The 113122-nt window shown below is 58.7% G+C and carries 116 protein-coding genes and 4 pseudogenes (1 of these 120 cut by a window edge); 58 read left to right on the forward strand and 62 right to left on the reverse strand.

Going from position 1 to position 113122, the window contains the following annotated elements; genetic code table 11:
* Nucleotides 1-79 carry the 5' end (the start) of an NO-inducible flavohemoprotein gene (gene hmpA, locus GLR48_RS20585; RefSeq protein ID WP_237064934.1) on the reverse strand. The gene continues 1121 nt to the left of window position 1, outside the view, so 79 of the gene's 1200 nt are visible here — the first part of the coding sequence; its start codon is at nucleotides 77-79; the stop codon falls past the left edge of the window.
* A 128-nt stretch (nucleotides 80-207) separates the two neighbouring features.
* Between hmpA and GLR48_RS20590 the strand changes: the two genes are divergently transcribed.
* Genes GLR48_RS20590 through GLR48_RS20600 form a run of 3 tightly spaced genes read left to right on the forward strand, consistent with a single transcriptional unit; the run spans nucleotide 208 to nucleotide 1241 of the window.
* A complete protein-coding gene (locus GLR48_RS20590; protein WP_237064936.1) occupies nucleotides 208-648 on the forward strand; it encodes an RrF2 family transcriptional regulator in 441 nt (146 codons plus the stop codon).
* 33 nt (nucleotides 649-681) lie between these two features.
* Entirely contained in the window at nucleotides 682-837 is a 156-nt protein-coding gene (locus tag GLR48_RS20595; protein ID WP_175499316.1) for a hypothetical protein, read from the forward strand.
* A 2-nt stretch (nucleotides 838-839) separates the two neighbouring features.
* On the forward strand, nucleotides 840-1241 hold the full coding sequence (locus tag GLR48_RS20600; RefSeq protein ID WP_237064938.1) for a group III truncated hemoglobin: 402 nt from the start codon (nucleotides 840-842) through the stop codon (nucleotides 1239-1241).
* 52 nt (nucleotides 1242-1293) lie between these two features.
* On the opposite strand, the gene GLR48_RS20605 is transcribed toward GLR48_RS20600, so the two are convergent.
* From GLR48_RS20605 to GLR48_RS20650, 10 genes and pseudogenes are all read right to left on the reverse strand, one after another.
* On the reverse strand, nucleotides 1294-1923 hold the full coding sequence (locus tag GLR48_RS20605; RefSeq protein WP_237064941.1) for a DUF1971 domain-containing protein: 630 nt from the start codon (nucleotides 1921-1923) through the stop codon (nucleotides 1294-1296).
* Between the two features lie 43 nt (nucleotides 1924-1966).
* Entirely contained in the window at nucleotides 1967-2407 is a 441-nt protein-coding gene (locus GLR48_RS20610) for a CBS domain-containing protein (protein ID WP_237064943.1), read from the reverse strand.
* Between the two features lie 69 nt (nucleotides 2408-2476).
* Nucleotides 2477-3370, reverse strand: coding sequence for a DUF2189 domain-containing protein (locus GLR48_RS20615; RefSeq protein WP_237064945.1), 894 nt, complete (start codon nucleotides 3368-3370; stop codon nucleotides 2477-2479).
* Nucleotides 3364-3579: a hypothetical protein gene (locus GLR48_RS20620; RefSeq protein WP_237064947.1), complete on the reverse strand. Its 216-nt coding sequence runs from the start codon at nucleotides 3577-3579 to the stop codon at nucleotides 3364-3366. Before GLR48_RS20620 ends, GLR48_RS20615 begins: the two co-directional genes overlap by 7 nt.
* A complete protein-coding gene (ccoP, locus tag GLR48_RS20625; RefSeq protein ID WP_237064949.1) occupies nucleotides 3579-4448 on the reverse strand; it encodes a cytochrome-c oxidase, cbb3-type subunit III in 870 nt (289 codons plus the stop codon). The genes GLR48_RS20620 and ccoP overlap by 1 nt, the downstream gene beginning before the upstream one ends.
* Complete coding sequence (locus GLR48_RS20630) at nucleotides 4439-4645, reverse strand: cbb3-type cytochrome c oxidase subunit 3 (RefSeq protein WP_237064951.1); 207 nt, start codon at nucleotides 4643-4645, stop codon at nucleotides 4439-4441. Before GLR48_RS20630 ends, ccoP begins: the two co-directional genes overlap by 10 nt.
* A gap of 3 nt (nucleotides 4646-4648) precedes the next feature.
* Nucleotides 4649-5425, reverse strand: a complete 777-nt coding sequence (ccoO, locus tag GLR48_RS20635; protein ID WP_237064960.1) for a cytochrome-c oxidase, cbb3-type subunit II — start codon at nucleotides 5423-5425, stop codon at nucleotides 4649-4651.
* 4 nt (nucleotides 5426-5429) lie between these two features.
* On the reverse strand, nucleotides 5430-7082 hold the full coding sequence (gene ccoN, locus GLR48_RS20640; protein ID WP_237064962.1) for a cytochrome-c oxidase, cbb3-type subunit I: 1653 nt from the start codon (nucleotides 7080-7082) through the stop codon (nucleotides 5430-5432).
* A 50-nt stretch (nucleotides 7083-7132) separates the two neighbouring features.
* A pseudogene (gene ccoS / locus GLR48_RS20645) lies at nucleotides 7133-7276 on the reverse strand (cbb3-type cytochrome oxidase assembly protein CcoS); the annotation flags it as partial.
* The gene (locus GLR48_RS20650) at nucleotides 7273-9552 is read right to left on the reverse strand and encodes a heavy metal translocating P-type ATPase (protein WP_336886663.1); all 2280 of its coding nucleotides are present in this window, start codon (nucleotides 9550-9552) and stop codon (nucleotides 7273-7275) included. The gene GLR48_RS20650 and the pseudogene ccoS, both read right to left, overlap by 4 nt.
* Before the next feature lie 140 nt (nucleotides 9553-9692).
* On the opposite strand from GLR48_RS20650, the gene GLR48_RS20655 reads away from it, so the two are divergent.
* Complete coding sequence (locus GLR48_RS20655) at nucleotides 9693-10184, forward strand: hemerythrin domain-containing protein (RefSeq protein ID WP_237064968.1); 492 nt, start codon at nucleotides 9693-9695, stop codon at nucleotides 10182-10184.
* On the opposite strand, the gene GLR48_RS20660 is transcribed toward GLR48_RS20655, so the two are convergent.
* Complete coding sequence (locus GLR48_RS20660) at nucleotides 10153-10869, reverse strand: Crp/Fnr family transcriptional regulator (protein WP_237064970.1); 717 nt, start codon at nucleotides 10867-10869, stop codon at nucleotides 10153-10155. The genes GLR48_RS20655 and GLR48_RS20660 overlap by 32 nt on opposite strands.
* Nucleotides 10870-11115: 246 nt before the next feature.
* On the opposite strand from GLR48_RS20660, the gene GLR48_RS20665 reads away from it, so the two are divergent.
* From GLR48_RS20665 to GLR48_RS20675, 3 genes are all read left to right on the forward strand, one after another.
* On the forward strand, nucleotides 11116-11625 hold the full coding sequence (locus tag GLR48_RS20665) for a pseudoazurin (RefSeq protein WP_237064972.1): 510 nt from the start codon (nucleotides 11116-11118) through the stop codon (nucleotides 11623-11625).
* A gap of 66 nt (nucleotides 11626-11691) precedes the next feature.
* On the forward strand, nucleotides 11692-12909 hold the full coding sequence (gene nirK, locus GLR48_RS20670; RefSeq protein ID WP_237064974.1) for a copper-containing nitrite reductase: 1218 nt from the start codon (nucleotides 11692-11694) through the stop codon (nucleotides 12907-12909).
* A gap of 230 nt (nucleotides 12910-13139) precedes the next feature.
* Nucleotides 13140-13679 carry a flavodoxin domain-containing protein gene (locus tag GLR48_RS20675; RefSeq protein ID WP_237064976.1) on the forward strand — a complete coding sequence of 180 codons (540 nt, stop codon included), beginning with the start codon at nucleotides 13140-13142 and terminating at the stop codon, nucleotides 13677-13679.
* Nucleotides 13680-13781: 102 nt separating this feature from the next.
* Here the strand turns inward: GLR48_RS20675 and rpsU are convergent, their stop codons facing one another.
* The gene (gene rpsU, locus GLR48_RS20680) at nucleotides 13782-13988 is read right to left on the reverse strand and encodes a 30S ribosomal protein S21 (RefSeq protein ID WP_237064978.1); all 207 of its coding nucleotides are present in this window, start codon (nucleotides 13986-13988) and stop codon (nucleotides 13782-13784) included.
* Nucleotides 13989-14288: 300 nt separating this feature from the next.
* Between rpsU and GLR48_RS20685 the strand changes: the two genes are divergently transcribed.
* The 7 genes and pseudogenes from GLR48_RS20685 (at nucleotide 14289) to arsH (ending at nucleotide 19619) form a co-directional block, all read left to right on the forward strand.
* Nucleotides 14289-15095, forward strand: coding sequence for an alpha/beta fold hydrolase (locus GLR48_RS20685; protein WP_237064981.1), 807 nt, complete (start codon nucleotides 14289-14291; stop codon nucleotides 15093-15095).
* An 83-nt stretch (nucleotides 15096-15178) separates the two neighbouring features.
* The gene (locus GLR48_RS20690) at nucleotides 15179-16390 is read left to right on the forward strand and encodes a sensor histidine kinase (protein WP_237064983.1); all 1212 of its coding nucleotides are present in this window, start codon (nucleotides 15179-15181) and stop codon (nucleotides 16388-16390) included.
* A gap of 164 nt (nucleotides 16391-16554) precedes the next feature.
* Nucleotides 16555-16887, forward strand: coding sequence for an ArsR/SmtB family transcription factor (locus GLR48_RS20695; RefSeq protein ID WP_237064985.1), 333 nt, complete (start codon nucleotides 16555-16557; stop codon nucleotides 16885-16887).
* 9 nt (nucleotides 16888-16896) lie between these two features.
* Nucleotides 16897-17406: an arsenate reductase ArsC gene (locus GLR48_RS20700; RefSeq protein ID WP_237064986.1), complete on the forward strand. Its 510-nt coding sequence runs from the start codon at nucleotides 16897-16899 to the stop codon at nucleotides 17404-17406.
* 24 nt (nucleotides 17407-17430) lie between these two features.
* The gene (gene arsB / locus GLR48_RS20705) at nucleotides 17431-18498 is read left to right on the forward strand and encodes an ACR3 family arsenite efflux transporter (protein ID WP_237064988.1); all 1068 of its coding nucleotides are present in this window, start codon (nucleotides 17431-17433) and stop codon (nucleotides 18496-18498) included.
* The gene (locus tag GLR48_RS20710) at nucleotides 18495-18917 is read left to right on the forward strand and encodes an arsenate reductase family protein (RefSeq protein ID WP_237064990.1); all 423 of its coding nucleotides are present in this window, start codon (nucleotides 18495-18497) and stop codon (nucleotides 18915-18917) included. The genes arsB and GLR48_RS20710 overlap by 4 nt, the downstream gene beginning before the upstream one ends.
* Nucleotides 18910-19619, forward strand: a pseudogene (gene arsH / locus GLR48_RS20715) (arsenical resistance protein ArsH). The gene GLR48_RS20710 and the pseudogene arsH overlap by 8 nt, the downstream one beginning before the upstream one ends.
* Before the next feature lie 164 nt (nucleotides 19620-19783).
* On the opposite strand, the gene GLR48_RS20720 reads toward arsH, so the two are convergent.
* The 4 genes from GLR48_RS20720 to GLR48_RS20735 form a co-directional block, all read right to left on the reverse strand.
* Nucleotides 19784-20197 (reverse strand): DUF2442 domain-containing protein, encoded by a 414-nt coding sequence (locus GLR48_RS20720; RefSeq protein WP_237064992.1) that lies wholly within the window; start codon nucleotides 20195-20197, stop codon nucleotides 19784-19786.
* Nucleotides 20181-20429 carry a DUF4160 domain-containing protein gene (locus GLR48_RS20725; protein ID WP_237064994.1) on the reverse strand — a complete coding sequence of 83 codons (249 nt, stop codon included), beginning with the start codon at nucleotides 20427-20429 and terminating at the stop codon, nucleotides 20181-20183. The genes GLR48_RS20720 and GLR48_RS20725 overlap by 17 nt, the downstream gene beginning before the upstream one ends.
* Before the next feature lie 134 nt (nucleotides 20430-20563).
* On the reverse strand, nucleotides 20564-21775 hold the full coding sequence (chrA, locus tag GLR48_RS20730) for a chromate efflux transporter (RefSeq protein ID WP_237064996.1): 1212 nt from the start codon (nucleotides 21773-21775) through the stop codon (nucleotides 20564-20566).
* Between the two features lie 125 nt (nucleotides 21776-21900).
* Nucleotides 21901-22905: a bile acid:sodium symporter family protein gene (locus tag GLR48_RS20735; protein WP_237065004.1), complete on the reverse strand. Its 1005-nt coding sequence runs from the start codon at nucleotides 22903-22905 to the stop codon at nucleotides 21901-21903.
* Between the two features lie 320 nt (nucleotides 22906-23225).
* Between GLR48_RS20735 and GLR48_RS20740 the strand changes: the two genes are divergently transcribed.
* The gene (locus GLR48_RS20740) at nucleotides 23226-23387 is read left to right on the forward strand and encodes a hypothetical protein (RefSeq protein WP_237065842.1); all 162 of its coding nucleotides are present in this window, start codon (nucleotides 23226-23228) and stop codon (nucleotides 23385-23387) included.
* Nucleotides 23320-23939: pseudogene (locus GLR48_RS20745) on the forward strand (IS5/IS1182 family transposase); the annotation flags it as partial. The gene GLR48_RS20740 and the pseudogene GLR48_RS20745, both read left to right, overlap by 68 nt.
* Before the next feature lie 85 nt (nucleotides 23940-24024).
* Here the strand turns inward: GLR48_RS20745 and GLR48_RS20750 are convergent.
* The 5 genes from GLR48_RS20750 to GLR48_RS20770 all read right to left on the reverse strand — a co-directional run bounded on the left by GLR48_RS20750 (nucleotide 24025) and on the right by GLR48_RS20770 (nucleotide 26829).
* Nucleotides 24025-24261, reverse strand: a complete 237-nt coding sequence (locus GLR48_RS20750) for a WGR domain-containing protein (protein WP_336886664.1) — start codon at nucleotides 24259-24261, stop codon at nucleotides 24025-24027.
* Complete coding sequence (locus tag GLR48_RS20755) at nucleotides 24243-24527, reverse strand: hypothetical protein (RefSeq protein ID WP_237065006.1); 285 nt, start codon at nucleotides 24525-24527, stop codon at nucleotides 24243-24245. The genes GLR48_RS20750 and GLR48_RS20755 overlap by 19 nt, the downstream gene beginning before the upstream one ends.
* The gene (locus tag GLR48_RS20760) at nucleotides 24524-25357 is read right to left on the reverse strand and encodes a hypothetical protein (RefSeq protein ID WP_237065008.1); all 834 of its coding nucleotides are present in this window, start codon (nucleotides 25355-25357) and stop codon (nucleotides 24524-24526) included. Before GLR48_RS20760 ends, GLR48_RS20755 begins: the two co-directional genes overlap by 4 nt.
* 360 nt (nucleotides 25358-25717) lie before the next feature.
* On the reverse strand, nucleotides 25718-26452 hold the full coding sequence (locus GLR48_RS20765) for a hypothetical protein (protein ID WP_237065010.1): 735 nt from the start codon (nucleotides 26450-26452) through the stop codon (nucleotides 25718-25720).
* Nucleotides 26453-26628: 176 nt separating this feature from the next.
* Entirely contained in the window at nucleotides 26629-26829 is a 201-nt protein-coding gene (locus GLR48_RS20770) for a hypothetical protein (RefSeq protein WP_237065012.1), read from the reverse strand.
* A gap of 284 nt (nucleotides 26830-27113) precedes the next feature.
* Between GLR48_RS20770 and GLR48_RS20775 the strand changes: the two genes are divergently transcribed.
* From GLR48_RS20775 to bluB, 16 genes are all read left to right on the forward strand, one after another.
* Nucleotides 27114-28247: a hypothetical protein gene (locus GLR48_RS20775; protein ID WP_237065014.1), complete on the forward strand. Its 1134-nt coding sequence runs from the start codon at nucleotides 27114-27116 to the stop codon at nucleotides 28245-28247.
* Nucleotides 28248-28705: 458 nt separating this feature from the next.
* Nucleotides 28706-29143, forward strand: coding sequence for an alpha/beta hydrolase (locus tag GLR48_RS20780; RefSeq protein WP_237065016.1), 438 nt, complete (start codon nucleotides 28706-28708; stop codon nucleotides 29141-29143).
* Nucleotides 29144-29313: 170 nt separating this feature from the next.
* A complete protein-coding gene (locus GLR48_RS20785; RefSeq protein ID WP_237065018.1) occupies nucleotides 29314-29655 on the forward strand; it encodes an alpha/beta hydrolase in 342 nt (113 codons plus the stop codon).
* A 173-nt stretch (nucleotides 29656-29828) separates the two neighbouring features.
* Nucleotides 29829-30857, forward strand: a complete 1029-nt coding sequence (locus GLR48_RS25990) for a lytic transglycosylase domain-containing protein (protein ID WP_237065019.1) — start codon at nucleotides 29829-29831, stop codon at nucleotides 30855-30857.
* An 11-nt stretch (nucleotides 30858-30868) separates the two neighbouring features.
* Nucleotides 30869-31168, forward strand: a complete 300-nt coding sequence (locus tag GLR48_RS20795; RefSeq protein ID WP_237065808.1) for a TrbC/VirB2 family protein — start codon at nucleotides 30869-30871, stop codon at nucleotides 31166-31168.
* Entirely contained in the window at nucleotides 31168-31461 is a 294-nt protein-coding gene (locus GLR48_RS20800; RefSeq protein ID WP_272911655.1) for a VirB3 family type IV secretion system protein, read from the forward strand. Before GLR48_RS20795 ends, GLR48_RS20800 begins: the two co-directional genes overlap by 1 nt.
* The gene (locus GLR48_RS20805; RefSeq protein WP_237065028.1) at nucleotides 31454-33787 is read left to right on the forward strand and encodes a hypothetical protein; all 2334 of its coding nucleotides are present in this window, start codon (nucleotides 31454-31456) and stop codon (nucleotides 33785-33787) included. Before GLR48_RS20800 ends, GLR48_RS20805 begins: the two co-directional genes overlap by 8 nt.
* A 144-nt stretch (nucleotides 33788-33931) precedes the next feature.
* The gene (locus tag GLR48_RS20810) at nucleotides 33932-35047 is read left to right on the forward strand and encodes a lytic transglycosylase domain-containing protein (RefSeq protein ID WP_237065030.1); all 1116 of its coding nucleotides are present in this window, start codon (nucleotides 33932-33934) and stop codon (nucleotides 35045-35047) included.
* Nucleotides 35044-35829, forward strand: coding sequence for a type IV secretion system protein (locus GLR48_RS20815; protein WP_237065039.1), 786 nt, complete (start codon nucleotides 35044-35046; stop codon nucleotides 35827-35829). Before GLR48_RS20810 ends, GLR48_RS20815 begins: the two co-directional genes overlap by 4 nt.
* Before the next feature lie 17 nt (nucleotides 35830-35846).
* Nucleotides 35847-36404 (forward strand): hypothetical protein, encoded by a 558-nt coding sequence (locus GLR48_RS20820; protein WP_237065041.1) that lies wholly within the window; start codon nucleotides 35847-35849, stop codon nucleotides 36402-36404.
* Between the two features lie 4 nt (nucleotides 36405-36408).
* The gene (locus GLR48_RS20825; protein WP_237065043.1) at nucleotides 36409-37485 is read left to right on the forward strand and encodes a type IV secretion system protein; all 1077 of its coding nucleotides are present in this window, start codon (nucleotides 36409-36411) and stop codon (nucleotides 37483-37485) included.
* Between the two features lie 111 nt (nucleotides 37486-37596).
* A complete protein-coding gene (locus tag GLR48_RS20830) occupies nucleotides 37597-38274 on the forward strand; it encodes a virB8 family protein (RefSeq protein ID WP_237065045.1) in 678 nt (225 codons plus the stop codon).
* Nucleotides 38271-38969, forward strand: coding sequence for a TrbG/VirB9 family P-type conjugative transfer protein (locus GLR48_RS20835; protein ID WP_237065047.1), 699 nt, complete (start codon nucleotides 38271-38273; stop codon nucleotides 38967-38969). Before GLR48_RS20830 ends, GLR48_RS20835 begins: the two co-directional genes overlap by 4 nt.
* A 109-nt stretch (nucleotides 38970-39078) precedes the next feature.
* Nucleotides 39079-40272, forward strand: a complete 1194-nt coding sequence (locus tag GLR48_RS25995; protein ID WP_237065049.1) for a TrbI/VirB10 family protein — start codon at nucleotides 39079-39081, stop codon at nucleotides 40270-40272.
* Nucleotides 40273-40394: 122 nt separating this feature from the next.
* Complete coding sequence (locus GLR48_RS20845) at nucleotides 40395-41258, forward strand: ATPase, T2SS/T4P/T4SS family (protein WP_442915858.1); 864 nt, start codon at nucleotides 40395-40397, stop codon at nucleotides 41256-41258.
* Nucleotides 41259-41520: 262 nt separating this feature from the next.
* Nucleotides 41521-42144 (forward strand): 5,6-dimethylbenzimidazole synthase, encoded by a 624-nt coding sequence (gene bluB, locus GLR48_RS20850; protein ID WP_237065051.1) that lies wholly within the window; start codon nucleotides 41521-41523, stop codon nucleotides 42142-42144.
* Between the two features lie 237 nt (nucleotides 42145-42381).
* On the opposite strand, the gene GLR48_RS20855 is transcribed toward bluB, so the two are convergent.
* Entirely contained in the window at nucleotides 42382-43476 is a 1095-nt protein-coding gene (locus GLR48_RS20855) for a LacI family DNA-binding transcriptional regulator (RefSeq protein ID WP_442915859.1), read from the reverse strand.
* A 125-nt stretch (nucleotides 43477-43601) separates the two neighbouring features.
* On the opposite strand from GLR48_RS20855, the gene GLR48_RS20860 reads away from it, so the two are divergent.
* The 5 genes from GLR48_RS20860 to GLR48_RS20880 all read left to right on the forward strand — a co-directional run bounded on the left by GLR48_RS20860 (nucleotide 43602) and on the right by GLR48_RS20880 (nucleotide 49180).
* Nucleotides 43602-44642: an ABC transporter substrate-binding protein gene (locus tag GLR48_RS20860; protein WP_237065052.1), complete on the forward strand. Its 1041-nt coding sequence runs from the start codon at nucleotides 43602-43604 to the stop codon at nucleotides 44640-44642.
* Nucleotides 44643-44706: 64 nt separating this feature from the next.
* Nucleotides 44707-45510, forward strand: coding sequence for an ATP-binding cassette domain-containing protein (locus GLR48_RS20865; RefSeq protein ID WP_237065054.1), 804 nt, complete (start codon nucleotides 44707-44709; stop codon nucleotides 45508-45510).
* A complete protein-coding gene (locus GLR48_RS20870) occupies nucleotides 45510-46766 on the forward strand; it encodes a sugar ABC transporter permease (protein ID WP_237065056.1) in 1257 nt (418 codons plus the stop codon). The genes GLR48_RS20865 and GLR48_RS20870 overlap by 1 nt, the downstream gene beginning before the upstream one ends.
* Before the next feature lie 19 nt (nucleotides 46767-46785).
* Nucleotides 46786-47514, forward strand: coding sequence for an SDR family oxidoreductase (locus GLR48_RS20875; RefSeq protein WP_237065058.1), 729 nt, complete (start codon nucleotides 46786-46788; stop codon nucleotides 47512-47514).
* 16 nt (nucleotides 47515-47530) lie between these two features.
* Nucleotides 47531-49180: an FGGY-family carbohydrate kinase gene (locus GLR48_RS20880; protein ID WP_237065060.1), complete on the forward strand. Its 1650-nt coding sequence runs from the start codon at nucleotides 47531-47533 to the stop codon at nucleotides 49178-49180.
* A 90-nt stretch (nucleotides 49181-49270) separates the two neighbouring features.
* Here the strand turns inward: GLR48_RS20880 and GLR48_RS20885 are convergent, their stop codons facing one another.
* From GLR48_RS20885 to GLR48_RS20900, 4 genes are all read right to left on the reverse strand, one after another.
* Nucleotides 49271-51235, reverse strand: a complete 1965-nt coding sequence (locus GLR48_RS20885; RefSeq protein WP_237065076.1) for a YecA/YgfB family protein — start codon at nucleotides 51233-51235, stop codon at nucleotides 49271-49273.
* 299 nt (nucleotides 51236-51534) lie between these two features.
* Entirely contained in the window at nucleotides 51535-53553 is a 2019-nt protein-coding gene (locus GLR48_RS20890) for a type IV secretory system conjugative DNA transfer family protein (protein WP_237065078.1), read from the reverse strand.
* Entirely contained in the window at nucleotides 53550-55736 is a 2187-nt protein-coding gene (locus GLR48_RS20895) for a relaxase/mobilization nuclease domain-containing protein (protein ID WP_237065087.1), read from the reverse strand. The genes GLR48_RS20890 and GLR48_RS20895 overlap by 4 nt, the downstream gene beginning before the upstream one ends.
* Before the next feature lie 188 nt (nucleotides 55737-55924).
* Nucleotides 55925-56512 carry a hypothetical protein gene (locus GLR48_RS20900; RefSeq protein ID WP_237065089.1) on the reverse strand — a complete coding sequence of 196 codons (588 nt, stop codon included), beginning with the start codon at nucleotides 56510-56512 and terminating at the stop codon, nucleotides 55925-55927.
* A gap of 630 nt (nucleotides 56513-57142) precedes the next feature.
* Here GLR48_RS20900 and GLR48_RS20905 point away from each other — a divergent pair.
* Together GLR48_RS20905 and GLR48_RS20910 are read left to right on the forward strand one after the other, a co-directional pair.
* A complete protein-coding gene (locus GLR48_RS20905; RefSeq protein ID WP_237065091.1) occupies nucleotides 57143-57844 on the forward strand; it encodes a ParA family protein in 702 nt (233 codons plus the stop codon).
* Entirely contained in the window at nucleotides 57844-58326 is a 483-nt protein-coding gene (locus tag GLR48_RS20910) for a hypothetical protein (RefSeq protein ID WP_237065093.1), read from the forward strand. The genes GLR48_RS20905 and GLR48_RS20910 overlap by 1 nt, the downstream gene beginning before the upstream one ends.
* A 203-nt stretch (nucleotides 58327-58529) precedes the next feature.
* Here GLR48_RS20910 and GLR48_RS20915 read toward each other — a convergent pair.
* Nucleotides 58530-58773: pseudogene (locus tag GLR48_RS20915) on the reverse strand (integrase core domain-containing protein); the annotation flags it as partial.
* On the opposite strand from GLR48_RS20915, the gene GLR48_RS20920 reads away from it, so the two are divergent.
* Both GLR48_RS20920 and GLR48_RS20925 read left to right on the forward strand, forming a co-directional pair.
* On the forward strand, nucleotides 58763-59386 hold the full coding sequence (locus tag GLR48_RS20920) for a ParA family protein (RefSeq protein ID WP_237065850.1): 624 nt from the start codon (nucleotides 58763-58765) through the stop codon (nucleotides 59384-59386). The pseudogene GLR48_RS20915 and the gene GLR48_RS20920 sit on opposite strands and share 11 nt — an antisense overlap.
* A complete protein-coding gene (locus tag GLR48_RS20925) occupies nucleotides 59379-59792 on the forward strand; it encodes a hypothetical protein (RefSeq protein ID WP_237065094.1) in 414 nt (137 codons plus the stop codon). The genes GLR48_RS20920 and GLR48_RS20925 overlap by 8 nt, the downstream gene beginning before the upstream one ends.
* 246 nt (nucleotides 59793-60038) lie before the next feature.
* Here the strand turns inward: GLR48_RS20925 and GLR48_RS20930 are convergent, their stop codons facing one another.
* From GLR48_RS20930 to GLR48_RS20960, 7 genes are all read right to left on the reverse strand, one after another.
* Nucleotides 60039-60962 (reverse strand): nucleotidyltransferase family protein, encoded by a 924-nt coding sequence (locus tag GLR48_RS20930; protein WP_237065096.1) that lies wholly within the window; start codon nucleotides 60960-60962, stop codon nucleotides 60039-60041.
* 1061 nt (nucleotides 60963-62023) lie between these two features.
* Nucleotides 62024-63211, reverse strand: coding sequence for a helix-turn-helix domain-containing protein (locus GLR48_RS20935; RefSeq protein WP_237065098.1), 1188 nt, complete (start codon nucleotides 63209-63211; stop codon nucleotides 62024-62026).
* Between the two features lie 235 nt (nucleotides 63212-63446).
* Nucleotides 63447-64400 carry a plasmid partitioning protein RepB gene (gene repB / locus GLR48_RS20940; protein WP_237065106.1) on the reverse strand — a complete coding sequence of 318 codons (954 nt, stop codon included), beginning with the start codon at nucleotides 64398-64400 and terminating at the stop codon, nucleotides 63447-63449.
* Nucleotides 64390-65592, reverse strand: a complete 1203-nt coding sequence (gene repA, locus GLR48_RS20945) for a plasmid partitioning protein RepA (protein WP_237065109.1) — start codon at nucleotides 65590-65592, stop codon at nucleotides 64390-64392. The genes repB and repA overlap by 11 nt, the downstream gene beginning before the upstream one ends.
* A 907-nt stretch (nucleotides 65593-66499) precedes the next feature.
* A complete protein-coding gene (locus GLR48_RS20950; protein WP_237065120.1) occupies nucleotides 66500-67420 on the reverse strand; it encodes an ArdC family protein in 921 nt (306 codons plus the stop codon).
* Between the two features lie 662 nt (nucleotides 67421-68082).
* Nucleotides 68083-68979 carry a dihydrodipicolinate synthase family protein gene (locus GLR48_RS20955; RefSeq protein ID WP_237065121.1) on the reverse strand — a complete coding sequence of 299 codons (897 nt, stop codon included), beginning with the start codon at nucleotides 68977-68979 and terminating at the stop codon, nucleotides 68083-68085.
* A 204-nt stretch (nucleotides 68980-69183) separates the two neighbouring features.
* A complete protein-coding gene (locus GLR48_RS20960; protein WP_237065123.1) occupies nucleotides 69184-69795 on the reverse strand; it encodes a LysE/ArgO family amino acid transporter in 612 nt (203 codons plus the stop codon).
* Between the two features lie 97 nt (nucleotides 69796-69892).
* Here GLR48_RS20960 and GLR48_RS20965 point away from each other — a divergent pair, with 97 nt between their 5' ends.
* The gene (locus tag GLR48_RS20965; RefSeq protein ID WP_237065125.1) at nucleotides 69893-70792 is read left to right on the forward strand and encodes a LysR family transcriptional regulator ArgP; all 900 of its coding nucleotides are present in this window, start codon (nucleotides 69893-69895) and stop codon (nucleotides 70790-70792) included.
* A 77-nt stretch (nucleotides 70793-70869) separates the two neighbouring features.
* On the opposite strand, the gene GLR48_RS20970 is transcribed toward GLR48_RS20965, so the two are convergent.
* Nucleotides 70870-71811, reverse strand: coding sequence for an IS110 family transposase (locus GLR48_RS20970; protein WP_237065126.1), 942 nt, complete (start codon nucleotides 71809-71811; stop codon nucleotides 70870-70872).
* Nucleotides 71812-72049: 238 nt separating this feature from the next.
* Between GLR48_RS20970 and GLR48_RS20975 the strand changes: the two genes are divergently transcribed.
* Nucleotides 72050-72520: a hypothetical protein gene (locus GLR48_RS20975; protein ID WP_237065128.1), complete on the forward strand. Its 471-nt coding sequence runs from the start codon at nucleotides 72050-72052 to the stop codon at nucleotides 72518-72520.
* 410 nt (nucleotides 72521-72930) lie between these two features.
* Here GLR48_RS20975 and GLR48_RS20980 read toward each other — a convergent pair whose 3' ends face one another.
* From GLR48_RS20980 to GLR48_RS21005, 6 genes are all read right to left on the reverse strand, one after another.
* The gene (locus GLR48_RS20980) at nucleotides 72931-73188 is read right to left on the reverse strand and encodes a hypothetical protein (protein ID WP_237065130.1); all 258 of its coding nucleotides are present in this window, start codon (nucleotides 73186-73188) and stop codon (nucleotides 72931-72933) included.
* 67 nt (nucleotides 73189-73255) lie between these two features.
* Nucleotides 73256-73768: a hypothetical protein gene (locus tag GLR48_RS20985; protein WP_237065132.1), complete on the reverse strand. Its 513-nt coding sequence runs from the start codon at nucleotides 73766-73768 to the stop codon at nucleotides 73256-73258.
* A 119-nt stretch (nucleotides 73769-73887) separates the two neighbouring features.
* The gene (locus GLR48_RS20990) at nucleotides 73888-75222 is read right to left on the reverse strand and encodes a DUF4942 domain-containing protein (RefSeq protein ID WP_237065134.1); all 1335 of its coding nucleotides are present in this window, start codon (nucleotides 75220-75222) and stop codon (nucleotides 73888-73890) included.
* Nucleotides 75219-75572: a hypothetical protein gene (locus tag GLR48_RS20995; protein ID WP_237065136.1), complete on the reverse strand. Its 354-nt coding sequence runs from the start codon at nucleotides 75570-75572 to the stop codon at nucleotides 75219-75221. Before GLR48_RS20995 ends, GLR48_RS20990 begins: the two co-directional genes overlap by 4 nt.
* Entirely contained in the window at nucleotides 75569-76042 is a 474-nt protein-coding gene (locus tag GLR48_RS21000) for a hypothetical protein (RefSeq protein WP_237065138.1), read from the reverse strand. Before GLR48_RS21000 ends, GLR48_RS20995 begins: the two co-directional genes overlap by 4 nt.
* Before the next feature lie 55 nt (nucleotides 76043-76097).
* The gene (locus GLR48_RS21005) at nucleotides 76098-76349 is read right to left on the reverse strand and encodes a hypothetical protein (protein ID WP_237065139.1); all 252 of its coding nucleotides are present in this window, start codon (nucleotides 76347-76349) and stop codon (nucleotides 76098-76100) included.
* Between the two features lie 603 nt (nucleotides 76350-76952).
* Here GLR48_RS21005 and GLR48_RS21010 point away from each other — a divergent pair.
* The 3 genes from GLR48_RS21010 to GLR48_RS21020 are packed head-to-tail and all read left to right on the forward strand — an operon-like array spanning nucleotide 76953 to nucleotide 78022.
* On the forward strand, nucleotides 76953-77474 hold the full coding sequence (locus tag GLR48_RS21010) for a DUF2726 domain-containing protein (protein WP_237065142.1): 522 nt from the start codon (nucleotides 76953-76955) through the stop codon (nucleotides 77472-77474).
* 3 nt (nucleotides 77475-77477) lie between these two features.
* On the forward strand, nucleotides 77478-77864 hold the full coding sequence (locus GLR48_RS21015) for a thermonuclease family protein (protein WP_237065144.1): 387 nt from the start codon (nucleotides 77478-77480) through the stop codon (nucleotides 77862-77864).
* Nucleotides 77855-78022 carry a hypothetical protein gene (locus GLR48_RS21020; RefSeq protein ID WP_237065146.1) on the forward strand — a complete coding sequence of 56 codons (168 nt, stop codon included), beginning with the start codon at nucleotides 77855-77857 and terminating at the stop codon, nucleotides 78020-78022. The genes GLR48_RS21015 and GLR48_RS21020 overlap by 10 nt, the downstream gene beginning before the upstream one ends.
* Before the next feature lie 192 nt (nucleotides 78023-78214).
* On the opposite strand, the gene GLR48_RS21025 is transcribed toward GLR48_RS21020, so the two are convergent.
* From GLR48_RS21025 to GLR48_RS21035, 3 genes are all read right to left on the reverse strand, one after another.
* Entirely contained in the window at nucleotides 78215-78898 is a 684-nt protein-coding gene (locus tag GLR48_RS21025) for a hypothetical protein (protein ID WP_237065148.1), read from the reverse strand.
* Between the two features lie 57 nt (nucleotides 78899-78955).
* Nucleotides 78956-80803: a ParB/RepB/Spo0J family partition protein gene (locus GLR48_RS21030; protein ID WP_237065150.1), complete on the reverse strand. Its 1848-nt coding sequence runs from the start codon at nucleotides 80801-80803 to the stop codon at nucleotides 78956-78958.
* An 80-nt stretch (nucleotides 80804-80883) separates the two neighbouring features.
* Nucleotides 80884-81279, reverse strand: a complete 396-nt coding sequence (locus GLR48_RS21035; protein WP_237065152.1) for a DUF3768 domain-containing protein — start codon at nucleotides 81277-81279, stop codon at nucleotides 80884-80886.
* A gap of 815 nt (nucleotides 81280-82094) precedes the next feature.
* Here GLR48_RS21035 and GLR48_RS21040 point away from each other — a divergent pair.
* Together GLR48_RS21040 and GLR48_RS21045 are read left to right on the forward strand one after the other, a co-directional pair.
* Nucleotides 82095-82487: a DUF2177 family protein gene (locus tag GLR48_RS21040; RefSeq protein ID WP_272911657.1), complete on the forward strand. Its 393-nt coding sequence runs from the start codon at nucleotides 82095-82097 to the stop codon at nucleotides 82485-82487.
* A 359-nt stretch (nucleotides 82488-82846) separates the two neighbouring features.
* On the forward strand, nucleotides 82847-83170 hold the full coding sequence (locus tag GLR48_RS21045) for an H-NS histone family protein (protein WP_237065154.1): 324 nt from the start codon (nucleotides 82847-82849) through the stop codon (nucleotides 83168-83170).
* 17 nt (nucleotides 83171-83187) lie between these two features.
* Here the strand turns inward: GLR48_RS21045 and GLR48_RS21050 are convergent, their stop codons facing one another.
* The 4 genes from GLR48_RS21050 to GLR48_RS21065 form a co-directional block, all read right to left on the reverse strand.
* A complete protein-coding gene (locus GLR48_RS21050; protein WP_237065155.1) occupies nucleotides 83188-83895 on the reverse strand; it encodes an SOS response-associated peptidase in 708 nt (235 codons plus the stop codon).
* A 692-nt stretch (nucleotides 83896-84587) separates the two neighbouring features.
* Nucleotides 84588-84836 carry a DUF2383 domain-containing protein gene (locus GLR48_RS21055; protein ID WP_237065157.1) on the reverse strand — a complete coding sequence of 83 codons (249 nt, stop codon included), beginning with the start codon at nucleotides 84834-84836 and terminating at the stop codon, nucleotides 84588-84590.
* Between the two features lie 321 nt (nucleotides 84837-85157).
* Nucleotides 85158-85904 (reverse strand): formate dehydrogenase accessory sulfurtransferase FdhD, encoded by a 747-nt coding sequence (fdhD, locus tag GLR48_RS21060; RefSeq protein WP_237065160.1) that lies wholly within the window; start codon nucleotides 85902-85904, stop codon nucleotides 85158-85160.
* A 35-nt stretch (nucleotides 85905-85939) separates the two neighbouring features.
* Nucleotides 85940-88261: an FdhF/YdeP family oxidoreductase gene (locus GLR48_RS21065; RefSeq protein ID WP_237065170.1), complete on the reverse strand. Its 2322-nt coding sequence runs from the start codon at nucleotides 88259-88261 to the stop codon at nucleotides 85940-85942.
* Nucleotides 88262-88597: 336 nt separating this feature from the next.
* Here GLR48_RS21065 and GLR48_RS21070 point away from each other — a divergent pair, with 336 nt between their 5' ends.
* From GLR48_RS21070 to GLR48_RS21090, 5 genes are all read left to right on the forward strand, one after another.
* Nucleotides 88598-88969 (forward strand): sensory rhodopsin transducer, encoded by a 372-nt coding sequence (locus GLR48_RS21070; protein WP_237065172.1) that lies wholly within the window; start codon nucleotides 88598-88600, stop codon nucleotides 88967-88969.
* Between the two features lie 315 nt (nucleotides 88970-89284).
* On the forward strand, nucleotides 89285-90232 hold the full coding sequence (locus GLR48_RS21075; protein WP_237065175.1) for a nitrilase-related carbon-nitrogen hydrolase: 948 nt from the start codon (nucleotides 89285-89287) through the stop codon (nucleotides 90230-90232).
* 178 nt (nucleotides 90233-90410) lie between these two features.
* Nucleotides 90411-91253 (forward strand): UTP--glucose-1-phosphate uridylyltransferase, encoded by an 843-nt coding sequence (locus GLR48_RS21080; protein ID WP_237065177.1) that lies wholly within the window; start codon nucleotides 90411-90413, stop codon nucleotides 91251-91253.
* A gap of 209 nt (nucleotides 91254-91462) precedes the next feature.
* Entirely contained in the window at nucleotides 91463-91969 is a 507-nt protein-coding gene (locus GLR48_RS21085) for a DUF421 domain-containing protein (protein ID WP_237065179.1), read from the forward strand.
* A 56-nt stretch (nucleotides 91970-92025) separates the two neighbouring features.
* Nucleotides 92026-93756, forward strand: coding sequence for a mechanosensitive ion channel family protein (locus tag GLR48_RS21090; RefSeq protein WP_237065181.1), 1731 nt, complete (start codon nucleotides 92026-92028; stop codon nucleotides 93754-93756).
* Nucleotides 93757-93858: 102 nt separating this feature from the next.
* Here GLR48_RS21090 and GLR48_RS21095 read toward each other — a convergent pair whose 3' ends face one another.
* The 7 genes from GLR48_RS21095 to GLR48_RS21125 all read right to left on the reverse strand — a co-directional run bounded on the left by GLR48_RS21095 (nucleotide 93859) and on the right by GLR48_RS21125 (nucleotide 100841).
* A complete protein-coding gene (locus GLR48_RS21095; protein WP_237065183.1) occupies nucleotides 93859-94053 on the reverse strand; it encodes a hypothetical protein in 195 nt (64 codons plus the stop codon).
* Between the two features lie 149 nt (nucleotides 94054-94202).
* Nucleotides 94203-96317: a catalase gene (locus tag GLR48_RS21100; RefSeq protein ID WP_237065193.1), complete on the reverse strand. Its 2115-nt coding sequence runs from the start codon at nucleotides 96315-96317 to the stop codon at nucleotides 94203-94205.
* Between the two features lie 201 nt (nucleotides 96318-96518).
* A complete protein-coding gene (locus GLR48_RS21105) occupies nucleotides 96519-97475 on the reverse strand; it encodes a glycosyltransferase (RefSeq protein ID WP_237065194.1) in 957 nt (318 codons plus the stop codon).
* Nucleotides 97472-98032, reverse strand: coding sequence for an SAM-dependent methyltransferase (locus GLR48_RS21110; RefSeq protein ID WP_237065196.1), 561 nt, complete (start codon nucleotides 98030-98032; stop codon nucleotides 97472-97474). The genes GLR48_RS21105 and GLR48_RS21110 overlap by 4 nt, the downstream gene beginning before the upstream one ends.
* A complete protein-coding gene (locus tag GLR48_RS21115; protein WP_237065198.1) occupies nucleotides 98032-98736 on the reverse strand; it encodes a PIG-L deacetylase family protein in 705 nt (234 codons plus the stop codon). The genes GLR48_RS21110 and GLR48_RS21115 overlap by 1 nt, the downstream gene beginning before the upstream one ends.
* Complete coding sequence (locus tag GLR48_RS21120) at nucleotides 98733-99824, reverse strand: acyl-CoA dehydrogenase (protein WP_237065200.1); 1092 nt, start codon at nucleotides 99822-99824, stop codon at nucleotides 98733-98735. Before GLR48_RS21120 ends, GLR48_RS21115 begins: the two co-directional genes overlap by 4 nt.
* Entirely contained in the window at nucleotides 99825-100841 is a 1017-nt protein-coding gene (locus GLR48_RS21125) for a glycosyltransferase family 4 protein (RefSeq protein WP_237065202.1), read from the reverse strand.
* A gap of 143 nt (nucleotides 100842-100984) precedes the next feature.
* On the opposite strand from GLR48_RS21125, the gene GLR48_RS21130 reads away from it, so the two are divergent.
* Entirely contained in the window at nucleotides 100985-101491 is a 507-nt protein-coding gene (locus GLR48_RS21130) for a YciE/YciF ferroxidase family protein (protein WP_237065204.1), read from the forward strand.
* 193 nt (nucleotides 101492-101684) lie between these two features.
* A complete protein-coding gene (locus tag GLR48_RS21135; RefSeq protein ID WP_237065206.1) occupies nucleotides 101685-102413 on the forward strand; it encodes a DUF421 domain-containing protein in 729 nt (242 codons plus the stop codon).
* On the opposite strand, the gene GLR48_RS21140 is transcribed toward GLR48_RS21135, so the two are convergent.
* Both GLR48_RS21140 and GLR48_RS21145 read right to left on the reverse strand, forming a co-directional pair.
* Nucleotides 102387-103130, reverse strand: a complete 744-nt coding sequence (locus GLR48_RS21140; protein ID WP_237065208.1) for a Crp/Fnr family transcriptional regulator — start codon at nucleotides 103128-103130, stop codon at nucleotides 102387-102389. The genes GLR48_RS21135 and GLR48_RS21140 overlap by 27 nt on opposite strands.
* 327 nt (nucleotides 103131-103457) lie before the next feature.
* On the reverse strand, nucleotides 103458-103877 hold the full coding sequence (locus GLR48_RS21145) for a VOC family protein (RefSeq protein ID WP_237065217.1): 420 nt from the start codon (nucleotides 103875-103877) through the stop codon (nucleotides 103458-103460).
* A 67-nt stretch (nucleotides 103878-103944) separates the two neighbouring features.
* Here GLR48_RS21145 and GLR48_RS21150 point away from each other — a divergent pair, with 67 nt between their 5' ends.
* From GLR48_RS21150 to GLR48_RS21160, 3 genes are all read left to right on the forward strand, one after another.
* Complete coding sequence (locus GLR48_RS21150; protein WP_237065219.1) at nucleotides 103945-104427, forward strand: nucleoside deaminase; 483 nt, start codon at nucleotides 103945-103947, stop codon at nucleotides 104425-104427.
* Between the two features lie 239 nt (nucleotides 104428-104666).
* A complete protein-coding gene (locus tag GLR48_RS21155) occupies nucleotides 104667-107174 on the forward strand; it encodes a PAS domain-containing protein (RefSeq protein WP_237065230.1) in 2508 nt (835 codons plus the stop codon).
* 277 nt (nucleotides 107175-107451) lie between these two features.
* Nucleotides 107452-107847 carry a hypothetical protein gene (locus tag GLR48_RS21160; protein WP_237065231.1) on the forward strand — a complete coding sequence of 132 codons (396 nt, stop codon included), beginning with the start codon at nucleotides 107452-107454 and terminating at the stop codon, nucleotides 107845-107847.
* A gap of 53 nt (nucleotides 107848-107900) precedes the next feature.
* On the opposite strand, the gene GLR48_RS21165 is transcribed toward GLR48_RS21160, so the two are convergent.
* From GLR48_RS21165 to ku, 4 genes are all read right to left on the reverse strand, one after another.
* Entirely contained in the window at nucleotides 107901-109106 is a 1206-nt protein-coding gene (locus tag GLR48_RS21165) for a sensor histidine kinase (protein ID WP_237065242.1), read from the reverse strand.
* A gap of 12 nt (nucleotides 109107-109118) precedes the next feature.
* Complete coding sequence (locus tag GLR48_RS21170; protein WP_237065244.1) at nucleotides 109119-109487, reverse strand: hypothetical protein; 369 nt, start codon at nucleotides 109485-109487, stop codon at nucleotides 109119-109121.
* A 222-nt stretch (nucleotides 109488-109709) separates the two neighbouring features.
* Nucleotides 109710-112175, reverse strand: a complete 2466-nt coding sequence (gene ligD, locus GLR48_RS21175) for a DNA ligase D (RefSeq protein ID WP_237065246.1) — start codon at nucleotides 112173-112175, stop codon at nucleotides 109710-109712.
* A 1-nt stretch (nucleotide 112176) separates the two neighbouring features.
* Entirely contained in the window at nucleotides 112177-113052 is an 876-nt protein-coding gene (gene ku / locus GLR48_RS21180; protein WP_237065248.1) for a non-homologous end joining protein Ku, read from the reverse strand.
* Between the last annotated feature and the right edge of the window lie 70 nt (nucleotides 113053-113122).

Below are 113122 nucleotides of genomic sequence, written 5' to 3' on the forward strand. Positions count from 1 at the left end.
TCGCGACGCCGTGCGCCTCCAGCGCGGGAACGGTCGACTTCACGATGTCGACGGTTTTCTGGCTCAGTGCTGCTGTCATGTCAAAGCTCTCTTGGCTGCGTTCAAGGCTATACATGTAATTAATATACATGTATAAGTGCTGACATACGCGAAGCTCTGAAACATGCAAGGACAATACATGTATCCAAAAGACAGCGGCACGATGCGATGCGGCTGACGCGCTACACGGATTACGCCCTACGCGTCCTGATGTACCTCGCGGCCCAGCCTGACCAGTTCTGTGCAATCTCGAAAATATCCGCCGATTACGGCATATCGCACAATCATCTGACCAAGGTTGTCCACGACCTTGGACGCTTGGGTTTTGTGCAAAGTCTGCGCGGCCGAAACGGTGGCATCCAGCTGGCGCGCCCGGCGTCCGACATCACGGTTGGCGAAGTTGTTCGCACGACAGAAGACAACTTCATGATGGCCGATTGCACCAACTGCGTCATCGTATCGGGCTGCGGACTGAACCCCGTTCTGCAGGAAGCCACCAACGCCTTTCTCGCGGTCATCGACCGCTACACGCTGGCCGAGCTTTGCCAAAGCGGAACAGCGTTCATGACGCTGTTTCCGCCACACGACGCAGCACGACCCGCGACTTGATCGCAACGCGATACTCTTGAAGGAGTCTGAACCATGACGATGTCAGAAATATTCCTGTGGCCCGGTACCAAGGCCTGCGAACGCCTCGGCGTTGATCCCGAAGGCGAGGCTGGCCTGATCCGCTGGATGGTCAATACGCTCGTCTACCTGGTGGCGAGCCTGATCGTCGTCTGGATCGTCGTGGTGTGACCATGCCACCGCGCATCCCCGTCTCCGAGGCGCAGATCGACCGTGTCGTGTCGCAATTCTATCAGCGTGTCCGGGCGCATCCTGCGCTTGGGCCCGTTTTTGGGCGACACGTCGCGGACTGGCCGGCGCACGAAGAAAAGATCGGACGGTTTTGGCGCAATGCCCTGTTGCTGCAACGCTGCTATGACGGCAACCCGATGCAGGTTCACAGGACCGCAGGCGACGTCAAGGCCCAACACTTCCCCGTCTGGCTGTCGATATTCGACGCTGTCCTGGCGGAAGAATTACCGCAGCACCTCGCACAGGCATGGTCCGCGCTGGCGCACCGGATCGGGCGGGGGTTGAGCTTTGGGCTACCGCAGAACGAAAACGCTGGCCCGGTGCCCTACCTGGGCGGCATTTGAAACAGCACATTTTCTGAGTGTGCCCGCATCACTTTAAAGCGGTTCGGCACTGTCACGTCGGCGGAACGTCCGGCGGTCTGGCATAAAAATCGACCCGCATCCGCATGGGGCCAAGCGGCTCCACGGAATGGGGCTGGTCGGGATGTATCAGGCCGGGATGCTCCGGATCGAGGATCGTCTCTGACCTAGGCTCAATCACCCGGTATAGCAGGCGTCCCTCCAAAACTTGAATGACACCCCAAACGCCTTCCTTTGTGCGATGCTCTTTGCGCAGCCCCGCAGGCAGAGTGACCTCGTCGAACACAGGCGTGCTCTTGTAAGGCGTTGTCGCGAAGGTCGCGGCGCGGAAGTGATCGGCGCGGTGAACCAGATCCGTCATGTGGTGGGACGCCTGAACGGTCAGGGGATGCTGTGTCGCGCCGGCCCGCGGTGCAATATAGCCCCCCATATCGAGCGCGAGCTGCCGCTGTTGATCGGAGCCTTCAGCCAGAACGGCGATCATCAGGTTCTCGAGCGCGATCACTCGCATGCGCAGATGAACCAGTTCGGCATTGGTCAGTTCCGGAACCTCAGCGCTCGACTCCACCGCCATTTCGGTCGTGGCACCGCCTTCATTTTCCCATCGCGACAACACCCGTTGACGCAGCTCAGTTGTCTCAAAGGTCAGGTCAGGGTCGGACATCAGGATCTCCACTTGGCCGTGCTGAAAGGGGTTTGGATGAGCATCAGCGGTAGCCAATACCTTTCACGAAATCGATCATCTGCGCTTCCTCGTATTCGGCATCGCCTAACAGGGCGCGGAGAATGATCTGGGCGGTCAGCACGCCGACCGGCGGATTGTCCGCATCCACCGCCGGGATGTTCTTCAGATGTCGCTGCTGCATCAATTCAGACACGGATTTCAATTGATCTGCGCCCCGGCACGATGCCACATCACCTGTCATGACAGTCGAAACGGGGCACATGCAGGTCGCGCCCTGGCAGGTGCTGATCTGCCGCACGACATCCGTTTTCGTGACGACACCTCGCAGGATACCGTCACCGTCGCACACGACGACAAGGTCAGTTTGCGCACTCAATAGCTTGGCCGCTTCGATCAGTCTGGCGTCTTCACGGATGGTGACGAGCCTCTCCGATGCCGTCTGCAACAGTCCCTCAACCAGCATGTCTTGTCTCCCAATGACCAGGTGCGGTGTCGTCGCCGCAAAATGCTGAAGTGCTGCGGTGTGCCACTCTCATGCCGGGCGAATAAACATGCGCTCAGTGTCGCCGTCAGGTGCGATCTCGCCGCGGATGGCACGATATGCGTGCCAGGTGGCGTGCCCTAAAAGCGGAAAGATCAGGATCAAACCCAGGAATCCCGTCAGCATTGATAGTAGGAATAACACGAGGACAATGGCCCCCCACGCCAGCATGACGGGCAGGTTATTCCACACCATCGCCATACTGATCCCCAAGGCGGACATGGCATCAGTCCGTTCGGTCAGCAACATGGGTACCGCAAAAACGCTGATGGCAAAGGAGAAGGCCGCAAAGAGCGCACCGACAGCGCTGCCCACGAACAGGACCGCCCAGCCGGTTGGTGTCACGAACAGCATCGGCACGATCTGATCCGTTCCGGGAAACGGCACGATGCCAAAGAACAACGCCCAGATCAGAACGGCCGCGCGCATCCACAGCAGAAACAGACAGAGCAGCAGGACGCCCATGAACAAGGCCTGATAGCCCGACCGGGGTTTGACGAAGATCATTTCCAGGTAGCTGGTCGCCGTATCCGTCTCGAGGCGGCGGCTTTTCTCATAGAGACCATTCGCGATCAACGGACCGATGACCATGAACCCGGCAAGCGCGGGAAGGAGCACATAGCCGTAGTCAAAACGAAACAACGCCCACACGATCAGGGCTGAAACGGCAAAGAGCCCGCAGCCGTAGAGCAGACTTGGTAAAGGGTTCCGCCACAGGTCTGACCACCCGGCCCGCAGCCAGTCAAACGCGGTGCGCCACGGCAGCTCCCGCGCACGCCGGTTCTCCCGTGGCAGCGGTGGTACGATCTTGGGAATACCGTCGTCGGCATGCGGATTGTCCGGCGGCGGCGGCGCGTCAGTATCTTGGGTGTGATTGCTCAACATGATGGTTTCGCCGCGCTATAGACCACGACGCCTTCCTTTGCGGGTTGCAGGACACAATCGGGTTTCGATGCGAGCGATACCGCGATCAAATGGGCGTTGGCCCCAATGAACAGGAGCATCACGGCAGCGGTGGCTGCGATTGCGAACAGGCGCGGGCCCGTCCAGAAGCGATCTTGGCGGCCCGCAAGCGGACGTATGATGTCCGTCATTACAGGGCCTCCTGACCGAGATGTTGCAGGTAAACGGCCAAGATCTTGCGCTCCGTCAGGGATAAGCGATCCTCCCAGGTGGGCATCCAACCTTGCCGGCCATTCCAAATGGTTTCGTACATGGCCTTGTCGTCGCCACCATAAATCCAGAACGCGTCGGTCAGGTTTGGTGCGCCGAGATCCGTATTGCCGTGACCATTCTCTCCATGACAGGCGGCGCAGTTATTCGCGAAAATCTCTGCCCCGGCGGCGATCCTGTCTGCGGGTGCGTCCGTACCCGACAGCGACTGGACGTAGTCGATGACACGCCGGATATCGTCGCGCGGCAGGATACCGTCACGACCGAAGGCCAGCATCTGTGCATAGCGCGTGTCGGGGTGGGTCGCATTGATGCCGACGCGCAGCGTCTCCATAATCGTGTCGGTGTCACCTCCCCACAGCCAAGCGGTGTCGATGAGGCTGGGAAACCCAGGACCACCGGCCGCATCGGTTCCGTGACAACCGGCGCAGTTATCGCCGAAGATCTGATGCGCTGTCCCCGTCACCCGGGCCTTCAATTCAGGATCTTGCAGAATGTCAGCTGTGGGAAGCGTCGCGATGCGGTCTGCCCAGTCGGCACGGGCGAGGTTCGCAAGCACGATATCCTGCTTGACCACGTCGCGCTGATCGAAACCAAGAAGACCTTTTGTATAGGTCGTGACCAGCGGCCACGTCGGAAGCAGGATCCACATGAGCAGCGCGAACAGGTGTGTCACGATGATGAAGAACCACACGATGCGGGGCACACGGGTGTTCAGCTCCGTGATGCCGTTCCATTCATGACCGGTCGTCTGGTGCCCGGTGAGGGGGTCGCGATCCTTTACCGACATGCCTCGTCCTCCGGCTTGGTCGCGGTGGGCTGCGCTGGCCCGTCCTCATCGTCGAGGATACTGTTGGCCGCCTTGTCAAACCGGCCGCCAAGCGAGGGCCAGTAGGCATAGGCCGTGATCGCGACCGACAGGCCCAGAAGCCAGAACAGGCCAAACGACTTGGACAGCGCGACATACCATTCGTGGGTCATGTCCATCATCTACTCCTCTGCCATCGGCTGGGTATTCTGCGCCACATCGGTCAGATTGCCGAGGATCTGAAGATATGCGACCAGCGCGTCCATCTCGGTCAGACGATCGCCTTGCCCGTCAAAGGCGCGCACGGCGGTCGCCTCACCGTATCGGTCCAGCACACCGCTCGCGCGGTCACCATCGGGCCGCGCCTGCCCCAGCGCATCGTCGGCCGCGTTGGCGATCATGTCATCGGTATAGGGCACGCCCACCATGCGCAGCGCATCGAGCCTGCCCGGCAGGTCGTCGGTGCGCAGCGGGGTCTCCAGCAGGAAGGCGTATTGTGGCATCACGGATTGCGGCACCAGATCGCGCGGGTTGATCAGATGACGCACCTGCCAGTCATCGGAATACTTGTCTCCGACCCGCGCGAGGTCCGGTCCCGTGCGCTTTGATCCCCACAGCATCGGGTGATCGTATTTCGACTCCACGGCCAGCGAATAGGGACCGTAGCGTTCCACCTCGTCGCGCAGCGTGCGGATCATCTGGCTATGGCAGGCATAGCATCCTTCGCGGATGTAGATATCGCGCCCGGCCTGTTCCAGCGGCGTATAAACCCGCATGTCCGCCACATCCTCGACCGTGTCGTCGATGGTGAACAAGGGTGCGATCTCGACAAATCCGCCGACACCGGCGGCAAGGATGATGCCAGCGGTCAGTGCCATCGAATGCCGTTCCATCCGGTAGTGGGTCTTGGCCTGAAACTCGAAGACACGGGCGAAGGGTTTAAGAAGGGTTTTCAACATGAGCTTACTCCGCCGCCGGCACTGCCGGCTCCATGGCTTCGGATGTGGTCGGATAGTCGATGGCCGGGGCGTGATGCGGCACGCGCCGGATCGTCATGACGACATTCCAAAAGCAGATGCAGGCACCCGTAAAGAACAGCAGCCCGCCGAAGGCCCGTGCGATATAGTAGGGATGCATCGCAATCAGCGTATCGACGAAGGAAAAGCGGAGCGTGCCGCTCTCGGTATATGTCCGCCACATCAGGCCTTGGGTGATGCCGCCGTTCCACATCGCAAAGACGTAGATGACCGTCCCCGACAGGGCCAACCAGAAGTGCCACTCGACCGCTTTCCATGAATACATCGCCTCGCGTCGCCACAGCATGGGCGTCAGCGCATAGATCGACCCGAACGTGATCATCGCGACCCACCCCATCGCCCCGGAGTGGACATGACCGACCGTCCAGTCGGTGTAATGCGACAGGGCGTTGACCGGGCGGATCGCCATGAAAGACCCCTCGAATGTCGACAACCCGTAGAACACGGCCGCCACCATCATGAAGCGCAGGGTCGCGTCGTCGCGGACCTTGTGCCACGCTCCGTTGAGGGTCATCAGCGCATTGCCCGCCGAAGCCCAGCTGGGGACCAGCAACATGACCGAGAACGTGACACCCAGCGTCTGCACCCATTGCGGCAGTGCCGTGTAATGCAGGTGGTGCGATCCGACCCAAATATAAAAGAACACGATGCCCCAGAACGACAGGATCGACAGGCGGTAGGAATAGATCGGCCGCCCTGCCCGCTTCGGCAGAAAATAGTAAAGCATGCCAAGAAAGCCGGTGGTCAGAAAGAAGGCGACCGCGTTGTGGCCATACCACCACTGCACCATCGCATCCTGCACGCCCGAGAACGCCGAATAACTCTTGGCGCCCGAGAAGGACGCCGGGATCGCCAGATTATTGACGATGTGCAGGATCGCCACGACCAGGATGAACGAAAGGTAATACCAGTTGGAGACGTAGATGTGCGGCTCATTCCGACGGGCGAGTGTGCGGATGTAGAGGACGAAATAAACCACCCAGACGATCACCAGCCACAGGTCGGCATACCATTCCGGCTCTGCGTATTCCTTGGACTGGGTGATGCCCATCAGATAGCCGCTGGCGGCGACCACGCAGAACAGATTGAACCCCAGCAACACGAACCAGGGCGAGACCTGGTCCGGCATCCGTGCACGGCTGGTGCGCTGCATGATGTGATAGGATGTGGCAATCAGGGCATTGCCGCCAAAGCCAAAGATCACGCCGGACGTATGCACCGGGCGGATGCGGCCAAAGCTGGACCAGGCCGCGTCGAACCGCAGATCCGGCCAGGCCAGCTGCGACGCCACCCACACGCCCATGCCCATCGCGACGACGGCCCAGAACAGGGCGAGAAGGATTCCGACCTTCGTGGGATCGTCGTAATAAGATACGCTGCGGTCCTCGACAGGCTCAGCGTCGTAAAGCTTTTGGCCCACGATAAAGAACAATACACCGCAGAACAGCAGGATGATCCAGCCATGTGCGCCCATGGGATCGTTGCGCCCCACGACAGCCATCGTCAGGCCGATCAGCACGCCCGCGCCCGTGATCAGCATGGCCCTCGCGCGTTCGGTGCTCGTGAGATTGGACATCATGGCGCGGTCTCCTTGGTCGTGTTGGACGGGCGTGCAGATGCAGCCGGAAGCGGGTGGTCATCGTCGAAGAGAATGCGTTCGGCATCGCCTGACAGGTCGTCGTACTGGTTGCTGCGCAGCGACCAGAAGAAGACGCACAGACCGACGGCCCCCATGCCCAGGGTAATCGGGATCAGGAACGCCAGAATGGTCATGCGGGCACCTGCGACCCGCCAAGGCGGGCTGCAGGCGTTTGGCGCGGCTGTGCGGCGCGGTTCAGCCGAAGGGCGTTGCCGATCACAAGAAGCGACGACGCCGACATCGCGAGTGCGGCAATCAAGGGCGTCACCAGACCGGCCATGGCCAGCGGGATCGCGATGCAGTTGTAGGCGATGGCGAGCGCGAAGTTCTGCCGCACGATCCGCGCGGTATCGCGGGCCATGCGCCAGGCGGTCGGCACGGCATCCAGCCCATCCCGCAGAAAAATGAAATCCGCGGCCGTCCGTCCGGCGTCCGACGCGCTGGCGGGTGCCATTGACACGTGCGCGGCCGCAAGCGCCGCCGCATCGTTCAATCCGTCACCGACCATCAGCGCACGGGAACCACCGTCCCGCAGGTCATTGAGCACCGCAATCTTGTCTGCGGGTGTTTGACCGGATTTCACGTCGGAGATGTCCAGTTGGTTCGCAATGCTGTTTGCCCGCGCCGCGATATCGCCAGACAGCATGGCAACGGGAATCCGTGCTGCGGCAAATGACTTGATCGCATCGACGGCACCGGGGCGCAGAGTCTCTGTCAGGTCGAATGACATCGCAGGCCCGTCCGCAAAGGCGAAGACGGGACTTGCACGATCCTTGGCCTGCACACTGATGTCCGCGACCCAGTCCGCACGGCCCAGCCTGACGGCACGTCCGCCCACGCAACCAGCGATGCCGAACCCCGGCACTTCGGTTGCATCGTCCAGCTGGCAGGGCCGTTCAGCGATACTCATCGCGATCGCACGAGCGGCAGGATGGACCGACTTCGAAGCCAAGGCCTTGGCCGCGGTGCGAAGTGCCGGATCGTCGGGGCCGAAACCAATTGCCGCTGTACCCATGGTCAGCGTCCCCGTCTTGTCGAAAACCACGCGGTCGATATCGGCGAGCCGTTCCAGCGCGGATCCATCTTTCATCAGGATACCCATCCGCATCAGACGACCGGAGGCCACGACATGCGCTACGGGCACAGCCAGACCCAGCGCACAGGGGCAGGTGATGATCAGAACGCTGATCGCAACAAAGGCAGAGGTGTGCCAGTCACCTGTGGCAAGGACCCAGCCGACAAATGTTGCCAGTGCCAGCAGATGCACGACTGGCGCATAGAGCCGTGCGGCGCGGTCGGCGATGCGCACGTAGGTGCCGCGACCGGTCTCAGCCTCTGACTGCATGCGCATCATCTGCGCGAGAAATGACTCGTCAGCAGACCGCTGGACTTCGGCCTCGACGGCACCGGTCAGGTTCAGCGTGCCGGCTTCCAGCGTGTCACCAAAGCCAGCCGGCACCGGCATCGCTTCGCCGGTCACAAGAGACCGATCCAGATCGGTGGAGCCTGAAATGATCTGCACATCCACCGGTACACGCTCGTCCGGGCCAATGGCTATGATTGCACCGGGTGCAATGGCGCTCAGCGGCACATAGGTCAGCGACCCATCGGACTGGCGCAGCATCGCGCCCCGCGGTGACAGCCGCGCTAGCCCGGAGACCGCACTGCGCGCACGTTCGCGCATCAGGTGATCGAGGTAGCGGCCCGACAGAAGAAAGAAGAGCAAGGTCACGGCGGCGTCGAAAAAGGCCTGTTCGCCGCCACGCATCGTCTCGACCAGGCTCAATGCCAAAGCCAGAACGACAGCGACAGCGATCGGCACATCCATGTTGAGCCGCCCCACCCACAAGGCCTGCAATGCTGACCGGAAAAACGGCTGACCGGCATAGGCCACGACCGGGACGGCGATCAGTGCAGAGATCAGGTGAAACGTGTCTCGCGTCTCACCAGCAGCACCTGACCAGACGGCGACCGACAATATCATGATGTTCATCGCCCCGAACCCGGCCACGGCGATCGCGCGTAACAGGCCGCGGCCGACAGTGTCGGTATCGTTGTCGTGCGATTGGTGCTGATCCGAAGGGATTGCAGGGTATCCAAGCATGGTCAGCGCAGAAATGACGGATGTGGGATCTGTGTCTGCATCGGCGAAGGTCACAACCGCCTGCTTCAGGGTCAGGTTCACCCTCGCAGATGCGACATCCGTGCGTGCATTCAGGGCACGCTCAATCGTGGCGACGCACCCCCCGCATCGCAGGTCAGGAATCGACAGCACGCACTGCCCCCGGCCGTCGGACAGCGCACGCACAGCGGTACGGGCCTCGGCTTCCCGCCATGCACGCGAAGACAAATGCAAGACGTCGTCGCTGCATGTTCGCGGATGTGTTCCGATCCCTGACACCCCGTCCACTCCTGATTACTCTTTGTGCGATCCCAAGTTTTACACGAAGGATCGGGCCACCGATTGATATGGATCAAAGTTTTCAGGAATTACGACGGTAGGCTGCAAGTCCGTCCGGCACCGTCCGGTCAGGCACAGGAGTGACAACCTTGCGTGGACCCAGCATTGAAATCAGCGAGAGGGGCGCCGCGCGTTTTGAGACGTGTCTGGCCCAACAGGTCGACCTCTGCTGCGCACTTGAAACACTCGCGGATGCTTTGCCATCACGCGTCGATACAAGGGCCGCTACGCTATTGGCGGAAACACTTCAGGAAACTTTGCACCACTGCCACCAGATGGAAGAGACCTTCATCTTTCCGGCTCTTTTGACTTCACGCCCGGACATGCTTTCGACCATCACCCGACTGCGGGCCGAACACGTCGAAGATGAGGAACAGGCCTGCGAGGTAAAGGATGCAATCATGGCTTTCGTCATTTTGCAGAAGCGCAAGGATGTCGAAGAGTTTGGCTATCTGCTGCGGGGCCTTTTCGTGGCGCTAAGGCGGCACCTGGCTTTCGATCGGGACTATATGTTGCCGCTGTACCGCCGCACGGACGCGGTCTCGAACATCATAATCCTGCCGCAACCTCAAGCACACTGAAATCATTTATAGTGACCAGTCGGTTCTTCTGGATCGTCAGAACCCCTGCCTTGCGCAATTGCGTCAGATGTCGGCTGACCGTTTCAACCGTCAGACCCAGAAAGTCTGCGATGTCCGATCGCTTGAGCGGGATTTCCAGATGATCCGAGTAACCCTCCACCTGAGGATCGACGTGACGGGACAAAAGCAAAAGGAACGTTGCAACCTTTTCTGCCGCTGACTTCTGACCCAGGGTCATCATCCAATCTCGCGCGTCATCCAGCTCACGCAAGGCTTGCTCGTGCAGGCGATGTTCCAGGCCCGGCGACTGACGCACCATTTCTTCCAGGGCGCTGCGCGGGAAAGTGCAAATACGCACGGTGCTCGCCGCCTCGGCGCTAACGTCGCTGCTTTCGGCAAAGGGGCGTCCCACGAAATCGGGCGCAAACTGAAGCCCGACAATCTGCTGACGTCCGTCGGCCATCAGCTTACTCAGCTTGACGATCCCGCTCAGGATGTTTGCGTATCCGTCCGTTGGAACACCCGCCGCGACAAGCTCTGTTCCCGCCTCGACCTCGCGCCGGCCCGTCTGGCGTCCGAGCTGCTGCAACTGCTTGGGATCGAGCGCGCCGCAAATGCCCCTGTGGCGCGCTTCGCAGGCCTGACAGAGCACCGGTATATCGGAATTGTGTATGTCGATTCGCATGGCAACGTCCTCTCTTATGACGGTAGCCCCGACACTCGACCTTTACCTAAAGAGGAAATGCGCAGCTATTGAATGCGGGCTCGCAAATTTGCGAAGGCCCATATGTCCGCATCACATGTCTACAGGAAAACCAGAGGCGTCGCTAACGGTTTTCATCATTGGCGCTCCGGGCGGCATTCGGGGGCGCAGGGCAAAGGCCACAGGCCATGCATCTCCGGTACGAATTCATTTGAAATGATCTGTGAAATGTTTGCGCTAGATCAACATGGTTTTGCATCGATGGCCTATCGTTGTCTTGAAATTCAGACTTGGAAGGAATTCGACATGCTCAAGCAAATCATCTTCGGTCTCGCAACAGGGGTACTGCTTGCGGGAAGTGCTGTCGCCGAAACCTACGAGGTGCAGATGCTTAATCGCAGTGGCACCGACACGATGGCGTTCGAGCCCGCCTTCTTGCGGATCGCCCCCGGTGACACAGTCAAATTTATCGCGACCGACAAGGGGCACAACGCCGAGATCATCGACGGCATGCTCCCGGACGGAGCCGAGGCCTTCCAAGGAAAGGTCAACGAGGAAATCGAGGTCCAGTTGGATGTTGAAGGCCTCTACGCCGTCAAATGCCTTCCTCATTTTTCGATGGGCATGGTGATGACGATTGCTGTCGGTGCGGATGAGACCCCACCCGAGGGATATCTCGAAGGACGCCTGCCACCCCGCGCAAAAGAGCGTCTGACCGCGCAACTTGAAGGTCTCTGAGCTCATCCACGCGGGTGCGCAAGCGGTGCACCCGTGCGCCCGCAGCCTGACACAAGGAAACACATCATGTTACATGATAAGAAAACCGGTACGCTGAACACGAGCCGTCGTAACCTTTTGCGTGGGACTGCTTTGGCCGGGGCCGCAGCCATGACCGGCACCTTTGCCACGGCCGCTCCGATGCGCCGGCCGTTAACGACGCCATCTCTACGCATGCCAGATAATGCGTTCGTACAGGCGCAGGCGCAGCAAATGGCCGAAGCGGAACCCGTCGACTTGTCGGGTTACGAGCGCGTACAACAACGTCTCGTCCGCCCACCCAATGCCCCCGACCACGATCAGGTCGCAACGGGTGAGCCGAAAATTGTCGAGATCGAGTTAACGGTCGATGAACGTCTCATGGTGGTCGATGAAGATACCGGCGCGTCGATCTGGGCGATGACCTACAACGGCTCGGTCCCCGGCCCGTTGATCATCGTCCATCAGGGAGACTACGTCGAACTGACGCTCAAAAGCCATACGCGGAATGTTCTGGAACATAACATCGACTTTCACGCCTCGACCGGCGGGTTGGGCGGCGGTGCGCTGACTCATATCTACCCTGGTGAAGAGACCGTGTTGCGCTGGAAGGCCACGAAAGCCGGATGTTTTACCTACCACTGCGCCCCGGGTGGCGCGATGATCCCCTACCATGTCTGCCACGGCATGAACGGTGCTGTCATGGTGCTGCCGCGTGACGGTCTGAAAGATCGTGATGGGAACGCCCTGCCCTACGACAAGATCGCCTATATCGGTGAGCAGGATTATTATTTGCCGATGGACGAAGATGGCACCTATCGGACCTATCGCAATGCCGGTGACGATTATGCCGATTCACTTGCCGCCATGCGCACTCTCACGCCCAGCCATGTGGTGTTCAACGGCGCTGTCGGTGCGCTTACCGGCAACCGGGCAATAACCGCAGAAGTGGGTCAGACCGTGCTGATGATCCACAACCAGTGCAATCGCGACAGCCGTCCGCACCTGATTGGTGGACATGGCGCGTTCGTCTGGGAAAGTTCCTTCACCGATCCGCCACTGACCGGAATGGAAACATGGTTCGTCCGTGGCGGCAGCGCCGTTGCAGCCATGTACACGTTCGAGCAGCCAGGGGTGTACGCCTACGTGAACCATAACCTCATCGAAGGCGCGCTTTTAGGTGCAACGGCGCATTTCAGTGTCGGTGGCGTATGGAACAACGCACTCATGGAGCAGGTCGTCGCCCCCCGCACAATGGAGACATAACCTGTGAATGCACTATTTCAATTGGAACCTCCAAAACCAACGAATAGTCACCCAGTCTTTCAACGCAAAGATAACATGTCGCACTGTTAAATTGCTAAGCAAAGGGAAAGGGTATTTGATCGAACAAACGGGTAGGACCAGAATTTGCATGAAAAATCCAATCGTGTCAAATTTTCTTGGCAATAACAATAATATATTTCCATACGTTAAGTACTGAGAGGCGAATGCCAATGAATTATCTCATTATTTTCGAAACCGGAGAAGGCCAAACGCGCAAGATTGTCGCCTTTGTTGAGCGGCAAATAATGATCGCTGGCCATAAAGTTCGCATCTATAATTCTGAAGGCAGACCCGCCGGGTTGTCTTTCGATGACATAGACAAGGTGGTGCTGGCTGCACCCGTCCATGAACGGCGCCATCCAAAAGATTTCGAAGGTGTGGTTTCCACTCACATCAAGGCACTGAAGGCGCGCCCTACCTTGCTTCTCTCGATCAGCCTCAAAGCAGCATTTCCTGAGGGACTGGAAGAAGCGCAAGATTATTTGACGGAAATGAAGATGAGGACGGGTTTCAACCCAGACCATGAGGCGTCAATAGCAGGCGCCGTCCGTCCCCAAGCCTATGGCTATTTCGAGAGCCAAGTCGTCCAATACGTCCTGCTAGAGGGACGCGACGTAAACATTATCGACGGCATCCGCGAGTTTACTGATTGGGACCGGCTTGCTGCCATTTCTGCGTCGTTTTTGACCTGCAACCCGTCACAAAATTAGGCTTATGCGATATGTCAGCAGTACTGACATATTGCATATCATCGGCAGCTAAACAGCCCCCAATAGCCGGATCAGGTTTGATGATATGCGGAAGTCGTGTGTTTAAAGGAGGCCTTCGCGTTCCGCTTTCTTGCGAGCAAGTTTCCTTTGCCGACGGACAGCTTCAGCTTTTTCGCGCGCCTTGCGAACAGACGGTTTTTCGAAATGCTGCTTAAGCCGCATCTCACGAAAAACACCTTCGCCTTGAAGTTTTTTCTTCAGAACGCGCAACGCCTGGTCGACGTTGTTGTCACGAACGCTGACAAGCATATGAACTTCACCATGTTGGTATGTGTTAAATCAGGAATACGATAACTTTCGGATTCAGCAAGTCTGTAAGGCACATCATTGCAAAAAATTCTGCCCCTTGCCGACCGTGGCGGACACTGCCTGATGATCAGGAAGCATCAGTCATCACGCTGAGGCATATCGTTGAGTTGATCTGTCATTGACGTGACTGCATGCACCTCTTTGATCTGATCCGTAAATCAGGTTGCTGGACATAATATTTCGTGAGTCGCTATACTCTCATAACAATGATCAATTTTTAGATGACTGAGTGAAAAATCGATGCGCCCCAGTGAGCGAAACGCCGTGTCGATCAATGGTCAAGGCGACACGCCAGTCGTCTTCCTGCACGGCTATGGTTGCGACAGCGGAATGTGGCGCGCGATTTTACCCGCCTTTCAGGACAGCTTCAGGACGGTCGCCTACGATCTCACCGGATCGGGGCGGTCCGATGCGACCGCCTATTATCCGGCACGTTATGCCTCGCTGACGGCCCATGCTGACGACTTGATCGCCATTCTGGAGGATCTGGACCTTCGCGACGTGATTGCCATCGGACACTCCATCAGTGCGATGACGATTGGTCTGGACGCAACGCGGCGTCCCGATCTGATCGGGCGGCTGGTCATGGTCTGCCCGTCGCCCAGCTACATCGACGATGGAAATTATACGGGTGGCTTCACCAAGGCCGACCTGCTGGACCTGATTGATGTGCTGGACGCGAACTATTTGGGCTGGGCGCGCCAGATGGCACCAGCCATCATCGGTGCGGCGTCGCAGCCCGAACTGGGCCATCTGCTGACCGACAGCTTCTGCCGGACCGACCCGGACATCGCACGGCACTTTGCCAAGGTGACGTTCCTGCAGGATCACAGGGCCGAGGTAAAGGACATCGCACAGCCGACGCTGATCCTGCAGTGTCGTGACGATGTCCTTGTTCCGCCGCAGGTTGGCGACTGGATGGTGGCCCACATGCCCGATGCCAGTCTGACCGTGCTGGATGCGACGGGGCACTGCCCCCACATGAGTGCGCCAGCGCTGACGGCAGATGCCATCATGCGGTTCCTGCGCACGCCGGTTGCGGCCTGACGACCCCCGTGGACCGGCAGGCTCAAATAAAGGCTTGGCCCTGCGGTCTGATCGAAGTGGACGGCGTAGGCCGGGTCAGCGTCTTGAACGCACGGATGGCGGGTTGGCTGGGGTTGGCTGACGATACTTGTGACCTGAACCTGCATGACTTGCTGCCGCGCCCCGTGCGGATCTACTATGAAACGCATCTTCGCCCGCTCCTGTTGGTAGAAGGTGCGCTGGACGAGGTTTCTGTCGACTTCCTGCGCGGCGACGGCACGCGGTTCGGGACCTATATGAACGCATCCGCCGACATTATTGACGGCCAGGTCGAGCGGATCAGAATGGCTGTCTTTCGCCACGACGCCCGCAAGTCGTTCGAGGAGGAGCTCATCGCCCGCCGCCGGGAAAGCGACGTCTTCAAGGTGCTGGTGGCGTCTTCGCCGCAGGCCGTTATCTCGGTCGACGACGGGATGATCGTGCGGACATGGAACACCGCAGCGACCAATCTGTTCGGCTACGCCGCGGACACACTCATTGGAGAACCTGTGGGTTCAGTCCTGCTATCAACAGACACGCGCGGGACCTTCGCGACGTCCCTGGCGCGCGCCATGACCGGCGAGGTTGTGCGCGAGGAGACCGTGCGCATCCACCGCGACGGGCATCCTATTGCCGTCGAGGCGTCCATGGCCGCCGTCCATGACGAATTGGGTCAGGTATTCGGCGTCGTGATGACCTACACGAACATCAGCCAACGCAAGACAGCGGAGGCGGAGGCGCGCAACCTTTTGCTCGAGCTCAACCACCGCGCCAAGAATGTGCTGTCGATCGTGCAGGTGATCGCGCGACAGACCGGCCGATTGCACGACGGTCCCGATTTTCACGCGATGCTGTCGCAGCGCCTTGCCAGCCTGATTTCCAATCAGGAAAGCTTGGTTCACAAGGATGGTCGCAATGCCGATCTGGCGCAACTCGTGCGGGCGCAATTCTCTCATCTGGTCGACCCGTTAGCACCGACGCTGACCTTCAATGGACCAGACCTGCTGCTGAGCCGCGAAGCGTCGCAGGCTATCGGCATGGCGATCTTTGAACTTGTCACGAACGCGGTCAAATACGGTGCGCTATCGCAACCGGCCGGCCGTGTGTCGTTGCTGTGGACCGTTAGCGACGGCCTCGAATCCGACACTCGACATGGTCTGGCAGGAAGAGGGCGGACCGGTCGTCACGGCGCCCAAACGTCAGGGCTTTGGATTCCAAGTCACGGGGCCGATCCTCGAGAACGTAACAGGCGGCCAAACTACACACGCGTTCGGTGAGGACGGTTTTTGCTGGATCTATACCGCGCCAATTGATCGGCTCACCTGAACGGTTGCCTGTCAGCAGATGCTTGCGACCAAGAACCTGGAACGACCGCTATGCGGACAATACGGCCTTAAAAGAAAACTTGACCCGCACCTTTTATATCTATAATTCTTGATGTATGGATAAGAATAATGCACTCGACGCTTTTGCCGCTCTCAGTCAAGCCACCCGGCTCGATGTGTTTCGTCTTCTCATCAAAGCTGGCGAGGCCGGTATGTCGGCTGGCGACATCAGCGACACCCTCGGGGTCCGTCAAAACACGATGTCGACCAACCTCGCGATCCTCGCGCGTTCAGGCTTGATCCGGAGTGAGCGCGAGGGGCGCAGCATCCGCTACTTTGCGGACATGGACGGAATGCGCGGTCTCCTGGCTTTTTTGATGGAGGATTGCTGCGGCGGTCGCCCGGAGCTGTGCCAGCCGGTCATCAACGAACTTGCCTGCGCCTGTTAGGAGACGGACATGACCAAGGAAGTCTACAACGTCCTGTTCCTTTGCACCGGAAACTCTGCTCGGTCGATCATCGCAGAAGCCATCATGAACCGGGAGAGGATGGGCAAATTCAAGGCTTATTCAGCCGGATCGAAGCCGGGATCTGCACCACACCCCTACACGCTCGATCTGCTTCGGGGCCTGCACCACGACACCGGCTTTGCACGATCCAAAAGTTGGGATGAATTTGCCGGCTCCGATGCGCCGCAGATGGATTTCGTGTTTACCGTCTGCGACAACGCAGCGGCCGAAGAATGTCCATTCTGGCCGGGTCAGCCGATGACCGCCCATTGGGGCGTGCCTGATCCTGTAAAGGTCGAAGGTCCCGAAGCCGTCAAGCGGCTCGCCTTCGCGGAAACCTACCGGATGCTCCGCAGCCGCATTTCCATCTTCGTCAGCCTGCCGCTCGGCTCGCTTGATCGGATGGCTCTGCAACGCAACCTCGATGACATTGGCAAGTCTGCCGCCAAAGCCGACTGACCCCCACTCTTCTGAAAGCCTGACATGACCGATACATCGCTTCCCGCTGCGGCGGGACTGGGACCTTTTGAACGCTGGCTGTCCGTCTGGGTGGCGCTGGCGATTGGCGCAGGGCTATTGCTCGGCAATCTGTTTCCGGGCGCGTTTGCAGCACTCGCCTCTCTGGAAATTGCGTCAGTCAACTTGCCCGTAGCGGTGCTGATCTGGGCCATGGTCTATCCCATGATGGTGGGTGTGGATTTCGGTGTGCTGCGCCAGGTGGGCGACAAGCCCAAGGGGCTGGTCGTCACGCTGGTGGTCAACTGGCTGATCAAGCCCTTCACGATGGCAGCACTCGGTGTGCTGTTTTTCAACTACGTTTTTGCGGGCCTGATCCCGCCGGATGACGCGCAAGCCTATCTGGCGGGCGTGATCCTGCTGGGGGCGGCACCCTGCACTGCGATGGTGTTCGTCTGGTCGAACCTGACGCGCGGCGACGCCACCTACACTCTCGTGCAGGTCAGTGTGAATGATGTCGTCATGGTCTTTGCCTTTGCGCCCATCGTGGCCTTCCTGCTGGGGGCGACGGACATCGTCGTGCCTTGGGACACCCTGCTGTTGTCGGTCGGCCTCTATGTCATGTTGCCGCTCTTGGTCGGATACCTGACGCGACAGCGCCTGATCGCCAGAGGTGGCGAAGCCGCTGTCAATACCTTTAAGTCTCGCGTTCAGCCGTTCTCGATTATCGGCTTGTTGGTAACTGTCATGCTGCTCTTCGCCTTTCAGGGGGAGGTGATCCTTGAGCGCCCGCTGGTGATCGCTCTGATTGCCGTGCCGTTGTTGATCCAGTCCTACGGCATCTTCTTTCTGGCCTACGGGGCCGCGCGGGCTTGGGGCATCCCGTTCAACGTCGCGGCCCCCTGCGCTCTCATCGGCACGTCCAACTTCTTTGAACTGGCCGTCGCCGTCGCGATCAGCCTGTTCGGTTTGGGGTCGGGCGCAGCGCTGGCAACGGTCGTTGGCGTGCTGGTGGAAGTGTCGGTCATGCTTTCACTTGTCGCATTCGCGAACAGAACACAGCACTGGTTTCCCTCTGAAGGAGGTTCAGCATGACCGTCGTCATCCACCACAATCCCGACTGCGGCACGTCCCGCAACGTACTGGCGATCATCGCGGCGGCGGGCGAGACTCCGGTGGTCATCTCCTATCTCGACACCGGCTGGACCCGTCCGCAGCTTCTGGCACTGTTTGCTGCCGCCGATCTAACGCCGCGTACTGCACTGCGGACGACGAAATCGCCAGCTGAGGCGCTGGGGCTGCTCGATCCTTCCGTGGACGACGACGCAGTTCTTGCCGTGATGCTGGAGCACCCCGTTCTGGTCAACCGTCCCATCGTCTACTCACCAAAAGGCGTCCGGCTCTGCCGCCCAAGCGAAGCGGTGCTGGATCTTCTCGACCGCCTGCCCCCCGGACCAATGGCAAAAGAAGACGGCTCGCTGCTGATCGATGCGGAAGGAAACCGCGTTGGCTGATACCCCGAACATTGAAGACGGGCATTTCGAGGCGATCGACATGGATCGCCTGCTTGCGCCTGTGCGGGCAACGCACGCCCCACGTATTTTGCTGCTCTACGGCTCGCTCCGGGACCGGTCATTCAGTCGGTTGATAACCGAGGAAGCGGCTCGCATCTTGACGCGCTTGGGGGCCGAGACGCGAACCTATTGCCCATCTGGCCTGCCGATGCCGGACGATGCAGAGGCCACTCATCCAAAAATGCAGGAACTGCGTGATCTGGTGACGTGGTCCGAAGGGATGGTCTGGTGTTCACCAGAACGGCATGGGGCCATGACCGGCATCATGAAAACCCAGATCGACTGGATTCCGCTGTCCCTTGGCGGCGTGCTACCGACGCAGGGCAAAACGCTGGCCGTCATGCAGGTCAGCGGCGGTTTGCAAAGCTTCAATGCCGTGAACCAGCTCCGCATCCTTGGGCGCTGGATGCGCCTGCTGACGATTCCGAACCAGTCCTCCACGCCGAAGGCTTTTCTGGAATTCGACGATGCCGTCCGAATGAAACCGTCGCCATTCTACGATCGGGTCGTTGATGTCATGGAAGAGCTGATGAAGTTCACAATTCCGACCAGAGACAACAAGGACTACTTATGAATCGCTACAGCGAGCGGAAGGAAAGCGCCGCCGCGTTGTCGGAGCGCGTCAATCAGAAGGCGATCTGATCGACTTTTCCAAACCAATGGCTCCAAGGTGAGCTTTAGCCGCAGTGCAGCAATTGTCAGTTTAGGCGCGTTCACGCCGTTCGCTGCGCAATGCAGCAATGTCCGGTCTGCGGAAAAGTTAACATGTCAAAAACCCTCTTTTTGGGAGCGGGTTATCGTCGCCCCTACGCCTGTTTTTTGGGTCGCCCACCCTTGGCACCATTGGCGCGGGCGGCAGTTGCTTTGGCGGGCGACTTTGATCGCCCCGCTTGCCGTGCCATTGCCTTGCTCATCCACTCTCTGGTCCCGAACACACCGGCCACCAACGCAGGTACGTAGAGGTCCACGTCCAGCTTGGGCCAGTGCAGGTTGAAGCCCATGCCATCAACCTTGATCGTGTCGAGATCCTCTGGGCTGGCATCGCTCAGATCCTGCACGAGATGTGATGGAAACACATAGGTGCAGCCGTTCATCAGATCGACGGTGACGCGACCTGTTTTTCGGTTGTAGCGTGCCGCAGCGGCGCGAGGTTCAGTTTCCAGCGCGATGCGCCCGCGGGCTTCTGCCGTTTCAAATTGTGCATCAGTTAGATTGTCCATGAATACGCTCCCATTCCTGCAAAAACGCGTCGCTGCGCTTGATTACGTCTGCCATCAGTCGTCGCTGGTCAGATTGCTTGATGCCGATAAAATAGACGGCCTCAGGTTTGCCATCAGGCCCCGCCAGATTGACCTTCGCCTGCCCTGCTCCGGTGATGTGGATATGTGCTGGTTCGTGATCTGCCGTGTAAATGACGAACCTGAATCCATAAGCGCGATGAATGACAACCATGCTGCTAATTTAACCCAACAGTTGGGTTTTTCAAGTGCGTTGGACAACAAGTGGCAGATTTGATTGGGGGGCGCCAGAAATGAAGGTTTTGGGTTGATCTACACTACTCAACAGAATGTCTGTTTTGGAGTCGATTATACCCAATGCAGAGTCAGCACGACACTGCTGGTTGCCATCAGCACAACGATGATCCACGGCGGTGCCTTCCAGACTGTGAGCAGAATGAAGCCTGTCAGGCCGAGCGCGAAATCGTAGGGAGTCAGAATGGCACTCGTCCAAACAGGGTCATATAGTGCCGCGCCCAGAATTCCTACAACAGCGGCGTTTGCGCCGCGCATGGCGGCCTGTGCGACAGGCCGCGACCGAAACGCATCCCAGAAGGGCAGAGCGCCAACCAGAAGCAGAAAGCCCGGAAGGAAGATCGCGATGAGTGCGATGGTTGCCCCGAAAACGCCGTTCGGCCCCTGACCCACGACTGCGCCTAGATAGGCCGCAAACGTAAAAAGTGGTCCCGGCACAGCCTGCGCCGCGCCGTATCCGGACAGGAAGGCATCATTGCTGACCGCTCCGGACGCCACAACTTCAGCCTGCAAGAGTGGCAGCACGACATGGCCGCCGCCGAAAACGAGCGACCCTGCCCTGTAGAAGGAGTCGAACAGGGTAAGGCCCTGCGTCATTCCGGCAGCAAAGGGCAACAGGAGCAGGAGCAGGCCAAACAGAACGAGCGACATCGCTCCCACTCGTTTCGATACGCGAAATGTCAGGTGTCCGACTGCGGCACCGGGAGCGTCGGCGCGGCATAGCCAGAGACCCGCGATACCACCAGTGAAGATAGCCGCTACTTGCCCAATCGAGCCTGCCACGAAGATCACGACCAGAACGGCTGCAAGGGCGATGCTTGCGCGCTCGCGATCGGGCGCAAGGTTGCGCGCCATCCCCCATACAGCCTGTGCAACAACGGCGACGGCCACCACCTTTAGGCCGTGGATTAGCCCTGCGCCGACCGGCCCTTCGAATGCGGACGCGCCAAAGGCCAACAGCACCAGAAGCAGGGCAGAAGGAAGGGTGAACGCAGCCCATGCGGCCAACGCCCCAAAGGGACCGCCACGCAATAGGCCAAGCGCAAACCCGACCTGGCTACTGGCGGGGCCAGGAAGAAACTGGCAAAGGGCGACAAGATCGACATAACCCGCCTCATCAATCCACTTCCGGCGGATGACCAACTCGTCCCGAAAATATCCCAGATGCGCGACAGGGCCGCCGAATGACGTGAGGCCAAGCTTCAGAAAGGCGCGAAAAACCTCGCACGCCGTCCCTTGATGTCTCGTGTTTTCAAAGTCTCTCATTTTTTGTCCGCCTTCATGAAGCAGCTCCCGAATTTTTTGCTACTTGTGGTGGCGCCCTAACGTCTTAAGCCATTAAGATGCCGTCGGGAGGGGCATCCACACCATCAACACAGCCGGTGCTAGATCTAATGACATTCTCTTCGAGGGACTGAGTCACTCGCAGCAATTTCCGCATCTTTGGATTTACGTTGCGCCACAAGTGCGCATACGAAAAGCTGCGTCAGGTGGTAGAGCATCAGCGGCAGCACCGTCGTCCCTAGCGTCGCGGCGGGCACAAGCGCCGTCGCGATTGCCAACCCGCTGGCAAGGCCTTTTGTCGATCCGCAAAAGAACAACACGGCGCGATCCTCGTCCGGCAACTTCAGGGCGCGGCCCGTAAAGGTCATGATCCCCATCGCGAGCGCCAGGAACAGCACGACCACACCGTAAAGCAGAATCAGGCTGGGCCCCGAAATGGCATACCACAGCCCCGAAACAGTGCCCGCGCTGAACGCCGAATAGACGATCAGCAGGATCGAGCCACGGTCAACCATAAGCGTCGTCGCCCTGTGCCGCTTCAGCAGATCGCCGACCAGCGGACGCGAAATCTGACCGACGACGAAGGGCAGCAGGATCTGCAGCGCGATCTTGACCACGGCCGCCCCGCTGATCGCGCCGCCCCCCTGATGCAGAAACACGGCCACCAGCGCCGGCGTCAACGCCACGCCGATCAGGTTGGAAAAGGACGCGGCACAGATCGCTGCCGGCACGTTGCCCCCCGCCATGCCGGTAAAGGCGATCGACGACTGAATGGTGGACGGCAGCACCGACAGGAAGATCAGGCCAAAGGTCAGGTCAGGCCCCAGCACGCTGCCGAACACGAACGCAACGCCCAGTCCCAGCAGCGGAGATAGCAGGTAGGTCGCAGCGAAGGTCAGCCCCTGCAGCCGCCAGTTCAGCATCCCCGACCGGATGGCCGCGGCGTCAAGCTTGGCACCGTAGAGAAAGAACAACAGCGCCACCGCCCAGAAGGTGATCTGCTTCAGTGCGTCGGCGGCCACGCCCCGCACTGGCAGGATCAAGCCAATGATCACCGTGGCAATCAATAACAGCATGTAGGTGTCGATGCCAAGGCGCCTGAGATAGGTCATGTGTCCGTCCGGCATCAGGGAGAATGCTGTTTCACGTACCGGCTTTCGCCGCCAGTCCGCATCGAAAAGATCAGTATCCCAGCGGCATATCATCTTTTCGGCTGTCCGATCCACCCTCCAGCAGCCCATCCGTCATCCGGATCGCCTGACTGCCTCCGATGGGAGAGGTCACAACCTTGATCTGATGACCCCGCGCGGCAAGTGCCGTGCGAACCTCCTAGGGCAATGCCGGCTCCACCCTACAAATCAGCCGGCGCGATTACATCGCCGCGGCGCGTGCGGTGGGGGCATTAACGCCGCGCTTCCTACTGACCGAGATCATGCCCGATATCTTTAACAATCTGATAGTGGTGATCACGCCGGCAATAGCGCATGCGATCCTTCTCGAGGGAGCGCTGAGCTTTCTTGGCCTTCATCGTGCTCGTCAATCGCCTGCTGCATCAGAACTCAAAGAACCACGGCAAGATTTACGCCCTGCATGAACCCGAGGTCGATTGCATCTCCAAAGGCAAGGCCCTTAATCGCTATGTTTCGCAACCAAGGTCAGTATGGCCACTACTATCGACGAGGGCTTCGTCGTCGGCATGCGCGTCCTGCCGGGCAATCCCTACGATGGGCACACTTTGCCCGAAGCCCGGGAGCAGGTCGCGATCCTGACCGGTCGGCCTCCGGATCTGGCCGTCGAGGACCGCGGCTATCGCGGCCACGGTGTATCGACGACAAAAGTGCTGGTCAGCGGCACGCGCCGAGGCCTGCCCCCAAAGCTGAAGACACTGCTGAGGCGGCGCAGCGCCATAGACCCAAAGATTGGACACATGAAAACTGACGGACGTCTGTCGCGATGCCCGCGCAAGGGGACGTTCGGCGACGCGGTCTTCGCCGTGCTCTGTGGCTGCGGCCACAACATCCGCAAGATCCTGGCCCACCTCAGGGCTTTGTTGTCTCTCATCCTAGCCGTATTGTGCGCCGTCGCAACGGATAGAATCAGGCCGGCAAACTGCTATTTTGTGGCCGGATCGCGTTGTTCAGCGTGAACTACTGAAACAATACCGGAGACCCGTTACACGTCTCGTCCGGACTCCAGGCTTTACACATAGCCCAGGCGTATTTTTCGCCTCGCTAGCTCGGATAAGGCATCAACTGCTTGTCCCTCGTCAGAAAAACGCGGGTTGTGGTGGCTCCTGGGGAACCGACCTGACCGGATTCCGCGACAAGTGCGGCACCCCCGAAAAGATCACGCTGAACCGTGGCAAGGTAGAAGCGGCGGACGGCTCCGTCGGGGTCCGTTCGCCGCAACCGCAAAACGGTCGGAAACATTTCGATCTGCTGCGGATCGTTCACTCTGACGGGCTCCATTTGGCGCTGTCATTCAGGAAGCGTTCGTATCGCTGTGTGGTGTGCTGCATTTCCTTAAACACCCTGACGCGCTCGGCATCGAGGCAGGCGGTGTAGAGGGACGCATCCCGAAAATACTGGTCGAACTCGTCTTTGAACTCTTCGCGAAAATCGTGCGCCAGCTCCGGCGTCGTTGGCGTCGGCGCGATCGGTGGATCACACCATTCAGCAGACGCCATAGCAGGGCTGACCACGGCCAGCGTGACCAGGATCAGAAGCGGTTTCATCGGTCGATGGTCCCTGCCCTGACCGCCTGACCGTGGACGGCAAGCTGGGCTGCAAAGCGGGTTGCGTGGTAGGTCGATTGGATCGCGGCCACGCGCTGTTCGTAAGCATCTGGCCCTATCGCACGGCGCAGGTCGCTTTCGTGATAAGCCCGGTTGGCGAAAGGTGCTGGCTTCGCCATAAGCAGAACCGGGTCGGTGCAGACCGCGGGTAGTGCCGCTGGCGCCGGTGCTTTTGGCTTGTACTGGAACGTGGGCTTGGCCTTGCGGACAAAGGCCACAAGCCACGACAAGGGCGCTATGGCCCGGTCGTTGCGAGCATTGAGCATGTGAAACCCCTTCCAAAGAAACTGCGTGTCCATGCCTGCGGCCTCGGTGCCTTTCTTGGCATCTTCGATGATCGCGGCAAAGGGCGTTTGATAGACCGACCCTGCCCCGTTCGAAATCTGAATGATTGAGGTCGTATCATTATTACTTTTTGTTCTTGTATATAGAGAAGGCGGCGGCTGACTGCCGGTTACTTGTTTTTCATGGGACATATCGGCGGTTTCAGTCGGTGCCAGATCCTCGTCAGGGACGGCATTGGTGTTCGCGTCATAGACCTCAGCAAATGTGAAAAGGTGCCGGTCGTGATGCCGGCGCTCGATGGTCAGACCAAACAGGTGTCCCAGCTCGTCCAGGGCGGAACGGATGGTGCGGTCGCTGATTCCGGTGATGGTCTGCAGCTCCTTCATCGTGAAGGCAGCGAAGCCGCAGGGTGCGCCTCTGAATTTGCCGTCATAGCTGATGTAGCCTGCCAACGTGTTTGCGATGCGTAGTGCTGCCCCTGTCATGGGGGTCCGCGCAAACAGGCGCATGAAATCCCCACTTCTGGGGATGCTCAATGTGGTCACTGGTCTTGTCCTCGCTCGGTGAAGCGAAGCGGTGATCGAGCAAATTTCTCCTGTTCACACAGGTGCGTTTTTTGTTGCTCGTCATGTTGGGAGGGGATAGAACAATAGCTGATAAACGTCTTAGCTCGGGATTGGCGTCCCGGTTCTATACCCCCCCGCAGGTTTCCGCCTCGCGGGGGTTTTCATTTGTGGTGTCGTTCGGCTCCTTGGTCGTGATTCCGTTAACGGATTAGTGACAAGCATACCCAGTGTGGGTGCTACCGCCAATTCTTGTGTAAGGCTGGATACCGCACACAAGCATTAGTAGTTCACCTGCTCGTGGCCGTAAGTCCTGCTGTAGTCTCTCCACTCCACAAATATCGAACGGTTGTTGACCGATGGACATGAGCCGCCGTAGCCCTCGGTTCCAACGTGAGCCCCGGGCAGGTCGTCGATACTGGCGTTGCGCCATTCATAATCGCCTTCGTTGCCATAGCTTCCAATGCGAACCGACGATGATCGTGTGCAGTCCCGGTCTTTGCCTACTTCACCCTGGCGAGCGTGCACGTCGAACACACGGATCGAGCGCACGAAGTCATAGATCGGGTCGGAAATATCCACGTCGGCCCCCTGCCCCGCGACCAGTTGAAGGATCGCCGCGGCGTCTGGTCGATAGTCGGGATCGCGGAACACCGCTGGAATGGGCGCAAGCGCGGCCTCCTGACTGCCGGTGGGAATAGACTGCAGCGGACGCTGGGCGTCAGGAAAGGTTGCTTCATAGAGCCGCTGCAGGGGGCTGCTGGGTTCACCTTCGTAAGAGGCCCCCATCGGACAGCGCCAGATTTGCAGCGGCGGCTCTATCGGCCAAGGGGTCACGCGCCGGATGAACGTGGCGTAGGCTAATGTGCATTCGGCAGATTTGGGCCAGCCGCCCGCCAGACATAACAGCATGGCGCAATCCACGTTGAACGCCGCGTTCGCTTCGCGCGGCGCGTTGAAGATCGCGGTCGCTGCCACAGCGGCAGTGAGCGTTGTTGATCTTAGAAGGGTCAGCATCAAGGACCTCCCGACACGCATATTTATAAGTTTGTGACGTTTCTATAAAACGATCAGGGGAGGTTCGTAAAGCGGTATGACGGTTGCGATTGGTGGAAGGATGCCCGACCGTTCCGCCCGAACATCTACATATTTGCACATCGCCTGGACGTAGGTGCGGCTTTAGTGATCGAAATTCAGTCGTAAATTACGTCTTTGCACGGCTGGTCCTTCCACATTGGCGCGGTCTGACCCGTATTCCATTCGTAGAGCCAGCCGACAATTTTGAGGGTCTTTCGATCTAAAATGCGCTTGATCGCGTGGGCATGTCTTAGTCTGACAATGACTTTTTCAGACGTTCCACCAGACAACTCGCGGTTGCGGTCGTGTTTTGCCATTATGGTGCCTTCTCATGATACGCAGCGTAATTTCTACCGGTGGGGGTGAAAAAGACATGCGGGCTCGCCAATAGCTAGTGACACGACGACACGAACGACATGAAGTGAAACGTTCAGCGACAGGAAACGACACCAATTACGTTAAGGCGCTGAAATAAGTAGAAATAATAAACTGCTCTTCTGAAAGAAATCTTGACCTTCGGGGGGATGAAGCCGCGAACGATGTCGTGTTATAGAACACCCCCACATCGACATAAAATGACACATCAGACCGGAAAGTGTTGATGGTTAACGGAAAACATTACATCGAGCCTCCCACCGGCGATAACGATTTTAGATCGCTCATTCAGGCAGCGATCGCCGCTGGTGTTGGCCGGGATGTGTCGGCGAATGGCGAACCAGCTGAACCCTGGACGGCAGAAACGCTCACGGCGGCTATCAACCAGGTTGAATCGGGTCGAAGTATGATCGACCTACGAACCGTGCAGAGGTGGCTCGCTCCGCAGGGTCGTGGTGGCATAAGCGTTCCCAACTTGCGCCGATTGGCAATGGTATTTGGGTGCGGCGATGCCAGCAAAGCAAGCGCGTGGCAGGTCGCTTTGATGCGGGCGCGTGGGCGCAAAAGATCCGAACCGCGCAATGGTGCAGATGATAGCTCGCCCGATGATTCAGCTTATGATCCAGCCGCGATTCCAGCAGGCGATGTGCCAATACGAACCCCTAGTCTGGCAAGTTCATGGGAGGCTTGGTTCAGTCGCGATGACACGCTCAAGCTGTCAATCTTGATCTGGGCGGCCTACGCTGTGAACGGTCTCGTGAACGGAATCTTGGGTCTGCTGTCGGTCAGCTACAGCGTGACACCCGATCTTTCCAAAGAGGTCGGATTTCTTTGGGCACCAACTTGGACCGTTTTGCCCGCACTGATCCTGCCGCTGTTCATCATGCGGGTGAGCTTCAGTCTGACGCACTGGCGGTCGTATGGGCGCTGTCGTCTTTTGGGTGGATCGTCTTGCTATACGCGCACAGAAGAAGATGCGTCATTATGGGACGCTCGAATAGACAGGACCGCCTTCCCTTTCTGGATGATCCTCGTGCTGTGTCTTGGTGGCGTTTTTCTTGCCCAGTGGGTTGGGATATGTCTTCGGCTCTACGCAGAAGGTGAGGCCGGTATATACCAGATTGACAGAAACCTTCTGACCCTCGTTCGGCCGGAATTTGTTGGTCAGGGTGCGTCGGCTGTCGTTTCCATGTTTGGTTACCTCTACTCCGCTCTCTACGTGTTCATATTTCTGACTGCGCTCATGTTCCTTTTTATCATGGCCGGGGATTATGAATGGCTGGCCCACAACAATGATGGTGAAATCGAGCAAGAAGTTGCGATCCGGGGAGGGGTCAAGGATCGCGATTTCAGCCTTTGATTCAGCGCTTTTGATTGGCTGGGCCGCGATTGCGATCAAACTTCAGGCAGCTTATCTATCATCGGATGCGACAAATATCGCGCTTTGGATTTTCCACGATCTGACCGGCGTCCTGCGGTTATCGGCCGACGTCAACGGGACCTTGCCTAATACGTCTGTCTCACATTTTACGACGTTTCTGTTGGTTGCGGTCGCCAATTTTGCGCTGTTCGTTTGCGCTTCGCGGGTCAGCAGGGGTCAAATGGCGCTTCGCCAACGTGCCCAAGGCGGTTACGTACCAGCGCGTCCCCTGTTCGGATACGTCCCTTGGAAGACGTTCGCCATTGTTCAGGTTTTTCTTGTTTGCACCCTTCTATCTATCGGGCAGGTCCAGGGCTTTTCGCTTGCGCTTGTCTGCTCTGTGGTGCTTTCGATCTGGTGTCTGACAAGACGCCGCACTCGCTCTGGGACAAAATATCATGGAACAAGCACCATTTTACACTGCAATCGCTGAAGGTCCGGAGGGCGGTCAGGCCTTTTGGGCGCGTGCTGAAGATGGAGTGAGGTTACGGCTTGCTCACTGGCCAGTTTCAAGCGCGGCTCGGCGTGGCGAAGGGACTGTCTTCATCGCACCGGGGCGTTCCGGCTACATTGAGCGGTATGGCCGTTTGGCTAAGCGGTTGGGAGAGGCAGGATTCGGCACGTTCGTCATTGATTGGCGCGGTCACGGGTTGTCGGACAGGCTGACCGAAGATCCAAAAATCTGCCACGTCGAGCGGTTCACCGACTATCAGCACGATCTCGACGCCATGATCCAGGCAGCCCGCGATCTTGACCTGCCGCGGCCCTGGACGCTAATCGGCAATTCGATGGGCGCGGCAATCGCCCTACGCGGTCTGGTCCGGGAGTCGAACTGAAGGCTTGCGCCTTCGTGGGGCCAATGTGGGGGATCACCCTACCGCCGCCCGTTCGTTCAATCGCGGGCGTGTTGTCCAAATGCGCGCGACTGAGCGGGTTCGGAAATCGCTTTGCACCGGGACAGAGCGGGCAACCCTATGTCACAAAAGCCCCCTTCGAAGAAAACACGATGACGGGGAACGCGGACGAATACGCTTACTGGCAGTCGCAGGCGAAGGCTCATCCGGAACTGATGATCGGTGGCGTGAGCTTCGGCTGGCTCAACGAGTCTTTGAAAGAGTGTCGTTCGCTCGCTTCGATGCCTTCACCACCGATCCCTTGTCTCGCTTTCTGCGGAGAGGCCGATGGGGACGTGGATAAGGAAGCGATCCGCACCCGCATGGCGGACTGGCCGAACGGCAACTACGTCCTGATCCCGAAAGGTCGCCACGATCTTTTATCTGAGCAACCAGAGATCCGTGAGGCGGTGATCGACCGAATTCTCAATCTCATGGGTCACATTAACCCGTGAAAGCTTTGATTCGCGCGTTTTGCCGCTTATGGATAGTTTTGAAGACGAACCAAACTCAATGAGCGTACTCATAGATTTCAGTGAAATTTATATGTTGTGCGCATATTTATAAGAATGTAGGTTGAAGGTGCCCAGGTAGGGTGCCTGACCCTTCATACAGAAGGACCACAGGCGTGGATGTAGATTTACAAAAAGAAGCGCCAAATGTGGTCATGGAACCAGAGTTTCGACAGCTGCTTCGGATGGGGTATCAAGCTCAGGTCCTTTGCGTGGGAGATGCCTACTACAAAGCAGCCGTCTGGTATGGCGAGTGGACAGTCCGCGTCGTCAGCGATGATGGAAGCGTCTCAAAAACACTGGTCGTATTTCCGCGCCGAGCGGGCGAAGTTCAAGAAATCAAAATCAAAGTCTTCCGGACGATCAACGGCTGCGCATCGTTTATGCACCGAATGGGTTTCGCAGACTTCACTCTCCCCCTTTTTCGAGGGGGGGGCAGTCGAACCATACCCTTCCCGATCAAGCTGGGAACAGCAGCGAAAGCTAACCTCCCGCATCATTGCCTGATTGCATGTTTCCTCCTGTCGTTCAGCAACCCTGCGCTCGCGGATAACGCTTGGGGCGGCATCGGCGGCGGCTGGAAAACCATTGGCGGTGATCGAGAACCGCAGCCTTCAATCTCAACGTCAAATGCCCCGGTGTCGGTCATTGGTGCATCGCCAGAGGGGCAAGTCCTGCCTGCGGCGTTGGCCGCTGTGCCTGTGTCGGTTGGCACGAACCGTGCGCTGGTCCGGTCTGTAGCATCGCGCTACGCCTCGCATCCCATCGTGAAAGCGGCCGGGATCGACCCGCGCGAGTTCATCATTTTCTTTGACGTGATGATCCAGACCGAAAGCGGCTTTGACGAACACGCCCGCAGCCCTGTCGGTGCAATCGGTCTGGCGCAGCTCATGCCCGGAACGGCGCGGATGCTCGGCGTCGATCCCAACGACAGGGCGCAAAACCTTGACGGTGGTGCGCGGTATCTGATCGCCCAAATCGCAGAATTTGGAACGCTCTCGCTGGCCTTGGCGGCCTACAACGCAGGCCCCGGCGCGGTGCGAACCTACAAAGGCGTCCCCCCTTACCGGGAGACCGAACGGCATGTCTCTAAAGTCATGTCCAATTACGAGCGCCAGTGGCGGCGCATTTCCTCACAGGAGTAACCACCGTGAACATGAATGTTTACCGGGCGGGCGCGCTTTGCGCCGGCGCCCTGATCCTTTGCGCCTATGGCACAGATCTTGCGGCGCAAGATATCGACTTCACGAAGGCCGAGGACGCGGGCAACCAGGTCGTTGCCTTCATGCGTGGCCCGCTTGCGACCATTGCGTTCGTGATAGCACTTGCTGCGGCGGGCTTCATGGCCGCGATGAACCGGATCAGCTGGGCGTGGCCCGGTGCCGTGATCCTCGGGGCCGTGCTGGTGTTCGGCGGTCCCGCGTTTGTCGATAGCCTCCGGTCGATCCTGTCGTAATGGAAGAAACCGTCGTCATAAAAGGGCTGACCCGGCAGGCCAAAATGGCTGGCCTTCCCCTGCCCTACTTTATGGCGGTGGTCGGCCTGACCGTGCTGCCGTTCATGATCACGAAGGCGCTGCTGTGGCTGCCAACCTTCGCGATCTGGTATTTCGGCGCACGGTCGATCACCGCGATCAACCCCAACGGCCACCGTCTGATTGCCATGCGGTTGCGTCATGTGCCGCAAAGCTTTGGCCGCACCCCGGTCCGTTTCCAACGCTCCACAAAGGGCCGTGCATCCGATGTATGAACTTTATCGCAAGATGCCCTACGGGGTCGAATTTGACGACACGACGATGATCCTGCGCGACGGGTCGGTCTGCGCTGCATTTGAAGTCTATGGCATTGATGCGGACACGTCGGATTCCGCTGACGTGCTGGACCTGCGCGCCCGCGTGTCCCAGATCCTCAATGGTCTGGACGAAAGTTTCAGCTTCTTCATCCACCGCTTCCGGCGCGACGTGCAAATCAGCGGCTACACCAAGCCGGTGCATCCCTTCGCCCATGCGGTCGATGATGCGTGGTTCGACGGGTTGAACGCCAGCCAGCCGAAAGAGGCCGTGATTGTCCTGACGATTGTGCGGGCGAACAATAATGCGCTGCGGGTGCCGCTGCTCGGCAAAGCCCTCAAGCGGGTCGGACGGAAAAATCTGGCGGAACTGGCCGGATCACTATCTGAACTGACGTCTGTGTTTGCCGACGCCCTGAATGTCACCTTGTCACCGCTGTCTATCTCTGACGGTGCGTTCGGGTCGGCCATGGCGGTGCTGAACTTCCAGCCCTACGCGTCCATGCGCCGTGGTCTTATGACGCTTGTGGCGCAAGACGTGAGCGACGTGTCGCTGGAATTTGGTCTGGACGGCATTATCGATGTGAACGACGGCGAAGCGGTCGCGGCAGTGATCAGCGTCAAGGAAAACCCGACCGCCACGACGCCCGGCGCCCTTGATGCCCTGGGTGCGCTGGACGACGTTGTTGTGGTGCAGAACTATGCGCCGATCCACCGCGACAACATTGTAGAACAAGCCCGCACCCGCATCCTTCAGATGCAGGCCAGTAATGACCTGGCGCAACGTGTGGAAAATCAGCTTGTTGAGGCCGTAGACCGGATCGAGTCGGGCGAACTCGGCGTCGGCGAATATCGCCTGACGATCCTCGTCCGCGCACCGGACCGCAAAGAACTCGACGCCCGCGTGTCGGACGTCATGAGCATTTGCCAGCGGGCCGGGTTCCGGATGCTGCGCGACCGTGCGGCGACGGCCACGGAACTTCTGTCGTGTCACCCCGGCAACGGCCACATGACGGCCCGGTCGTCTTATGTGACTTCGGAGACGTTTGCCGATCTGGCGAGCCTGCACGGCGCTGACATTGGCGCAGGCGTTGGCGAAGTGCCATGGAACGAACCGATCACGGTTTTGGAAACCGAACGCGGCACACCCTACCGCTTCAACCTGCACCCGCGCGGTCTGCCGGATGCGGAACCCACGAACGGCCACACCCTTGTTCTGGGACCGTCGAACGGCGGCAAGACGACCACCACCCTGTTCCTCGCGGCGCAAGCTCTGCGGCACGGCGGGCGGCTGATCGCACTGGACAAGGACCGGGCGATGGAAATGCCAATCCGCGCAATGGGCGGCACCTATGCCGCGGTGAAGGTGGGCGAGCCGACGGGTCTCAATCCCCTGCTGACCGAAACCGGCCCGCGTGGTGAAGCCCGGCTTCTCGGCTGGTTCTCGGCCCTGCTGGAACATACCGGCAAGCCCCTGACGCCGACCCAGAGCCAAGCCCTCAAAAGCGCCATTCGCCAGAACGCCTCCGCGCCGGGCAACCTCAAGAATTTCTCGCAATTCGTATCGCTGATCGGTGACGCTGACGACGGCAACGACCTTGCCCTACGGGTCCGCGAGTGGGGGCCTGACGGGCGCTATGCGTGGGTCTTTGGAGAGAGTGACGATGTGCTGGTCAACTTCGGGGCCAACGACGTGACAGCCCTTGATCTGACGGACGTGCTGGCGGCAGGGACGGAACGCACGGCCATTCTGGCCTACCTGTTCCGCGCCTTTGAGACGGTCATGGAAGAAAAGCGGCCGATGGTGCTGCTGGTCGATGAAGCGTGGCAGGTTCTCGATGATCCCTACTTTGCAGAGGAAATGAAAAAATGGCTCGTGACCGCGCGGAAGATGAACGTGGTCGTGGTGATGCTGACGCAGTTCCCGTCACAGATTCAGCAATCGGCAGCAAAGTCGATCCTCGAAGGTCTGCCGAACCAACTGATCTTTCCGAACCATCGCGCCGAACCCGGCCACTATGACGGCATGTCCATGTCGGACGGCGAGCTGTCCTTCATCCTCTCCAAGTCTTTGCAGGGTCGCAAGGCGCTGCATCGCACGGATGCCGGATCGACGATCCTCGATGTGGACCTGGGGCGGCTCGGCCCGCTGCTGACTGTACTTGGTGGCGGAAGGTCTGGGTCTGCCCGGTTTGGCGACGACTACCGCGACCGGCCTGACTTCTGGCGTGACCAGAGACCTTCCGATGATCTTGAAACATCCCTTGAAAGGCGCGCGCATGTTTAAGGCACTTTTTGCTTCTTACCCTTCTGAATGGCTTGTCGGCCTGTGCAGAAAATCAGGGTCGCCAAACAAACTGCTGGTCCTCAAACGCGCTGGCATTTGCCGCGTCTGCCGCTCCGACCGCAGCTTGCGATTGGACCCCCATCGGTGGGTAAACGGGTGCGCCGTCCCGCCATGGCGCTTGCGCTGACCGCCTCCGGGGCGGTGGCGCAAGGCGTGCCGGAAATTGATGTGGCTGCGCTCGCCCAGATGCAGTCGATCAACGCGGGCGAACAAGCCCAGATGGTTGAGCAAGCCCAGATCAGCGCCACGCTGACCCAAAACCTCGGATCTCGAGCGGATCAGATCGCCGCCCTGCAGGACACCATCAATATGCTGCGCGGATCGTCGGCCATGACGGCGGACCTCGAAGGCTTGGACGGTATGGTCGCAAGTGCTGTCTATGCAATTGAGGACAACAACCCCTACGCGGGGCGGTTGTTCGGTGACGCCCGCGAAACCATTGAGTCGATGATTGCCCAGACAGCGGTGAAGTTCGGCAATGACCCGGCGTTGGCGGCGATCGGGATCAACGCGGTTGAGTTTCGGTGCTGGTTTCAGGCGCTGGTCAAGCAGGAAAGCCGGTTTCAGATCGGGGCGCGGTCTCCTGCGGCGGCCTTCGGGCTGACGCAGATCATTCCCGGCACGGCCAAAGACCTCGGCATTTATCCGGCCTACTACACCGATCCGCATCTGCAACTGGACGGCGGGGCGCGCTACCTGATGCAGCAAATCCGCACGTTTCGGTCGATGCCGCTGGCACTGGCCGCCTACAACGCTGGCCCCGGTGCCGTGATGAAATACGACGGCATCCCGCCCTACAAGGAAACGCAGGATTACGTCAAAAAGATCAGCGGTTTTTACAACGTCTATGCCGCCCAGATCAGCGGCGCAGACCAGACCGGGACACTGGCGCTGGCGGATATCTCGATTTCTGAAATGTCGAACATATCGGACGCGGCCATGTCCTACGCCGGTTACAGCCAGGAAATTCTGATCCAGTCGCTTTCGCGGCTGCAAGAGATTTTGCGGCGTATCTCGCTCTCGGCCTCGGCCAAGGAAGCGATGGACCTCAACAGCTATGCCAAGGCGGAAGTCACGCGCATGGCCGGTGTTCTGACCCGGCTCATGGCGGTGAAGCGCAAGGCAGAATGGGCGCAATATGGAACGCTCTTTGCGGCCTACGCCCGCGACCGTGAATTTTTTGAAGGGATCACAGAATGAACAAGCTGCTCTCGACCGTGGCCTTGGCCCTCGCGCTGACTGGTGGCTCTGCCACGGCGCAAGGTGTTCCGACGATTGACGTGTCCTCCATCGCCCAACTGCAACAGATGTTGGCGGAAGCCCGGTTGCAACTGAATGAGGCAGTCTCCCAGAACCTCAAACTGGACGACCAGACCTTGAAGCTGATCGCGCAAATCCGGCTGATGGAAGATCAATACAAGGCGCTGACGGACGGCTTTGCCGAAGGCAAGTTGCTGCTGTCCGGTGACTGGTTCAAAGACTTGCTGCCGGAAATCCCTGACCTTCAAGCGTCCTTGCAGGACGCCATGGCTGGCAACTGGAGTGCGATCGGCGCGGGCGGGAAAATCGGTGGACGTTCGACCACGGACATTGTGGGCCAGATATTTTCGAGCGCCGGCACCTCGACTTCGCAAATGACGGACCTCGCGAACAGCGAAGATCCTGGGGCGGCGCGGATCGGGGTGCAGGGCAACACTGGCGCGATGATGGGAGTGGCTGCGGAAGCCTCGCAAGAGGCGGCTGGAAAAAGCCTTGAACGGATCGAAGAACTGACCAGCAACATTCCCGACACGCAGGGCATGAAAGCGGCAATCGACCTGAACACCCGCATGACTGCCGAAATGGGCATGGCGCTGGCGAACATCTGGCAACTCGAAGCCGCCCAGACCATCGGCCTCGGCCAAGCCGGTGTCATGACGGCGGCCACGCTGGCGGACGAACAGAAATACCTCGACCTGACCCCCTCGGATACGTCGGATTAATAGAAAGGAACTCCACCATGAAAACCCTCCTGCTGACCTGTGCGGCTGTCGCCGCAATGGCCTCCCCTGCTGCGGCCCAGCGGTTCCAGACGGAAGCCCGCGACGGCGTGCGCTACTTGGTGCCTGCTGAAGAAAGCACGCAGACTGAATTTGCCAACCTGATCCAGTCGCGGGCGATGGACATGGGCTTTTTTAGCTGGCCGATCCCTACGGAAAAAGTCGCCGCCGACCAAGCAAACCGCCCGCGTCAGGTGTCGAACTGTTCGGGCCAAGATCCTGATTACATTCCAGCACATGAACTTGGAGGGGTCAGCGATTGGCGGCTGGCAAATACCAAAATTGCCAAAGCGTTCATCTATGAATGGATGGCCTACGGCAACGCGATCAAGGCCAAAGACTGCACTTGCGACACGCTCAAAGCGGACTGGTCCGAAGCCGTCTCGGCCTTCGATACCTTGACCGAAGGCGTCGAAAACTTCCGTCTTTTTACGAAGGTGCCGGGTCGGATGCGGGACCAGATCAAACACGATTATGACCGCATGTGCGACATTACCATGCTGCTCGAACTGGAATAATTAGATGGCAATCGTCGCGGAAATTATGGGTTTTATCGACTCCGCCGTCAGTGGTGCGGCAGAAGATACCTTCGTCGCCGTGGCGAACGGCTATGGCGGAATCGTGACGGTCTTGGCCGTCATGGCGTTCATGGTATTTGGTGTCGCCGTGGCGCTGGGTGTCGTGACCGCCCGCACCGGTGATATGACGCAACTGGTTCTTAGGATCGTGCTGATCTTCACGTTTGGGCTTTCGTGGGCCAATTTTGAAGTGATCTACGATGCCCTGACCAATACGGGCGACGGCCTCGTAACTGCCCTGTTCTCCGCTGCTACGGATGGGTCTGCGTCCTCGTCGATTGATCTAGCAGAAGGCTTTGCAGCGCAGGCGCAAGAAACTGCCGGGTCAGTTATCAAAGCGGAAAGTGCCATTGCGCGGGGCTTCCTTGGGGCGATCATGTATCTGCTGCTGGCCCTGCTGCAAGCGGCCTACATTCTGGTGGCAGGGTTCGCCAAAATCATGATCGGTATTCTGGTCGGGCTGGCACCCTTTGCCATTGCAGCAACATGCCTGAACCGGACGCAGTTTCTTTTTGAGGCGTGGGTGTCGGCGCTGATCGGCTACTTCATGTATCCGGTCGCCGCTGCCGGTGTGATGGGGTTCGTGGCGACGGTGGCGGAACGGGCTTTCACCACCAGAAGCGAAGAAACCTTGATCGGCATTACCGGCGTGGTGGTTGTTATCATCGTCGGCATCTACGGCCTGCTGACGATCCCACAAGTCGCCTCGAACATCACCGGACAACTGAACCTCGGCGGCATCGCCCCGCAGGCTTTGAGCATCGTCAGCCGTCCGGGAATCGCTGCCGGTGGGTTTATAAAGCGGTCGGGTGCGCAGGTTCTAAGCGGTGCCACCACTGGCGGTGAAACTGCCCAGCGTGCCGCCCAGACCCGCCGCTTCGGATCGGCAACCGACATGAAGCTGGCGAACGTCGGCGCGAAACTTTCAGACAACGCGGCTGGACGTCTCATTCAGCGACGGCGCGACGTGCAATTTGCCCGCGCGTCCAACGAACGCCTCCGGGCCAAAGCCAAAACTTAACCGCAAACGCGACCTCATAGATTGGAGAACGGCATGGCCTCGCTCACTGCTGAACAGAGAAAGATTCTCAAAAGCCCACTTTCAAAGGTCGCGCCGCATGATCGCGCCGATGTGGAAAAAGCAGTCGCTGCGGCCAGTGAAGCGGGCGGTTCCTACTTCATCGCTGAAACGATCCTCGGGATGCGTCAGCGGGAAAAGCGGGCCTGGGCCGTGGCCGTCACAGGCATGGTTCTGGGGCTCGCCGGGGTCGGCATGGGGGCATACGGGCTGGCCCATAACGAGACCCAAGCCTACCTCGCAATCGTGGACAAGGACACGGGGGTCGTGGAGCGTGGCGTCAGCGTGGACCGTGCCAGCGTGGACCAGCAACAGGCGGTCGTGGAAAGCCTGATCTACGCCTACGTCATGGACCGCGAAACCTACGACGCAGACGACAACGAATATCGCATCCTGTCCGTGTTCAAGCGGTCTGCGATCCCGGTCCGCCAGTCCCTCGAACGGCTCTGGACGCCGGGCAATTCCAACTATCCGCCCGAAAGCTACGGCGTGGACGGCACCGTCGATGTGTCGATCAACAACGTCCTGATGATCGACAGTGACACGGCACAAGTCCGGTTCACCAAGACGCTGCGGCGTCCCAGCGCCCCGGTCCAGCGCGGCGATTTCGTCGCAACTGTCACCACCAACTTCAATCCCAGCACGGTCGATAACAACCTGATCCTTTGGCAGAACCCGTTCGGGTTTCAGGTCACTGGCTACCGTGTTGCATCGGAAGGAACGCGCGAATGAACAAGCTGCTGTGCGCCGCCTTGCTAGCGGCACTTGCCACCCCTGCCCTCGCGGAGACCACGCCCCGGTCCATGCGGGTCGATGCGCGGAGTGCTGTCGCGATCTATCAGGAAGGTCAGGTTTACAAGATCAACACCCAACTGCGCCGGGTCACGTTGATCACGCTGGCCCAAGGCGAACGCTTTGTGGATTTCAAAGCCGGTGACACGGAAAGTTTTCAGTTTGCCGACACGGACGGCGGCAACGCCATTCTGGTCAAGCCGGTGATCGCGGGGGCCGTGACCAATGGCGTGATCGTCACGAACCAACGGTTCTATCTGGTCGAACTGCACGAAAGCGCCTCGGTGCGTCCGCACTATTCGGTCAGCTTCCAATCGCCAGCCGGAAGCCATGCTGTGGCGCAATCCTCGGTCCCTGCGGGAAAACCGCAAACCTATGTGATTTCCGCCGCCACGAAGGACGCCCAGATTCAGCCGGTGAATGTCTCTGACGACGGCAGGCGGACGTTCTTCACCTTCAGCCCCGACGCCCCAATCCCCAGCATCTACCGGTCCGATGCTCAAGGCCGGGAATACATCGTCAACGGTCGCACGGATGGCACGCGGGTGACGGTCGGATCGCGGTCTAACCGCTGGGTCATTCGCTACGGCGACGCATATATCTGCATTCAGAGTGGGAACGTGGCCAATGGCTGATGAAATGGCAAACCGGGCCGCTCGCTTGAAGGGGGCTAAGAAAAAATCGAACACCGGTGCTTTGATCGGGGTGGCTCTGATCACAGGGCTTGCCGCTGGCGGAGCTGGCGTGGCCTACCTTTCAGGGCGCGACGGATCGGTGACGATCCCGCAGCGGGATACGTCGGACGCCTCGGAGTTTCAGCGTGAGGCAACGGACGGCTTCACACCGGTTATCGCCCCTGCCCCCGCCTTTCCAGTGACAGAGACCGGCCCCTCTGAGGCGGAAATTGAACTGCAAAGGCGTTTGGACGAAGTGACCCGGCAACTGGACGCGGCCCGCAATCAAGAACCCGCCGCCCCTGTGGTGGATACGACGCAACTTGAAACGCTACAGACACAACTCGACAGTCTGGCCGCTGATATGGCGGCACGGTCGGCGGAGGTGCAGGATCTTGCCAACGAGCGTGACCAGCTCAACCGCGACCTGGCGCGCACTCAAGCGGAAAATTCCAGTCTGCTGCTGCAAGTCAATCAGGCCAGCGACGACTCTCTGGCCGAACAAATGATGGCGGAAGAACGGGCGGCGCGGCAACAGGAACTCGAACGGCGACGTGCGGAAGCTGAAGCCGTGCGCCAAGCCCAGATCAACAGCCCGATCGACGGCATGTCAGGCGGCGGGACGGAAAGTGAAGGCCGCGACTATACCGGCGATGAGGCGTTCATCCGCGCCGGGTCCGACAAGATCGCGCCAACGCAATCGCGCGTGATCGGTGCGCCGTCCAATACCGTCATGCAAGGCACCGTGATTGAGGCCACGCTGACGACGGGCATCAACTCGCAACTCTCTGGCACGATCACCAGCACGGTCTCTTACGACATTTGGTCATTCGACATGAGCCGGGTTCTGATCCCGCGCGGGTCGCAGATGTTCGGGCGTTACGCGAACGAAGTGGCCGTTGGTCAAAAGCGGGTGCTGGTCGCATGGGACCGGGTTGTCACGCCCAACGGGCAGGTCGTGGACCTTGAAGCCTACGGGTCGGATCGGCTGGGACGGTCTGGTCTGACGGGCAAGTTCAACAGCCGCTTCCTGCAACGGTTCGGGTCTGCGGCGCTGATTTCGATATTCAGTGCGGCCCCGGCCGCTGCTGCGGCAAGCGTCAGGGACGAGGAAAGTGCGATCTTGGCAGAGGCCGTCAGCACGGACGCCAGCGACAACGCCAGTGCGGTGATCGACGAATACCTGTCACTGACGCCGATCATCACGGTCGAGCATGGCTCGGTGATTATGGTCATGGTCACGAACGACATGGAGCTGTTCTAGTGTCCTCCTATCTCGCGGAATACCTCAAGCCGTTCGATCCTCTCTTTCAGGACCCTACGGTGATCGAAGTCGTCATAAATGGTGACGGTCAATGCTACGTCGAACGGCAGGGTTTGTCCCAGATGGTGCGGGCCGCTGACCACGACATTACGCCGCAAGCGGCCAAGGACATTGCACAGCAAAGCGCGAACGAAAGCGCTGTGGCGCTGACGGAAAAAGCGCCGCTGCTGTCCACGTCCGTTGAACACGCGGGGAAGATGCTACGCGTCCAGGCGGTGATCCCGCCCGCGTCAGCCAGCGGCACGGTCCTGTCGTTTCGGATATTCAGACCGGGCGATACTGGCGAGCCGCGCACCTTCTCTTTTCTGCGGGATGATGTGACGGCTTCTCAAGATGAAGAACGGACCCGAAAGCTGCGCCACATCGAGGGCATTGCCCGGGTCGGGAGCGTCAATGATTTCCTGAAAGAAGTGCTGCGGCTGGAACTAAACATCGTGATCGCGGGCGGAACGTCCACCGGGAAAACAGAATTGGGGCGGCGTATGCTCTACCTGATCCCCGACCACGAACGTCTGGTGACGATCGAGGATTCCTCCGAACTGCGCCCGCGTCAGCCCAACGTGGTCAGTCTGATTACAGACAGATCCCCGGCCAGCCCGCGCACGGCGGAGAAACTGCTGCGAGCGACCCTGCGCCTGCGTCCTGACCGGATCATCGTGGGCGAGCTGCGCGGGTCAGAGGCGGCGACGTTTCTGGAAGCGATCAACACCGGCCACGGCGGATCGTTCACCACCCTGCACGCCCAGACGGCCCGCAAGGCAATGGATCGGTTGGCGCTGATGGTGATGGGGACGGGAACGCAACTGCAATACGCGGAAGTCATGCGGTATCTGCAGGCGACAATCGACCTGGTGATTCAGGCCGGTCGGGTGGGGAATGCGCGGGGCATCGTGGAGATATATGTGCCGCCACTTGATGCTTTATAGCTGTCGAACGTCGTGCATCGTTGTCTCAAAGGAGCAGGTTTTCTGAGTCCAATCGGCTCGAGATGTCAGGCAGTCATAACCCAACCTCCAAGCGCTTCTGACCGAGACCGGACCTTCGCAGCGTGGCGCATGGAGGTCCGCCGTGCGGACTTTTTAGAACTTAGCTGCCCGGTGAAAAGGTGTCCGATCCGGCGCGGCGGCACACAGTATCGGGACCCGCATCAATGGATACACAAGGCAGGATCTGTTGTAATCCTACCTGATGGAATTTACAGATAATCACCGTAACGCGCTTGATGACATCCTCAGATGGCGGCGCGATGTCCGGCACTTCAAACCTGACCCGGTCGATGATGCCGTTCTGGATCGACTCCGACTGCGAATGGATCTTGCACCTTCGGTCGGCAACGCGCGTCCTTGGCGGATCTTAAAGGTCGAAAGCGCACGCATCCGTGCGCAAATCGTCGAAAACTTCGAGGCCTGTAATGCCGAAGCCGCGCGTCACTATGACGGTGAAGCGCAGAGCACGTATCTTGCCCTGAAGCTCGCCGGATTGCGCGAGGCACCTGTCCATCTTGCCGTATTCACCGAACAGGAGGTTTCCGAGGGTCGTGGTCTTGGCCGGCAGACCATGCCTGAAACGCTCGTCTATTCGACCGTTATGGCGATCCACACCCTGTGGCTGGCTGCGCGGGCTGAACAAATCGGGATCGGTTGGGTCTCTATACTCGACCCAGTCGCCGTCGCAGCTACGCTTGAGGTCCCGCCAAGCTGGTCGTTTACTGCATATCTCTGCCTGGGACATGCCGAAACAAAAACTGAGACACCCCTTCTTCACGAACGGGGCTGGCAGCGAAATATAAGCAGCGAATGGCGGATCGTTTGACCGCAAACGCGGAGCGGACATCAAATATGTGGCGCCAAAAGGGCTGGGAATTTGAGACTTTACTACCGTTCACTGGGGTTGCAAAAGTTCTGTTTATGCGACCAAGGCATTTGCCATCTCGATTGGAATGCGGTCTTTCTCCGCGTTCGAGATCAAAAGCAGCTTCCCGGAGACCCGCTACCTTACCCGACATTCTACGCTGATTTGCATGCGGTCCGTCTTACTGAACCGAACACGTCAAAATGGTAAAAGGCGACAGGGAACCAGTATTTTTTCATTCGCATCAGTCTTCACCCCAATCAGTTCGAATGCTTCTTTCAGCATTTGGATGACATCCTGTTCTACCATGCCGACATTGCCCGGCAGGAAGGACCCGAACGGGTCGTAGTCAAAACAGCCGTATCTGACCCAGCGCTGCGCAGAACCCAGACCGGCATGCCACTGCACCACGCCTTCCAGCGAAATCGTCGAGTTGACGAAGAGGCCCGTCGGTTCGTCCGGCGTAAAATCATCAAGTAGCGACCGCGCTGTCTGCGCGGAGTAGCCCTGTGCCATGATATGATCTTCTGGAATCGTAATGCCGCGGTCGGCATGTGCCGCCTCAAATCCCGCGATCCGCGCCGACGTGTTGTGATCATCCCGCCTGCCACCGACAAAGCGCAGCGGCCCCGTCCAGCCCAGATCACTGGCGCAGCGGTTCAGTATCAGATCTGTCAGATCCCGCGCAGCGGCGTGGTTGTCAGAAATGACCGAAGGCGCCAGCGCTCCGGGCAGATCGAGGTTGATAGACTGGACGCCGGAGGCCTTGCAGAAGGCCGAAATCCGATCAGGGTCGGTTGCCCCGGTGGAAATCAGGCATTCCGCCTGATAGGATACAAGTTTCTTGGCGGCCTCGAATTCCAGGTCGGGGTCGCGCTGGGTGCAGGTGACGACGGGGAAGAGGTTCCGGTCCCGCGCCATAGCCTCGAACTCTTCCGCGATGTGTCCGAAATAACGGTTGTCGTATTTCGGCACGATCATGCCGATGATATGCGACCGGTCGCGGCGGAGCAGGCTGGCTTGCGCGTTGACTGCATACCCCTCTTGCTCCGCGATGCGCAGCACCCGATCGGCCAAGGCCTTGCTGAGCCTGCGCTTCTGCCAAGATCCGTTGAGGACCGCGCTGACGGCACTGGGCGAGGCGCCGGCCAGCGCCGCGATATCGTAGATTGTCGTCCGCTTTGCTTCGCTGCTCATCCCGCCTCCAGTGGTGTCACGAAAGATATCTTGACCGAGTTCAATCGATGCAGCAAGTTTGCACAATCGATTGTGCAACGAATCAATCGACGACATCGCGGAGCTGATCCGCTGGGAGGATGCCAAGGATATCGTTGAGGGGGCCAGGTCGCGTGACCTGACGTCCGCGCCGCGATCCTGTGCCGCAGCGATGTGTAAAATGGGATCGGAGGAGATATCACATGAAGACTTCAATGACATTGACGGCCGCATCGGCGCTGGCTGTCGCGCTCTGCGCCAACGCAGCCGCGGCGCAGACCGTGGCATTCCTGATGCCCGATCAGGCATCGACGCGTTACGAAGAGCATGACTGGCCAGGCTTTCAGGCTGCGATGAAGACGGAATGCCCCGACTGCCAGCTGATCTATCAGAACGGCAACGGCGACGTGGCGTTGCAGCAGCAGCAGTTCAATTCGGTCATTGCCCAAGGGGCCAAGGTTGTCGTGCTCGACCCGGTGGATTCGGCTGCCGCCGCCGCACTGGTGGAAATCGCCCACAGCCAAGACGTGAAGGTGATCGCCTACGACCGCCCGATCCCGGACTCGCCTGCCGACTTCTACGTCTCGTTCGACAACGAAGGCATCGGTTACGCGATCGCGCAGTCGCTGGTCGACAAGCTGAAGGCCGACGGCGTACCCGACGGTGCGGGCGTGCTGGAGATCAACGGATCACCCACGGATGCCGCAGCGGGCCTGATCCGCGACGGTGTCCACCGGTCGCTCGAAGGTTCAGTTTACAAGACCCTGTCCGAATTCGATACGCCCGACTGGGCACCGCCCAAGGCGCAGGAATGGGCTGCAGGCCAGATCACGCGTTTCGGCGGTGACATCAAGGGTATCGTCGCGGCCAACGATGGCACCGGGGGCGGTGCGATTGCGGCGCTCAAGGCCGCAGGCGTCGACCCGCTGCCGCCCGTAACCGGCAACGACGCAACCATCGCGGCGCTGCAGTTGATCATCGCGGGCGACCAGTACAACACGATCTCCAAACCGTCGGAAATCGTGGCAGAGGCTGCGGCGAAGGTCGCCAAGACCCTGCTGGATGGCGAGACGCCCGAAGCCACATCGACCCTTTACGACACACCGTCGCAACTGTTCGTGCCTGCCGTCGTGACGCAGGAAAACATCAAGGCAGAGATCTTCGACAAGGGGATCCAGACGCCGGAAGAAGTCTGCACCGGTGAATATGCCGAGGCTTGCAGGACGATGGGCATCACGCAGTAAGAGACATTACAGGATGCGGCGCGATACGTGCGCCGCATCTGGTATCCTTGGGAGGGGGAAAGTCATGGAACAGACAACTACCGCGCACGCGCCCGGCGAGCTGATCCTGCGCCTGCGGGGCGTGGGCAAGAAATTCGGCGCCGTGACGGCGCTGGAGGATATCGACCTCGATGTGCACGCGGGCCAAGTCGTGGCCCTCGTCGGTGACAACGGGGCCGGGAAATCTACGCTGGTCAAGGTCTTGGCCGGGGTGCATCAGCCGACGTCCGGCACGATCGAAGTGCAGGGCAAGCCCGTCAGCCTCGACACCCCCGGCAAAGCATTGGAACTGGGGATCGCCACGGTGTTTCAGGACCTGGCCCTCTGCGAGAACCTCGACGTCGTCGCCAACCTTTTTCTGGGGCACGAAATCTCGCCTTGGCGGATGGACGAGGTGCAGATGGAAGTCCGCGCCTGGACCCTGTTGCAGGAACTCGCAGCCCGCATTCCGTCGGTGCGCGAACCCATCGCGTCCCTGTCCGGTGGCCAGCGCCAGACCGTCGCCATCGCGCGGTCGCTGCTGCTGGAACCGCAGATCATCATGCTAGACGAACCCACTGCGGCATTGGGCGTTGCTCAGACCGCTGAGGTGCTGAACCTGATCGAACGGGTGCGCGCCCGCGGTCACGGGGTGATCTTGATCTCGCACAACATGGAAGACGTCCGCGCGGTTGCCGACCGCATCGTTGTGCTGCGTCTGGGCCGCAACAATGGCGTCTATACCGCAGAGACCTCGCATCAGGAACTGGTCGCAGCGATCACCGGGGCGAATGAAAACTCCGTCTCGCGGCGCGCTGCACGCAAACTCGAAGAAGTGGATCAGGGCTGATGGCACAGGATATTCAAACCAAGGCAACCGGCGCCCGGCTTGACCAAGGCGACAGCCGCGTCCGCCACGATACCGGCCTGTCAGGTGCCGTCCGCGGCTTCATCGACCGGGTCAGTTCCGGGGATCTGGGTATGCTGCCGGTCGTCATCGGCCTCGTGCTGATTTCCATCGCATTCAGCCTGCTGAACCCGGTGTTCCTCGCGCCCGCCAACTTGGTGAACGTGCTCTTCGACGCAGCCGCCGTCGGTTTCATCGCCCTTGGCGTCGTCTGCGTCCTGCTGCTGGGTGAAATCGATCTATCCATCGGATCGATGAGCGGTCTGTCCTCCGCCATCATCGGCGTGCTGTGGATCAACACGGGCCTGCCGCTGGCGGTCGCCATCGCGGGGTCGCTCGCCATGGGCGCGCTGGTCGGCGTGGTCTACGGCATCCTGCGCAACCGATTCGAAATGCCGAGCTTCGTAGCAACGCTCTCCGGCCTGCTCGCGCTGCTGGGCCTGCAACTTTACATCCTCGGTCCGACGGGATCGATCAACCTGCCCTTCACCTCGCCGCTGGTCCGGTTCGGGCAGATCCTGATCATGCCGGCGTGGCTGTCCTATCTGGTCGCCGTGCTGCCGGGCGTGCTGATCGTCGTGGGCGCAATACGCACCAACGCACAGCGCACGGCAGCGAACCTGTCCTCGGCAGGCATGAGCGTCGCGATCGCCAAGGCGGTCGTGCTGACGCTCGGACTGGTCTTCGCGGTCTATTACCTTGAACTCAGCCGCGGCGTGCCATGGATGTTCGGCGTCTTCGTGCTGTTCGTCGTCCTGCTGGACTATGCGCTGGTGCGGACCCAGTGGGGCCGGTCGATGTTCGCCGTCGGTGGCAACGCAGAGGCCGCACGCCGGTCCGGCATCAACGTGCGCCGCATCCGCATGTCGGCCTTCGTCGTCTGCTCGACCTTCGCGGCACTTGGCGGTGTCTTTGCCGCCGCCCGCCTCGCCTCGGCCAGCCAGCAGGCGGGGTCCGGCGACGTGAACCTGAACGCCATCGCGGCGGCGGTCATCGGCGGCACCTCCCTCTTCGGCGGTCGTGGATCCGCGTGGTCGGCGCTGCTGGGCGTCCTCGTCATCATGGCGATCTCGAACGGGCTGACCTTGCTGAACCTGTCGTCTTCGCTGCGTTACATGATCACGGGCGCTGTGCTTGCCATCGCCGTCATCGTCGACAGCCTCGCCCGCCGGTCCCGCGCCAGCCACGGCCGCGCGTAAATCCACAGAAAGACACAACATGACCAACCACATGGACAACAAGACCGCCGCCATCACCGGGGCTGCATCGGGCATCGGTCTGGAATGCGCCCGCATCCTGATCGAGGAAGGCGCGCAGGTCGTCCTGATCGACCGCGCAGCCGACCGTCTGCACGCCTTGTGTGAAGAGCTGGGCGACGCCGCCAAGCCGCTGGTGATCGACCTGCTGGACGGGCCGCAGGTCAGCGGCATGGTCCCCCAGATTGAGGCGCTGGTCGGCCCGCTCGACATCTTCCATGCGAATGCCGGGGCCTATGTCGGCGGCCCGGCGGCAGAGGGCGACCCCGATGTCTGGGACCGGATGCTGAACCTGAACATCAACGCAGCCTTCCGAAGCGTGCAGGCGGTCTTGCCCGGCATGATCGATCGCAAGAGCGGCGACGTGATATTTACCAGTTCCGTCGCAGGTGTGGTCCCCGTCGTGTGGGAACCCATCTACACTGCCTCGAAATTCGCCGTGCAGGCCTTCCTGCACGCGACACGCCGCCAAGTGTCCCAATACGGCATCCGCATGGGTGCCGTCCTCCCGGGGCCAGTCGTCACGGCTTTGCTGGACGACTGGCCGACGGAAAAGATGGAAGAGGCGCTGGCCAATGGCTCGCTTATGCAACCGCGAGAGGTGGCCGAGGCTGTCCTGTTCATGCTGACCCGCCCCCGCGGCGTGGTGATCCGTGACATGGTTATCCTGCCCAACAGCGTCGATCTGTGACTATACGGGGACAGGGATGAGCCAGACCATTAACATGACTGACGGCTATCTGCTGGGCATCGACGTCGGCACCGGCAGCGCACGCGCGGGCGTGTTCACGACCGACGGTGGGCTGCTCGGCACCGACAGTTGCGCCATCGCCATGCACCGCGATGGTAATACGGTAGAGCAATCAAGCGAAGACATCTGGCAGGCCGTAGCACAGGCGGTGCGCGGGGCCGTCGCCAAGGCTGGCGTAGCGGGAGGGGACATCCGCGGCATCGGCTTTGACGCGACCTGTTCGCTGGTCGTCCTCGGCGCGAAGGGCGAGCCCCTGCCCGTTGGGGACCCCGCTCATCCCGAACGCAACATCATGGTCTGGATGGACCACCGCGCCCTGGGCCAGGCAGAGCGGATCAACGCGACTGGCCACCGCGTCCTCAACTATGTGGGCGGACGCATATCTCCCGAGATGGAGACGCCGAAGCTCCTGTGGCTGAAGGAGAACCGGCCTGAGGTCTATGACGCGGCATGGCAGTTCATGGACCTGACGGACTACCTGACATGGCGGGCCACGGGCGATCTGGCCCGCTCAGTCTGCACAGTCACCTGCAAGTGGACCTATCTGGCGCACGAAGACCGTTGGGATGCGGACTTTTTTCAGACAATCGGTCTGGGCGATCTGGCGGACGACGGCTTTCGCCGCATCGGAACGGACATCGTTCCTGCCGGCACCATACTTGCAACCGGCCTCACTGCAGCAGCGGCCGATGATTTCCGGCTGGCGGCCGGGACGCCCGTCGGCGCGGGCCTGATTGATGCCCATGCAGGCGGCATCGGGTCCGTTGGTGCGATGGGCGGCGGCGGGGCGACCGCCAACATGGCCTACGTCTTCGGCACGTCGTCCTGCACGATGACCAGCACGGCCGAGCCCGTCTTCGTGCCGGGAGTCTGGGGACCCTATTATTCGGCGATGGTGCCCGGTCTCTGGCTGAATGAGGGCGGTCAATCGGCGGCCGGTGCCGCGATCGAGCAGTTGCTGCTGCATCATCCCATGGCCTCCGAGGCAGCGGGTCTGGCCCGCGAGGCCGGTCTGTCGCTCCCCGCCTGGCTGGCCCGGCGGGCAGAGCACCTGCTGGCCGGGTCACATGATGCCGCGCGCCTTGCGGGCAACCTCCATGTCGTGCCGGAATTCCTCGGCAACCGCGCACCCTTTGCCGAACCAGATACCCGCGCCGTCATCGCGGGCGTCGGCATGGCGCGCGACCTCGACAGCCTCGTCGCGCTTTATATCGCCGGCCTGTGCGGGATTGGCTATGGCCTGCGCCAGATCATCGACGCACAGAGCGACGCCGGCGCACCGGTGGAGCGGATCATCATCAGTGGCGGGGCCGGTCGCAGCGCTCTCGTGCGCCAGATCCTGGCCGATGCGACCGGTGTCGAACTGACGTCTCCGGAAACGGAAGAGCCGGTGCTTCTTGGTGCTGCAATCCTCGGAGGTGTCGCTGCAGGACTTCATCCGGACATTCCTGTTGCCATGTCAGGGATGTCGACGTTCGCCGAAAAGTTTCAGCCACAGGGTGGAGCAGTTCAAGATTTGCACCAGACGCGGTTCGGCATCTTCGAGCAGCTTCAATCGGTGGCGCGTCATATTGCGGGAAATCCCGGAGACGTCGGAAGGAAATAGCAGCGTCTGAGGGGGCTGACGGCAGATCGCGGCAATCGGAGCCTGCGGGCTTTGGAGCAGATTCAGATCAGCACATATTAAGGCAGAATCTCACCCATCAACCGCCCTTGCTGCCATTGCAGCGAGCCAACCGGGCAGCAGCGGTTTTAACGTGGACTGGACGTTGTCATCCTGTCCCCCCTCCCTGATCAGCTTCAGGATTTTCTGATCATCCTTCGAGAGCCCGCGCTTCGGCCAGGCGGCCGAGATCGTGCTTGCCAGGGCAAAGCCGGCGAGCCACTCCTTGAACCGCTCTGCCGCGCGTGTTCTGAGGCCTGATCCGATGTCCCCGTCGAATGCACTGTCCTGAATGACACCGTATCGCAGCATGATGATGTCGAGCACGCGCTGGACTTTGTCGCCGCCGGGAAACGCGGTGCCATCAAACAGTGGCGGCAGCCAGTCCGTCGGTGTGACGAACCGCGGCGCTACGATCACGGCCGTCAGATAGCCATCGATCAGATCCGGACTGAGTGGCGTTTTGCGAAGCAGGCGCTCCAGCTCGCCTTTTGTTTCAGGCGCGATGTCAGGACCCATGTCGTCGTCGGTTTCGAGATCGTTCAGCGCGGATACGCCGTCAGGATGCAGCCCGTCACCCTGTTCTGCAACATCCAGCGTCAGCGCAACGATCATCTCAAAAATGGGGATCTTCTTGAGCGCCCGACCGGTGTTCAGCCCGTGCGCGACCGCCGCAAAGACCAGCCATGCGTCGCCGCCACTATGACGCAAGATAGCGGCCGACCGTGCGAAGAGCGATGACCAGAAGTCGCGTTGCGTTTCCAGATGCGCCCAGACCGCCTGCGTGGCCTGACGCTCGGTTCTGACTTCCTCCAAAGCCGATGAGAGCGCCGCATCGCTGACAAACCAGCTCGACGAGATCTCGTGGTCGCGCACCCACGAGATGCTGCGGCCAATGAGCTGACCGCGCTTGGCTGCGGACAGACCGGCCAACTGGGCGTCAGGATCGGCAATGTCGGTCATCGACCTTGCCGAGATAGCGTATGGCGCGATGTCGTGGAGCCCGAGCATCTCTGCCACATCCAGAAAACCCGGCGCAGGGGGCAGGCCTGCAGCAAGACCCTCGCCAAGTGCCGCGGACAGTGCAGTTGGCAGATACTCCGCTGGCACATCGTGCATTGGCATCGACTCTTCGATTTCAGCGAGCGTGTGCCGCTGATCGCTCGCACTGCTGCAGGGGATGGCATAGGCGTCCTTGATGCCGTGACCGGTCTTGAGCAACAGCGCCGCAATGCATTTTTGGCTGCCGCGGCTGACACTCGCGAGAATGCTCTGGCTTCCGGTGCCGTCAGGCAATGACGACACCAGTCGATGGAGCGTCCATGGCCGGGGGACAGACCCGCCGGAAGGCTCATACCGCAGCGCATCCTTGATTCCGCGATCGAGGATCGTCCTGGTGTCCAGATCCGGGATCCACTTGCGCAGCTGGATCAGATCGGAGAGGACGCCTGCATCTACGCCACCGGCCTTCGCGCGGTCGGCAAACCCCTGGGCCGCCGCACTGCGCATCTCGTGGACCGGATCGAGCAGAAAGTAACGTCCAACAGAAACTGGCTTCGGGACGCCCTGCGCGACCATCTGCGTCACGAACAATGCCGCTGCAGGCCGGGGCATCGCGCCCATGGCTTCGCGCAGGATCATGTACGCCGGGTAGCCCGTGACCTTGTCCGGGATCAGGTCACGGATCAGCTCTGCGATATCAGGCATCTCCATGGTTGCGATGTCCGCATCGTCAGCGGCAGCGTCGAGAGTGAACCGGATCCCGTCGGGTGGCTCCAGACCAGCCTCGATGAACGCCCGACACAGCACGACCTTTTGCTGGTTGTCAAAACTCTGCGCTGCCGCCTTCATCTCCAGCCAGCCCTCGACCTGCGCAAAGATGGCCTGCGCGTCCTTCTCGCGGTTCTCGCGGTTCATGCGCATGGCGGCGAGAACGGCGCTGAAGAGTGCAAGCAGGTCATCGGGAAGCTCAGGCTCATCATCCATCAGCGTGAGCATGCCCGACACCGCGTGACGATTTGCGGCGATGCGCGGCGCCCAAAAGTCAGTCCACCGATAAACAAGGAGGTCATCCCCGTGCCCGGGTCGTTCTGCGATACACGCTTGTAGTATGTTCTGTCTCATGCAGGCGATCCTATCGATTCCGGACGGCGGATAAAGGCCCGGATCGCAGATGGCGGCAAAGCTATGGCCCCCCGCCCGCGACCATTGTGAAGACATTAAAAATGACCATCAACTCCGAAGCGATAACGTTGGATGCGATCTGGTATCCTTTGACCGCAGCCCCGGGATTTGGATCATGCGGCTTTGGGGCCGCCTTCCTGTCTTAACTGGTTTTGGGCGCTGTTCATTGTATCGATCAGCGCAGCTTGCGCTGCCGCGCCCAGCTTTCCCTTCGGTTTTACTTTTGCGGGGGCCTTTTCACGCCGCCGTTGTGGGACCGTTGTTTTCGGTTCACGCGCTTTGGTCATGTCTTCTTCGCGCGCCTCGGTCGCAACCTGCTGCACCTCTGCCACCTTCGCCGCGCGTTCTCGGACTTCCGTCATGGTCATAGCGCGGTTCTTCAGATCGTTGTCGGCGTCGGGGTAAGGATAGACGGTCTTGTCCTGAGCTTCGTAGATCGCTCGGATCTGCCTGGACTCGTAGTATTTGATACGGTCGCCCAAAATCGGGTTCTGGCTATCTGGAACAATCAGGATCTTGTTGGGGTCCATCTGCCGGATTTCCTGCTTCGTCAGAAGTGGGCGCTTTTCCGTGCCGGTGGTCACACCGCCGCCGCCAAAGCCGACAGTCTTGACCTCTTTCTGACGGTTCTTGGTCGATCCCGTTCGATCCCCGAGCAGGGTCTCGATCTCACTGGCCGTGCGGTCTTCCTTCGGCGCAAGATAAAGTTTGACCTGACAGGCGCTTTCAATCGCCTGCACTTCCTCCGGAGTGTACGGAACGGACAGAAGGCCGGGAACGGACTGGGTAACGATGGCGAACCGGCCACCGTGACCGGCCGTTTGTTTCATGGCTTGGACGACAAGGGGCATGTGGCCCAACTGGTCAAATTCGTCCAACAAGATGAACACAGGAAAAGGCTCGTCGGCCTCCGGCTTTGACGACCGCAGGAATGAAATAAGGTCTGCAAAGAAAAGCCGGATCAGGGAATTCAGGTCCTGAACGTCGTCGGACAGCACTTCAAGATAGATCGACATTGGCGTGCGACGCATTTCCCTGAAGTCAAAATCGCTTGTGCGTGTGACGCGCTCCACCTTGGGGTTCGCCCACTGCGACAGGCCCGCTGTGCTCAGGATAGAGATAAAGCTCTGTGAGATTTTTGCGTCCAGCGATGCCGTGTAGTTGAGTTGGCGTGCCGCGGGCGGATACTGGCATTCCTTTGCCGCTTCCAGCAGGCGCTCGGCGGAGGACTTGCCAATATCGGCCCCCTCGCCCGTCCCAAAAATGATCCGGTAGATTTCTCCCATCGTCGCGTTGCCACGTTGAACGGCAAGGATGCCTGCGGATATGAACAGCAGGATCGAACCATCCAGCCAATCCTGATTGCCATCTGACTGCAGAAACAGATGTGCGACCCGACCAATCGCCGTCCAAAGCTCCTCCATGTTTTCAATATCAGCGACACCGGCCAGGGGATTGTAGTTGTGCGTCGGGTGCTTGAAGTCGAACGGCGCGAACTGGAAAACTTTGTCGCCGAGCTGTGCACGCGCTCTTGACGTCTCGACCCACAGCTCGCCTTTCACATCGAGCGCGACCATCGAACCGGGGAATGTCAGCGCATTCGGGATAACGAAACCCACGCCCTTACCGCTGCGCGTCGGCGCGACCAACAGGATGTTGCTGACAGTGCTATAGAGTGCCGCGATGTAGCGGACACGGCGGGTGTTCAGAGACTTGTTCTTCTCGGGGTCGGTGTTGTTGGCCTTGATGTTGATCGGTCGATCCGGGTGCTGTGCCGGGGGGGCGACATGCTCACCGAGGACAAAACCTGTGCCCGGATCGTTTAGCATCCGGTTCTTGCGGACGCTCGATTTGGACTGAAACCGTCTGTCGCCGTAGTTGACAAGGCGATCCTGGGCGACGGTTACAAACGAGATAAACAGAAAAAACGCGACGGCTGAAATGACGATCAAATGGCCGGTCAGGTATGGCTGTTGAATCAACATGCGGGCCATCAGCGTCTTGGTGTGCAACATGAGGTCGGTTGCCAGAAGGTCGCGCCCGAGGGCGACAGTCAGATAGACGCTGGCAATACCGGACCCTGCGACAAGGCCGCAGATAACTGCGATCAGACAGGCGACGGTCATTTTCATATCGAAATCCCCCGCGAGCGTGAGTAGTTCGGATCAACGGCCTCAAGGCCGGTTTCAATCTCGTCCAGCCCCAAGCCCACATCGACAGACTTTGCGCTTTTCAAAAGCTCCTTCGCCACAAGTCGCTGGTTGGCAGGCGTATCGACGTATTCGGAAAGCGCGTCCATCTTGCCGGATGCTATTTCCTGCATGGCCCCCCTGCCCTCCAACGCGACGAATGCCGTCAGCATTTGTCGGCCCGCGGCACTGTCCGCCAGATCGGCGCGTCCCGTCGTTGCCGCGGTGTTGGCCACGTCCTGCATAACGCGGGCAACACCGTCACGATCATAGACCTTGCTGTCAGCGATGATCCTCTCTTCGACCTTGCCAAGATCCATTTGCCAGTCGCGGTAGAGGTTGGCAGCGACCTGGAAGTTGTCGGAGACAGCAAGCGGATCAGCCGGCAATGTCATGGCTGCCCGTTCAAACGCCCTGACGCGACTATTCGCGTCCTTCAGGTTTTGTTGCTCATGTTCCTCGGCGGACATTTCCGGATACAAGACCTGCCGGTCGTTTTCGGAAAGGTCTGAACGGTTATGCGCCATCTCAAGCATGGCGTCGGGAATAGCATCTGCGTACCGTGAGAACAGTTCGGGTGCGACGGCATCGAAAGCCTGAACCTGCTGGGCTGTCAGATCACCGCGCTTTCTGGCCTCCGCCAAGTCCAACAGTTCTGTGCCAAGCTGATCGAGCGCCACACGCAGCCCCTCCACACCCGTCGCGGTCTCGGTGCGGTCTCTGGCGATTGCCAGATTCTCGAACACGTCGAGCGGACTGCTGAGACCGTCATTCACGCTGAGGGTCGCAGCCTCCATCATGCGCTGCGACGCATCTTCAAAAGCCTTTACGTCGCGGGGCGGCGTTGGCATCGCGGCGGCAATCGCGGCAATGTCGCCTCGCTCTATGCGGGCGTTTTCGACCGGATCACCAATCGCATTGATAAGTCGCTCTTGCATGGTCACGCGGTCCAAGCCCATCCGGGCCCCTTTCTGGACGTAGGCTTTCATCTCCTTGGGGATTTCTGCGAGCCTGTGGTTGTGCATTTCCGCATAAGCGTTAGCCACGGCGGGCATCACAGGCTTGAAGCGGTTAGGCACGTCGCCGGTCACAAGGTAGGACTCCAGCACGTTTGTATTGACGAACTCCTGTAGCAGATCGGCGTTTTCCTCTTTGACATACAGGGCCGCGCGGGCTTCCAAAGCACCGGTGTCTGGAATGAGATACGACGACGGCGTTTCCTTGAAGGCGGGCCAGATCGTATCGTCCGTCAGGTCCGGGGCCACGTCTGTTTCGATGATGTTCAAAGCGGTGTCGATCTTGGACATGACCGACGCCCGACGGCTTTCTGGCAAAGCGTCAATGGCATCTTTGTTCTGCTCGGCCCAGCCGATCAGCGACGTGCGTATGTCCTCGCGGTCTGCGGTGACATCAAGGTCAATGTCCATCATCTGTCCTTTCGGGACTTCATCGCCTGCGAATAGGGCTGCTGCTGAAATATACGCACGCTTCGCAATCATCGGTGCGCCGATGGTCTCGGCAAACTCGGCCAAGGTGGTGTAAAGCTCTGCAGTCTCCCGCATATCCTGCCTGCGCCATTCAGAGGTCAGACTGCTTTTAACTTCGGGGGTTGCGAGCGTGCGGCCTTCGCGGGCGGCAAAGACCGCGGCACTCGTGATCGGTGCGCCATAAAGGCCCCGGTCGGCACGTGTCAGGCTTTCAAGTCGCAGGCCGTAGTTGTCTGCAATGTCGGTCATGCGATCCCGCATCATCTGGGGGTTGAAAACCCCTTCTGATGAGATGGAAAACCACGTCCCACATTCGCCCCGATTGTTCAGAACGACATGAACGTGAGGATTGGCGGTGTCCGTGTGCAGGGCCGCCACGTATTCCCAGGTATCCGCGATATGCGTCTGATCCTCGAACATTTCGGCGCACCACTGTTGCGCGATCACGAAGGCGGCGTCCTGGGACACGTCGTCTGGGAACGACAGCACCATGTGGCTCGTATGGCCGTTGCGGGGGCGACCCTTCCAGTCTTGCGCCCATGCACTCATCATCTGATCAAGGTCAGCTTGGTCAAAAGCGGGCTTGTCGATGCTGACGCCGGGGGCGAAGCCGAAGATGCCCTTGGCCTTGCCGTTCACATAAGCCAGCTGTCCCGCCAGTTGCTTTTGATGCTGAACGCCAGCGCCGGGGATGCGCTTGACGAAGGCGCTGCCGGTCGAGGTCAGGCTTTTCCAGACACGATTGCCACGCGATGTCGCACCGCCAACGGATGTATGGCCAGCGCTGCGCCGCGCCCGGATCATAATATCATCGTAGAACCCCCCGCTCACAGGCGTTCTCCCGCGTGCAACGCACTGCGGCCCTGCTGTCGCACCTCACTGAAACCGTCAGAAATCAGCCTGTCGACGACGGTGAAGGTCTGTCGAACCGTCGCCAGAAACTGCTTATCCTCTGGCGATAGCCTGGCCCCACCCCGCAATGCTGACCTGTTCATCGCGTAGGTCAGCTGATTGAGGTTGCGACCCTGGGCACGCAACTCACGTCTCGCCTCGGTCAGATCGAGCAGTTCATCGCGGCGCAGCTCCAAAAAACCCGTCGCTGAGCGCACCAGTGAACGCAAGGCGGCCGTTCGCGACGGCAATCCCGCGTTCACAATGAAGACGTCCAACGCCCGCAGTTCGACGTCGGACAGGCGGAATGTGATGTTGTGGGAGGCGCGATCTGGCTTCGTATGTCCGTGACCCCGATCCTTTCGCAAAGCGTAGATCGTGGAAATGTGGACGCCAAATTTTGCCGCAACGGCCTTCGGTGTCGCGCCCTCTAAGAGCATGTTCGACGCCGCGATCTTGTCCGTGGTCTTGAACGATTTCGGCATATCGAAAGCCCTAAAACGAAACTGTCTTGCAAGCGACACATCCTGCTACCTCTTCGCTAACATTATAGGTTCGACATCACAACTATATTGATAATCGTCGATCTATAATGTTAGTCCGTTTGAGCGATCCGCAGGGACGCGACGGAGCGCCCACCGGGGTAGCGACGGAACTCCGAAGGGGTGACCGCCCCGCAGGGGCGAAAATTTTCACAGAGGCCCCAGCACCGGCCTCTCATTGCGAAGTCGGACCCTGCCCCCCCGGTTTTGCACCCCCCTGCCCCGCTCGCGTTCCTCACCGCTCCCCGGCGAGCGGAAACGGCGTTTCAATCCAACACCTCCCGGCGCGATCCCGATGTGCTCGATGTGCCGGTACGCCTGGAGCTGCTGCCAGAACAAAGCTCATCCGTGCTGCACAAGGCCTTGGGCAGAAGGTTGTAGGCAGCAAGTTTTAGCCGGCAGGTCGCAGGCTCGAGGTTATGGGTGAGAAGTTTCAGGCCGCGGGATTGAGGTTCCAGGTGATAAGCCGCAGGTTGCATCCGATAGATCGCAGGTAGTAGGCTAACACCTAGCGGTAGCAGGTTTTAGGTTTCAGGTCGCAGGCTGTAGGTTGCCACCTAGGACTTCAGAGGCCTCAAGCCAAGCATCGGCCCCAACACTCAGGACAGCAGAATGAAGATCATTACTTTCGCTTCAACCAAAGGTGGCGTCGGCAAGTCCACGACTGCAGCCCTCGTTGCGGACAGCCTCTTTCGGAGCGGTCAAACCGTCCAGCTCATAGACTTCGACAATCAGGCCAGTGTCACAAACTGGGCGATCCCTGTTTGCGCACGCAACAAAGGCATCGATATCATCGCGTTTGATATACCGCACGAAGCGACAGTGGCGGAGTGCTACAACACGATGCTGGACCGGCTTCAGGATGACGTTGATTGGGTCATAATTGATACGAAGGGCGGTGAAGATGCCAGGCAAATGGCGGCTCTTGCAATCTGCGACCGCGTATTCTCGCCGTGCGGCCCTGAAAAAAACGAAGTGACCGGCGTTGAAAAAACATTGGCCTACTTCAAAATTGCTCTCGAAGCGACGGGCGATCATGATACCGACCCCAATGACCTTTTGACTGTCATCTATCAAAGAGAGGGCCAATTTCCGAATGCCCAAATGCTTGCTTACGAAGAACTCATTCACAGTCATTACGGCGCGATCAAAGGGCTGCATCGCTCAAGCGCGATCAAATCGTTTATTGGTGACGATATGACCAGCGACGAAGCAATCGCTGCGGCAAAATCGGAAGGTCGAAGCGATGAGGCAATCAAAAAAATACAGAGGGCCGCAGATGCTTTGGCCGCGCTTATCACGGGAGAATTTTAATGGCCGTTGAACGCAAGCCCCGCCAAAAGATGCCTGTTCCGGGGCTCACTGACCGCGACCGGGCTTCCATTGCTACGACAGCGAAGGCTAACGGCCTTGGTACGGCTGAAGCTGACACGTCACAATCAGAGTCGACGCCCGCACCAAGCAAAGCGCCTCCGGCTCACACAAAGACCGATCACACGTCAAAGGCGGCACCGGCGGAACTACAGCCTTCGGATGAAACAATGAACTTCGCTCCAACACCCACTGCGCAGACCCCGGCTCGCAAGCCTGAGCCAGCCGCGGTTGCCGCTGACAAGCAACTGCGGGTGACGGTGGCTCAATCAAGCGACCTCGCGCTAGCAATACACGACAAATTACTGAGCCTGAGCCCGGATGCTCAAAAGTTCGCAAGCCCCGCGATTTTGCTGCGTGAATTCCTGCGGGAGCATGACGATGAACTGGCGGAGATCTTCCGGAAGACGAACGGCCTTCAATAGACCGCACCGTTTCAAAATGGTCCGATTAGCATGTGTTCCGGCGGGGACACAGCGACAGCGACTTCAAGTACGCGTGCCTTTGGTGTGCACAATCCAAAGGCTCTGCGAGGTGGTCCTAGTTTTCCAACCAGCTTTCTGCCGCAATAATCTCTCGCATTGGTTTCACGTCAGGCGGCAGCTTTCAGGTTCGGGTCTTGAGTATCATAGGCCTCTGCCGGGGTCTGCAGGCCATACGATGAGTGCGGGCGTTTTTCGTTGTAGTAGCTGAGCCACGCGCTGATTCCACGCCTCGCCTCTGAACCGGTCTCGAAAGCGTTCAGATAGTAGCACTCGTATTTCAGCGACCGCCAGAGCCGTTCGATCATTCGATTGCCGATCCGGCGGCCACCCAATCTTCACCTTGGCGTCGTGCAGTACGTCGGTAAAATCGGTGCTGGTGAACTGCGTCCGTGAGGGCGCTCGCATCCGGCTGATTGACCTCGATCCGCAGGGGACCCTGACCAAATGGGCAGAGCCAATCGCACAGCGCTCCCCTGCCCTTCTGGTGTCACGGATGGCACCGATCGCCAGCACCAGCTTTGCGCAGCACTACAACGCTCTCATCGCGATCCTGGAGGACGAGACCGACTGGGTCATTATCGACACCGCCGGGTCCGACGATGTCAGGCAGCTGGCGGCCCTCGCGATCTGCGACCTCGTGATCTCGCCAAGCGGTCCGGTCGAAGCCGAAGTGATGGGGGTTCAGAAGACCCTGCGATATCTTGAAACGGCTCTGCACGAGATCGGATCCACGGTCCCGCCTATGGACATGCTGCGCGTCGTCTACCAACGCCCGAACGGATTCCCCAATGCGGAGATGCATGTCATGCAAGAGCTTATCTATGATCATTTCGGGGCGGTCGATGACATCCACCAGTCCGCCGCCATCACGAGCTTCTTGGGGCGTCGCATGACGACCGCTGAGGCCATCACAGCCGGCAGCGATGCCGCCCCCTTCCTGAAAATGCAGGTGGCCGCGGATAAACTGACGCAAAGCCTGCGGGGTCAGTTCGATGTCTGATGGTCCCCGCCGCCGCCTCCCCCTGCCGATGGACGACAGCGACGAAAAAATCCTGTCGCGGACACTGGAACGTGGTGGGCTTAAATCTGCAGAAGGCAACGCTTCGCAAGAAACGGCAAACTCTTACGACGACAATACACCGCGTGACGCAGCACCGGCTGGCTCTCTGCACGCCACGACTCCAGGCGTGAACGACATCCAGCCGGAAAGCATGTTCAGCCGCAACGATCTGCGACCGCAGATCGGTCAGACGAGCGCGCTGGCCGTCGCCATGGCGGAGGTCTTCGCAAAACTCGACCCAGCCGCGCGTAAATACGTGAAGCCTGCAAGCGTGTTGAAAGATTTCCTCGCTGAACACGACGCTGAGCTCGCGAAGTTGTTTCGGGAATCGAATGCTTTCAAGTGAAGGCTAAACGAAAGAACCCTCGGCGCCATTGTCCTCACCGTTCGCGTCAAGATCAAAGGCGTGAACGAATGCATGGGCCATGTCCCGTCGGGCGCGGTCATGATGATCCTCTTGCATACTCGCGCGTCATTCGTTTGCCGCTACTGCAGAGTGCCCCCCTCCCCTTTGACCTGCCGGATCAGCGCACCGGATCACAGTGTAGATTGAACCGCTCTCCACAGGTCACTCCAGAGCTGCTCTTCGAAGTCACCATTCGACAGCTTCAGTTCCGTCGACAATGAGTTGCCCAACCAGATCCCGAAAGCTTCCTGGCAATGCTGAGAGTGCAATGTCAGTGAAGGGTAGCCCAAGGTGCCGTGTCGCAATCTGCGCGACAAGATGTGCCTGATCTTCGTCACGCCCGCGCTTTGCCGGATCTCGAGTCGGGTCATTGCGTGCGATCCACAATTTCTGCAGGGCATAGGCGCGTGGATCGAGAGTAACGATTCGGACGGGCAGTCCGCGCTCATCAATGGCAATGGTCTCGAACTTCGGAACGTTCAACAGCCAACGACTGCTGTCCGTTGAGGTTGCGATTAGATCATCCGGGTCATCAGACAGGCGGCCGGAACCGTGGCGCATGATGCGATCGTGATCCTGAGGCTCAAGCAGATCGACCATGTAGCCGTCCCTGTTCGCTGCCGTGTAGGTTTTGTTCGATGGCCTGCTAAAAGAACGGTCGACGGAGCGCAAAGCTCCGATGAGTCCGCGCTCATCAACATCGCCTGACACCCGCAAACGGCGACGGGCGTCATAAAGCACATCGACATCGCCGGTTGCCAGCATGGCACTCTCGATCCGTAATGCCGCGGCGGCTTCATAGGCATATAAGGCGTTAGTTCCGACGACGATGAGATTGGTCCCCAACCATCCGATGTCATCCAACTTTCGCAGGACGCGTGCGGCCAGCACCGGGACGCGGCCCAAACCTCTGGCGCGCAGGATCGGTGCGCGGTTCGCCAACTGTTGGCGCAGTCCTGCGATCTGATCGTGCACACGTGCCTGCCCAGCGAGGAAAGCGCGCAACGTCTCTTCAGTCTCGGGCGTGCGACGACCGTAAGACTTACGTGTCGAGCTCGCATAGGGCCGCCGAATGAGATACTCAGCATCTCCACGGGCCTCGAATTTCATGGACCCACCGTAGCTGTGACGTGCCTCACGCTGTGACGTTCGCAACAGGCTATAGCGGTCTCGCGCATCGACCAGATCGCGGACGCTGTCGCCATCTAGTGCCTTGATATTACTCATTTTTGCCAACTAATATGTAAAATATAAGTATCGTTGGCAAAATTAATATACATCATCAACCGAAATCACAATATTCCGTGTGCGTATAAGACAAGTCTCGGCGAAGGCTAGGGAGCCCTTCTCGATCAGTTCGAAGGCGTTCAGTCGATCCATCAGATCACGACCGATATCATCTCAAAAGATTCCCTTCAGATCGTCATCCTTGATCCCACCACTGCTTCCCGCCTGCGCCTCTGCTTCCGGCGAAGTGAGGTGGCCAATCTCAATTTAAAGATGACTGTAGATATACCACCTATCCGGCCTGGGACGCAGAGTACTGATAGAAAGTTGGCCGCGGCCAACATCCTATTAATGCAAATTGATCTGGTGGGCTCCAAGACCATTGACGATGAGGCAGACGCCTCTGTTTATCTGACAGGCAGAGCAGATCTGGGGCTATGAAATGAATCACCCAGCTGGGGCTCATTTTCCGGAGCGTTAATAGGTGGAAAAATATTGGCGCGCATTCTGAAAGCTTGCTGGCTTCAGTTTAAACGTAAGAAGTGTATCGAAAAGCATGATCAAAACTCCGTTGACTACAGTGGGTTTGGACTGCTTTCGGTTTATTTAATAATGGCAGCTTAGGCTGGCGTCCTGTTGGGGTCCGCCATGGTGCAGTCGGGTCAGAGCTATGACACACATGCAATGGCCTATTTCAATGCACAGGGTCGGGATCAAAAAAATACAGATCGAATCCTCTCTCCTTGAAACTCTGAAATAAAGCGGTCCGGTGCGAACTCCGCTTACCCATTTGCTTGCCCCGGGTGGGAAGCTGTGGTTGTGTGGCTGTTCTAAATGAAAAACGCATTCACTAACCTTCGCTCCATAGGAGTTGGCCGCGGCCAACTGCTGTTTTTTAAGGGCGGTACAAGGGATATCAACATAGCAAAGATCTGTCGGTTGCATCATTCTGAGGTATACCATCTCATATCGGGGTTGAGCGTTTGGCTCAGTCTTGTGCCAGTCTTTAACAAGCTTCCAAAATAACCTGTGGGGTCGGCAATGGTTGCAACACGTGCAGCGATCTCATTTTGGGCTTCAAGCGCAGATCGCCAGCCATTCGATGCGATGCCGCTTGCCAAAACATTCGAGTCAATTCTCAGCATCTTTCCGAACTCATGAACGATTTGAAGCGCGTGATGATCTGATCTGGGTATTTCGGGGTAGAAACTTCGAATATGTGTCAGCTTTTGCCAGAGATTGGTCAACGACTGCGGTGTTGTTTTTTTTGTATATGATTTTTGAGGTTCTTTGTGCCGGTCGTTTCGTCCGTCTGTGGCGGACGTTTCCTGCGATTCTGCATTTTGTTTTTTCGCGACACAGGGGGCTTCAACCTGAACGTTGACCGTGGTTCCGTTCGAAGTTAGATCCGGTTTCTTTGCGGCACGGGTGTCAGCGATGATGCCTTTGAGTTTAAAGATGATGGCGCGTGCTTCGATGACAGTCGTTGTGGCACGACGCAGGATATTGCGGATGCTGTCGAGAAATCTTGTGACTTCCTTGTCGACGTCGAGGCCGAGACAGGTCATCCGAAGCGACTGGATACAGGACCGCATCCCGCGCAGCTCGGCCGCGTCGTCGCGACGTTGCTGCGCTAAGTCGATAATTTCCGCCGACCGCGCCAGAAGAGGTGACAGGTCGATCCCGAAGGCACCAATGACCTTGCCAGATCGTTGGATTGGAAATCGTTTCCCGTTGGCGCTGTCTTTCCTTGTGATCAGGCCGACATTTTCGAGTGTCTCCAAATGCCGACGCAACTGGCGGTCAGTGATACCTTTTGCCCTGAAGCAAAGGGTGGCGTTGGCGGCGTAGACTGTGAGCAGCGTCAGCGGCGTAATTGGATTGTCGATACCCGTTTTGGAATCCTTGCACGGTAGGCAGCTCAACAGAGCGTCGATGACGACAACCGATGCGGGGCGCAAACCAAGATCTTTCGCGGCGGTATTGACCGCGGCCAACAGATCACGGCGCCTTACAGGGTGAAAATATGGCTGCTGCGCAACCGTTCCCACACCATCAAATGCGGAGTGTTCATCTACGGCACAATTCGACTGTGCCCTGGCTTCAAGAGCCATTGCTGGATGGTGGTACATACATTTTCAGACGACAAAATGATACCGGTCACCGAAATCGGTGTTGCAGCGTTCAAAATTTGGGGGTACCAATGAATTGCAGTAGATCGGGACCCTCTGGAGCGCTTAGCCGCCTTCGGGGGGTTTCTTTTTGTGTGGTGCCTGCCTCCTTTAACTGGGTTTCTTTTTCGTTTGGGGAAGTTGGCCATGGCCAACTAAATGAAAACAATGGGTTGCGGGGTGAAACTCCGCATGTTTACTGTTTTTCATCCTTCCAAGCCGCATATAGCTTTTCGAGATTATCCTCGACGAAGCCGATGAAGCCATGTTCCTTTTTATCCGATATTTCAATCGTGAGGCGACGCCCCTTAGCAGTGCATGCGACAGGTGTGTCACCGATCTTTCGCGGCGGGGCAGGGGGGGCAGCCACACTCTTGGGCGCCTGCGAGGGTACTGCATGTTCCGATGCCTGCATGTGTTTGATGATCGCCGCGATCTTTTCGGCGCCTGATCCCACAGTAGGAAGAAGGGCCATCGCATCCTCATCGGTCGGTCGGCCTTCCAGGCCGAAAAGCCGGCGGAGTTCCAACCACTGCCTGCGACCTACGTCATGGGCCGCGCCGATGCCGTAGATGACATCCTGTGGAACATCCTTGGCAACGCCAATGAGTTTGCTCAACGTCCCTTTGTCCACGGCCAACACGTCGCAGATCTCAGCACGCGTAAACCCTTGGTCTTCAAGTTTGACGGAGAAGATGGCCTGCTCGATGAAGCTGCGTTCAAGGCGGGCCGAATTCTCGAGGGCTTGGGACACCAGCGCTTCCCGTGGCTCCATTTCTTTGATGAAGGCTTTGACTTGAATGCCGAGCCTGCGGCACGCCGCAATACGGCGACGACCATAGACAACTTCGTAGCGCGGTCCTGCCCCGCGGCGGTATCTCAGAAGGGCAGGGAGCTGCTGGCCGGATGTCTTGATGGATTCGACGAGGGCGTCGAGTTCGACGCTGACATCGAAGCGGTCGGCTATATCGGAGTCGGCAATGTCGTTGACATTGACGTCCTGCGCCGACTGTGAAGAGACCTGAGCCAGAACATCCGACATGCTTTTGAGCGCACGCGGAGCACCCTCATCCGTTCCGGACGGCACAGGGGCAGCTGCAGTCTTGGACCCCATCTGCGCAAGGCTGCGTGACAGCAGATCACGTTTCATTGCTATCTCCTCGTCCCCATGAGTTCTGAATCATGATTTCAATGTCGTTGGAAAACCCGATGACGGATTCCAATGCGCGTTCGTATGTCTTGCGGTTCTTGACGGCCGACAGATCAACTTCGAAGATCGTCCTCTGTGAGAGGCCGGCCTCACTGACTGCCGAAGACTTGACGAAAGGCGTTTTTATGACGCTGTCGCCCAAAAGCTCCCGCATCCATTCTGATAGGTCTTGCTGTGTGCTAATGGCCGTATCGAACCGCGTAAGAAGATAGGCGAAGTTATCGTAGGCGCCGATTCCACCATTCGTATGAAGCACTTCGAGAACGCCTGAGGCCATCGTTAGGAATTGGCTTGCAGAGGCCAGATCAACACGCTCGGGAATGATGGTCATCAGAAGTGAGGTTGACGCGCACACCGCCGACATTGTCAGGTATCCGAGTTGCGGAGGACAGTCGATCAGAACGATATCGTAATCGTCTTCAACCTGCCGTAGCGAGTCCCGGATCCGATTGAAGAAAACAGGTTGCTCGCCGCGGCTAAGGGCCATCGGCGTCTCTGTCTCGAACTCCGAGAGCATGATGCCGCCAGGGACGATATCGAGATTTGGGAAATAGGTCTTTTTGAGCACATCAACGATTGGGACGCGCACACTCTCACCGTCATTGTAGCGAATTGCGTCGTAGAGAGTACCACCCTTCCTGAAATCGATCTCCGGCTGATAGCCGAAGAACGTGGTCAGGGAGGCTTGCGGATCACTATCGAGCAAAAGTACACGATACCCGCGCATGGCGAGCCGCATGCCGAGGCTTATCGTCGTGGTGGTTTTGCTCGAACCGCCTTTGAAATTCACGGTGGACCAGATTTGAAGCTTGTCACCGGGCCGCCGGCCCGGGAGGAACTGGAGAGGATCCTTCGCGTTCTGCGCCAAGATGTGTCGGATCTCGATGATGTTCTCTGCCGTGTAAAGGCGCTTGTTGTTAGCCCCCTGCTCGACCTCTGGAATGCGACCATCGAAATGCGCTTTGCGAAGGTACCCGTCACTGACGCGCAGCAGTTCAGCCACTTCAGGCGTTGCAAAGCTCCGGAGAGTCTTTTGCTCTTTGGGGGCGAGGAACAGCTTCGACATGTGTTCCAAAGCTTCGGAAAGGCGCTCTGCGTCTTCGCGCAACTTGTCGTGCAGCACTGAATGCATTATGGTCGGCCCCGCTCAATGTGTCCCGACCGGCGTTACTGAACCACAGAGTGTCTTGCTAGACACCAGAAACGCGGAGGACTTATTTTTGTGTCGTATTGCGTTACAGCTATGACTGCCCAACTTGATGAACTCAAGAAAAATTTACGCCCCGATACGGCTCCTCTCGAAAAAAAACAGTCCGAACCTACTATTTAACTTCATGCAGTGCATGAGCCTTGCAACTCACAAGGCTGATTTTAAAAGATAATTTTATCCACAGGTTGTCCACAGGCGTCGTTTGTTCGATTTCCGGAACTTTGACTTGAATGTTCGTCCGTACAAGCAAGTAACGCGTTTGACGATAGATCGGGACGAAACGGGTTTTGGATTGTGGTCAACTCGAATCTTTACCGCACCGGAAGGCTCTGCTCAATTCCTACGACTTCAGGCGCTTTGGCGTTACGCAAGCGCACGCATGTCGAGATGGCTGCGTAAAAATGGGCTAATTTTTCGCATGGAGTCGCAATGATCACGGCATGAAAGAGTGATGAGGTCAGACAATTAAAGCGCTGAGTACTTGGCATGAGGCTCCTATGCGGCAGACGCTTCTTAAGTGAACTCAACCAGATCAGATGTCGCTAAGACCTTCACTGCATTGAGACGATTCATGGCGGACAATGACGAACCTCTTGCAATGCTGTCTCCTTGTTATATCGCATTGAAGTGATCCAACGCGGCCTGACGCCGGGCCGAAGGTCCTGACCGTCAGGCTGTCTTTTCTCAGCGGGGAAGCCGCCAGAAGAAAAAGGCGGGGCAGGGGGCGGGCGCAGCTCGCCCTCTGCCGCGTCACCTATCCCCACGCAGGCAAAAAACCCCGACCATATAGGCCGGGGTTCCAGATGGTGCAGACCGTCAGGATATAGACTCACGCGGCGGCGCGGTCGTCCTGTGCGACGGTCTCGGCGTCGGCTGCTGCCAGCACAAAATCGACAGCCTTTTGTGCTTCTGCGGCGGCCTTGAAAATCAGACCCTTGTCGGATTTCAGCGCTTCAAGCCAACCCTCGATGTAGGCTGCGCTTTGGTCAAATTCCGGCTCGACGCCAAGGCGCACGGCCAACAGGCAAGCGCCAATCTCGGCCACAAGTTCCTCGAACGCATATGCGGCCTTGTTGCCAAATTTCTTGATCCGGTCCAGCCGCTTTTCCGCGCCAGTCCAGTGTGTGATTTCATGAGCCAGAACGCCATAGTAGCGGGCGGCGTTGGTGAACGTGCCAACGGGCGGCATGTGAACCTGATCCGTTGCGGGGCGATAGTAGGCGCGGGGGTCTGTGGTGCTGACAATATCGGCCCCGATGCTGCCGAAAAATGCCTCAAGGGCTGGGTCGGCCTCGGTGCCAAGGTCGCGGGCGGGGTCGGGCTGAACGTAGTATTCAGCGGGCAAACCCTCGATCTGATCCGCGTTAAAGACGTTGTTCGCCTTCGCAAAGCCGATGCGGGCCTTGCTCCCGCCTTCGCTGCCGCCGTCGCTCTGCCCGTCGTCCTTCTGCTCGAAGGTGCCATAGAAAACGCTGCGGGCGCATTTCTCGCCCTTCTTCACGGTGCCGCCAAGCTGCTGCGCCTGATTAAATGTCATCCAGCGTTCGGACGCATAACTACGATCCGATGCGACAGCCCACAACATCAGGACGTTGATGCCGCGATAGGCTTCGCCATTGTGACGGACGGGCAGGCAAGCGCCAACTGCGCCACCTGTCCACGGCTTGCGCCACGGCGGGGTGCCTGCCTCAATCTGTGCGATGATTGTGTCGGTGACGTGCTGGTGAATGTCCAAACGCTCTTTAGCCATTTTTTCGATCCTTTGCGGTGGTGCCACGTGTCCGGTCTGGTGCCGAAACTCGGGCGAGGGGTCAGACGAGGAAGCGCTTCAGCGCGCCCCTCTTCTGAAACCTTGCCTCCCGGCGAGGGCAGGGGGGGAACCGCCGCAATGGGAAAATCAAGCGGACAAGGGGGTGGTGCGGCCCGCAGCGCAAAGCGCGAGGACACGGCCCCGCAGGACGCGCAGTATTTTACTGTTGCGGTGGGGGACCGGCGGTCCCCATCTTTCTTTCTTTTCTTGGCGGTGCAGCGGCGTTCGGCTTGTCCGAACCCCGCGCCGCGCCCCAGCGATCGTCACCCGAAAGGGCGCATCGGCACGGACCAGGACGACCATGGCCGAAGGTTTGCGCACTGGCTCGGAGAGACAGGGCGCAGGCCATTCGGACAGGGAGGATGGGCCGGGACGTTGCGGGCGGAAGCCGGTCTGCCGGCTGGAGCCTAGAGTATCCGTTGTGCGTCAAGCGTCAGAAACAGGGTTTCTTGGCAACAGCGGTCGTTCGTGCGTGGCGCAGCGAATGACCGGACAGAGCCCTTCCAAGACGTCCATCGATGATAATACAGGGTAGCCAAGCAAGCCGATGGGACTCATGGTTAAGCACTCGGATGACGAGAAAGCGAATTGCCTACTTGACCTCAAATATCCTCGAGCAGAGGACGTAGGGCAATCTCGACCCTTCCTCGGAACGCTTGATCGAGCGGCAGGATTGGACGGGTCGGAGTGATGCGCCCGAACCCCAGAGTCTCTGCGATGGCAAACATCACACGAAAGCTCCCGAATTCCCTGAACAGCGCCCAAAGGGGAGCGAAAGTGCGGTCGATACGCTCGGCCTCGGCCGTCTCTCCGGCTTGCGCGGCGCGGGTAAGCGCCAGCGCGTGCTCCGGCAGCAGACCGGCCACGACGCTATACCAGCAGGCACCGCCGGCGAGCAGCGCGTCCTTCGCGCCATAGTCGCCGCTATAGCCGATGGCGAAGCCTTCCGGCGTCACGTCCTGCAAACGACGCAGTTCGCCCGCGTAATCGCTATCGGCGGGCAGCGGCATCTTCACGGCAGTCACGTTCGGGATTTCGGCCAGACGCGCGATCAGGCCCGGGCTGAAGATGAATTTCGTGGTGCCTGGATTATTGTAGATGCACAGGGGCAGATCGCCGGCTGCGGCTACGGCCTTGAAATGGTAGAAGACCTCTTCGTCGGTCAGCGACTGATAGGACATGGGCGCGAGTAGCAGGCCATCCGCACCGGCTTGCCGGGCATCGCGGGCGAGGTTTTCGGCAACATCAGTCGTGAGAGCGCCGACACCGACGATGAGCGGCGTCCTTCCCGCCACGCAGTCCACAGCGGCCCGGAGCGTGCGCTTGCGATCCTCTGGCGTCAGGTAGGCGTATCCGACGGTGCTTCCGAGTAGTCCGATGGAATCCGCCCCCGCAGCCATGATCCGCTCGAGGAACCGTTGCAGAAGCTCGGGCTTCAGCCGGCCCTCGTCGTCGGCAGGCGTAAGGGGGAAGGCCGACAGGCCAGCAAACAGGTTCATGGTAATTTCTCCTTCAAACGCGTGAGAAGATCAAGCGCAGCCCGGCTAACACGAAGAAAACGGCCAGAACGCCTTCGATTCCGCGCCGGGCGCGCTGGTAGAGGCGGACCATCGGCGCAGTCGGGAACACGAGCGCGTATCTTCAGTGTGCTCGGACTGGGGCTCCCAGCCGCGATCACGTAGGCGGTGAACATTGTTTTCTCCTCAGGTCCCCACCAGTAGCTTGAACGCGATGAGCCACATTACCATCGCGATCAAGATCTCCATGATGCGCCATGCCGCCGGTCGCTCGAACACCGGGCGCAGCCCGATGGCTCCGTAGCCGAGGGCGAAGAAAAAGACGAATGACCCGAGAATTGCCCCGACAGCGAAGGACCCCCGGCTGTCGGCAAACTGAGTGGAAATGGTCCCCAGTAGGACGACCGTATCGAGATAGACATGCGGATTCAGCCAAGTGATGGCGAGACAGGCCACAAGTGTGCGGTAAATATCCGTCATCGCCAGCGACGAATCTGCGGTCAGCGCCTCGTTCGACCGCAGCGCCGACAGAAGGCTTTTTACACCATACCAGACTAGGAAAGCCGCCCCGGCGTAGCGCATGACCGGCTCCAGCCAGGGCAACCACCCGGAGACGGTCTGAAAGCTGGTCACGCCCACAGTGATCAGGATCGCGTCTGAAACCGCGCATGCAAGACAGACCGCCAAGACGTGCTCGCCACGCAGTCCCTGCCGCAGCACGAAGGCGTTCTGCGCGCCGATGGCTACAATGAGACTCATGCTCATCATCATGCCGGTGAAGAATACTGCGAGATCCATATTTGGGCATCCAATCCAAAAACTTGCCCTTGCGATAATCGCTATTGAGGAGTTAGTGAAATTAAACTCTATAATGTGGATTAAGGACGGCTAAATCATGGTAGACTATGCCGCACTTCGTGCGGTCGCTGCGGTAGTGCGGACTGGAAGCTTCGAACGAGCCGCCGCCTCTCTCAACGTGACATCGTCGGCCGTTTCGCAGCGCGTCAAGCATTTCGAGGAGCGCCTTGGAGCGGTGCTCATAGAGCGCGGCACGCCATGCACTGCCACGGAGAAGGGTCTTGCGCTCTGTCAGCACATGGATCGCGTGGGCATGCTTGAGAAGGACCTCATGGCGCAGCTGCCCGAGATCTCAGGCTTCGAAGGTGCCACGCAACGGGTTACCCTGAACGTGGCCACGAACGCCGACAGTCTAGGGACCTGGTTTGTCGAGGCCATCGCCTCCTTCACCAAGGTCACCGATTATCTCGTGAACGTGGCCATCGACGACGAGGACCATACGGTCGACTGGCTGCGCCGCGGCCGGGTGCTTGCTGCCGTCACTGCTCTGGAACGCCCTGTCCAGGGATGCCGAGTCACGTCACTCGGATCACTCCGCTACCAGGCGACAGCGAGCCCTGACTATGTTGCCCGATACTTTCCCGGTGGCCTCACGGAAGAGGCTTTCCAGCGCGCGCCCGCCCTCACCTTCAACCAGAAGGATAGACTCCAGACTGTCTGGGCGCGAGAAGTTTTTGGGTACGAGCTATCCTTCCCCACCCACTGGCTTCCCTCGACGCAGAGCTTCCTGGAGGGAAGTTTGGCCGGTATGGGGTGGGCGCTCAACCCGGTCCAGCTTGCAAAGCAACATCTCGAACGCGGAGAACTTGTCGAGCTCCTTCCTGGAAAGGTGCTCGAGCGACGCCTGTTCTGGCAGATCAACCGCCTTGCATCCGACCAGCTTCACGACTTGACCCGGTCAATCCTCTCCGTAGCGCGTCAAGAACTCGGTTCGTGAACAAGGAGCGTCGGGAATGGCAGGGACGTCCGCACAGCGGGCCTCGGTCCAATGCTCGGCGAAGGTCCGATCCTACGTCATTTTGTTGGGCGTGCCTCCCATTTACGGCCAGCCGAAACAAGGCTGTTGGCTAAAACCACAAGCTTACGCATCACAGCCGTGATGGCGACCTTTGCGGGCTTCCCCGTGTCGACCAGCCGTTTGTAGACGACGCGCATATCCGGGTTGAATCGTGTGGCAACGAGTGCAGGCATGTACAGGGATTGTCGCAACACGGCACGACCGCCACGGATACGTGACTGTCCTTTCCAACTCCCAGACTCGCGATGCATCGGTGCCAGACCGGCAAGGCTTCCTGCTTGAGCAGATGTGAGTTCACCCAACTCGGGCATTTCCGCCAAGAGTGTGAACGCTGTTGTATCAGAAATGCCGGGTATGCTGACGAGAATCTCAAACTTCTGCCTCAGCGCCGCATCTGCCGCTAAAGCGGCTCGCAGTTCACGCTCGATCATTTGAACCTGGCCTTGGATCTGACGAATGCGGGCTGAACACTGCCGCTTCAGTAACCGGTGAACGAGGTTCTTTTGCCGGTTCAAATTTGCCGTCCGCTCCTTCATCAACCCGCGCCGTGCCGATAGCAATTCCGTCAGGCCCGAGAGATTTTCCGGCCGTTCAGGCTGGGCCCTGATTTGAAGAACAGCCGCCATACGTGCGAGGATGGCAGCATCTACGCGGTCTGTCTTGTTGAGGCAGCCTGTAGCTTCGGCAAACCTACGGGCATGGAGCGGGTTTACCATGGCAAGCGAAATCCCTGCTTTGTGTAGATCGGCTTCGAGAGCCTTGTGGTACGGCCCTGTCGGTTCGAACACGACCATGACGACGTTCCGGCCTTTCAGCCATTTGAGAAAAGCCCTTCGTCCCTTGCCAGTGTTCTCAAAGCGGCCACTTTCACCGGCGGGGTAGCTGTGAACGTCGAAACGCAGCTTTGCGATATCGACACCGATCGTTTCATCACCCATCTTTCTCTGTCCTCTGCTTATCATGCGGGGCACGATCCCCTTGTATCCGTTCAGGCCAGCTCGAAGGGGCGGGGCGATCACACTCTAGGACGGTCCAAAGTAACCAGCGCGGCGACGACCCGACCCCGCCACCGTCCGGCATAAATGTCGTGCCGGTCGGTGGCTCCACTGTGTAAGCAGAACGCGCCTTCGTCATTAGATAAGCGCGGTGACACGCCCAAAGGGCGGGGCAGGGGCCATGTTCATCACGCTTTCAGATTCACGGATCAATGATTTCGTGGTAGAAAACCAAGAACACAGGAAGTGCAGAAAGAGGCTGTTGATGTTGAAGAAAGATCTCCGAATCCGCATGGATCAGTGGATCGTTCAAGCGCGTCTTGCTGGCGGCCTGGATGATGAAACCGACGTTGATGATGCTTTGCAAAGTGCAGCTCTTGCCTTTGGATCGACGGATCTTGTTGCCCGTGACGAAGGAACAAGAAAGTGGATGGAGACAGGGACTCGGATATTGAGTGCGTTCATGGTCGCCGCCGCGAACACGCCAACTGGAAGTGCAAGGGCGCTGCTGGGCGGTCCCTTTGAGACGCAACGCATCGTTGCGAACCTCGCGAAGAACGAGAGCGCGTGGGAGTTGAAGGCGCAGCTGCAATGGGCTGCGAGCCTAGACCCAAAAGTGTTTGCCGCGGCGTTGGTGGCGCTGGCGCTTTAATCGTTGCGAGCCGGGTAAGTGGCGCAACCTAGGCCAAAGGAACAGAGAAGTATGGGCGTGGTGCCGGGGGCGCGGTAGCGCCTCAGAAGCATGCGCTGCGCCTCGCGCGGCCGTTTTCGTGCTATGACCTTGGGCGGGGTCCGGTCCAAATCGACGACCTACCATTGCCTAGAACGTTCGCTATTTGTTCTCACCATGACGGACTTAGTGCAAATCCCAGATCATACCCTTTGGCTTGAATATACCTGCGGCAATGTCGTGCCGGTGCGGGTTGCTGTAGCGATGAAAAAGAACCTTCACACCGTGGCGCAGGTTAAACGGGCGGCGCGATGTGCCCAGTGTGGGGCGCGGGTCAAGTCGGACGCTTACGGGCTGCGCATCGCTTGGTCACTTGCCAAGGATCGACAAGACTAGGCGCGGTCCGGATGGTAGGGAAAGCCTTCGTCAACGAACTGCGTTGCGGCGGCGTCCTCGTCGGCGTCACAGTCGGAAAATTGCGGGTAAGGGTAAGCGGGTCCGTAGGCCACGCCGTCACTTTCAAAGAAACCAAGATAGCCCGCCAGCCAAGCGCGGTGGATCTCGGATCGCGCGATGAATCGGCGCAGCCAGCGCGGCGCTGGCTTCCGGGCATAACCATGCAGATACGCGCGGAGATAGATCGAGGTCATGGCGTCTGGCTCCATCGGATCAGAAAAGGGGCGGGGCCTGCCGCAAGGGACGGCCTATCTTGGGCGGTCACTTGCGGCGCGAAACAACGCCGTCCGGTGTGAAGCCGTCAAAGGTGGCCTCGGTCTCTCGGGACATGCGGCCGCCGTCAGCGGACACGACAATCTGGGTGTCGGGGGTGAACCGGAAAATCTCGCCGGTTCCTTCAAGGTGGGTCTTTTGAAAGTCCCTCTCGACCACAACGCTACCGTCCGCATCGACGCGGATCATAGCACCATCGACTTTTATCTGAATCTGATGCTCGTCAATAATGACGCCCGACCAACCCAGCTCGCGGTCGCGCCTGACCACGATCTTGTCAGAGTGCATCTTGATCTGAACGTCGGCGCCGTTGTCGTCTGCGGCACGCATGACGACGACGGCCTCCTGATCCTCGGGCTTCGCCAACAGGCGGGCAAGTGCCTCCTTCGGACGCCAGAAAAAGGGTGCGTCCCGCTTGGTCTTGTTCTTGTTCTTGTGGAAGGCAATCAACAGTTCGGCAGACTGCCAAACGGCTTGGACGGACGTAGGAACAAGGGACATGATCGGGGCCTTTTTGGCAGAATTACCGTGGGTTGAATCTAGCATGAATGCCATTTTTACTCAATAAAATAAGTGGTTTAAGGCCGTTTTCTAGCCTTAAACCCTAATTATATCTCGGCCTATTTTGGGACGTGTTTCACGCAAAAGCCGGTCGGAATATTGGTGCCGCTTTCCGCAAAAGTGCCAACGGGCAGATCGTGCCATTCGCCTACGGTGTTGCCGTGGTCGTAGTAGGCGCTGGCGGGCAGGATGCACGCCAGACGGCCACCGGGGCGCAAGAATTTCAAGGCGTGGTCCAGATGCTTTTTGTAGTGCTGGCCGTAGAAGGGCGGATTCATCAGGACCACATCAAACCGCGGATCAGGTGCGACCTGTAGAAAATTGGTGGTCATAACGTGGTGGCCCTTGGCGCGAGCCTGGGCGGCGCGTCCCGCGTCATATTCTACGCCGGTCACGATCACCGGGGAACGATAGCGCCGTTCGGTCGGGTGGTTGTGCCAGTCGGCCAGCATGTCCATCAACTGACCGTCGCCGCACGACGGTTCCAGAATAGTCTCGCCACCGGACAGGTGCAAAGCGTCGATCACCAGTTTTGCGGCCTTGCGGGGCGTGGGGTAAAATTGAAGGTCGCGGGCAACTTCGGTGCTGGGTCGCCGTGCTTCGGTCTCTGACGGCGCGTCGGGCAGAACCTCGCCGTAAAATTCCGCAAGCGCCCGGTTAATGTCCAGCAAGCTGTGCTTATCAAAGATCAGGTGCGCGTTGCCGTTCTGGAAAACCTGGACCTTGCCGCCGTTGAAATCCGACTCTCGATGCCGCTTCGCCTCGGCCAGCATGTCCTCAAACTGGCGGTAGTTGTAGCGGGGTTCGCCGCGATAGACGGCAAGGGCGTTCAAGGTGTCCTCCACCCGCTTGCGGCCCCAACTGTTCCAGCCGGTCGCATAGTTCACGATGATACGCTTGGGCAGGCCAGCAACACCGATCCGAACGCGGCTGTGACTCTTATAGGCGGGATCAAGGTCGCAGAAACATTCTGCCAGACCTTTGAGAATGTGAAAGCGTGGGTCCAACAGATAAGCCCCGAACACTTCGGCAAGGTTCTCCAACGTGAAAGGCAGGGGCGTCGTCAGTTTCAATTCGAGCTGTTCGCGGTCCTTGGCTGATGCGATCTTGGCAATGTCCAGACCTTCGTAAACGTGCTTCCAAGCTGACCGCAAAAGGGCAATCCGAACGTCCTTTTCATAGAGGCGCGGTGCGGTGGAAAAGACAGTGCTGCCGAATTTCCCGCCGATGCTGGCGGCGGTGTTAATCGCGGTTTCGGAGTCGTTGAACGCGGCGATTGCGCCGGTGATGCTTTCCGCCTTGTCGTCATACTCGGCCACAATGTCGGACAAGCTGCGCCGCAATACGGGCGCGGCATATTCCGGCGTTTCTCCAATTCGTGCGTGGGCGTTCATGACTCGCCCCCTTCGGCTGCGGGCATGTAAAGCGGTTCGATGTTTGCGATCTGAACCATCACCGCCATGTCGCGCCGGCGCATCTGGCCGGAGTCGGCGCGGTAGTTTTCGCGGATCGTCACACTAAAGGTGCCACGGTCGCGGGTCGGCGCGATGCTGTATCGCTTTGCCGACGTGCCGCGCTTGATCCAGATAGCCCCATAGTTCGGGGTCTGGTTGGGCAGGGCTGCGACATAGGGGGCAGTCTCTTGGCGCAGCCACTCGATGCCCTCCACGATGTTGCGCTTATCGGCGGCGGTGATGTGCCGCCCCTTAATGAGCGACACGGCTGCTTTCTTGGTGCTGGTCATGCCAGATCCTCCGCCTTCGTAATTTTGCCGGTGGCCCCGATGAAGCGGCCCCCTGACTGGCTGGTCATGCCGCTTTTCAGAATGTCGGTCGGTGTCATGTTCGGCGGAAAAATTGTTGCCTCGCCCTTATCGGCGCAGGCGAAAATCCAGCCGCCCGTTCCGTGGTCCTCGCGGTATTGGATCGCCTCGGCTTCGTTGTCGAAGTGATGGGTGCTGCGTCGGCTGCCGGTTGGCTGCGCGGCGGGGGCGCACATGAGGGCTGCGTTCTCGGTCCAGTCCGTCGCGTAAACGTCCATCGTGGCAACTGTCACGCCGTCGGGATTCTTTAAGGTCAGAGAGGGCGTCGACGTTGCGGCTATGTGGTGATCGAGGCCGACAACACGCAAGGCAACTTCGTCCGTGCTATAGATTGCTCGCGGCGTAGAGGTGCCTTCATAGTCGAGATGCAGCGTGAAAAGACGTGCGGTCATGGTTTAAGCTCCTGTGGCGTTGCGCCGCCTTTACGGGCGGGGCTGAATGGGGGGATCAGATGCAATTCGCGGCGTAGGCGGCGGAATCCTCGTAGCGCAGGATCGGGTCGCCGGTTTCGGTCCAGCCGCCCCAGCAAGGGCCGATAAAACCCGCCATTGTCGGGTGTCCTTGCAACTCGGCGCGGGTGCGGGGATTGGCGGACGTGCCGGTTATTTCGGCGTAGTTCTCGGTCGCCCACGTCGTCAGGCAATCCGTGAAAACTGCGGTCTCGCCGTCGTCGCTTTTGGTGACAATCTGGTAAGCCATGATCTTCGGTCCTTTGTGGTGGTGCCGCGTTTCCGGTCTGGTGCCGAAAATCGGGCGAGGGGTCAGGCGAGGAAGCGCGAAGCGCGCCCCTCTCCTGAAAACTTGCCTCCCGGCGAGGGCAGGGGGGGAACCGCCGCAATTCTGAAATCAAAGCCAAAGGGGAGGGGGATCACCCGGCCTGCACACAGCCGCAGGCGTAGGAAGGACGGGGACACCCCTTTGGGTGCCGTATTTCAGGGTTGCGGTGGGGGACCGGCGGTCCCCTTCTTTCTTTCTTTTCTTGGCGGTGCAGCGGCGTTCGGCTTGTCCGAACCCCGCGCCGCGCCCCAGCGATCGTTACCCGCAAGGGCGCATCGGCACGGACCAGGACGACCATGGCCGAAGGTTTGCGCACTGGCTCGGAGAGACAGGGCGCGGGCCATTCGGACAGGGAGGATGGGCCGGGACGTTGCGGGCGGAAGCCGGTCTGCCGGCTGGAGCCTGAGAAGCGCGGTGACACGCCCAAAGGGCGGGGCAGGGGCTATGACGCCTTACAGGGGATTCAATCTTCTGCGGCCTGTGATACGCCAATCTTAGGTATCAAATCAGCCGGAAAACGACCGCATGACCCAAGACCTCTATCTGCCATTCCTAGTGTTAAGTGGCATCGCAATTTTAGGCGGTTTGATCTACGTGGTCCTGCTGCTCAACATTGTGGGCGCGGCTCTGCGTCCACAATTCAAACTGCGGCCACTGATGAACAAGGCGGAAGGTGCGGTCTATCGCCGGCTCGTCAAAGCCGCGCCTGCGGGTTGGGTGGTGATGTGTCAGGTATCCTATGGCTCGTTTTTGTCGAACAAGAGTCGCAAGAGGTATTGGACGGTGAACGCCAAGCGGGCGGATTTCATCATCACGGACGGCGGGTCCGATGTGGTTGCCGTGATCGAGTATCAGGGCAGCGGGCACTATGGTTCTTCAAGGCAGGGCCGGGACCGGGCGGAAAAAAGCGACAGGATCAAACGCACGGCGACGACTGAAGCCGGCATCCATTTCTTTGAACTTCCCGAGAGCTGCGGTCCCGATCATGTGGCCCGATTGTTTGACGCGCTGATCGCCGCCCCAGCTACAGAATTTAAAGAGGCGTAACCCATGCTGAAATTCCTCGCTATCCACGTCCTTCTTTGGCCGGTCGCTGCGACCGCCGAATTGATCCCCGCGTCCTCGATCTACGTCGTGGACGGCGACACCATCGACGTGCAGGGCGACCGTTTCCGGCTTGTCGGCTTCGACACGCCGGAAACCTATCGGCCTAAGTGCGACTTTGAGCTGGCTCTCGGCCGCGCCGCGACTTCACGGCTGCGGAACCTTCTGGATGGGGTGCAGCGGGTCGATTTGGTCGTTCTGCCGGGGCGGGATAAATATGATCGCGGCTTGGCGCGGCTGATCGTGCAACAGGTCGATGTGGCTGACACTCTTGTCTCCGAACGGCTGGCGCGTCGGTATGACGGTGGAAAAAGATCGGGGTGGTGCAAGTGATGCAGAACGCCGCTGAATCTTACTGGCTGGCGCAAGCCAAGCTGGATCTTCTCAAGCGTGATCCCGTCGATGCAGCGAACGATGCCGACGCACTGGCGCGCTTCGCGGAAGGCAGGCTCAACGAATTGCTGCGTGATGCCGGGATGCTGAAAAAGTAGGATCGCAGGTCCGTTCTTTTTCAGCGGCAATGCACCGCGGCTGCGGGTGCTGCGCGCATAGCGCAGGGCCGTTTTGGGCAGGGCGTAGTCTTGGCCCGAACGGGCATCAATCGACCTCTGCCGGAAGTGGAACGGGAATAGAAAAAAGGCCCCGCGCAATGCGGGGCCAGGTCGTTCCTCACCACAAGGAATTTAGTCGGATGATCTAAGGGTCTCTGCAAATTCAGGTGTCATGCAATGTGCCTCGCTTGGATCGTCCATAGGGTAATACACGCCAACGTAACCTCTGTCCTCGTTGGCACAAATTGCCCGAATTATCTCTCCAAAATATTTTCCTTGGTCTCGGTATACAAGATATTCTGGCACAACGACGGCCCCTAGGATCAACCCTAGCAAGCCTGCAAAAACACCCCATAACACAAGTTTCTTGCGCGATGGTTTTGGCGGCAATGGCGCTGCCTCGATTAATGTCTGCATATTCATAGCAAAATAACTCGCACATGGGTTGCATAGGAACAAGCGGTGTGGGGCAGCACGCTTTATTTTCTGTCCTGTTCCATACGGAAAATCTGGGGTCAGGGCGGCGTAGCTGTCTGCCACGCGGCGCAATGCTTCGTCGCCGTTCATGTCGTCCAGCATCGTCAAAAGGCTGTCTTTCGCCTCCTTCAATGTGACGGCCTTTCCGAACCGGCACACTTGGTCGAACGTGCTGATCGAGCGGCCAGTGCGGGGATGGTCGGCGTTGTAGCCTCCGCGTGTCTTATAAAGCGCCACGGCGACGGCTGGCTGACCTTCGCGGGCAAAGGTGACGATATGGCCCTTGCGGGTGACGGGCGGGCCGTTCCGCATGGCGACGGTGTAGGTCTTTACTGACATGATCTGTCTCCGGTCGGGATGGGTGGGGCAGGGCGCGTGTCCGCCCTGCGGCTTTGGTCAGGCCATACCTTCGGGAAGCCATGCGTTGATCCGGTCGATCTGATCTTCCGACAGGCCAAGGGCTGTGCGTGTCGCCGGGTCCGCAAACAGGCTTTCCAGCTTTGCGGCCTTCTCGCCCTTCTTCAACTGCTCGAAGTTGGTCACGGTGGGGTGTCCTGCGACCAGTCCCAGAAGGTCGCTCCACAGATCATTGAGGTAAGCGCCGTTCACGCGACCAAAGAAGTTCTCGGCGGTGGGTGTGAAGGTGTCGCGGGTGCGCTTGCTCGTCAGCTTGTCGATCATCGCGCCAAGGTCAGGGCTGCCGATGGTCAGGTGCGCGACCAGATAACGGTTCAACAGGTCCATGATCTTTGCATCGCCCCGCTTGCGAAACTTGGCAAACGCGGCGGCATGGTCGCGGTTGAACGGGCTGCGGTCGTCGGTGTCACAAACGGTCAGGCGCTTGTCCAGCACATAGCCGGTTTCCGTGGTCGGGACGTTCGGCACTTCGTCCGTGCGGACGCCGTAAGCGCGGTCGTATCCCATCTTCCCGCAAAGCTGGAAGGCCAGAAGATGAAGCGCCAATTTCGGGTCGTCCAGCATCGCGTTTTGACGTGCGCCGGTGCCGATCCGGTCCAGATCGCCGCGCAAGGTGTCGGAGATAGGCGACTTCGGCGCGGCCTCGGTCGTGGCATGGCGCGACGGCTGCAAGATACCTGCTTCAATGGCTGCGGCCTTGTCCTCGGCCCGGATGAAACCGGCCTCGACCTTCACGCTGCCGTCGTTGGTGACATAGATCACGACACCGCTTGTGGCCCGCTGCTCGTCGGTAAAGTCGCCGTCCCTCTTGGTTTGCAAGGCGTCCAGCTCAGTTGTGCCTTCCTCGTCCAGTGCATCGCCGTTCGCTAGTTCCACAAGTGCGTCATAACGCTCGGCCTCGGCCTCGGTCAGTTCGCCTTCGACGGGATAGACCTTGCCGAATTTGCGGTCCTGATCGAATTGATAGCTGATGTAACCATCAGTGATTGCCTCGGCCCATTTCCAGCCATACGCGGCGGAGTAGTCGGCTGCGGTCTGGGTCAGCTTGGCGGCGAAAACCTCGTCCAGAATGGCGGGGTCGTCAAAGGTCGTCACGTCAGCAAACAGGTCGCCACCCATGCGACCTCCTGCGGCGCTGTAGTCTGCCTCTCCGACAAACACGGCGCGGCGGTCGGTGCCTTTGACGCTGCCGGGTTTCAGGCGGGTCTTGATGGTGTAGTCGTTTAACCCGCCGTAGCCTTTGGCGATTTGCTCGATGTGAAGGGCCAACACCTCCAAGGTAAGAGCCTCGTCGTCGCTGATCGTGAACGCGGCTGCTTGGGACAGGCTCACGCTGCCGTCCCGCAAAGCGTCCAGCACCGGGGCGGGCAGATTGGACAGGGCCAGGCGGCGGTAAACGTGCTTCTCGGTCACGCCATAAGCGACGGCAATATCTGCGACCTTCACGCCGCGCTTCTCCATCGCGCCAAAGTCGCGGATTTCGTCTGCGGGGTGCAGATCCTCGCGCTGCGCGTTCTCGCTCGTCGCCCAAAACACGGCGGTCGCCTGATCGGGGGCCATACGGACGGTCACGATCTGAAACCGGGGGTCGTCCTGCAACAGCGCCAAGGCGCGGTAACGGCGTCCACCCGCCACGATCCCGACCTTGCCAGTAGCATCGCGCAGGCCTGCCGGGCTTTGAATGAGGCCATGCTCTTGAATATTCGCGGCAAGTTCGACGATGGCATCGTCGTTCAGGATGGTGCGGGGGTTGATGTCGGAGAGGTAGAGGTCAGAGAACGGAATTTGCTCGTCGGTCGCTGTGGTGATCTGGGTCTGGTTGGTCATGGGTTCGATCCTTGATGTGTCTGTAGGGAAGGGGAGGGGGGTGCCGCACCCGGTGGGCGCGGCGGGCCGCGCAGGCGGCTCTAGTATTCGTGGCGCTGCATGACGGTCAGGACGCGGCGGGTCGTAGCGGTGTCCTCGGGGGCAGCACTGCCGAACGTGTACTCGGTGTCGTAGAGGTCGATCTTCCAGAACAGCTTGACCGTCTCACCCGCTTCGATTGCCTCGAAAGCGCCAAAGGTGTGATCCCCATAAGGGTCGTTGTCCTCGGTGAAGGTGTCGAACGTCTGCACGGCCCGCATGATCTGCACCTGTGCCCCTGCGGACAGGCTTGCCACGGCGCGCGTTACGATGATCTGGCCGGGAACGCTGACGTCTGCGCCCCATGTCTTGCGGAAACGGTCGTTCTGCTCTGCGATCTTCGCGGCACGGTCAATCTCGGCCTGCTCATCTGCCGACAGGGTGGTTTGGTCGTTCATGGTCTTGGTCCTTTGCGGTGGTGCCACGTGTCCGGTCTGGTGCCGATACTCGGGCGAGGGGTCAGGCGAGGAAGCGCTTCAGCGCGCCCCTCTTCTGAAACCTTGCCTCCCGGCGAGGGCAGGGGGGGAACCGCCGCAATGCTGAAATCAAAGCCAAAGGGGAGGGGGATCACCCGGCCTGCACAAAGCCGCAGGCGCAGGAAGGACGGGGACACCCCTTTGGGTGCCGTATTTCAGGGTTGCGGTGGGGGACCGGCGGTCCCCGTCTCGCTTTCTTTTTCTCTGAGCGGTGCAGCGGCGTATCGCGCTTGCGCGAACCCCGCACCGCGCCCCAGCGATCGGAACCCGTCAGGGCGCATCGGCACGGACCAGGACGACCATGGCCGAAGGTTCGCGCACTGGCTCGGAGAGACAGGGCGCGGGCCATGCGGACAGGGAGGATGGGCCGGGACGTTGCGGGCGGAGGCCGGTCTGCCGGCGGGAGCCTGAGAAGCGCGGTGACACGCCTACAGGGCGGGGCAGTGGCCATGACTTTCGATCTATCCAAGTGAGAATTTCACCCGTTCAAGTGTCGGCGGCCAGATGGAAAAGGCCCTACCCGCACGGCAGGTCTTGCCTTCTTCAGACGCACTTACGGATCACAGCTCACGTTCAGACTTCAATGAATGCCGAACAATGGGTGGATGCTGAACGTTCAACAATCCCAGATCGATACGGAACAGAAGAAATGCAGTTCAAAGATTTTGCATATTCACCCTACGATCGAGGACGTTTTGATCTACCTGCTTTTTAGTGCTTAATCAGGAATTGCAAAAATGATCCTTTACGCCGTGACCGCCGTCCTCTTCCTCGTCATCGATGTGATCATGCTGACCCTCGTGATGAAGCCGCTGTTCACGCGCCACTTGGGCGATGCGATGCGGGACAGTCCGATGTTGGCGCCTGCGGGTCTTTTCTATCTCGCCTATGTCGTGGGCCTTGTATTTTTGGTCTCGGCCCCCGCCTTCCGAGATGCGGCCCCGGGACGTGCGGCGCTGCACGGGGCTATCATCGGCGCGATGGCCTACGGGACTTACGAATTCACCTCGATGTCGATCATGAAAGACTGGTCCTGGCAGATGGTCGCGACGGATACGATCTGGGGCGCTGCCCTGACGGGGTTCTGCGCATGGGCCGGGGTCGCTCTGATGTTGCGCTTCCAGGGCTGACTCTATCGGGCCTGTCTCTCGGCCGGTTCAGTCTGACGGTGCCATGTGCAGGTCCGTCGACTGAGTTATGTCGCTGAGGCTGCTGCCGGCGGTGCGGATCTGTTTGGACCATCTCATTCTTTCGAAAAGCAGAGCCATCGTCTCGCCGCGCGACCAAAACTTCTCCTATTGAAAACCCCGCGACAAAGGTTGGTTAGAACGATTGACAATTGAGCGAATGAAGGCATGTAGGACCAACCGCGGGAGAGCTTTTTGAAAGAACGCCACTTGAATGGATCAATTTCAATTGACCCTCACTATTAATGCGTGGCAACTGCGCCGCACCGCTTTTGTAAGATAATGAGATAAGGAACGTAAAAATGGCAGACATCGATCTGAACAGCATGTCGCTGGACGACCTCAAGAAACTCCAGAAGAATGTGAACAAGGCCGTCGACGGCTACCAGGATAAGCAGCGCAAAGAGGCGCTTGCCGCGGCTGACGCCGCTGCACGGGAAATGGGCTTCACATTGGCCGAACTGACCGGAGTACCGGGCGCGAAGAAAACAAAAACTGTTTCGCCGCCGAAGTACCGCCATCCCGAAAATCCCGAGCAGACCTGGACCGGCCGCGGCCGTCAGCCGGACTGGATGAAGGACGCATTGGAAAACGGTCAGTCCAAAGACGAATTCCTGATCGCCTAATCTGTCCAAGGAGTTATCTACCCGGCGGCAGTCATGCCGCCGTGGTCGGATTTGTGTGCCTCTCCGCTCTGATGGATTACCATACGCTCGGCCGGGAAAGGTTTGATCAGTGCAAAGGCTTCGTCAGGCGTACCGGTCATCCACTGTGCGTAATCCTCGGGGGCGAGGATCATCGGCATCCGGTTCGGGTGGGTATCTATCACCAAGGCGTTCGGTGTTGTCGTAACCATTGAACTGCTCACCATCTCGCGCAGATCGCCGCCACCGTAGTTGCCCTTGTAGGACCTCCAAACGCCCGCCAGCGCAAAAGGTGGCCTCTCTTCGTCGCCGGTTACGCCGAACCAGACGTATGTAGCGGGGGTGTGGCCCTTCGCCTCGCAAAAGCTTGTGGCAGGGATCAGGCAGCGCCGCTCCTCAAAGCTCTTCCGCCAGAATTCTGACGTGCGGAGCTTGTCGTCGCGTGCGTTGTTCACGGCCTTCGGTTGAATCGGTTTGCCAGTCTTCTTCGACACCTGTGGCATCACGAAACCCCAATGCGCGGTTCGGAGCCAGCGGCTGCCGTCGTCGTTCATGCCAACAATGGGCGCCATGCCCTTTGGAAAAATGGCGGTCAGCGGTTCAGCGTTTCCAAGATCGTCATGCGCCGCGTCGACCGCGAAGAGCTGTCGCATCGCGTCCTTGGCCATCGTGTTGGAGTAAAGATTGCACATGACGGAATTAGACATATCCAGACCGGGTATCTCTACCGAGCCAAACACTGTTTCGGTGACTCTGCCTCTGCAAAGATCAGGCAATGCTTAGAAAACACTCCTCGTAACAGTTTGCCCGCTTGTATAATCAGTCGACGGTAAAGGAAGAGGGGGTGCGTTCCACTGGTTATGCCGGCAATCCGATAAAGCAAGAATGTTCAATGCCACAGTCGGAACTATGGAGATCTACACTTTTGGCCTTAATATCTCGCACGATTGTCTCTGAAAAATTTCTACTCAGACACTTTCTTGTGAGGATCCCCATCAGCGGCCAAACTACTTGGAGGAATAGAGTTGTCTTTCCTACGATCATCCGTTTGTTTTTTGTTTACCAATGAGAAGATCAAAGCTCCAAGCAGAGTGAACATTGCAAGAAGAGGCAACAGAAAATTGAAGTCCATTTCAGAGGTCCTTGTTTTTAGGTCTATTGCGAGTTCGAAATTGTATCGACTTTCAGCATTCCTTTTGCTGAAATTGGCCTCTCAGACTTAGCCTGCCGGCAACTCTTCAACTTTGTCTTCAATCTCTCTGAACTGTTTGGTCAAACCGTCCGAGATATCGGTATCGCCATCGACAGTCCAATCTGCCATCGTAGTGTCATATATATCCAACAGCTTCTGCTCTCCGTCACGAACGGCCGTCAGTGAATCTTCATCAAGTCCGGTAATTCAGTCCCTGATTGTGACAACCGCCTGATTTACTGTTCCGCGAAAGGAATCGTCGTCCACCCCGGTTTCCGAAAATCGTTCAAGCCAGTTCTCCAGTTGCGTCGCATGGTGACGATGCATGCGCTGCAGGTCCTCGATGATTGGCAAGATTTCAGGCTCGGCCCGTTCGACCATTGTATCATAACCTGACAGGATATCGTTGCTTGCAGTGTGAATGGTATGGAGCACTTGACTGGTATCGGTCGGCATTGGTCTACCTTTGATGTTAATGTCAGTGATTGCTGATCAAACGCCAAACATTGCCGTTAGTTCCTATGGCTCAGATCGATTAAATGCCAAGTCTCAAAAGGTAGATCTGTTTTAACTTCAATAATAGCACACCTATTCGCACGACTTTTTGGAAAGGTCTGGCAAGAAATGATTTTTCTGATTTTTGACCTGAATTAAGTATCCCTGATTGGCGGGAACATTGTTGCAAAACGAATGAGCGTCCAAGCCGTCAGGTTCTGCCGCGAAACAATTTACGTTGTCGTTCATACCTCGGGTTATAGATATACACTGTAGCTGCAGTTATAAGTGCAGGCGGTGGGGGGCCGACAGGACCTCACAGCGCCCGTCGCGGACCCGGGTAATCAGCGTCAGGTCTGCCCGGTCCGCCAGACGCACGGCATAGTCCGTTGCTGTCGAGACGGCAATGACCGTGGCCGCGCCCATCATCACTGCCTTCTGCACCATCTCGGTCGACACGCGCGACGTAAGTACGACAGCGCCCGAGGCTGGCGCAATACCGGCCCGCAGCAGGGCGCCGGCCAGTTTGTCGAGAGCATTGTGGCGACCCACGTCTTCCCGCGCCAAAACGATGCCACGCCCGGGGATCAGAAAGCCTGCCGCGTGGCAGCCGTGGGTGCGGTCGTGCTCCGGCTGCAGTAATCGCAGCAGATCCGGCGCCCCACAAACCTGCGCTCGGGTCAGATGCACCGCGTCGGCGGAAAGGGGCGGGAGTTCGCGCTCAACCTTGTCCAGACTGTCGATCCCACAAAGTCCGCAGCCCACCGGCCCGATCATTGCCCGGTGCCGCGCTGCTGCCCTTGCCGCCGCTGCGGGCGTCAGCCACAACCGCGCCTCTGTGCCTTTGGCATGGGTCACGATCTCGATTTCGCGCAGCTCTGACGGGTCTCGGATTACACCCTCAGTCACAGCAAAGCCCAAAGCGAAATCTTCCAGGTCCGCGGGGCTTGCCATCATTACTCCCAACGTCACGGCGTTGCAGACGATGGCGACGGGCCCTTCCCGCACCAGTTCCGGTCGCGCGGTCATCGGGTGCCCTGCCGAGAAAACAGCGCCCTGCACGGTCACGCCACAATCTCCACCGGCGTGCCTTTGTAGGCTGGCGTCTGAGAGTTCTTCTCATGATAGCTCAGCGGGACCAGCGGGTTGAGCTCCGGGTAGTACCCCGCAATGCAGCCGGCTGGCAGGTCGTAGGGCGTCACCGTCAACCCGTCGACGCGGCGCACGTGGCCGTCATCGATGGCGCAGACCAGGCTCACGCTCTGGCCTTCCTCCAGCCCAAGGCGGGCCATCTCATCACGATTGATAAGCACGATCTCACGGCTACCCTCCAATCCGCGCAGCCGGTCTGAAAACCCGTAGATCGTGGTGTTGAACTGGTCGTTCGAGCGCAGGGTCACCAGTGTCATGAGTTTGCCGTCTCCGGTGATTTCTTCACCGAGCGCGGACAACGTCGTGGGCAGGGTGAACTGCGCCTTGCCACTCTCGGTTTTCCAGACCCGCTCCCGGGCTGGGTTGCCTCTGTAAAACCCTCCGGGCTCGAATAGCCGCTCGTTGAAATCGGCGAATTTGTCGGGAAAGGTTTGCGAGATCAGGTCGCGGATCAGGTCATAATTACCGATCCAATCATCCCACTTCAGCTTCGGGTTCTGGTCCAGCGTCGCCTTGGCGATCTGCGCCACGATCGCCGTTTCCGACTGTACCTGAGGTCCTGGCGGCGAGGCGGTACCGATCGAGCCGTAGATATGCGACAGCGAATCCTCCATTGAGACCGCTTGCGGACCGCTGGCCTGGATGTCCTCGTCTGTCCGCCCGAGGCAGGGAAACAGGTAGGACACTTGTCCCGGCGTCAGATGTGTGCGGTTTAGCTTCGTCGCAATGTTGACGGTCAGACGAAGATGAGGCCAGGCCTTCTCCATCCGATCACGGTCGGGCAGGGCGCGCACAAGGTTGCCCCCTAAAAGGATCATTGCTTTTACCCGGCCATCAAGAATGCCTTCGCAGGCATGGACAGCGTTCATCCCCTCCTCCTCCGGCAGGTCGATGTCGAAGAGCGCCCGCAACTTGTCTGCGGGCATGTGTGAGGACTTCTCGCCAATGCCAACGGTGCGCTGCCCCTGCACATTGGAATGCCCCCGCACCGGAGAGACCCCGGCGCCCAGCCGTCCGATGTTACCGCGCATCAGCAACAGGTTGCACAGCATCCCGAGGTTCAGCCAGCCGTTCACGTGCTGGGTCAGCCCCATGCCATAGATGCCGATGGCATTCTTGGCCCCAATATAAATCTCGGCGGCCTCGGCGATCATCGCGCGGGTCAGACCAGCGTTTCGTTCGATATCCGCCCAGTCCATCGCACGGACCGCCAGCGCCGTCTCTTCGAAGCCCGTGGTGTCACTGGCGATGAAATCGTGGTCCAGTACCGTTCCCGGGGCCGCGTCCTCTGCATCCAGCACGCATTTCATCAGCCCGGCGATTACTGCGATGTCGCCGCCAGGGCGCACCTGATAGTATTTCTCAGAAATTTGGGTGGTCTTGCAAACTGTCATCTGCACCGGGTTCTGGGGATCGACGAACTCGATCAGACCACGCTCGCGCACCGGGTTGAAGGTGACGATCCGGCAGCCCCGCTTCACCGCCGCCTTCAGCGTATGAAGGAACCTGGGACTATTGCTCCCGGTATTCTGTCCGAAGAAAAAGATTGTGTCGCAATGATCAAAATCTTCCAGAGTGCAGGTGCCGACCGGCGTGCCGATGAAGGTCTGCAGGTTCACGGAGGTCGTCTCGTGACACATGTTGGATGATTGTGGCAGGTTCTGGTGCCCCATCGCCCGGGCAAACAACGCGTAAAGAAACGATGCCTCCAGCCCTGCGTGACCGGAGGCATAGAACACCGCCTCCCGCGACTCCATCGCCCGCAGCTCCGCCCCGATCTCGGCGTAGGCCGTATCCCAGCTGACAGCTTGATAGGTGTCAGTGTCGGGGTCATAGCGCAGCGGGTCCGTCAGCCGCCCGGCCTTTTCAAGGTCATGGTCGTGCAGCTTGCGCAACTCCGTGAGCGGGTTCTCAGCAAAGAACGCTGCATCCGCACGTCTGGTATCCAGCTCCCACAGGGTTGCCTTGGCACCGTTTTCGCAGAACTCGAATGTGTGGGGGTCCGAAGGTTTGGCCCAGGCACAAGACGTACACATCACGCCGCCTGGCTTGTTCAGCTTCGACAGGACAGCCAGCGCCCGGGTCGAGCTACTGGCCTCGCCGAAAATCCTCGAGACCCCTTTCAGTGATCCCCAGCCGCCGGCAGCGTGGGTGTCATATGGCGTATCCGCGTCCTGACGTGTTGCATCGTGAGCGGAGGCGTCCTGTTCAGACTTGTCGGACTTACGGGTCATCAGGCCAGCACCTCTGCGTCTAGCGCCCCCAGATGGACGTGGAGCTAAAACCTTTAAACTGACCGCAGGTTCCCACCTGGCACGCAACCAAAATTGGGGGCCTCGGCAGTCAGGTTTGGGAGCTGGCTGCCAACCCCGGCAAGGGGTCAGTAGCGGCAGTGTGACGGTCTTTTTCTCAAACTTTGCCGTCCTTCCAGAGGCAGGGGATACCAACGCAAAGCTAACTTACGTGTCGAATAAATTTCTCTCCAAAAACACCGGATCCAATCTGAGGGATTGCAGTTATGTCGTTGACGCGGTCTGGAGCCGCCGCCGGGTTTTGAAAGGTGCGTAGCAATGCAAAGTCTTGGAAGACGACACTGGGTTTTTGTCGATGGGTACCTTCCCCCTTCGAGCAACGGACCCGAGCCTGAGATGAAAAGCCATGAAGCCATTTGTATCTTGAATTCATGTGACGAATGCGCCCATGTGAACCTCACATTGTATTTCGCGGAGAGCGAGCCTGTCGGGCCCTACAGCGTCAAAGTTGCGGCTAGGCGGACACTCCACCTACGTCTGAACGACCTCAATGACCCTCAACCTGTTCCGACTGATACTGATTACGCGTGCGTCCTAACCAGCGACCAGCCCGTTATCGTCCAACACACGCGGCTCGATTCCCGCCAATCTGAAAACGGCCTTTTCAGCACGATTGCATATTCGGAATGAGGTAAGCGAAGACGCCTCCGCCAACCCTATGTCCAGTTCAGCGGCTTCGCCAAAATCTAGACATGAAGAAAGAAAACACGGTGTCGCTTGAAAGGTATCGCAGATACCTCAAACCGAATTGGCCATCTTGCCTAGGCGGACAGCCGAGGGCTGCGAACTTGCACAGGAGAGGGGGTCAATAGCTCGGCGGCTTTGGTTTCATCCTGCCATCTGTAAGGTGGATGTCGGCGCGACCTTCTCGGCGGGAGGCACTCAACGGTTTGTTTTATGACCAACCGGATTAGCTGCAATGATAATTAACTGAGTGAGATCACCATGGAATACGTGTCAATCGACCTTTGGGCCGCCAACTTGGAGCTGCCACTGCCTGACCTATCGACGTGGCTCGCGCGATTGGATGCTCGTGTGGCACAGACCGCTGCGCGGGGCGCCCACATGCTGGTTCTGCCCGAATTCTCATGCGCACAGTGGTTGAGTTTTGCACCGATCGACCTGCCTCCCGAAAACATCATGGCATGGCTTGCAGAATGTGGGACCGTCGCGCTGGACGCAATCGCCGTCATGGCTGCGCGGCATGGCGTCACGATCCTGCCGGGTACGATCCCGTTTCCGGCCGCGCCGGTTGATGGCCAACCCGCATTTCTGAACCGCGCATGGCTGATGACGCCCGATGGTTCACGTCATCCCCAAGACAAGCTCAGTCTGACGCCGCTGGAAGAACACGGTGCTGGCGGGATCACGATCCGCGGCGACACGATCAATGTGATCGACTGGAACGGCCTGCGTGTCGCAATGATCATCTGTCTTGATACGGAATTTACGCATCTTTGGTCGCGCCTCGGGCAACTAGACCTAGATCTGATTATCATACCCGCGAAGACCGACATGATCACCGGGTACAACCGTGTCTTTGGATGTGCACGGTCGCGAGCGATCGAGTTGCAAACAGTGATTTGTGTACTGGGTGCGGTGGGTGTCCCGTTTGGCCAGGCGGCGACCGACACCGGTGTCGGCGGCGCGAGTGTCTTTACACCCTGTGACATCAGCGTGTCGCTCGACGGTGTCCACGCGCACATCCAGGCTCAAACCGCAGCCCTTATGACGGACCTTGTCTTGTCAGCCTCCGACATACCGGTGGGCGCAAGTCGCCGATTGCGCAACGGGTTCGCGGAAGCAGAAGTCTGTCCAGCGCTCTGGAACGCAGATCATCTCGTGGTCAATGATTCCGGCGAGGCAAAGCAGGTTTCAGCGCCTCATCAGTAGCTACCTACCCTCGAGCGAGGGAACGTCTGATTCCAGCATTTCAATCACGATCGGTTTTGGTTGACCGCAGCTTTTGAAACCCGGCGGTTGATTTGTGGTTCCACTCCCGGCGGTGAACAGGTGGAACCTGAGCAGTCTCGTTGCGTTTTGGTCCCGAAACCGGAGTTGGAGATCAGACGTGACACAGTTGCATACCGTTGTATTTCCTGTCGCCGGTCGTGGCACGCGACTGTTGCCGATCACGAAGTCAGTCCCTAAAGAGTTATTGCCCGTCTACGACAAGCCTGTTTTGCAGTTTGCGGTCGAGGAAGCGCTTGACGCAGGTGCAAAACGTCTGATCTTCGTGACACATGCATCGAAAACGGCCATCCCCAATTACCTGAAACCTGACAATGCTTTGAAAGCTGCGCTTGATGGTGGGGGCAAGACCGAACTGCTGAGGGCTTTGGATGACGTTAGCCTGGACAACACCGTCGAGGTCATCTTTGTGGAACAAGATAGCCCACTTGGCTTAGGTCATGCCGTTTTGCTGTCGGCTCCACATGTAACTGGTAGCGCCTTTGGTGTTATCCTGCCGGACGACGTGATCCTTGGAACGCCGTGCTTGACAGAGATGGCCGCAGGCTACCCAGGCGGTCACATGATTGCTGCTATGAAAGTTTCTGCGGACGACGTGTCAAAATATGGCATCTTTGACGCTGTGGCGGACGGTGATCAGCATCAAATCTTCAGGGCAAATGGTCTTGTGGAAAAGCCCGATTCCGAAACAGCACCGTCACAGCTGGCAGCGGTCGGGCGCTACATACTGGATATCTGTGTGTTTGACGCTTTGCGGACGTTAGCGCCCGGCGCTGGCGGTGAATACCAGTTAACTGACGCGATTGCGGCCGATGTCGGCCGGGTCGAACTGAATGGTTTTGCGTTTTCTGGGTCGCGCTACGACTGCGGCAACCATGCCGGTCTTCTACAGGCGGCAAATGCTCGCGCTGCTCAGGTTGGACAGGCTTTGGTGGCGGAATGAACTTGGCGCGCTCGAAATCGCTGGACCCAAAGCTTGCTCCGATGCGCTCGTAACCAGAATGAGAAGAAACGCTGCTGTATCCCTCTTTCAGGGCGGCGGCACGGTGAGATCATAGTCGGGTCCCAGTTAATAGGTCAGGTTCGGGACCTTCGAATAACGTAGAATGAAAGCTGAGCCTATTTATACGATATCGACACGGAAGGATTGTCATGCCGGATCTGATTGAACCAATTTTCAGGGCATTGATCGTCGTCATTGCTGTCGTTGCACTGTGTCGTCTGAACGGTTTGCGTTCGTTTTCAAAAATGTCGAGCTTCGATTTTGCGCTGACAGTTGCGACTGGTTCTTTGGTTGCCAGCACCGTGCAAAACGTGAGCCAGGGCATTGGCATAGGCCTTGTTTCCATTCTGGCTATTTTTGCCGTGCAGTTTGCAATTGCAAGGCTGCGTCAGTCTTTTAAATGGGCGCAAAGACTGACAGACAATGAACCGTTGCTTCTCGTGAAGAATGGCCAAATATTGCACGATCACCTCAAGGCGGCGCGTGTGACCGAGGATGACCTCGTGGCAAAATTACGCGAGGCGAACGCGTTTTCACTTAATGAGGTGGCGGCTGTTGTCCTTGAAACGACAGGGGATATCAGTGTCATGCACAGTGCAAATTCTGATCGTGGCCTCGAGTCGTACATTCTGAAAGGTGTGCGCACCTCGGTCTGATGGATATGCGAGTCTGAGAACTGTCGTTCACTTCGATGAAGAGAGGCCTTCTGAAGATGTCAGTTTCACAGATTGATTTTTCATTAGTAAAGCTCATGCCTTTGTTACTCCTGCGACGGCGAACGGCCTCTTTTTTTCTGATATTGACACTGAGCATTGCAATTGTGATTTCAACGTCGGCGAAAGCACAAGAAACAACTTTTGAGACGCCAGCGTTGAACGCGGGATTGGGACCTGTCCCTGATCGCATCGATCGCAAAACACCCCGTGCCGCGATGGCCAGCTTTTTGCGGGCAGCGAACGATGGAGACTGGAACGCCGCGGCACATGTCCTCGATCTGAACGACGTCGATGCAGAATTACAGGCGGCGGATGGGCCAAAGCTCGCGCGCCAACTGTACGAAATCATTGATCGCAAAGCGGTGTTGGACTGGTCACTGCTTCTGGACCGCCCGGATGCTCTTCAGGCCTTGGGTGGTGAGAACGAAGCACAGGCGGGCGAACCACGCCGATCGCTTTTGCTCAGGGATTTGCCGCTTGATCCGGTGCCCGCTGAAATTCGGCTGAACCGGGTTCAGCCCACAAACGTGTCACCACCTGTATGGATATTTCCATCCGAGACCGTAAGAGACGTGCCCGCACTTCATCGGCTCTACGGTCCGTCACAATTTGAAATGGCCTTGCCAACAAGCCTCCGGACAAAAACAATTGCCGGGTTGATGTGGTGGGAGTTGATCGGTCTTCCGTTTCTGGTGGTGACTGCGATTGCCTTGGGTTTTCTCGTGCGGCGCGTTCTGCAGATGTTGTGGCGACGCGCAGATTCCAAGCTAGCAACTGGTATCCTGCGCGCCCTGTCCACACCGTTCATGGTCGCCAGCGTTACTGGTCTGATCTGGTGGGCGACCGAGTACGTCTTTGTATTTTCGGGTCGGATAGACATGTTTCTTGCGCCAGCCATTGCTACAGGATTTGTCGTGTCGCTGCTGCTTTTCATCGTGAATGGCGTCGAAGGACTGCTCGATGGGTTGGTTGCCCCAGGGGAAGAAGTCGATCTGACTGTCCCCGAACAAGCTGAAGCGCGCGTATTATCGACACGGCTAAATGCTGTAAGGCGGATATTGGTTGTTGTGGTGTCGCTGATTGGTGCGGGAGTGGTCTTGTCGTCCGCCGATCTGGCAAGCAATTTAGGGTTGTCTCTGCTCACTTCGGCTGGCGCACTTACGCTGGTGCTGGGATTCGCCGCACGCAATGTATTGGCCAACATCATGGCGTCGCTGCAGATTGCACTGAACCAATCTGCTCGTGTGGGAGACCGTGTCGTCTTCAAAGGTGAACTTTGTCATGTTGAACGCATCAACATGACGTTCGTCCAGTTACGCAATTGGGACAGCACGCGGCTTATCGTACCTGTTGTCGAGTTTGTATCTGAAACCTTCTCAAATTGGACGATTGAGGATCCGGAAATGCTGCGTTTTCTCAAGTTAAAGCTCGATCCTCATGCCGACGTAGATGCCTTGCGGGATGCGTTTAATGACATCTTGTCCGATTTAAAGGGTAAGAAAATCGGAAAAAATCTCGCATCGCTTGAAGAGTCTAGCGTGGAGGTCGCCGGCCAGGACACATTTGGCTTGGATGTGTGGTTTGGGGTTCCATGTTGTGACCCCAATACGTCTTGGGAGCTGGCCTGTCACGTTCGCGAAAGACTGATCGCCCGTGCGGCTGATATCGAGACGGATACCGGTGAACCCATCTTTCCAAGAAATGGCACCGCTGCGCTAAGTGATTAGGTTTGACATTGATAATGCTAATGGTTGCCGCACCTCAGTAAAAACCGCTTTTATGAAACATCCGAATGTTAATTGGGGTCAGCGCTGCCTACCTTCAGTCATTCAACAGTCTTGTTTTGGCTTGGACCCTTCGACCACTGTCAGTTTCGGGTGTTTGCTTTCAGGTATTACCCCACCGACGACCGGTGACTTGTGCTCCTTCAGAAGCCGCCAAGCCTCATTGAAGTCTGCCGGAGACAGAAACGATCCTTTGATGACCATCCGTTCCAGAAGCTCGATAGCAGTTAGATTTTCCATTCTTGACCCTTCTTTGCTGTTTCAAATGAGTGGCTCAGGATCAGCCAGTGTAGTTTGACTGAGAGACGTCACCGCATGCATTTTCATACGTTTTTTGCCTCTCTTCCCGCGCTGGCTGTCGCACCACAATGGGTGCGACAGCCTTCAATTTATTTGGCCATGCGTTTCCAGAATCGCAGAGAGCCGCACGCTTTCACAAAGGCCTTTGCATCCTTGGCAGCGCCAATCGTCATCATACCGTCATCGACCTTGACGCCCGCTGCCTTCAGCAGGTGGTCTGTCTCTTGTGAACGACCGATGAACTTTGCATGCGCAAACGCGTCTGCGACGAAGGTGCGGGCCGGGTGTAGATCAGCGAGCGCCTTTGCTCCGTCCGCCGTCGCAAGAATGGCCACGGCATCATAGAGCACAGAGGGCGCACCATCGATCTTCTGATCTGCCGGTACTTTCTTGCCGCCCGCCGTCACAATGCCTCCGACTTTCTGCGCGACAATCTCGACCACGCCTCCAGCCGCAGTAACGGCGTCTTTCAGGCCATCCAGAACCGCGTCATCGATGCCGTCGGTCACCAGAATGCCCATCTTGCGACCGGCGAAGCTGTCGGGACCATTCTTGAGGATGGACAGTGCGTCCGATGCAGGCAGATCGGTGATCGGCTCACGTGCCGCCTCGTGTGCCGTCGGCACCTCGTCCAGCCCGAGACCGTCAGCCACCTTGCTAGCCAAATCGGCATCGATGTGGGGCAGGTGAGCCACCATACGTTTGCGGATCTCGGGGGCCACGACCTTTGACAGCTCGAAGATGAGGGCGTCGGTTATGTGGCCTTGCTCGATCTTGGTCTGACTGACGTAGAACTGCCGCGCCTGACTGTAGTGATCGGCAAACGTCTCTGCGCGGACTTTACGCTTTTCCCCATCGATCTCTTCGGGGAAGGATCGGAAGCCTGCCTTGGGATCGGCACGGGGTCCGCCCTGTGCCCAGCCATTCGGCTCATAGTTGGCACGACCTTTGGGATTGTGCATCGCCATGTGGCCATCCTGCTGAAAGTGATGCATGGGGCAGCGCGGCGCATTGATCGGAATATGCGTGAAGTTCGGCCCGCCCAACCGTTTCGTCTGCGTATCGAGGTAGGAGAAGTTCCGCCCCTGCAGCAACGGGTCATTGGTAAAGTCGATCCCCGGCACGATGTTCTGCGTGCAGAAAGCGACCTGTTCGGTCTCGGCAAAGAAGTTGTCGACGCGCCGATCAAGGACCATCCTGCCAATGATCCGCACGGGCACGTCCTCTTCGGGGATCAGCTTGGTCGCATCAAGCACGTCGAAGTCGAATTTATCAGCGAACGCATCGTCGAAGACCTGCACGCCCAGTTCCCATTCGGGAAAATCGCCGGTCTCAATGGCGTTCCACATGTCCCGGCGGTGGAAGTCGGGATCGGCACCGTTGATCTTGACGGCTTCATCCCACAGGACCGACTGTAGGCCGGCTTTCGGCTTCCAGTGAAACTTGACGAAATGTCCTTTGCCCTCGGCATTGACGAAGCGGAAGGTGTGAACGCCGAACCCTTCCATGAATCGCAGAGAGCGGGGAATGGCGCGGTCTGACATGGTCCACATGACCATATGCATGGCTTCTGGCATCAGGGAAATGAAATCCCAGAAGTTGTCGTGGGCCGTCTGCGCCTGCGGAAAGCCGCGGTCGGGTTCCTGTTTTGCGGCGTGAATGAGATCAGGGAACTTCATGGCGTCTTGGATGAAAAACACCGGAATGTTGTTGCCAACCAGATCCCAGTTGCCGTCCTCAGTGTAAAACTTGACGGCAAAGCCGCGCACGTCGCGAGCAAGATCGGGCGACCCCATATTGCCGGCCACGGTCGAGAAGCGGGCGAATACAGGAACGCGCCGTCCTTTCTCCTGAAAGAGATGTGCAGCCGTCAGATCCGGGATGGCGTCCGTGGTCTCAAAGTACCCGTGAGCACCATACCCCCGTGCGTGGACGACACGCTCCGGAATACGCTCATGGTCGAAATGAAAGATCTTCTCGCGGAAATGAAAATCTTCCAGAAGAGCAGGCCCACGCGGTCCGGCTTTCAGAATGTTCTGATTGTCCGACACGGGAATCCCCTGTGCCGTCGTGAGACGCTCGCCACCGTCATCCGGCTGCTGATGGGTCTCGCCACCCGTGCCCGGATGGCGCGCGCGCTCGACGGTTTCATCGGTCGACTGGGTGTCGGCGGTCGGCGGATTGGAGGGTATATTCTGATCCATGACGAACACTTTCTTTCTGTTATGGACGGTTTGAACGGGCGATGTGGGATCACGATTTCGTAAGTTGTTAACACCGTTGCCAAACGATCGTTCCCACGGCGACCTTCGATATCGCTGGGATATCAGTTTCATCTTGAGCCGCGTAAATGCAGTTTGATTTGGTTGTGTTGAACGTCTCTTTTGGACGTCCGCCCGGCAATTTTACTGGGCAGGAACTTGCATTGAACCCGAAACGGAAGCCTCACCCAGCGCCGCTTCGAGGAGTGCAATTTGTGGCGCGAGGTCGCGGGCGCGCAGCCGGTCCGTAGGTGCGACCTCAAGCGGCCAAGGTCCAAGCGTTCCTTGAAGTGCCGCGTCGATCAGGGGGCGGGCCGGAGGCAGGGCGTCGTCAATGAGATAGTCGGTACGATCCGCTCTTGCCCGCAGTGCATCCGACATCCCACCCTGCGCACGCCCGTCGAGGCGGCAAGAGGCGGCCACCCGGACGTCGCCGGCATGTAGGACGCCGTGGCCAGCGGCTTTCAGTCGTCGCACCAGATCGCGGTCTTCGCCGGTGGGTATATTCGCAAAACCGCCGACAGCGCGATAAGCGGTGGTGCGGACAGACAGGCTCGCCCCGGCGGCATGGCCGTGGTCGCCGGTGAGGCCGCAGGGACCTGGCTTCATCAGGCGGTAATAAGCAATGACAAGCGCTTCGTAGCGGCCCTCCATCTCCGCAGGGGAAAGCTCCATATCCTGCAAGACGAAGAGTTCATCGGACATCGGTTCGACTCGTCCGCAGACCGCTGCGACGTGACCGAGGTAGTGGAGATTACGCTCGATCCAGTCAGGCGCAGTGAGAGAATCGGCATCCGTGCAAAGCAGCGCCTCGGCGTCGGGCCAAGTGGCAAGTGCTGCATCGCAGCCGAGGCGACGTGCGGTACCGACGCCGTGGCCGACTGGAAGAGTACAGTCGAGAACGACGAGGTTGATGTCCAGTGCCGCCGCACAGGCGCGGGCAACCGGCCCGGTGCCGTCGCCGCAATTGTTGGCGACCAGCATCACAGCTACATCGGTCAGATCTTGTGCAGCAAGGGCGTGCAGGCACGCGCCGATGCGGGCGGCCTCGTTCCGGGCGGGAATGACAACGGCTGCTTTGACAGGGCAGGGGGGTCTCATCGTGGGATCTCACCGCGGTCGATGCTGTAGGCGCCGGTATCGGCGACGGACTTGAGAATGGTGCCCTCAGGCAAGGCGGACTGGAACACAGTGAGGGTGTCGCGGCCCTGCAGGGCTTGGGCGGTGTCGCCGAGGTAGGTGACGCAGATGAGCTCAGCGCCCGGGGCCAAGTCGACAAGATCGCGGGCAAGCTGACGGATTGCGTCGGGGGTCAGGAAATAGAGCACCTCTGACAGGATGATGAGATCGTAATTCGCGGCCGGCAAGGGGCAGGGATAGACGGCCTGAAGGAAGTGCGCGTCCGGGACGCGGTTCTGTGCCGCGATCACCGCGCGTGAGACAGCGTCGATCCCCGTATAGCTGTCGCAGAGGAGGGCCAGATGGTGCGCCAATGCGCCGTTGCCGCAGCCGATCTCTAACGCGGACCGGTAGCGGTCGCGCGTCAGGGCCTTGCGCGTGGCCCTGAACTTGGCCTGTTCATAGGGGCTGGTCGCGAAATGCCATGGGTCGTCAGTGTCGGCGTAGAGCGTTTCCAGATGGTCAAGGACCGACGACATCAGGCGGCCCGCCAGAAGATTTCAGGTTCAGTCGCGAAGGCGTCGATGAACGCCTGCGGCAGACGAAACCCGGTCGGGTCGTCGTCGACCACCAGCCCGCGCTGGGTGCGATGCGCCGCGATAGCGAGGATCTTGCGAGCGCGCCACGCGGCGGACTCCAAGGCCACGGGATGGCGTTCCGCCACGTGATCCAAAAGATCGGGGTCGTCCCACCTGCTCCAGACCGGATAGCTGAAAAGCGTGAGGTCCGGCATCGCAAGTGCGACCCGCTGTGCAATGCAGGCGGTCGTGCGGTGATCCTCTTGATGGTCCTCCGGCGCCGGGGCGAACAGGTGCTGCACGCCCCGGTCGCGGCAGACCGCCACGATGTCAGCAACGATCCGGTCTGCGTCCTGCAGCCCCAGCCAACCGTCCGGATGGCCAAGCCACGTCATGTCGGTCGGCATCCCGCCCAGCCGCACGATGGCATGCGACAACTCCTGCCAGCGCATCGCCGCCAGCCGGCCGGCGGGCCAGTCGGTCGATCCGGGATGAGAGCCGCCGCCATCGGTCATGCAGATGACATGCGCGCCGTGATTGTCGAAGGCATGGGCCAGCAGGGCACCGCAGCCGAGGCTTTCGTCGTCGGGATGCGGGGCAAGCACCACGATGGGCGCGCCGCCGGTCAGGCTCTCGGCCGAAACGCGTGGCAGATCCGGGGTCATATGAAGTCCCACAGGGTTCCCTCCTCGTTGAAACAGGCCTCTCCCACGCGGGTCTGGAAGGCGTCACGTGCCGCCTGCCGCAAATAGACCGAGAGGTCGCGGGCCTTGCGCCCGGTGACCGCGCCGTCGGCGAAATGCGTCAATCCGACGGATTGTTCCACGGCGCGGATCGCGTCGAGGGCCACCTCCTCTGTCGCGAGACGCGCGGCCGCAGACAGGATCGGTGCGCGGTGCGCCACCCCGTCCGCGTCGGGCGCCGCGGCACGTGCTGCGCGGGTCACGAGGGCCGCGGCCGCCATCGCCCCGATCGCGACGGAGGACAGGCGCGCCATCTGTGCGGGGGCCGACAAGCGGTCACGCGCGCGCAGACCGTCGGCGGCAGCCTCCAGCAGGCCGAGGGTCGCGCCGACTTGCAGGGCGGCGATGCGCCAGACGCCGCCGATGAAATGCGGCTCTGTCACGTAGGCGCCGGGGGAGCCGAGCCAGATCACGTCCTGAAGCGCGATGCCACTGGTGTCGAAGCGGCCAGAGGCGGTGGCCCGCATCCCCAGCATCTGCCATGTCTGCGCATCGGCGCGGCCTCCGTCGCGCACGTCGATCAACCCAAGGCGCACGGCGGGCCCCGACGACACGGTGATAATCGCATGCGTGACGGTGCCGAGGCCGGAGGCAAAGGTCTTGTCCCCGACCAGATGATCGTTCTGCCCCGGCGCGACTGGTACGGCGCCGTCGGCACCCCAGACACCGAGGATCGCACCGGTGTCGATCAGGGCCTGAACCTGTGCGGCGTCCTGCGTGTCGCCGTGCACCCGGGCCAAGTAGAGCCCGTTCATGTGCCCTTCCCACAGCCGGCCGACCGGCAGATTTGCCGCCCCGACGCGGAGCAGGCGATGTACGGTCCGTGCCGGGGCGGCGGTGCCGTCATCGTCCAGCCACCCCGCCTGCCGGAGCAGTGCGAGAGATGCGACAATGTCGCTGTCGCCGCACTCTTCGCCACGGGCCGCCGCGTCAAGGCTCTGGGCGATGCGGTGACGGGTGTCCGCCTCGGACCGCGGCGATGGTGAAGTGTGGTCGCGATCAAGCAGCATTCAGACCACCTTTCCCGTCTGGGACCCGGCGCTGCAGGAGAGATCAAGCTGGACGGACCATCGCTTGGCGACTGCCGCCAGTCGGAAGTGCGGCTGTGCTGCGACCTTGGGGCGCAGGCTGCGCCACGTGCGGATCCGGGCAACGATCTGGTCGGGATCGGTGCCGTCGACGACTTGCTCCGTATCACCAAGCACCTCAGCGTTGGCGCCGATGCCATGATGGGCAAGAACGGGCAGACCAACGGCGTTCGCCTCTGCCATGACCAGACCAAAGGTCTCGGCGAACGTGGTCTGTGGGTAGAAAAGGCACAGGGATCGGCGCATCTGAGCAATCAGGGCGGCGTGGGGCAGGGCACCAAGGAACGTGACTCCGTCGGGCACCGGGCCGGTATCCCAGGCCAGATAACCGGGATCGGCTACAGCGAGGGTCAGGCTAGGGATTGCGTCCCGCGCAGTGCGGAATTGGGCAAAGACTTGTGCAAGACCCTTGTGGGGGGAACTGGCGAACAGGAGGCGGTTTGGGTCGTAGGCCGTAGCATCGGGCGTCAGATCGTCGGCGATGGGATTGTGAATAAAATCAATGAAGGGCAGAGGTCTATTCAGCAGGAACGTTCGCAATGCGCTGGCATGGCTACGTGATACACAGATCAAAGCAACGCGGGCCGCGGTCAGAGCCTGCGCCATCGGTCGGTTGTGGCGACCGGGGTGGATATGAAGCCACAGAATGATCCGTGCATCAGGATGGTCCTTGCGCAGCTTGCAGGCGACTTTCCACGCGTTGATGACGATAAAGGTCGATGTGGACTGGGCAGCAAATGCGTCTTCGAGGGGCCGCATGCTCCCTGCCGGTGTAGAGCCGCTTGCCTCACGGCCCTTTTGAAAGTGGACGACTTCAGTCTGCTGCGAGAGAGCCAATGACACGCGCAGCACTGTAGCTTCGGTTCCACCCAGTCCACCCTTATTCAGGCGAACGCGACATCCGCATCCAAATTCCCCGGAACTGACACTGCGCGACACGCCGGGTTCCGCTGACAGCGGAGCGGAGGCGGTAGACTTAGATTTCCTACATAGAAACTTTGGCGTGGAACGTCGGACGTCGATCGGTGTTGACAAGTTATGTCGCGTGCCGACGCCGATTTTTAAAAACGGAGGACGAACCAATGGCCAGAACAAAAACCCTGGAAGACTTGTTTCTCGATACCCTGAAGGACATCTACTACGCCGAGCGTAAAATACTGAAAGCACTGCCCAAGATGAAGCGTGCGGCAACGGATGAGAACCTTGCACAGGCGTTTGAGAAGCATCACGGCGAGACCGAAGAGCAGATCGAACGGCTTCAGAAGGTTTTTGAAATCATGGGTAAACCCGCCCGTGGCAAGACCTGCGACGCCATCGAAGGCATCATTTCCGAAGCTGAAGATGTCATGGACGAGTTCAAGGGCAGCCCCGCTCTGGACGCCGGACTGATCTCATCGGCCCAGGCCGTCGAGCATTACGAAATCACCCGCTACGGGACACTGCATCGCTGGGCGACAGAGCTGGGAATGAAAGATGTAGCCAAACTCCTGGATGAGACGCTGCAGCAGGAATGGAAGACAGACGCGGACCTTACCAAGCTTGCTGACAAGACCGTCAACGATGCGGCGAAAGCGCCGGACGCTGCCTAAGAGCATCAAAAAGGGCAAGGCTTTTCCAAGCCTTGCCCTACTAAATCGTCAGCACGAAAGTGAATTTCTTTTGGTTGTTCTGTCACGCCCATATCTGTACGCAAATTCCTAAATCTGTCACCGCCTAAACGACTAAAACGCATGGGGCTCTTTTGTGGTCATCGCGATCGGCTGAAAATCAGGACTGCACGCTTTGGAAGATCCGGTTATCCCATTTGACCTGGCGCGCATGTTCTTCGGAACTGATCCGGCTTTGTTTTATCTCGAAATTGTTTTTCGGACGTGCGTCGTCTACGCATACGCTTTGATTTTGATCAGATGGGTGGGTGGACGTGGTATCGCCCAGATGTCGACCGTTGAATTTTTGCTGGTCATCGCCCTTGGTTCCGCTGTCGGCGATGCGATGTTTTATCCGGAAGTGCCGCTGTTTCATGCCATGCTGGTTATTACGATCGTCGTAATCATCAACAAGCTCCTCGATCTGTTGATTTATCGGTACAGCGCGGCCGAGAAATTTGTCGATGGCGAAACGGTGGAGATCATCCGCAACGGTGTGATCATCGTCTCGAGTCTCCGCAGGACGAGGATCGGCAAGAACGAACTGTTCGAGAGCCTGCGCGAACAGGGTGTGGTCAATCTTGGCGAGGTGCGGCAAGCCTATCTTGAATCGTCAGGTCGCTTCAGCATTTTCCGAGCGAAGCCTCCGCAACTTGGACTGCCGATTGAACCTGCATGGGATGTCTGCCCGCCTCCGACGTATAATCCTGGCATAGCGGTCGATGGCGTATCTTTAGCATGCTGTAATTGTGGCGTCGTCATTCCTGCGCCGGTCAAGGTATCAACTGCATGCTTGCGGTGTGGCGGTATCATCTGGACTTCAGCTATCATGGCGTCCTCAGACAGCAGGCTCCAGCAAACTTAAATCGAATTCTGCGTAGCGATTGCGGAAGTTAAGCCGCTCCTCCCACGCTTTCCGATTGTTAAGGCGGACATAGGGACGCGTTCGTGTCAACGCGCCGGATTTTTCCAAGGGTTTTAGCAAGCGATTTACGTAGATTGGCGTCAGGCCCAACGCGTCGCCAATTTCTCTTTGCGAGAATGGTAACAAAATCCGATCTGATTCCTGCAGGCTGCAGTGATCGATCTTCGCCTTGAGCGAAAAAATGAAATGTAACAGTCGGTCTTCCGCGGTGAGACGCGTAATGGCATGCATGCGATCGAGCAGGACCACGGTCTCGATGCTGGCGAGCGACAACAACGACTCAAAGAGACGTGGATGTGTTGATGCAAGGGCTAAAAGTTTTGTCCGGCTTAGCAGCGTGACCGATCCATCCGTTTGCATCGTCGTTTCATGGGGTGGGGGGCCGACCCCCAGGTCTCCAAAACCAATGACGTCTCCCGCCATATAGATCTGTGTGATCGTCGTTTTGTCTGGGTCGGTGCGGACCCGGACGGCAGACCAGCCAGAGCGCAAGATCGCAATGCGGTTATCCGGTCGTTGGGAATCGAAGACCGGAGCGTGACTCATGCGTTGCTCGGGTCTCCACTCGAGGTCTTCCAAAGCTTCGCGCTCCAAGACTGTAAGATCCAGCAATCGCGAAAAACGGGACAGAAACGCGCTTTGACTTTGTCGTTCCATTGGCAATTCCTGAAATATTCAGCGGGACTTGGGCTGTTTGCAGGGACCCTACATTAAACCCGTTTCAAAGTCATATCGCCAACCTGTTCTTTATGATGGGCGTTGCGCATTGTGACTGAGATGAAGAAGCAGAGCAGGAGATCGGCGGTGTAGAGACGCCGACAGAAAACCGGCCTCAAGAACCGGGGCAGGCAGCCGACGCTAAACCGCAGAAGAAAGCCAAGTCGGTTTCCTGATCCGGTCTGATGCCTTCGCGTGAACGGCTTTTGCGACTTCCGAAAATCGCGCCGGGTTTACGCAGGATACCAAGCCTGACCGGCGAATGAATCAGTGACCTGGCCACAGGCCCGGCGAGGCGGCAATTTCGAGGAGGTGGCCGTCAGGGTCGCGAAAGTAAATGCTCTTCCCACCCCGCATCCAACTTGTCCTGCTTAAAATCTCGACACCTTTCGAAGTAAGATGGGCGTCCCAAACCTCCAAAGCCTCATGGGTTGCTTCAAACGCCAGATGGATCTGGCCCGATGCATCGTGAGGCGGGATGTCGTTGTCGCCATCGGCTATGGCACCCTGCGCGGTTCCACCGCTCAAGAAAATCAGAAGAACACTGCGCCCGTTGACGTCGTAAGCGCAAAGACGGTCCGATTTCTTCAGAGGTTTCAACCCTATAACATTTTCATAGAAAATGCAGGCTGGATTAAGATTCTCGACATAAATTGCAGTTTCGAGAATGCCTTTAAGTGCCGGCATACTATAATGTCCTTCAACTTGTTAGCGCGTCTGTTTCACATATTTAGCCTGCGAGAGGAGATGGCAAATGTCTGATATTCACAATGATACCCGTTTGACCTCAACTGAACGCGAGGCGGTGCAAGGCGTCGTAGATCGCGCTTTGCGCGCCTCGCAAAATGATGATCGCACCGGAATTGCAGCGGCGATCGTCTGTGGCGAGTGGATTCTGGAGATCGCAGAGAACGAAGTGAACACGTTTGGGGATCCAACCAAACATGCCGAAATGGTTGTCATCGCGGCGGTGACAGAGAAGCTTGATCGCAAAGAGCTTTCCGACTGTACACTCATATCATCTCTTCAGCCCTGTGAGATGTGCCTGTCAGCTATGCGCTTCGCTGGTATCAAAAGGGTCATTTATTGTGCTCAGCAAGCAAATGTCGCAGGAAAGTATTTCGTCTTTCCAGATTTGAAGATCGAAGATTTTGAGAGGGCAGGGGAGGCGTTTGAATATATCGGTGGCGTGTCAGAGAAAGAAGTCATCCACCTTTACGCAGCAGGTGATGAATAAACAGAAAGACTTAAAGAGGATGGCTACTAATATAGTAAGAAACCTGCGCGCCGAATTGCGTTATCTCTAGACCGGGGAAAATATCAAGTCCCAGCAAGATTGATGGCGACAATAGCTGTACAGAGTACAGGCAGCGTTTCCAGCCAGCCGGCTTACATGAGCAGTGGCAAGCCGTTTGACATGTTCAATCCGGAGAACAATATTAATGGCTTGCAACGGCTGCCAAGGACACTGTGGTGATGAGCGACCTTACCAGATTTTCCGGCTCAAGAGATTTTACCGGCCTGCCCGCTATCTCCACGTATGCTTGGGATTCCGCGACAGATTGTCTGACCTTGTCGGCCGGAGCACAGCACATGCTCGGTGTCGCCAGTCCGATTTCGACAGATGACTTCTTTGATCGTGTTCATGTGGACGATCGCGTAAAATTTGCAGCCGAGACAATTTCGTTTCTTGAAACAGGTGGCGAGCAAACCCGGGAGTTTCGATTTTGCCACAGCGATGGCACATTGCGGTATGTCATATCTCACGCATCTCTGGAGAGGTTGCATCGCACGGACCAGGATCGGATTACCGGCGTATTCATCGACGTTACTCATGCACGAGAGCATGACACGCGCGTGATCGGTCATCGGTCCGAAAATTTTGGCTTTTACGATCATGATGTTGCGACCGGGAGTTCCACCTGGTCACCAGGCCTTCAGCGCATGCTGATAACGCCACTCGCCACGCCGATGACTGAGAAAGCCATTCACGACAGCATACATCCAGATGATCGTGAGTGGTTCGCAGCGCGGACGCGGGCGATCAAAAGTGTCGCCGGATCCTACGAGTTTACGTTCCGGGTCGTTCTACCAGATGATCGAATTCTTCTGGTGCGTGACAGGGGTGAGGCTCATGCGCCGGTCGATCCAACCACCGGCAAAGTTTCGCGTCTAACCGGTACGCTGACGGACATCACACCAACCACTCACATTGGTAGCCTTCACAAGCTGGCCAACAATGCCTTTTGGCAGTTGATCGATACTGCTCCAGTTGGCGCTTATGCAGTGGATTCGGATTTGCGCATGGTTCGCGTCAGCCGTGGCGCTCACGCCACCTTTGCCGGCATCGACAACCTGTTGGGCCGCGACCTTGACGATGTTCTTCATATTCTGTGGCCAGAACCCTTCGCATCTGAAGCTGTAGCACAATTTCGCAATACGCTTATCTCAGGTGACCCTTACCACGCTGATCCAGTCGTCGAGGATCGCGCTGATCGCAATGTTCTCGAGGCTTATGACTGGAGCATTGAGCGCATTATACTGGAAGACGGGCGTCCTGGAGTGTTGTGCTATTTCTATGACCTGAGCGAACGTGTGCGCCACGAGCGGACACTCGAAGAACAACAGTTACGGCTCAGCCTTGCCTATGACGCGGCCAACATGGGGGCATGGGAAATAGACCTCGTGAATGGCGGGGCTCTGGGGACACCGAAACTGTTCGAGATGTTCGGTGAACCCGATTTTACCGGTGACGTGTCCGACCTCTGGCGCAGGAGGATTCATGCTGATGACCAGAGCCTGGTCGATGCGACATTTGAGGAGGCCGTGCGGAATGGCGGACCTTTCAATGTGGATTTCCGTATCGTCACCGGCAACGGCGACGTCCGTCACATGGCGGCCAAAGCGATTCTGCAGAAAGACAAACGCGGTCGCCCGTCGCGCATGATTGGTGTTGATCACGACATCACGCATCGCAAGGAAACCGAGCTGGCGCTCCGTGACAGCCAGCATCAGTTGCGAACCGTTCTGGATCACACGGTGGCATTCATCGGCGTGTTGGGTCCGGCTGGCACTCTGCGCGAAGCAAACCGCCCCGCGATCGAGTTTGGTGGGCTTTCCCGTGATGATGTCATCGGAAAACCGTTCTGGGAGGCATTCTGGTGGACACATGATGATGCTGTTGCCGACCGGTGTCGACAGGCTGTCATAGAAGGTCAGGCTGGACGGGCACAACGTTTCGACGTCGTCGTGCGCGGAGAGGAAGACAGACTGATCACGATCGACTTCCTGCTGGCGCCGGTGTTTGACGACGCCGGCGTGTTGCAAATGATGGTCGTGTCAGGCTTTGACATTTCAGATCGGGAAAAGGCGCGGGAACGCGAGCGTTCTCTTATGGGCGAAATTAATCACCGCACCAAGAATATACTTACACTGGTGCAGGTCGTCGCCCGGCAAACGGCGCGCGGTGGCGCTGCAGGTTTTGTGGCGCGATTTGAAGAGCGGATCGCGGCCCTCGCCAAAGCGCAGGATCTGCTGTTCAGCAGCAAGGCTGACCGGGTCGATTTGAAGGCACTCGCAAAATCGCAGCTGGGTCATCTAAGTGATGTGATTGAGAGCAGAATTATCCTGAACGGTCCACCAGTGGCTCTCGATGCAGATGCCGCGCAGGCTGTCGGGATGGCGCTGCATGAGTTGGCCACGAACGCAGGAAAATACGGTGCGCTATCTTCAGGAGATGGCCGCGTTGACGTAGCCTGGCAGATGAACAGCCATGATGACACTTTCGAAATAAGGTGGTCTGAACGCGATGGTCCGCCCGTTATACCACCTGAAACGAAGGGGTTTGGATCAACCGTTATCGACCAGATGACACGCTCGGTTCTGGATGCGGAGGTACAGCTCGACTACGAACCAGAAGGTGTCAGATGGAGGCTCGTCTGCGCCCGTGATGCCCTGAGCAAGTCATCGCAAAACTATTCCTGACAGATTTCAGTACTTTATTCTAACTGCCGAAGTAGGGAACGCGACAAGCCAATCTCCTGTTCAGTTGGCCGCACTCGCAGCCATGGTGTAAGCAACAGGACGACGATCACGTATGACTCTCGCGGGCTTCATGCATGACTATCCCCGACCTGGTCGCATGTTTGTGAGCCAGATCTGCATTTATTATTAAATCCGGTTGTAACAAACAGGGGTTTAAGGTGTTGCACTAGAGGATTTGCATTCTGCTTACGCAAATTCACGAAACATGTTGGTTGTTATGGCGCAGGAAAAATTACCCTTGGAAGGCTTGACGATCCTGCTGGTCGAAGATGAGCCGCTTATCGCGCTGGATATTGCCATGATATTGCAGGACGCGGGGGCAACGGTAATAGGACCCTGCAAAAACGTAGTCGCAGCCCTTTTGCGAATACAACAGGGTTCAGACAAGGTAGAGCTTCATGGTGCTGTTTTGGATGTCGATTTGGGGGACGAAACATCAATTCCGGTAGCAAGGGTGCTGAAGGATAACGAAATACCATTCGTTTTTCATACCGGCATGAATCCTTTGCGACATCCGCTATTGGCCGATTTCGATGTCCCAGTCGTGTCAAAGCCTTCCACCAGTACGGCACTGATTGCGGCAATCCAGTCGCAGATTGCAATGATCCGTTAGTTGCCGTGCTCACCGTGTGGGAGCGCATCCAAGCCCCTCGCTAGTTCTTAGACTTATAGGGAAGTTACTAACTCTGAAAGCTTGCCAGTGGCCTCCCCGCCACCCTCTCTCGACGCTGGCAGGGTGAGCCTGAAACAACTGCCTTCACCGACTGTACTGGTCACGTTCAGGCTGCCACCTTGCATTTCGGCAAGGTTGCGGGAAATTGACAATCCCATCCCTGTACCTCCGGCGCGCCGCACTGCGCTGGAATCGATCTGATAGAAGGCTTCGAAGATGCTGTTGAACTCAACTTCATAGATACCCGCGCCGCTGTCTTGTATTTCAAAGACAACCGTTTCGGCCTCGGTCTTGATCATAAGCCTTACGAATCCCTGGTCGGTAAATTTGATGGCATTGCCGACCAGATTAAACAGTATCTGACGCGTCCTGACTTTGTCGGCGAACACTGTAACGGCATCTTGTGTCACTTCAAATGACAGGCCCTTTTCCTGCGCCAGCGTCCTGAGTTGATATATGACAGGGTCCGCGATGTCCTTAATGTCGCAGATCTCGCACGCGACTGACAGATTTCCTGATTCGATCTTCGCGGAATCCAGCATTTCATTGATCAGGTGCAGGAGATGTTCGCCAGATTTGACCATGCGTTCCATCAAGTCTGAAAGTTGTGCGAACACGTCATCCAGCAAAGTTCTGATCTCAGCGGGCGATCTGTCGTTGCTCTCCAGCGCAGCCAAGAGTGTTTTGGAGGATTTCAAAAGCCGGGCACTATTGGCAAGGCGCGCGACGCCCAGGATGACCGTTAGGGGGGTTCGCAATTCGTGGCTCAGCACCCCTATAAAATCTGTTTTGGCTTTGTTGGCCGCTTCCGCCTGGGCGAGACGCTCTTCCTGTTCGACCTGGCTGGTGATGTTGCTGAGCGTGGCCATATACCGGTCTGGCCCAAGCCTCTTGATCGAAATGGACAGGACCTGCGGCCGTGCACCCCGTCGCGCGTCTCCCGGATCGATGTTGATGCGATAACCGTCGTGGATCGTGCCGTGATCGGCTGAAAATGCGGCTACGGCGGTGCGCAGATCCGTTGCGTGGCGTTCCATGAGATGGAAGAGGTTCGTCGCGTCCCTGTCAGTGGCGAGCGGTATCAATAAATTCATTGCATGGGGATTGACCAGGCTCATTCGCCCTGTCGTATCGAATTCGATTAATCCCACGGGGCAGGAATAAAGGAAACTCATAAGGCTATCGTCGTCAGATGTCACCGGTCTACCTCTTTATCGTTCAATCAACATGTATCGTCGCGCAATTTGCGGTGCCTGGAGGAGACGCAATCGCACAGGGGTGGGACGCATCCTCAGGGTCAGAACAAACGGGATGATATTGTCCAGGTGAGGCTCATCCTCAAACCGTTGGGCCACCATGTAATTGTTCATGCATTGCGCAATGTTGTCGAAGAACGGCGCTCCTAAAACGCTTTGCGGCAAGAGGCCCGCGAGCTGCGCCTCGGTTGCGTTGTAGACATCCGCGACCGTATCGCGACGCATGCCAATGACACCGAACGGGAGGGCGTCAAGTGTCGTTGAATCCAAAATCTCTAGATCGGCGATGGACACTGTCTCGAAACCGTAGCGTGCCTCGTTCATCAATCGTTTCCTCAAGGTCACCTGCCGGTGAAATACCTATTTTCGAATATGAATAGTAAAAATTCGGCAGTGGAAGATTTTCTATGGCAATTCAATGTGACAACATTTTGGCAAGGAAGCCACGTAGTGCACTGGATGAAAAAATCCATAGCGGGACACCTGCGTAAAGTGTCCTCTTGATATCGCCTGATGTCGGAAATTGCCTTCCGGTAAGCATGATCATTAAGAAAACGAGCTGTCGATCCAGTCTTGCAGCCGCTCGGCTGTGCTATGATTGAGCGACTGGAGCCGACCGAATTGTGCCAGGTAGGGACAGGGCTCGTCGAGGCGAGTGGCAACGGTATCGAGAGTAAAAGCTGCGGCTGACTTCAGGTTGGCCAACTCTTCCCAAGTCACCGGAACGGCGACAGGTGCACCCGGACGGGCCCGGAGTGAGTAGGGCGATACTGCTGTGGCACCCCTCTCGTTGCGGAGCCAGTCAATGAAGATGCGGCCCTTGCGCCGGGCCTTGGACATTGATGCAGTGAAGCGAGTTGGATCTTTGCTCGCCAGCACATGCGCCACGGTTTGGGTGAAGCCCCTGACCGCATCCCACGACGCCGTTCGACGCAAAGGCGCCCAGACATGGATACCTTTGCCGCCGGTGACCATCGCTCCAGTCTCCAGGCCGAGGTCGGCCAGCCAGCCGCGCAGATATGTTGCAGCGCGACGTACGTCAGGCCAGTCTAAGCCCTCGTCGGGGTCGAGGTCGAATACCAGCCGGTCGGGGCGCTCGGGCGCATCGGTACGCACACCCTGAATGTGAAACTCGATCGTGCCCATCTGGGCGGCGGCGACGAAAGCGGCGGGGCGGGTGGCATACATGTAATCCGCCGATCCGCCACTACTGTCCTTCAAAGCGATACGGCGGAGGAGGGCAGGCATGGTATCGTGGGCATGCTTCTGGAAAAAGACCTCGCCATCTATCCCGCGGGGACAGCGCAGGAGCGACAGGGGCCGGTGTCCCGCGATCTGGACTAATCTCTCGCCAACGCGATCATAATGGCGAGCGACATCGAGCTTGGTAAAGGGTGCGGCGCCGAACACCCGGCGATCAGAATTACTGATAGGGATGCCGGCCACCACGGGGCTGTCGGACTGCGGCATCTCGAGCGTCACGTTGGCGGCGGCCTTATCCTCTCGGATCCCTAAAAATCTGCCATGGCGGATGTGGCCATCGGCCGTGAACTCACCGAACTCGACCTCAATGACCACGTGGGGTGTTACCCATTTCGCAGTGCGGGCGATGGCAGCCGGTACAGCCGTGAATGGGCTGGTCTTGCGGGGCGAAATTTCGGCCGCCAGTCGGGCGAAATCGGCGTCGGAGAAACCGGTACCGATCCGGCCGCGATAGCGCAGCCCGTCCGGTCCGGTCTCCCCCACGAGAAGGGATGAAAATAGCCGGCCCCTCTTATCGGACGGTGACAGCCCGCCTACGATAAACTCCTGTCGCCGGGTACATTTGATTTTCCGCCAGGCGTCGGTGCGCTCCCCGCGATAAGGTGCGTCAATACGCTTGCTGATGATCCCTTCCGCCCCTGCGGCGGCTGCGGCGGCAAAGACCTCGGCCCCGTGGCCCTGGACATGATCGCTCATCCGCAGGGCGCCGTCCTTGGGTTGTCCCTCCATCAACGCGGCAAGCCGCTTGCGGCGTTCAATCTGGGCTAATCCGGTCAGATCCTTGCCATTCAGCGACAGCAGATCGAACGCGTATAACACCAACGACGAACCAGCTTCGATCGCGTCTTGCAATGATGAGAAGGCGGAGGGTCCGACATGCGCCGCCATGACCTCGCCGTCAATTAGGGCCGACTTGCAAGGCAGCGTGTCGAAGGCGCCGCTAAGGGCCGCGAACCTGTCCGTCCAATCATGACCATTGCGCGTGAAGAGACGGGTGCCACCCTTGCCAAGGCTGGCGAGACACCGATAGCCGTCGAACTTCGTCTCGTGGATCCAGTCATCCCCCTCGGGCGGCTCCGCATGCAATGTGGCGAGTTGCACCTTACGGAACGCAGGTGGTTTACCCGGGTGGGGCAGTGGGAGCGCCTTCGCTTTTGTCCCCGCTGCAATCTCGGGCATTGTCCGCCCAGTCCGAATTGATGTGACATGCGCCTCCGTCAGTCCATCGGCGTCTTCTGTCGCCAGTTCATCACGTTCCTTGATGAGGAGCCAGTTCTCGCGCTTTTCCGCTTTGCGTGGCTTCATCCGGACGAGGGCCCAGGCGCCTCGCATCCGGCGTCCCTGCACGACCACCTTGAGGTTGCCAGCCTCTAATTCTGCAGCCACGTTTCCTTTTGGGAGCCATGTCCCTTCATCCCAGAGCATGACCGTGCCGCCGCCGTATTCCCTCTTCGGGATCGTGCCTTCGAAGTCTGCATAGTTCAGCGGGTGGTCCTCGGTGCGGACCGCCAGACGTTTTTCACGCGGGTTCGCGCTCGGACCACGGGTTACGGCCCAACTGAGCAAAACCCCGTTCCATTCGAGCCTGAAATCGTAGTGCAGCCGGGTGGCGTCATGTTTCTGAACCAGGAACCGAAGCCCGCCGCTTCGGGCACCTGCTTGTCCTGACGGCTCTGAGGTGCGGGTAAAATCCCGCTTCGCGTTATACTCCGCAAGATCGCGGCCGGAGGTGCTATTTGCTGGCGCCACGTCAGGACGCCTTCTTACCAGCCTTCGCGGGTGTCTTTGCTACGAGTTTCTTCGCAGGGGTCTTTGCGGCAGGTTTCTTCTCCGGTGCCTTCTTCGTGCTGCCAAGACTTTGTTTGAGCGCAGACATCAGATCGACAACGTTCTCGCCTGTAGGCCGGTCCTCTTCGCCAGCGCTGACCCGGGGCGTTTTGCGGTTTTTCTTCTTTGCTGTGATCAGTGCAGTCATCGCCTCGGCATAATGGTCGGTGAAGTTATCAGCATCGAAGGGTGCCGTCTTCTTCTCGATCAACGCCGTCGCCAGATCGAGCAATTCCGTGTCGGCCTTCTTGTCCTCGATGGACGAGAACATCGGCTCACTCTCACGCAGTTCGTCAGCATAGTAGAGCGTTTCCAAAAGCAGACCGTCACCGCAGGGTTTGATGGCCACGAGATATTCTTTACCCCGCATCGTCATCTGCCCCAATCCCACTTTCTGACTGCTCCGCAGGGCGTCACGCACGACGCGGTAGGCGTCCTCAGCCAGATCGTCGGTCGGAACGAGGTAGTAAGGTTTGTCGAAATAAAGTGGCGATATCTCGTGAGCACCCACGAACTGAACCAGCTCCAGGGTCTTCTTTGTCTCGAGCTTAATGGCGTCGATTTCTTCGGGATCCAGCAAGATATAGTTGCCGTCGATCTCATAGCCTTTGACGATATCCTCAGATTTGACAGGACCGACCCCTGACACGGTCTTGGAATACTGCACCCGCTTGCCGCTTGGCTTGTGTATCTGTCGAAAGGACACGCGCGCCGAAGAATTATGTGCTGCGTAGAGTTCGACCGGGATCGAGACGAGGGACAGGCGAAGCTGACCTTTCCAAAGTGCGCGCTGAGCCATAGTGGATCCTTTCGTGGCATCAAACAGACTGTAAGCAAGCATGCTAATTAGTAGGCACGAAGGCCGAACT

This window comes from Loktanella sp. M215, assembly GCF_021735925.1.
Classification (GTDB): Bacteria; Pseudomonadota; Alphaproteobacteria; order Rhodobacterales; family Rhodobacteraceae; genus Loktanella.

Coding starts and splice junctions, on each gene's coding strand:
- GLR48_RS20590 (WP_237064936.1), top strand. CDS start 208: ATGCGGCTGACGCGCTACACGGATTACGCCCTACGCGTCCTGATGTAC.
- GLR48_RS20595 (WP_175499316.1), top strand. CDS start 682: ATGACGATGTCAGAAATATTCCTGTGGCCCGGTACCAAGGCCTGCGAA.
- GLR48_RS20600 (WP_237064938.1), top strand. CDS start 840: ATGCCACCGCGCATCCCCGTCTCCGAGGCGCAGATCGACCGTGTCGTG.
- GLR48_RS20605 (WP_237064941.1), bottom strand. CDS start 1,923: ATGTCCGACCCTGACCTGACCTTTGAGACAACTGAGCTGCGTCAACGG.
- GLR48_RS20610 (WP_237064943.1), bottom strand. CDS start 2,407: ATGCTGGTTGAGGGACTGTTGCAGACGGCATCGGAGAGGCTCGTCACC.
- GLR48_RS20615 (WP_237064945.1), bottom strand. CDS start 3,370: ATGTTGAGCAATCACACCCAAGATACTGACGCGCCGCCGCCGCCGGAC.
- GLR48_RS20620 (WP_237064947.1), bottom strand. CDS start 3,579: ATGACGGACATCATACGTCCGCTTGCGGGCCGCCAAGATCGCTTCTGG.
- ccoP (WP_237064949.1), bottom strand. CDS start 4,448: ATGTCGGTAAAGGATCGCGACCCCCTCACCGGGCACCAGACGACCGGT.
- GLR48_RS20630 (WP_237064951.1), bottom strand. CDS start 4,645: ATGGACATGACCCACGAATGGTATGTCGCGCTGTCCAAGTCGTTTGGC.
- ccoO (WP_237064960.1), bottom strand. CDS start 5,425: ATGTTGAAAACCCTTCTTAAACCCTTCGCCCGTGTCTTCGAGTTTCAG.
- ccoN (WP_237064962.1), bottom strand. CDS start 7,082: ATGATGTCCAATCTCACGAGCACCGAACGCGCGAGGGCCATGCTGATC.
- GLR48_RS20660 (WP_237064970.1), bottom strand. CDS start 10,869: ATGCGAATCGACATACACAATTCCGATATACCGGTGCTCTGTCAGGCC.
- GLR48_RS20665 (WP_237064972.1), top strand. CDS start 11,116: ATGTTTGCGCTAGATCAACATGGTTTTGCATCGATGGCCTATCGTTGT.
- nirK (WP_237064974.1), top strand. CDS start 11,692: ATGTTACATGATAAGAAAACCGGTACGCTGAACACGAGCCGTCGTAAC.
- GLR48_RS20675 (WP_237064976.1), top strand. CDS start 13,140: ATGAATTATCTCATTATTTTCGAAACCGGAGAAGGCCAAACGCGCAAG.
- rpsU (WP_237064978.1), bottom strand. CDS start 13,988: ATGCTTGTCAGCGTTCGTGACAACAACGTCGACCAGGCGTTGCGCGTT.
- GLR48_RS20685 (WP_237064981.1), top strand. CDS start 14,289: ATGCGCCCCAGTGAGCGAAACGCCGTGTCGATCAATGGTCAAGGCGAC.
- GLR48_RS20695 (WP_237064985.1), top strand. CDS start 16,555: ATGGATAAGAATAATGCACTCGACGCTTTTGCCGCTCTCAGTCAAGCC.
- GLR48_RS20700 (WP_237064986.1), top strand. CDS start 16,897: ATGACCAAGGAAGTCTACAACGTCCTGTTCCTTTGCACCGGAAACTCT.
- arsB (WP_237064988.1), top strand. CDS start 17,431: ATGACCGATACATCGCTTCCCGCTGCGGCGGGACTGGGACCTTTTGAA.
- GLR48_RS20710 (WP_237064990.1), top strand. CDS start 18,495: ATGACCGTCGTCATCCACCACAATCCCGACTGCGGCACGTCCCGCAAC.
- GLR48_RS20720 (WP_237064992.1), bottom strand. CDS start 20,197: ATGGACAATCTAACTGATGCACAATTTGAAACGGCAGAAGCCCGCGGG.
- GLR48_RS20725 (WP_237064994.1), bottom strand. CDS start 20,429: ATGGTTGTCATTCATCGCGCTTATGGATTCAGGTTCGTCATTTACACG.
- chrA (WP_237064996.1), bottom strand. CDS start 21,775: ATGAGAGACTTTGAAAACACGAGACATCAAGGGACGGCGTGCGAGGTT.
- GLR48_RS20735 (WP_237065004.1), bottom strand. CDS start 22,905: ATGACCTATCTCAGGCGCCTTGGCATCGACACCTACATGCTGTTATTG.
- GLR48_RS20740 (WP_237065842.1), top strand. CDS start 23,226: ATGCCCGATATCTTTAACAATCTGATAGTGGTGATCACGCCGGCAATA.
- GLR48_RS20750 (WP_336886664.1), bottom strand. CDS start 24,261: ATGGAGCCCGTCAGAGTGAACGATCCGCAGCAGATCGAAATGTTTCCG.
- GLR48_RS20755 (WP_237065006.1), bottom strand. CDS start 24,527: ATGAAACCGCTTCTGATCCTGGTCACGCTGGCCGTGGTCAGCCCTGCT.
- GLR48_RS20760 (WP_237065008.1), bottom strand. CDS start 25,357: ATGACAGGGGCAGCACTACGCATCGCAAACACGTTGGCAGGCTACATC.
- GLR48_RS20765 (WP_237065010.1), bottom strand. CDS start 26,452: ATGCTGACCCTTCTAAGATCAACAACGCTCACTGCCGCTGTGGCAGCG.
- GLR48_RS20770 (WP_237065012.1), bottom strand. CDS start 26,829: ATGGCAAAACACGACCGCAACCGCGAGTTGTCTGGTGGAACGTCTGAA.
- GLR48_RS20775 (WP_237065014.1), top strand. CDS start 27,114: ATGGTTAACGGAAAACATTACATCGAGCCTCCCACCGGCGATAACGAT.
- GLR48_RS20780 (WP_237065016.1), top strand. CDS start 28,706: ATGGAACAAGCACCATTTTACACTGCAATCGCTGAAGGTCCGGAGGGC.
- GLR48_RS20785 (WP_237065018.1), top strand. CDS start 29,314: ATGACGGGGAACGCGGACGAATACGCTTACTGGCAGTCGCAGGCGAAG.
- GLR48_RS20795 (WP_237065808.1), top strand. CDS start 30,869: ATGAATGTTTACCGGGCGGGCGCGCTTTGCGCCGGCGCCCTGATCCTT.
- GLR48_RS20800 (WP_272911655.1), top strand. CDS start 31,168: ATGGAAGAAACCGTCGTCATAAAAGGGCTGACCCGGCAGGCCAAAATG.
- GLR48_RS20805 (WP_237065028.1), top strand. CDS start 31,454: ATGTATGAACTTTATCGCAAGATGCCCTACGGGGTCGAATTTGACGAC.
- GLR48_RS20815 (WP_237065039.1), top strand. CDS start 35,044: ATGAACAAGCTGCTCTCGACCGTGGCCTTGGCCCTCGCGCTGACTGGT.
- GLR48_RS20820 (WP_237065041.1), top strand. CDS start 35,847: ATGAAAACCCTCCTGCTGACCTGTGCGGCTGTCGCCGCAATGGCCTCC.
- GLR48_RS20825 (WP_237065043.1), top strand. CDS start 36,409: ATGGCAATCGTCGCGGAAATTATGGGTTTTATCGACTCCGCCGTCAGT.
- GLR48_RS20835 (WP_237065047.1), top strand. CDS start 38,271: ATGAACAAGCTGCTGTGCGCCGCCTTGCTAGCGGCACTTGCCACCCCT.
- GLR48_RS20845 (WP_442915858.1), top strand. CDS start 40,395: ATGGTGCGGGCCGCTGACCACGACATTACGCCGCAAGCGGCCAAGGAC.
- bluB (WP_237065051.1), top strand. CDS start 41,521: ATGGAATTTACAGATAATCACCGTAACGCGCTTGATGACATCCTCAGA.
- GLR48_RS20855 (WP_442915859.1), bottom strand. CDS start 43,476: ATGTCGTCGATTGATTCGTTGCACAATCGATTGTGCAAACTTGCTGCA.
- GLR48_RS20860 (WP_237065052.1), top strand. CDS start 43,602: ATGAAGACTTCAATGACATTGACGGCCGCATCGGCGCTGGCTGTCGCG.
- GLR48_RS20865 (WP_237065054.1), top strand. CDS start 44,707: ATGGAACAGACAACTACCGCGCACGCGCCCGGCGAGCTGATCCTGCGC.
- GLR48_RS20870 (WP_237065056.1), top strand. CDS start 45,510: ATGGCACAGGATATTCAAACCAAGGCAACCGGCGCCCGGCTTGACCAA.
- GLR48_RS20875 (WP_237065058.1), top strand. CDS start 46,786: ATGACCAACCACATGGACAACAAGACCGCCGCCATCACCGGGGCTGCA.
- GLR48_RS20880 (WP_237065060.1), top strand. CDS start 47,531: ATGAGCCAGACCATTAACATGACTGACGGCTATCTGCTGGGCATCGAC.
- GLR48_RS20885 (WP_237065076.1), bottom strand. CDS start 51,235: ATGCTCACGCTGATGGATGATGAGCCTGAGCTTCCCGATGACCTGCTT.
- GLR48_RS20890 (WP_237065078.1), bottom strand. CDS start 53,553: ATGAAAATGACCGTCGCCTGTCTGATCGCAGTTATCTGCGGCCTTGTC.
- GLR48_RS20905 (WP_237065091.1), top strand. CDS start 57,143: ATGAAGATCATTACTTTCGCTTCAACCAAAGGTGGCGTCGGCAAGTCC.
- GLR48_RS20910 (WP_237065093.1), top strand. CDS start 57,844: ATGGCCGTTGAACGCAAGCCCCGCCAAAAGATGCCTGTTCCGGGGCTC.
- GLR48_RS20925 (WP_237065094.1), top strand. CDS start 59,379: ATGTCTGATGGTCCCCGCCGCCGCCTCCCCCTGCCGATGGACGACAGC.
- GLR48_RS20930 (WP_237065096.1), bottom strand. CDS start 60,962: ATGAAATTCGAGGCCCGTGGAGATGCTGAGTATCTCATTCGGCGGCCC.
- GLR48_RS20935 (WP_237065098.1), bottom strand. CDS start 63,211: ATGTACCACCATCCAGCAATGGCTCTTGAAGCCAGGGCACAGTCGAAT.
- repB (WP_237065106.1), bottom strand. CDS start 64,400: ATGAAACGTGATCTGCTGTCACGCAGCCTTGCGCAGATGGGGTCCAAG.
- repA (WP_237065109.1), bottom strand. CDS start 65,592: ATGCATTCAGTGCTGCACGACAAGTTGCGCGAAGACGCAGAGCGCCTT.
- GLR48_RS20950 (WP_237065120.1), bottom strand. CDS start 67,420: ATGGCTAAAGAGCGTTTGGACATTCACCAGCACGTCACCGACACAATC.
- GLR48_RS20955 (WP_237065121.1), bottom strand. CDS start 68,979: ATGAACCTGTTTGCTGGCCTGTCGGCCTTCCCCCTTACGCCTGCCGAC.
- GLR48_RS20960 (WP_237065123.1), bottom strand. CDS start 69,795: ATGGATCTCGCAGTATTCTTCACCGGCATGATGATGAGCATGAGTCTC.
- GLR48_RS20965 (WP_237065125.1), top strand. CDS start 69,893: ATGGTAGACTATGCCGCACTTCGTGCGGTCGCTGCGGTAGTGCGGACT.
- GLR48_RS20970 (WP_237065126.1), bottom strand. CDS start 71,811: ATGGGTGATGAAACGATCGGTGTCGATATCGCAAAGCTGCGTTTCGAC.
- GLR48_RS20975 (WP_237065128.1), top strand. CDS start 72,050: ATGTTCATCACGCTTTCAGATTCACGGATCAATGATTTCGTGGTAGAA.
- GLR48_RS20980 (WP_237065130.1), bottom strand. CDS start 73,188: ATGACCTCGATCTATCTCCGCGCGTATCTGCATGGTTATGCCCGGAAG.
- GLR48_RS20985 (WP_237065132.1), bottom strand. CDS start 73,768: ATGTCCCTTGTTCCTACGTCCGTCCAAGCCGTTTGGCAGTCTGCCGAA.
- GLR48_RS20990 (WP_237065134.1), bottom strand. CDS start 75,222: ATGAACGCCCACGCACGAATTGGAGAAACGCCGGAATATGCCGCGCCC.
- GLR48_RS20995 (WP_237065136.1), bottom strand. CDS start 75,572: ATGACCAGCACCAAGAAAGCAGCCGTGTCGCTCATTAAGGGGCGGCAC.
- GLR48_RS21000 (WP_237065138.1), bottom strand. CDS start 76,042: ATGACCGCACGTCTTTTCACGCTGCATCTCGACTATGAAGGCACCTCT.
- GLR48_RS21005 (WP_237065139.1), bottom strand. CDS start 76,349: ATGGCTTACCAGATTGTCACCAAAAGCGACGACGGCGAGACCGCAGTT.
- GLR48_RS21010 (WP_237065142.1), top strand. CDS start 76,953: ATGACCCAAGACCTCTATCTGCCATTCCTAGTGTTAAGTGGCATCGCA.
- GLR48_RS21015 (WP_237065144.1), top strand. CDS start 77,478: ATGCTGAAATTCCTCGCTATCCACGTCCTTCTTTGGCCGGTCGCTGCG.
- GLR48_RS21025 (WP_237065148.1), bottom strand. CDS start 78,898: ATGTCAGTAAAGACCTACACCGTCGCCATGCGGAACGGCCCGCCCGTC.
- GLR48_RS21030 (WP_237065150.1), bottom strand. CDS start 80,803: ATGACCAACCAGACCCAGATCACCACAGCGACCGACGAGCAAATTCCG.
- GLR48_RS21035 (WP_237065152.1), bottom strand. CDS start 81,279: ATGAACGACCAAACCACCCTGTCGGCAGATGAGCAGGCCGAGATTGAC.
- GLR48_RS21040 (WP_272911657.1), top strand. CDS start 82,095: ATGATCCTTTACGCCGTGACCGCCGTCCTCTTCCTCGTCATCGATGTG.
- GLR48_RS21045 (WP_237065154.1), top strand. CDS start 82,847: ATGGCAGACATCGATCTGAACAGCATGTCGCTGGACGACCTCAAGAAA.
- GLR48_RS21050 (WP_237065155.1), bottom strand. CDS start 83,895: ATGTCTAATTCCGTCATGTGCAATCTTTACTCCAACACGATGGCCAAG.
- GLR48_RS21055 (WP_237065157.1), bottom strand. CDS start 84,836: ATGCCGACCGATACCAGTCAAGTGCTCCATACCATTCACACTGCAAGC.
- fdhD (WP_237065160.1), bottom strand. CDS start 85,904: ATGACCGCGCGACCGGAACTGGTGCGGGAAGGGCCCGTCGCCATCGTC.
- GLR48_RS21065 (WP_237065170.1), bottom strand. CDS start 88,261: ATGACCCGTAAGTCCGACAAGTCTGAACAGGACGCCTCCGCTCACGAT.
- GLR48_RS21070 (WP_237065172.1), top strand. CDS start 88,598: ATGCAAAGTCTTGGAAGACGACACTGGGTTTTTGTCGATGGGTACCTT.
- GLR48_RS21075 (WP_237065175.1), top strand. CDS start 89,285: ATGGAATACGTGTCAATCGACCTTTGGGCCGCCAACTTGGAGCTGCCA.
- GLR48_RS21085 (WP_237065179.1), top strand. CDS start 91,463: ATGCCGGATCTGATTGAACCAATTTTCAGGGCATTGATCGTCGTCATT.
- GLR48_RS21090 (WP_237065181.1), top strand. CDS start 92,026: ATGTCAGTTTCACAGATTGATTTTTCATTAGTAAAGCTCATGCCTTTG.
- GLR48_RS21095 (WP_237065183.1), bottom strand. CDS start 94,053: ATGGAAAATCTAACTGCTATCGAGCTTCTGGAACGGATGGTCATCAAA.
- GLR48_RS21100 (WP_237065193.1), bottom strand. CDS start 96,317: ATGGATCAGAATATACCCTCCAATCCGCCGACCGCCGACACCCAGTCG.
- GLR48_RS21105 (WP_237065194.1), bottom strand. CDS start 97,475: ATGAGACCCCCCTGCCCTGTCAAAGCAGCCGTTGTCATTCCCGCCCGG.
- GLR48_RS21110 (WP_237065196.1), bottom strand. CDS start 98,032: ATGTCGTCGGTCCTTGACCATCTGGAAACGCTCTACGCCGACACTGAC.
- GLR48_RS21115 (WP_237065198.1), bottom strand. CDS start 98,736: ATGACCCCGGATCTGCCACGCGTTTCGGCCGAGAGCCTGACCGGCGGC.
- GLR48_RS21120 (WP_237065200.1), bottom strand. CDS start 99,824: ATGCTGCTTGATCGCGACCACACTTCACCATCGCCGCGGTCCGAGGCG.
- GLR48_RS21130 (WP_237065204.1), top strand. CDS start 100,985: ATGGCCAGAACAAAAACCCTGGAAGACTTGTTTCTCGATACCCTGAAG.
- GLR48_RS21140 (WP_237065208.1), bottom strand. CDS start 103,130: ATGGAACGACAAAGTCAAAGCGCGTTTCTGTCCCGTTTTTCGCGATTG.
- GLR48_RS21145 (WP_237065217.1), bottom strand. CDS start 103,877: ATGCCGGCACTTAAAGGCATTCTCGAAACTGCAATTTATGTCGAGAAT.
- GLR48_RS21150 (WP_237065219.1), top strand. CDS start 103,945: ATGTCTGATATTCACAATGATACCCGTTTGACCTCAACTGAACGCGAG.
- GLR48_RS21155 (WP_237065230.1), top strand. CDS start 104,667: ATGAGCGACCTTACCAGATTTTCCGGCTCAAGAGATTTTACCGGCCTG.
- GLR48_RS21160 (WP_237065231.1), top strand. CDS start 107,452: ATGGCGCAGGAAAAATTACCCTTGGAAGGCTTGACGATCCTGCTGGTC.
- GLR48_RS21170 (WP_237065244.1), bottom strand. CDS start 109,487: ATGAACGAGGCACGCTACGGTTTCGAGACAGTGTCCATCGCCGATCTA.
- ku (WP_237065248.1), bottom strand. CDS start 113,052: ATGGCTCAGCGCGCACTTTGGAAAGGTCAGCTTCGCCTGTCCCTCGTC.